The sequence below is a fragment of the Ilumatobacter sp. genome, assembly GCF_039969435.1.
Lineage (GTDB): Bacteria > Actinomycetota > Acidimicrobiia > Acidimicrobiales > Ilumatobacteraceae > Ilumatobacter_A.
Map to the genome: position 1 here is coordinate 1 of NZ_JBDVNU010000036.1, position 112,593 is coordinate 112,593.

At 67.6% G+C, this 112,593-nt stretch carries 111 protein-coding genes, 3 tRNA genes, 2 pseudogenes and 1 other annotated feature (1 of these 117 only partly in view); of the genes and pseudogenes, 77 read left to right on the plus strand and 39 right to left on the minus strand.

Annotated features, from left to right (window positions below):
- The 3 genes and pseudogenes from ABJK40_RS17225 to ABJK40_RS17235 form a co-directional block, all read left to right on the plus strand.
- A pseudogene (locus tag ABJK40_RS17225) lies at nt 1-711 on the plus strand (PE family protein); the annotation flags it as partial.
- A 115-nt stretch (nt 712-826) separates the two neighbouring features.
- A tRNA-Arg gene (locus ABJK40_RS17230) sits at nt 827-903 on the plus strand.
- 76 nt (nt 904-979) lie between these two features.
- Entirely contained in the window at nt 980-1,522 is a 543-nt protein-coding gene (locus tag ABJK40_RS17235) for a CarD family transcriptional regulator (RefSeq protein WP_348481518.1), read from the plus strand.
- A 22-nt stretch (nt 1,523-1,544) separates the two neighbouring features.
- Here ABJK40_RS17235 and ABJK40_RS17240 read toward each other — a convergent pair whose 3' ends face one another.
- A complete protein-coding gene (locus ABJK40_RS17240; protein ID WP_348481516.1) occupies nt 1,545-2,279 on the minus strand; it encodes an endonuclease/exonuclease/phosphatase family protein in 735 nt (244 codons plus the stop codon).
- Nucleotides 2,280-2,474: 195 nt separating this feature from the next.
- On the opposite strand from ABJK40_RS17240, the gene ABJK40_RS17245 reads away from it, so the two are divergent.
- Nucleotides 2,475-3,386 (plus strand): NAD(P)-dependent oxidoreductase, encoded by a 912-nt coding sequence (locus ABJK40_RS17245; RefSeq protein WP_348481522.1) that lies wholly within the window; start codon nt 2,475-2,477, stop codon nt 3,384-3,386.
- 105 nt (nt 3,387-3,491) lie between these two features.
- Nucleotides 3,492-3,860 (plus strand): FKBP-type peptidyl-prolyl cis-trans isomerase, encoded by a 369-nt coding sequence (locus ABJK40_RS17250; RefSeq protein WP_348481514.1) that lies wholly within the window; start codon nt 3,492-3,494, stop codon nt 3,858-3,860.
- 3 nt (nt 3,861-3,863) lie between these two features.
- Here ABJK40_RS17250 and ABJK40_RS17255 read toward each other — a convergent pair whose 3' ends face one another.
- Complete coding sequence (locus ABJK40_RS17255; protein ID WP_348481512.1) at nt 3,864-4,766, minus strand: hypothetical protein; 903 nt, start codon at nt 4,764-4,766, stop codon at nt 3,864-3,866.
- A gap of 122 nt (nt 4,767-4,888) precedes the next feature.
- On the minus strand, nt 4,889-5,707 hold the full coding sequence (locus tag ABJK40_RS17260; protein ID WP_348481510.1) for an SDR family oxidoreductase: 819 nt from the start codon (nt 5,705-5,707) through the stop codon (nt 4,889-4,891).
- A gap of 100 nt (nt 5,708-5,807) precedes the next feature.
- Here ABJK40_RS17260 and folK point away from each other — a divergent pair, with 100 nt between their 5' ends.
- The 3 genes from folK to ABJK40_RS17275 are packed head-to-tail and all read left to right on the plus strand — an operon-like array spanning nt 5,808 to nt 8,281.
- The gene (gene folK / locus ABJK40_RS17265) at nt 5,808-6,656 is read left to right on the plus strand and encodes a 2-amino-4-hydroxy-6-hydroxymethyldihydropteridine diphosphokinase (RefSeq protein ID WP_348481508.1); all 849 of its coding nucleotides are present in this window, start codon (nt 5,808-5,810) and stop codon (nt 6,654-6,656) included.
- Nucleotides 6,657-6,659: 3 nt separating this feature from the next.
- On the plus strand, nt 6,660-7,655 hold the full coding sequence (locus ABJK40_RS17270; RefSeq protein WP_348481506.1) for a glucosyl-3-phosphoglycerate synthase: 996 nt from the start codon (nt 6,660-6,662) through the stop codon (nt 7,653-7,655).
- Nucleotides 7,652-8,281, plus strand: coding sequence for a histidine phosphatase family protein (locus tag ABJK40_RS17275; RefSeq protein WP_348481505.1), 630 nt, complete (start codon nt 7,652-7,654; stop codon nt 8,279-8,281). The genes ABJK40_RS17270 and ABJK40_RS17275 overlap by 4 nt, the downstream gene beginning before the upstream one ends.
- 55 nt (nt 8,282-8,336) lie before the next feature.
- On the opposite strand, the gene ABJK40_RS17280 is transcribed toward ABJK40_RS17275, so the two are convergent.
- Both ABJK40_RS17280 and ABJK40_RS17285 read right to left on the minus strand, forming a co-directional pair.
- Entirely contained in the window at nt 8,337-9,083 is a 747-nt protein-coding gene (locus tag ABJK40_RS17280) for a dihydropteroate synthase (protein ID WP_348481503.1), read from the minus strand.
- A gap of 41 nt (nt 9,084-9,124) precedes the next feature.
- On the minus strand, nt 9,125-9,616 hold the full coding sequence (locus ABJK40_RS17285; RefSeq protein ID WP_348481501.1) for an SRPBCC family protein: 492 nt from the start codon (nt 9,614-9,616) through the stop codon (nt 9,125-9,127).
- 93 nt (nt 9,617-9,709) lie between these two features.
- On the opposite strand from ABJK40_RS17285, the gene ABJK40_RS17290 reads away from it, so the two are divergent.
- Both ABJK40_RS17290 and ABJK40_RS17295 read left to right on the plus strand, forming a co-directional pair.
- Nucleotides 9,710-10,492 carry an SDR family NAD(P)-dependent oxidoreductase gene (locus ABJK40_RS17290; RefSeq protein ID WP_348481499.1) on the plus strand — a complete coding sequence of 261 codons (783 nt, stop codon included), beginning with the start codon at nt 9,710-9,712 and terminating at the stop codon, nt 10,490-10,492.
- Nucleotides 10,493-10,569: 77 nt separating this feature from the next.
- On the plus strand, nt 10,570-10,992 hold the full coding sequence (locus ABJK40_RS17295) for a nuclear transport factor 2 family protein (protein ID WP_348481520.1): 423 nt from the start codon (nt 10,570-10,572) through the stop codon (nt 10,990-10,992).
- A gap of 265 nt (nt 10,993-11,257) precedes the next feature.
- Here the strand turns inward: ABJK40_RS17295 and ABJK40_RS17300 are convergent, their stop codons facing one another.
- Nucleotides 11,258-12,589, minus strand: a complete 1,332-nt coding sequence (locus ABJK40_RS17300; RefSeq protein ID WP_348481497.1) for a L,D-transpeptidase family protein — start codon at nt 12,587-12,589, stop codon at nt 11,258-11,260.
- Nucleotides 12,590-12,731: 142 nt separating this feature from the next.
- Between ABJK40_RS17300 and panB the strand changes: the two genes are divergently transcribed.
- Together panB and ABJK40_RS17310 are read left to right on the plus strand one after the other, a co-directional pair.
- A complete protein-coding gene (panB, locus tag ABJK40_RS17305) occupies nt 12,732-13,583 on the plus strand; it encodes a 3-methyl-2-oxobutanoate hydroxymethyltransferase (RefSeq protein WP_348481495.1) in 852 nt (283 codons plus the stop codon).
- 74 nt (nt 13,584-13,657) lie between these two features.
- Entirely contained in the window at nt 13,658-14,881 is a 1,224-nt protein-coding gene (locus ABJK40_RS17310; RefSeq protein ID WP_348510352.1) for a GAF domain-containing SpoIIE family protein phosphatase, read from the plus strand.
- 7 nt (nt 14,882-14,888) lie between these two features.
- Here ABJK40_RS17310 and ppa read toward each other — a convergent pair whose 3' ends face one another.
- Both ppa and yaaA read right to left on the minus strand, forming a co-directional pair.
- Nucleotides 14,889-15,425 carry an inorganic diphosphatase gene (ppa, locus tag ABJK40_RS17315; protein ID WP_348480311.1) on the minus strand — a complete coding sequence of 179 codons (537 nt, stop codon included), beginning with the start codon at nt 15,423-15,425 and terminating at the stop codon, nt 14,889-14,891.
- A gap of 101 nt (nt 15,426-15,526) precedes the next feature.
- Complete coding sequence (yaaA, locus tag ABJK40_RS17320) at nt 15,527-16,312, minus strand: peroxide stress protein YaaA (RefSeq protein ID WP_348480310.1); 786 nt, start codon at nt 16,310-16,312, stop codon at nt 15,527-15,529.
- 155 nt (nt 16,313-16,467) lie between these two features.
- Here yaaA and ABJK40_RS17325 point away from each other — a divergent pair, with 155 nt between their 5' ends.
- Nucleotides 16,468-17,754, plus strand: a complete 1,287-nt coding sequence (locus tag ABJK40_RS17325; protein ID WP_348480309.1) for a peptidoglycan DD-metalloendopeptidase family protein — start codon at nt 16,468-16,470, stop codon at nt 17,752-17,754.
- Nucleotides 17,755-17,758: 4 nt separating this feature from the next.
- Here ABJK40_RS17325 and ABJK40_RS17330 read toward each other — a convergent pair whose 3' ends face one another.
- From ABJK40_RS17330 to ABJK40_RS17340, 3 genes are read right to left on the minus strand one after another with little or no spacing between them, the layout of a single operon-like run.
- Entirely contained in the window at nt 17,759-18,553 is a 795-nt protein-coding gene (locus tag ABJK40_RS17330; protein ID WP_348480308.1) for a siderophore-interacting protein, read from the minus strand.
- A gap of 22 nt (nt 18,554-18,575) precedes the next feature.
- A complete protein-coding gene (locus ABJK40_RS17335) occupies nt 18,576-18,980 on the minus strand; it encodes a hypothetical protein (protein WP_348480307.1) in 405 nt (134 codons plus the stop codon).
- 4 nt (nt 18,981-18,984) lie between these two features.
- Complete coding sequence (locus ABJK40_RS17340; RefSeq protein WP_348480306.1) at nt 18,985-19,803, minus strand: transglutaminase family protein; 819 nt, start codon at nt 19,801-19,803, stop codon at nt 18,985-18,987.
- 199 nt (nt 19,804-20,002) lie between these two features.
- Between ABJK40_RS17340 and ABJK40_RS17345 the strand changes: the two genes are divergently transcribed.
- Nucleotides 20,003-20,200: a cold-shock protein gene (locus ABJK40_RS17345; protein WP_348480305.1), complete on the plus strand. Its 198-nt coding sequence runs from the start codon at nt 20,003-20,005 to the stop codon at nt 20,198-20,200.
- Between the two features lie 96 nt (nt 20,201-20,296).
- Here the strand turns inward: ABJK40_RS17345 and ABJK40_RS17350 are convergent, their stop codons facing one another.
- The 3 genes from ABJK40_RS17350 to ABJK40_RS17360 form a co-directional block, all read right to left on the minus strand.
- Nucleotides 20,297-21,196 (minus strand): hypothetical protein, encoded by a 900-nt coding sequence (locus tag ABJK40_RS17350; RefSeq protein ID WP_348510353.1) that lies wholly within the window; start codon nt 21,194-21,196, stop codon nt 20,297-20,299.
- Nucleotides 21,197-21,253: 57 nt separating this feature from the next.
- Nucleotides 21,254-22,195: an alpha/beta hydrolase gene (locus ABJK40_RS17355; protein WP_348480303.1), complete on the minus strand. Its 942-nt coding sequence runs from the start codon at nt 22,193-22,195 to the stop codon at nt 21,254-21,256.
- A 105-nt stretch (nt 22,196-22,300) separates the two neighbouring features.
- Entirely contained in the window at nt 22,301-23,677 is a 1,377-nt protein-coding gene (locus ABJK40_RS17360; RefSeq protein ID WP_348480302.1) for a diacylglycerol kinase family protein, read from the minus strand.
- 61 nt (nt 23,678-23,738) lie between these two features.
- Between ABJK40_RS17360 and ABJK40_RS17365 the strand changes: the two genes are divergently transcribed.
- Nucleotides 23,739-24,005, plus strand: coding sequence for a hypothetical protein (locus ABJK40_RS17365; protein WP_348480301.1), 267 nt, complete (start codon nt 23,739-23,741; stop codon nt 24,003-24,005).
- Nucleotides 24,006-24,108: 103 nt separating this feature from the next.
- Nucleotides 24,109-24,363 (plus strand): hypothetical protein, encoded by a 255-nt coding sequence (locus tag ABJK40_RS17370; RefSeq protein ID WP_348480300.1) that lies wholly within the window; start codon nt 24,109-24,111, stop codon nt 24,361-24,363.
- Nucleotides 24,364-24,441: 78 nt separating this feature from the next.
- On the opposite strand, the gene ABJK40_RS17375 is transcribed toward ABJK40_RS17370, so the two are convergent.
- Together ABJK40_RS17375 and ABJK40_RS17380 are read right to left on the minus strand one after the other, a co-directional pair.
- Nucleotides 24,442-24,512: transfer RNA gene (locus ABJK40_RS17375), tRNA-Gly, on the minus strand.
- A 65-nt stretch (nt 24,513-24,577) separates the two neighbouring features.
- Nucleotides 24,578-25,111: a hypothetical protein gene (locus ABJK40_RS17380; protein ID WP_348480299.1), complete on the minus strand. Its 534-nt coding sequence runs from the start codon at nt 25,109-25,111 to the stop codon at nt 24,578-24,580.
- Between the two features lie 168 nt (nt 25,112-25,279).
- On the opposite strand from ABJK40_RS17380, the gene ABJK40_RS17385 reads away from it, so the two are divergent.
- Nucleotides 25,280-26,029 carry a DUF2786 domain-containing protein gene (locus ABJK40_RS17385; protein WP_348480298.1) on the plus strand — a complete coding sequence of 250 codons (750 nt, stop codon included), beginning with the start codon at nt 25,280-25,282 and terminating at the stop codon, nt 26,027-26,029.
- Entirely contained in the window at nt 26,022-26,510 is a 489-nt protein-coding gene (locus tag ABJK40_RS17390; protein WP_348480297.1) for a hypothetical protein, read from the plus strand. Before ABJK40_RS17385 ends, ABJK40_RS17390 begins: the two co-directional genes overlap by 8 nt.
- Nucleotides 26,511-26,525: 15 nt before the next feature.
- Here the strand turns inward: ABJK40_RS17390 and ABJK40_RS17395 are convergent, their stop codons facing one another.
- Nucleotides 26,526-28,361, minus strand: coding sequence for a M3 family oligoendopeptidase (locus tag ABJK40_RS17395; protein WP_348480296.1), 1,836 nt, complete (start codon nt 28,359-28,361; stop codon nt 26,526-26,528).
- Nucleotides 28,362-28,612: 251 nt separating this feature from the next.
- Here ABJK40_RS17395 and ABJK40_RS17400 point away from each other — a divergent pair, with 251 nt between their 5' ends.
- Together ABJK40_RS17400 and ABJK40_RS17405 are read left to right on the plus strand one after the other, a co-directional pair.
- Nucleotides 28,613-28,789 (plus strand): hypothetical protein, encoded by a 177-nt coding sequence (locus ABJK40_RS17400; protein ID WP_348480294.1) that lies wholly within the window; start codon nt 28,613-28,615, stop codon nt 28,787-28,789.
- Between the two features lie 73 nt (nt 28,790-28,862).
- A tRNA-Pro gene (locus ABJK40_RS17405) sits at nt 28,863-28,939 on the plus strand.
- Nucleotides 28,940-29,102: 163 nt separating this feature from the next.
- Nucleotides 29,103-29,185 (minus strand) — a sequence feature (AL1L pseudoknot).
- Here ABJK40_RS17405 and ABJK40_RS17410 read toward each other — a convergent pair.
- Nucleotides 29,146-29,483: pseudogene (locus ABJK40_RS17410) on the minus strand (transposase); the annotation flags it as partial. Its footprint overlaps the feature before it by 40 nt.
- Between ABJK40_RS17410 and ABJK40_RS17415 the strand changes: the two are divergent.
- Both ABJK40_RS17415 and ABJK40_RS17420 read left to right on the plus strand, forming a co-directional pair.
- Nucleotides 29,482-29,811, plus strand: a complete 330-nt coding sequence (locus ABJK40_RS17415) for a helix-turn-helix domain-containing protein (protein ID WP_348480293.1) — start codon at nt 29,482-29,484, stop codon at nt 29,809-29,811. The pseudogene ABJK40_RS17410 and the gene ABJK40_RS17415 overlap by 2 nt on opposite strands.
- A 29-nt stretch (nt 29,812-29,840) precedes the next feature.
- Nucleotides 29,841-30,269: a VOC family protein gene (locus ABJK40_RS17420; RefSeq protein WP_348480292.1), complete on the plus strand. Its 429-nt coding sequence runs from the start codon at nt 29,841-29,843 to the stop codon at nt 30,267-30,269.
- A 162-nt stretch (nt 30,270-30,431) separates the two neighbouring features.
- On the opposite strand, the gene ABJK40_RS17425 is transcribed toward ABJK40_RS17420, so the two are convergent.
- Nucleotides 30,432-30,710: a hypothetical protein gene (locus ABJK40_RS17425; protein WP_348480291.1), complete on the minus strand. Its 279-nt coding sequence runs from the start codon at nt 30,708-30,710 to the stop codon at nt 30,432-30,434.
- Nucleotides 30,711-31,113: 403 nt separating this feature from the next.
- On the opposite strand from ABJK40_RS17425, the gene ABJK40_RS17430 reads away from it, so the two are divergent.
- From ABJK40_RS17430 to ABJK40_RS17475, 10 genes are all read left to right on the plus strand, one after another.
- A complete protein-coding gene (locus ABJK40_RS17430; RefSeq protein WP_348480290.1) occupies nt 31,114-33,750 on the plus strand; it encodes an EAL domain-containing protein in 2,637 nt (878 codons plus the stop codon).
- Between the two features lie 833 nt (nt 33,751-34,583).
- Nucleotides 34,584-35,717, plus strand: a complete 1,134-nt coding sequence (locus tag ABJK40_RS17435) for a siderophore-interacting protein (RefSeq protein WP_348480289.1) — start codon at nt 34,584-34,586, stop codon at nt 35,715-35,717.
- Nucleotides 35,714-35,842 carry a hypothetical protein gene (locus ABJK40_RS17440; RefSeq protein ID WP_348480288.1) on the plus strand — a complete coding sequence of 43 codons (129 nt, stop codon included), beginning with the start codon at nt 35,714-35,716 and terminating at the stop codon, nt 35,840-35,842. The genes ABJK40_RS17435 and ABJK40_RS17440 overlap by 4 nt, the downstream gene beginning before the upstream one ends.
- 55 nt (nt 35,843-35,897) lie before the next feature.
- Nucleotides 35,898-36,926, plus strand: a complete 1,029-nt coding sequence (locus ABJK40_RS17445; protein ID WP_348480287.1) for an ABC transporter substrate-binding protein — start codon at nt 35,898-35,900, stop codon at nt 36,924-36,926.
- Complete coding sequence (locus ABJK40_RS17450; RefSeq protein ID WP_348480286.1) at nt 36,927-37,754, plus strand: DUF2470 domain-containing protein; 828 nt, start codon at nt 36,927-36,929, stop codon at nt 37,752-37,754. It begins immediately after the preceding gene.
- 79 nt (nt 37,755-37,833) lie between these two features.
- The gene (locus ABJK40_RS17455; protein ID WP_348480285.1) at nt 37,834-38,385 is read left to right on the plus strand and encodes a hypothetical protein; all 552 of its coding nucleotides are present in this window, start codon (nt 37,834-37,836) and stop codon (nt 38,383-38,385) included.
- Between the two features lie 5 nt (nt 38,386-38,390).
- Complete coding sequence (locus ABJK40_RS17460) at nt 38,391-39,911, plus strand: iron-siderophore ABC transporter substrate-binding protein (protein ID WP_348480283.1); 1,521 nt, start codon at nt 38,391-38,393, stop codon at nt 39,909-39,911.
- 304 nt (nt 39,912-40,215) lie between these two features.
- Nucleotides 40,216-41,190 (plus strand): iron chelate uptake ABC transporter family permease subunit, encoded by a 975-nt coding sequence (locus ABJK40_RS17465; protein ID WP_348510354.1) that lies wholly within the window; start codon nt 40,216-40,218, stop codon nt 41,188-41,190.
- 32 nt (nt 41,191-41,222) lie between these two features.
- Complete coding sequence (locus ABJK40_RS17470; RefSeq protein ID WP_348480280.1) at nt 41,223-42,332, plus strand: iron chelate uptake ABC transporter family permease subunit; 1,110 nt, start codon at nt 41,223-41,225, stop codon at nt 42,330-42,332.
- The gene (locus tag ABJK40_RS17475) at nt 42,332-43,240 is read left to right on the plus strand and encodes an ABC transporter ATP-binding protein (protein ID WP_348480278.1); all 909 of its coding nucleotides are present in this window, start codon (nt 42,332-42,334) and stop codon (nt 43,238-43,240) included. The genes ABJK40_RS17470 and ABJK40_RS17475 overlap by 1 nt, the downstream gene beginning before the upstream one ends.
- Before the next feature lie 17 nt (nt 43,241-43,257).
- Here the strand turns inward: ABJK40_RS17475 and ABJK40_RS17480 are convergent, their stop codons facing one another.
- The 4 genes from ABJK40_RS17480 to ABJK40_RS17495 all read right to left on the minus strand — a co-directional run bounded on the left by ABJK40_RS17480 (nt 43,258) and on the right by ABJK40_RS17495 (nt 46,169).
- Complete coding sequence (locus tag ABJK40_RS17480) at nt 43,258-43,641, minus strand: hypothetical protein (protein WP_348480277.1); 384 nt, start codon at nt 43,639-43,641, stop codon at nt 43,258-43,260.
- A gap of 167 nt (nt 43,642-43,808) precedes the next feature.
- Complete coding sequence (locus tag ABJK40_RS17485) at nt 43,809-44,345, minus strand: hypothetical protein (protein ID WP_348480276.1); 537 nt, start codon at nt 44,343-44,345, stop codon at nt 43,809-43,811.
- A gap of 41 nt (nt 44,346-44,386) precedes the next feature.
- Nucleotides 44,387-45,718, minus strand: coding sequence for a hemolysin family protein (locus ABJK40_RS17490; protein WP_348480275.1), 1,332 nt, complete (start codon nt 45,716-45,718; stop codon nt 44,387-44,389).
- Between the two features lie 151 nt (nt 45,719-45,869).
- Nucleotides 45,870-46,169 (minus strand): hypothetical protein, encoded by a 300-nt coding sequence (locus ABJK40_RS17495; protein WP_348480274.1) that lies wholly within the window; start codon nt 46,167-46,169, stop codon nt 45,870-45,872.
- Nucleotides 46,170-46,390: 221 nt separating this feature from the next.
- Here ABJK40_RS17495 and ABJK40_RS17500 point away from each other — a divergent pair, with 221 nt between their 5' ends.
- The 4 genes from ABJK40_RS17500 (at nt 46,391) to ABJK40_RS17515 (ending at nt 50,563) form a co-directional block, all read left to right on the plus strand.
- A complete protein-coding gene (locus ABJK40_RS17500) occupies nt 46,391-47,194 on the plus strand; it encodes an enoyl-CoA hydratase/isomerase family protein (RefSeq protein WP_348480273.1) in 804 nt (267 codons plus the stop codon).
- 156 nt (nt 47,195-47,350) lie between these two features.
- Nucleotides 47,351-48,478 (plus strand): acyl-CoA dehydrogenase family protein, encoded by a 1,128-nt coding sequence (locus tag ABJK40_RS17505; RefSeq protein WP_348480272.1) that lies wholly within the window; start codon nt 47,351-47,353, stop codon nt 48,476-48,478.
- A 7-nt stretch (nt 48,479-48,485) separates the two neighbouring features.
- A complete protein-coding gene (locus ABJK40_RS17510) occupies nt 48,486-49,349 on the plus strand; it encodes a PhnD/SsuA/transferrin family substrate-binding protein (protein ID WP_348480271.1) in 864 nt (287 codons plus the stop codon).
- Nucleotides 49,346-50,563, plus strand: coding sequence for a ferritin-like domain-containing protein (locus tag ABJK40_RS17515; protein ID WP_348480269.1), 1,218 nt, complete (start codon nt 49,346-49,348; stop codon nt 50,561-50,563). The genes ABJK40_RS17510 and ABJK40_RS17515 overlap by 4 nt, the downstream gene beginning before the upstream one ends.
- A gap of 92 nt (nt 50,564-50,655) precedes the next feature.
- Here the strand turns inward: ABJK40_RS17515 and ABJK40_RS17520 are convergent, their stop codons facing one another.
- The 4 genes from ABJK40_RS17520 to ABJK40_RS17535 form a co-directional block, all read right to left on the minus strand.
- A complete protein-coding gene (locus ABJK40_RS17520) occupies nt 50,656-51,285 on the minus strand; it encodes a DUF4389 domain-containing protein (protein ID WP_348480268.1) in 630 nt (209 codons plus the stop codon).
- Nucleotides 51,286-51,425: 140 nt separating this feature from the next.
- Nucleotides 51,426-52,280, minus strand: coding sequence for a hypothetical protein (locus tag ABJK40_RS17525; RefSeq protein ID WP_348480266.1), 855 nt, complete (start codon nt 52,278-52,280; stop codon nt 51,426-51,428).
- An 86-nt stretch (nt 52,281-52,366) separates the two neighbouring features.
- The gene (locus ABJK40_RS17530; protein WP_348480264.1) at nt 52,367-54,754 is read right to left on the minus strand and encodes a DNA gyrase subunit A; all 2,388 of its coding nucleotides are present in this window, start codon (nt 54,752-54,754) and stop codon (nt 52,367-52,369) included.
- Nucleotides 54,754-56,736, minus strand: coding sequence for an ATP-binding protein (locus ABJK40_RS17535; protein ID WP_348480263.1), 1,983 nt, complete (start codon nt 56,734-56,736; stop codon nt 54,754-54,756). The genes ABJK40_RS17530 and ABJK40_RS17535 overlap by 1 nt, the downstream gene beginning before the upstream one ends.
- A gap of 211 nt (nt 56,737-56,947) precedes the next feature.
- On the opposite strand from ABJK40_RS17535, the gene ABJK40_RS17540 reads away from it, so the two are divergent.
- The gene (locus ABJK40_RS17540) at nt 56,948-58,144 is read left to right on the plus strand and encodes an alpha/beta hydrolase (protein ID WP_348480262.1); all 1,197 of its coding nucleotides are present in this window, start codon (nt 56,948-56,950) and stop codon (nt 58,142-58,144) included.
- Nucleotides 58,145-58,631: 487 nt separating this feature from the next.
- Here the strand turns inward: ABJK40_RS17540 and ABJK40_RS17545 are convergent, their stop codons facing one another.
- Nucleotides 58,632-59,309 carry an SDR family oxidoreductase gene (locus ABJK40_RS17545; RefSeq protein WP_348480261.1) on the minus strand — a complete coding sequence of 226 codons (678 nt, stop codon included), beginning with the start codon at nt 59,307-59,309 and terminating at the stop codon, nt 58,632-58,634.
- Nucleotides 59,310-59,464: 155 nt separating this feature from the next.
- Here ABJK40_RS17545 and wrbA point away from each other — a divergent pair, with 155 nt between their 5' ends.
- Nucleotides 59,465-60,067, plus strand: coding sequence for an NAD(P)H:quinone oxidoreductase (wrbA, locus tag ABJK40_RS17550; RefSeq protein ID WP_348480260.1), 603 nt, complete (start codon nt 59,465-59,467; stop codon nt 60,065-60,067).
- A gap of 98 nt (nt 60,068-60,165) precedes the next feature.
- Here the strand turns inward: wrbA and ABJK40_RS17555 are convergent, their stop codons facing one another.
- Nucleotides 60,166-61,662, minus strand: coding sequence for a carboxylesterase/lipase family protein (locus ABJK40_RS17555; protein ID WP_348480259.1), 1,497 nt, complete (start codon nt 61,660-61,662; stop codon nt 60,166-60,168).
- A 288-nt stretch (nt 61,663-61,950) separates the two neighbouring features.
- Between ABJK40_RS17555 and ABJK40_RS17560 the strand changes: the two genes are divergently transcribed.
- Nucleotides 61,951-63,711 (plus strand): ABC transporter substrate-binding protein, encoded by a 1,761-nt coding sequence (locus tag ABJK40_RS17560; protein WP_348480257.1) that lies wholly within the window; start codon nt 61,951-61,953, stop codon nt 63,709-63,711.
- Nucleotides 63,712-63,717: 6 nt separating this feature from the next.
- Here ABJK40_RS17560 and ABJK40_RS17565 read toward each other — a convergent pair whose 3' ends face one another.
- Together ABJK40_RS17565 and ABJK40_RS17570 are read right to left on the minus strand one after the other, a co-directional pair.
- Nucleotides 63,718-64,389, minus strand: a complete 672-nt coding sequence (locus tag ABJK40_RS17565) for a TetR/AcrR family transcriptional regulator (protein ID WP_348480256.1) — start codon at nt 64,387-64,389, stop codon at nt 63,718-63,720.
- Nucleotides 64,390-64,483: 94 nt separating this feature from the next.
- Complete coding sequence (locus ABJK40_RS17570; protein WP_348480254.1) at nt 64,484-64,891, minus strand: hypothetical protein; 408 nt, start codon at nt 64,889-64,891, stop codon at nt 64,484-64,486.
- 107 nt (nt 64,892-64,998) lie between these two features.
- On the opposite strand from ABJK40_RS17570, the gene ABJK40_RS17575 reads away from it, so the two are divergent.
- The 4 genes from ABJK40_RS17575 to ABJK40_RS17590 all read left to right on the plus strand — a co-directional run bounded on the left by ABJK40_RS17575 (nt 64,999) and on the right by ABJK40_RS17590 (nt 69,296).
- Nucleotides 64,999-65,928 (plus strand): sterol desaturase family protein, encoded by a 930-nt coding sequence (locus ABJK40_RS17575; RefSeq protein WP_348480253.1) that lies wholly within the window; start codon nt 64,999-65,001, stop codon nt 65,926-65,928.
- 105 nt (nt 65,929-66,033) lie between these two features.
- Nucleotides 66,034-66,606 (plus strand): UGSC family (seleno)protein, encoded by a 573-nt coding sequence (locus ABJK40_RS17580; protein WP_348480252.1) that lies wholly within the window; start codon nt 66,034-66,036, stop codon nt 66,604-66,606.
- The gene (locus tag ABJK40_RS17585; RefSeq protein ID WP_348480251.1) at nt 66,603-67,676 is read left to right on the plus strand and encodes a hypothetical protein; all 1,074 of its coding nucleotides are present in this window, start codon (nt 66,603-66,605) and stop codon (nt 67,674-67,676) included. The genes ABJK40_RS17580 and ABJK40_RS17585 overlap by 4 nt, the downstream gene beginning before the upstream one ends.
- 69 nt (nt 67,677-67,745) lie before the next feature.
- Entirely contained in the window at nt 67,746-69,296 is a 1,551-nt protein-coding gene (locus ABJK40_RS17590; RefSeq protein WP_348480250.1) for an AMP-binding protein, read from the plus strand.
- Nucleotides 69,297-69,553: 257 nt separating this feature from the next.
- On the opposite strand, the gene ABJK40_RS17595 is transcribed toward ABJK40_RS17590, so the two are convergent.
- On the minus strand, nt 69,554-69,826 hold the full coding sequence (locus ABJK40_RS17595) for a hypothetical protein (RefSeq protein WP_348480249.1): 273 nt from the start codon (nt 69,824-69,826) through the stop codon (nt 69,554-69,556).
- A 128-nt stretch (nt 69,827-69,954) separates the two neighbouring features.
- Here ABJK40_RS17595 and tig point away from each other — a divergent pair, with 128 nt between their 5' ends.
- From tig to ABJK40_RS17655, 12 genes are all read left to right on the plus strand, one after another.
- On the plus strand, nt 69,955-71,397 hold the full coding sequence (gene tig / locus ABJK40_RS17600; protein ID WP_348480247.1) for a trigger factor: 1,443 nt from the start codon (nt 69,955-69,957) through the stop codon (nt 71,395-71,397).
- Complete coding sequence (locus ABJK40_RS17605) at nt 71,397-72,029, plus strand: ATP-dependent Clp protease proteolytic subunit (RefSeq protein WP_348480246.1); 633 nt, start codon at nt 71,397-71,399, stop codon at nt 72,027-72,029. Before tig ends, ABJK40_RS17605 begins: the two co-directional genes overlap by 1 nt.
- Before the next feature lie 128 nt (nt 72,030-72,157).
- A complete protein-coding gene (gene clpX, locus ABJK40_RS17610) occupies nt 72,158-73,438 on the plus strand; it encodes an ATP-dependent Clp protease ATP-binding subunit ClpX (protein WP_348480245.1) in 1,281 nt (426 codons plus the stop codon).
- A gap of 56 nt (nt 73,439-73,494) precedes the next feature.
- Nucleotides 73,495-74,784: a folylpolyglutamate synthase/dihydrofolate synthase family protein gene (locus ABJK40_RS17615; protein WP_348480244.1), complete on the plus strand. Its 1,290-nt coding sequence runs from the start codon at nt 73,495-73,497 to the stop codon at nt 74,782-74,784.
- A gap of 266 nt (nt 74,785-75,050) precedes the next feature.
- Entirely contained in the window at nt 75,051-75,980 is a 930-nt protein-coding gene (locus ABJK40_RS17620) for a transposase (RefSeq protein ID WP_348480243.1), read from the plus strand.
- Between the two features lie 64 nt (nt 75,981-76,044).
- Nucleotides 76,045-76,455 carry a nucleoside-diphosphate kinase gene (ndk, locus tag ABJK40_RS17625; protein ID WP_348480242.1) on the plus strand — a complete coding sequence of 137 codons (411 nt, stop codon included), beginning with the start codon at nt 76,045-76,047 and terminating at the stop codon, nt 76,453-76,455.
- A 144-nt stretch (nt 76,456-76,599) separates the two neighbouring features.
- The gene (locus tag ABJK40_RS17630; RefSeq protein ID WP_348480241.1) at nt 76,600-77,634 is read left to right on the plus strand and encodes a rod shape-determining protein; all 1,035 of its coding nucleotides are present in this window, start codon (nt 76,600-76,602) and stop codon (nt 77,632-77,634) included.
- Nucleotides 77,635-77,665: 31 nt separating this feature from the next.
- Nucleotides 77,666-78,940 carry a rod shape-determining protein MreC gene (mreC, locus tag ABJK40_RS17635; RefSeq protein ID WP_348480240.1) on the plus strand — a complete coding sequence of 425 codons (1,275 nt, stop codon included), beginning with the start codon at nt 77,666-77,668 and terminating at the stop codon, nt 78,938-78,940.
- A gap of 10 nt (nt 78,941-78,950) precedes the next feature.
- Entirely contained in the window at nt 78,951-79,490 is a 540-nt protein-coding gene (locus ABJK40_RS17640; RefSeq protein ID WP_348480239.1) for a hypothetical protein, read from the plus strand.
- Nucleotides 79,491-79,626: 136 nt separating this feature from the next.
- On the plus strand, nt 79,627-81,879 hold the full coding sequence (locus ABJK40_RS17645) for a penicillin-binding transpeptidase domain-containing protein (RefSeq protein WP_348480237.1): 2,253 nt from the start codon (nt 79,627-79,629) through the stop codon (nt 81,877-81,879).
- Between the two features lie 73 nt (nt 81,880-81,952).
- On the plus strand, nt 81,953-83,110 hold the full coding sequence (locus tag ABJK40_RS17650) for an FtsW/RodA/SpoVE family cell cycle protein (protein WP_348480235.1): 1,158 nt from the start codon (nt 81,953-81,955) through the stop codon (nt 83,108-83,110).
- A gap of 280 nt (nt 83,111-83,390) precedes the next feature.
- Nucleotides 83,391-85,433 (plus strand): Rne/Rng family ribonuclease, encoded by a 2,043-nt coding sequence (locus ABJK40_RS17655; protein WP_348510355.1) that lies wholly within the window; start codon nt 83,391-83,393, stop codon nt 85,431-85,433.
- 37 nt (nt 85,434-85,470) lie between these two features.
- Here ABJK40_RS17655 and ABJK40_RS17660 read toward each other — a convergent pair whose 3' ends face one another.
- Nucleotides 85,471-85,875, minus strand: coding sequence for a VOC family protein (locus tag ABJK40_RS17660; RefSeq protein ID WP_348479546.1), 405 nt, complete (start codon nt 85,873-85,875; stop codon nt 85,471-85,473).
- A gap of 167 nt (nt 85,876-86,042) precedes the next feature.
- Here ABJK40_RS17660 and ABJK40_RS17665 point away from each other — a divergent pair, with 167 nt between their 5' ends.
- The 3 genes from ABJK40_RS17665 to rpmA all read left to right on the plus strand — a co-directional run bounded on the left by ABJK40_RS17665 (nt 86,043) and on the right by rpmA (nt 86,968).
- A complete protein-coding gene (locus ABJK40_RS17665) occupies nt 86,043-86,249 on the plus strand; it encodes a hypothetical protein (protein ID WP_348479547.1) in 207 nt (68 codons plus the stop codon).
- A gap of 131 nt (nt 86,250-86,380) precedes the next feature.
- A complete protein-coding gene (gene rplU / locus ABJK40_RS17670) occupies nt 86,381-86,692 on the plus strand; it encodes a 50S ribosomal protein L21 (protein WP_348479548.1) in 312 nt (103 codons plus the stop codon).
- Nucleotides 86,693-86,707: 15 nt separating this feature from the next.
- On the plus strand, nt 86,708-86,968 hold the full coding sequence (rpmA, locus tag ABJK40_RS17675; protein WP_348479549.1) for a 50S ribosomal protein L27: 261 nt from the start codon (nt 86,708-86,710) through the stop codon (nt 86,966-86,968).
- 302 nt (nt 86,969-87,270) lie between these two features.
- On the opposite strand, the gene ABJK40_RS17680 is transcribed toward rpmA, so the two are convergent.
- From ABJK40_RS17680 to rpmB, 3 genes are all read right to left on the minus strand, one after another.
- A complete protein-coding gene (locus ABJK40_RS17680; RefSeq protein ID WP_348478873.1) occupies nt 87,271-89,061 on the minus strand; it encodes a phosphoenolpyruvate carboxykinase (GTP) in 1,791 nt (596 codons plus the stop codon).
- A gap of 209 nt (nt 89,062-89,270) precedes the next feature.
- Nucleotides 89,271-89,492, minus strand: coding sequence for a hypothetical protein (locus ABJK40_RS17685; RefSeq protein ID WP_348478872.1), 222 nt, complete (start codon nt 89,490-89,492; stop codon nt 89,271-89,273).
- Nucleotides 89,493-89,527: 35 nt separating this feature from the next.
- Nucleotides 89,528-89,719, minus strand: a complete 192-nt coding sequence (rpmB, locus tag ABJK40_RS17690; protein WP_348478871.1) for a 50S ribosomal protein L28 — start codon at nt 89,717-89,719, stop codon at nt 89,528-89,530.
- Nucleotides 89,720-89,863: 144 nt separating this feature from the next.
- On the opposite strand from rpmB, the gene ABJK40_RS17695 reads away from it, so the two are divergent.
- Together ABJK40_RS17695 and recG are read left to right on the plus strand one after the other, a co-directional pair.
- A complete protein-coding gene (locus tag ABJK40_RS17695) occupies nt 89,864-91,576 on the plus strand; it encodes a DAK2 domain-containing protein (protein WP_348478870.1) in 1,713 nt (570 codons plus the stop codon).
- Nucleotides 91,577-91,595: 19 nt separating this feature from the next.
- Complete coding sequence (gene recG / locus ABJK40_RS17700) at nt 91,596-93,734, plus strand: ATP-dependent DNA helicase RecG (protein WP_348510356.1); 2,139 nt, start codon at nt 91,596-91,598, stop codon at nt 93,732-93,734.
- Nucleotides 93,735-93,815: 81 nt separating this feature from the next.
- Here recG and ABJK40_RS17705 read toward each other — a convergent pair whose 3' ends face one another.
- The gene (locus tag ABJK40_RS17705; RefSeq protein WP_348478867.1) at nt 93,816-94,589 is read right to left on the minus strand and encodes a hypothetical protein; all 774 of its coding nucleotides are present in this window, start codon (nt 94,587-94,589) and stop codon (nt 93,816-93,818) included.
- Between the two features lie 293 nt (nt 94,590-94,882).
- Here ABJK40_RS17705 and ABJK40_RS17710 point away from each other — a divergent pair, with 293 nt between their 5' ends.
- Nucleotides 94,883-96,937 carry a prolyl oligopeptidase family serine peptidase gene (locus ABJK40_RS17710; RefSeq protein WP_348478866.1) on the plus strand — a complete coding sequence of 685 codons (2,055 nt, stop codon included), beginning with the start codon at nt 94,883-94,885 and terminating at the stop codon, nt 96,935-96,937.
- 12 nt (nt 96,938-96,949) lie between these two features.
- Here the strand turns inward: ABJK40_RS17710 and ABJK40_RS17715 are convergent, their stop codons facing one another.
- Entirely contained in the window at nt 96,950-97,933 is a 984-nt protein-coding gene (locus ABJK40_RS17715; protein ID WP_348478865.1) for a hypothetical protein, read from the minus strand.
- 102 nt (nt 97,934-98,035) lie between these two features.
- Here ABJK40_RS17715 and nth point away from each other — a divergent pair, with 102 nt between their 5' ends.
- Nucleotides 98,036-98,683, plus strand: coding sequence for an endonuclease III (nth, locus tag ABJK40_RS17720; protein WP_348478864.1), 648 nt, complete (start codon nt 98,036-98,038; stop codon nt 98,681-98,683).
- 38 nt (nt 98,684-98,721) lie between these two features.
- Here the strand turns inward: nth and ABJK40_RS17725 are convergent, their stop codons facing one another.
- Entirely contained in the window at nt 98,722-98,913 is a 192-nt protein-coding gene (locus ABJK40_RS17725; protein ID WP_348478863.1) for a hypothetical protein, read from the minus strand.
- A gap of 49 nt (nt 98,914-98,962) precedes the next feature.
- On the opposite strand from ABJK40_RS17725, the gene rsmD reads away from it, so the two are divergent.
- The 15 genes from rsmD to smc all read left to right on the plus strand — a co-directional run.
- Nucleotides 98,963-99,481, plus strand: a complete 519-nt coding sequence (gene rsmD, locus ABJK40_RS17730) for a 16S rRNA (guanine(966)-N(2))-methyltransferase RsmD (protein ID WP_348478862.1) — start codon at nt 98,963-98,965, stop codon at nt 99,479-99,481.
- 11 nt (nt 99,482-99,492) lie between these two features.
- Nucleotides 99,493-100,002, plus strand: coding sequence for a pantetheine-phosphate adenylyltransferase (gene coaD, locus ABJK40_RS17735; protein ID WP_348478861.1), 510 nt, complete (start codon nt 99,493-99,495; stop codon nt 100,000-100,002).
- A 6-nt stretch (nt 100,003-100,008) separates the two neighbouring features.
- Nucleotides 100,009-100,626, plus strand: coding sequence for a hypothetical protein (locus ABJK40_RS17740; RefSeq protein WP_348478860.1), 618 nt, complete (start codon nt 100,009-100,011; stop codon nt 100,624-100,626).
- A gap of 176 nt (nt 100,627-100,802) precedes the next feature.
- Nucleotides 100,803-101,315: a YceD family protein gene (locus ABJK40_RS17745; RefSeq protein ID WP_348478859.1), complete on the plus strand. Its 513-nt coding sequence runs from the start codon at nt 100,803-100,805 to the stop codon at nt 101,313-101,315.
- 153 nt (nt 101,316-101,468) lie between these two features.
- Nucleotides 101,469-101,648, plus strand: a complete 180-nt coding sequence (gene rpmF, locus ABJK40_RS17750; RefSeq protein WP_348478858.1) for a 50S ribosomal protein L32 — start codon at nt 101,469-101,471, stop codon at nt 101,646-101,648.
- Nucleotides 101,649-101,676: 28 nt separating this feature from the next.
- The gene (gene plsX, locus ABJK40_RS17755) at nt 101,677-102,660 is read left to right on the plus strand and encodes a phosphate acyltransferase PlsX (RefSeq protein WP_348478857.1); all 984 of its coding nucleotides are present in this window, start codon (nt 101,677-101,679) and stop codon (nt 102,658-102,660) included.
- Nucleotides 102,661-102,707: 47 nt separating this feature from the next.
- Nucleotides 102,708-102,983 carry an acyl carrier protein gene (locus ABJK40_RS17760; RefSeq protein ID WP_348478856.1) on the plus strand — a complete coding sequence of 92 codons (276 nt, stop codon included), beginning with the start codon at nt 102,708-102,710 and terminating at the stop codon, nt 102,981-102,983.
- A gap of 16 nt (nt 102,984-102,999) precedes the next feature.
- Nucleotides 103,000-103,704 carry a ribonuclease III gene (gene rnc / locus ABJK40_RS17765; protein ID WP_348478855.1) on the plus strand — a complete coding sequence of 235 codons (705 nt, stop codon included), beginning with the start codon at nt 103,000-103,002 and terminating at the stop codon, nt 103,702-103,704.
- A 1-nt stretch (nt 103,705) separates the two neighbouring features.
- Nucleotides 103,706-104,542 carry a bifunctional DNA-formamidopyrimidine glycosylase/DNA-(apurinic or apyrimidinic site) lyase gene (mutM, locus tag ABJK40_RS17770; protein WP_348478854.1) on the plus strand — a complete coding sequence of 279 codons (837 nt, stop codon included), beginning with the start codon at nt 103,706-103,708 and terminating at the stop codon, nt 104,540-104,542.
- A gap of 185 nt (nt 104,543-104,727) precedes the next feature.
- A complete protein-coding gene (locus tag ABJK40_RS17775; RefSeq protein WP_348478874.1) occupies nt 104,728-105,501 on the plus strand; it encodes an ABC transporter ATP-binding protein in 774 nt (257 codons plus the stop codon).
- A 1-nt stretch (nt 105,502) separates the two neighbouring features.
- On the plus strand, nt 105,503-108,052 hold the full coding sequence (locus ABJK40_RS17780) for an FtsX-like permease family protein (protein ID WP_348478853.1): 2,550 nt from the start codon (nt 105,503-105,505) through the stop codon (nt 108,050-108,052).
- A 38-nt stretch (nt 108,053-108,090) separates the two neighbouring features.
- Nucleotides 108,091-109,350: a sensor histidine kinase gene (locus ABJK40_RS17785; RefSeq protein ID WP_348478852.1), complete on the plus strand. Its 1,260-nt coding sequence runs from the start codon at nt 108,091-108,093 to the stop codon at nt 109,348-109,350.
- On the plus strand, nt 109,338-109,991 hold the full coding sequence (locus tag ABJK40_RS17790; protein ID WP_348478851.1) for a response regulator transcription factor: 654 nt from the start codon (nt 109,338-109,340) through the stop codon (nt 109,989-109,991). The genes ABJK40_RS17785 and ABJK40_RS17790 overlap by 13 nt, the downstream gene beginning before the upstream one ends.
- On the plus strand, nt 109,988-110,833 hold the full coding sequence (locus ABJK40_RS17795; RefSeq protein ID WP_348478850.1) for a hypothetical protein: 846 nt from the start codon (nt 109,988-109,990) through the stop codon (nt 110,831-110,833). Before ABJK40_RS17790 ends, ABJK40_RS17795 begins: the two co-directional genes overlap by 4 nt.
- Before the next feature lie 122 nt (nt 110,834-110,955).
- Nucleotides 110,956-112,593: the 5' end (the start) of a chromosome segregation protein SMC gene (gene smc / locus ABJK40_RS17800; RefSeq protein WP_348478849.1), read on the plus strand. The gene runs 1,848 nt beyond the window's last position; the window shows 1,638 of its 3,486 coding nt (coding positions 1-1,638); it begins with the start codon at nt 110,956-110,958; the stop codon falls past the right edge of the window.

Below are 112,593 nucleotides of genomic sequence, written 5' to 3' on the forward strand. Positions count from 1 at the left end.
GGCGGCACCGCAAGCGCGGGTGGCGCCGGTGGTGGCGGTGGTGGCGGATCGATCGGGATCTGGGCGGTGGCGGTCGATCGTGTCACCGTGCTCGAGTCGCTCGTCGCTGCGGGTCGCGGCGGTGACGGCGCGGCCGGTGCCGCTGCAGGCGCACCGGGAGTCGGCGGCCCCGGGGGATCGGGAGCGCCGGGTGCTGCTGCGGGCACCACGAGTACCACGAGTACCACGAGTACCACGGGTCCCGGCACGGGCGGCGGGTCGGCGATCAGCGGCGGCGACGGCGGCGGTGGTGGCGGTGGTGGCGCAGGAGGAACCGGCGGCGTCGGTGGCGGCGGTGCGGGTGGTCCGGCGTACGGTCTTCTCACGACCGGGGTCGACGACGTCGAGATCAGGGCGTCGACGATCCGGGGCGGCGGTGGTGGCACCGGCGCGGACGGCGGTAACGGCGGCGCGACGGGCACTCCGGGCGGGGCCGGTCGCGGTCGGGACGGCGGCGCGGGCGGGACCGTCGGTGTGCTCGACGACGATGCCGCTGTGGGCGGGCGCGGCGCCTCCGGGGGTGCGTCGTTCGGTTGGTTCGACACCGGCCAGGCGACCCAGACGTTCGATTCCGCGGAGTTCATCGAGGGCGTCGCCGGAGCCGGTGGCCGTGGTTCGACCGAGGGCGAGACCGGCCTCGAGGCGAACTCCAACGTCGACGCCGAGGGTTGACCGACCTCGATCGACTTCGAGTCGACCCGGGCCCGACCCGACCGTGTCGGACACCGTTCGCTCGGCGAATCGTCGGGGGACAGGAACGGGCCGCCGCGTTGTATCGTGTCCGCTGGCCTCGGTAGCTCAGTGGATCAGAGCAGCGGGTTTCTACCCCGTCGGTCGCAGGTTCGAGTCCTGCCCGGGGCGCCACGGCGATCTTCCTGTGCTGCCGGTAGGTTGGGAGGCCGCCGCGACTGTGGCGTCACCCCCGACAGTGAGGTACTGCGTGAGTTTCAAGAAGGGCGAGACCGTCATCTACCCCCAGCACGGTGCATGCGTCGTGCAGGGAATCAAGAAGATGGAGTTCTTCGGCGAGAAGCAGGAGTACCTGATTCTCAAGACGGTCATCAACGAGATGACGCTGAAGGTGCCGATCGAGAAGACCGACGACGTGGGCGTTCGCCCGCCGGTGTCGGCTGACGAACTCGAGGACCTCGTGTCCGTGCTGGCCAAGCCCGACCCGCGCGTGCCGTCCAACTGGAGCCGACGTTTCAAGAACCACCAGGAGAAGCTCAAGTCGGGCGACGTGTACCAGGTGGCCGAAGTCGTGAGGAACCTCGCCGCTCGCAACCGCGACGCGTCGCTGTCCGCAGCCGAGCGCACCATGTACGAGCGTGCCCGCGTCAACCTGATCTCCGAGATCTCGCCGGCCCTGAAGGTGTCGGCCGAGGATGCCGAGATCTACCTCGACGAGGCTCTCGCCAAGGGCGTCCTGAAGGACGGCGACGACGACGGCGACGACAAGAAGAAGTCGAAGAAGAAGAAGTAGCGAGCCGGCGGCGGAAGCGCCGTCAGCCGGCGAACCCGCCGCCGACCCAGTCGAGCGTGAACCGCACGGTCACCGGCAGGTGGTCGGACAACTCTGCCCAGTCGCTTCCGCCCGACGGTGCGGAAGCCGACACCTCCGTCGCACCGGGCGGAACGAGTACGTGGTCGAGTGCCTGGGTCGGGGACCCTGCCGGGTTGGAGAGGGGGGCAGCGAGCGCCTCGATGCCCGGCAGCGCCGCGATCACCGCCGGTTCACCCCAGTCGTTCAGGTCACCCGCCACCACCGCCGGTGGCGACTCGCCGTGGAGCTCGACGATCCGGGCGATCCGATCCGCCTCGCGGACACGCTCGGCCGCGAGGTCGTGAGGGGAGAGGTGAGCGTTGTAGATCCGGTACCCGGATGCATCGTCGCGGGTGACGGTCGCCCATTGGAGGATCCGGCGCCGGTAGCTGCGTGGCGACGACTCGTCACTCACCACGGCGTGTCCGGCGGCCGACAGCGAGTGTGGCGTGAGGATGGCGGCACCTTCGGCCCGACCGGGCAGGAACGGTCGGAAGGGATGATGCTTCTCGTTCCAGCAGTGCGTCATGGCCAACCGAGCGCCCAGATGTTCGGCCTGCGGCCTGCGCACTTCCTGCAGCACCACCACGTCGGGGGCCTGCGGCGAGATGACCTCGACGAGTCGATCGAGGTCGGTTCGCTTGGTGCCCTGGATGTTCCAGGTCACGACCGTCCACTCCCGTGACACCGTCTCCACGGTCTGATTCTGGCATCGGATCGATCGCGTCCGGTGCCGGTTCGACGACATGTCGCCACACTCGATCGACGGCATGTCAGACTCGCCCCCGTGACGAACGACGACGACCTGAGCCCTTCGACCACGACGGACGCACGGGGCGCAACGGGCACCCCGGAAGTCTCCGGTGACGGCGAGCGAGACGAGATCGTCGTGCTGCTCGGCGACGACGTCGACGACGATGACGACGACGAGGTCGCACGGGTGGCGTTCCTCGGGATGGGGGTGATGGGCGCGCCGATGGCCCGCCACGTCGCCCGGGCCGGTCACCCGGTCACGGTCTACAACCGCACCGCAGCCAAGGCGCTGGCGTGGGTGGCACTCAACGGCCACGGTGCGTCACCCACCGCCGCCGAAGCCGCCGAGGATGCCGACGTGGTGATGATGTGCGTCGGCAACGACGACGACGTGCGCGAGGTGGTGCTCGGTGCGAACGGTGTGCTGACCACGATGCGCGAGGGATCGATCCTCGTCGACCACACCACGGCATCCGCAGAACTGGCCCGCGAACTCGCCACCGCGTGCGTCGACCGCGGAATCGGGTTCGTCGATGCACCGGTCTCCGGCGGTCAGGCAGGTGCGGAGAACGGTCAGCTGACGGTCATGTGCGGCTGCGACGACGAAGCGGTGTACGAGCGGGTCGTCCCGGTCATCGCCCACTTCGCCCAGTCGTGCGTTCGTCTCGGCGATGCGGGTGCGGGACAGCTGACGAAGATGGTCAACCAGATCTGCATCGGCGGGATGATCCAGGGCCTCGCCGAGGCCGTCAACTTCGCTCAGCGGGCCGGACTCGACGTCGAGCAGGTCGTGGAGGTGATCAGCAAGGGTGCGTCGCAGAGTTGGCAGATGGAGAACCGGGCGATCACGATGGCCGACGGGAAGTTCGACTTCGGGTTCGCCGTCGACTGGATGCGCAAGGACTTCGGCATCGTGTTCGACGAGGCAGCGCGCAACGGAGCCCGCCTGCCCGTCACCGTGCTCGTCGACCAGTTCTACGCGCAGATCCAACAGCGCGGCGGAGAACGATGGGACACGAGTTCGCTCATCGATCTGCTCACGAACCCCTGACGTCCGGTCGACGACGTCCTCACCACTCGCCGACGCGAACGCGAGGTGATCCGTCCGAGGCGCGTCCACGGTGACCCGCTGATCGGGCCGCTAGCGTCTGGCGCCATGCAGAAGCCCGACGTGACCATCCCCGACGAGCAGGCCCCGGCAGTCCTGGTGATCGACGACATCACCGTCGGAGACGGCGCCGAAGCGACTGCCGGCTCCCAGGTGAGCGTCCACTACGTCGGCGTGTCCTGGTCGACCGGCGAGCAGTTCGACGCGTCGTGGGACCGGATGGAACCGTTCGCGTTCGGGCTCGGCCAGGGTCAGGTCATCGCGGGTTGGGACCAGGGCGTCCAGGGAATGAAGATCGGCGGCCGTCGCCGTCTGACGATTCCGCCGTCCATGGGCTACGGAGCATCGGGCGCCGGCGGTGTCATCGCGCCGAACGAGACGCTGGTCTTCGTCGTCGACCTGCTCGGCGTCCGCTGACGATCAGTTCGCCGAGCGGCTCGCGCGCGTCGTCGTTCTGACCGCGGGCATCCACCGCGGTCCGGCCGTTGCGTCGATCCGAGCCACGAATGCGTCGTGGTGGGGCTCGATCGCGTCGCAGAAGCGCGTCGTGGCCTGCTCGCCGACCGCGCGCCACGCAGGTGCGGTGAGCACGTCGGTGCGGTCCTCGAGGTCGAGGCGGAACCGGCGGCCCTCATCGCTGATCGCTCGACCTGTCGCGAACCCCTTCGCCTCGAGGCGGTCCCATCCGCGCTCGATCGAGGCATCGTCGTTGCCTCGACTCCGGGCGATCCACTCCTCGCTGCCGTACTCCTCGATGTCGACCATCACGGAGTGCAGGAGGCCGACCTCGACGTCGTCGAGGTCGAGGCTCGCGCACAGGGCCCAGTGGTTGTCGCCACGGAGCTCGCGGAGGCAGTTCGCGGCGAGCCAGGCCGAGACGCCGGGGTGCGTGTCGTCGGAGGGGCGGCGCGACCGGTTTGCGGCGAACAGGGGTCGAGCTCCGAAGTGCACGGCATCCACGCCACGCCACAGCGGCTCGGCCAGGTCGGCCAGTTCGTCGAGCAGCCCGGGCGCGATGTCCGCGAGGCCGGGCTCGATCGCCGCATCGCGAACTGCCAGGATCGAGTCCGTGTCGGTTGCTGCGCCGTAGAGACCGATCACGGCGGCGATGACGTCGGGGTTGATCGAGTACGTGGTGGCCGCTGCGGCCTGGGGCTGGACGTCACCGAGCGAGGCGAGTCGCCAGGCGACCACCCAGCCGGTGCCGTTGGGGACGCCCAACGCTTCGTACGCGGCGATCGCCGGTGGGTCCCACATCATCCAACCGACGAGATCGTGGCCGGACGCCCCGGCACGGGCGGTCAGTGTCTTCCAGTCGTCCATCCGCTCGAACCGTAGGCGCTGGGTGGGATCTTCGGTGCACTGGGTGCGAGCGTCGAGGTCGCGTGTTCGGGTCGCGCGTGCCGGTGCTCGTCGGTCGTGGCCGCGGCGCGAGCCGTGTCGACTCAGAAGACGGTGTAGCCGCCGTCGACGCAGACCTCCTGGCCCGTGTGGTACGTCTGGCTCGGGTCTGCGAGAAACGCCCCGACGGCCCTGAACTCGCTCGGATCGGCCCATCGCCGTGCCGGCGTGCGCTTGGTCGTCGCCGTGCGGAACACGTCGCTCGCGTAGCCGCCCGATGCCAGATCGGTGATCGTCCAGCCGGGGAGCAGTGAGTTGACGCGGATCTTGTGGCGGGCGAGGCCGACGGCGAGAGCCCGGACCAGCCCGTTCAGGGCGGTCTTGGCCGTTCCGTAGGCCTCGTTGCCGGCTGCGCCGTGGACGGCCGACGTCGACGAGACCGCCACCAGGCTGCCGCCCGACCCCTGTGCGACCATCACCTTCGCCGCCTCACGGAGCGTGAGGAACACACCGTCGAGGTTGATCTCCATCACCGAGCGCCAGTCGTCGAGCGACAGCTCGAGGAACGGCGTGCCGGTCCCGCCACGTCCGGCGTTGGCGAACAGACCGTCGAGTCGGCCGTGGTCCGCCACGGTAGCAGCGGTCGCATCGACCACGGCGTCCTCGTCCCCGACGTCGCACTGACGGGCGGTGATCGTTGAATGCGCTCCCGCGTCGTGGGCGAGTCGTTGCAGGGTGTCGATCGCTGCGGCGTTCTTGTCCTCGTTGCGACCCCAGACCGACACCGATCCGCCCGCCTGCACGATTCCCTCCGCCATCCCGAGTCCGATGCCCCCGTTCCCGCCGGTCACGACGAACGTGCGACCGGTCAGGTCGATGCGTCCGCTGGTCGGGAAGGTCGGGGAGTCGGTCGGGGTGGCCATGTCGCCAGTCTCGCGAGTCGGGTTCGCCGAACCGGCATCGACACCGCAACTCGGGTCGCGACCGTGGCAAGGCCCCGGATGTCGGCCACACTGAGGGGCGATGAGTGATCGGATCGACATCAGTGGGTTGCGTGCGGTCACGATCGTCGGCGCTCTGCCACACGAACGTGAGATCCCCCAGCCGCTGAAGATCGACCTGTCGCTCGAAGTGGACCTGCGGGATGCAGGGAGCTCCGACGAACTGGACGACACCGTGCACTACGGACTCGTCGCCGATCGAGTCGTCGCGGTGGTCGAGGAGTCGAAGGACATCCTGCTGGAGCGGCTGGTCGCCCGCATCGCCGACGAAGTGTTGAGCTTCGACCGGGTCGAAGCGATCGAGGTGGAGTTGACCAAGCTCCGCCCGCCACTCGCCGTCGACGCCTCGACCACGTCGGTGAGGATCCGCAGGACCCGTGCCGACGCTGACGTGCCGGCCCGCACCGTCACCGCCGCCTACGTCGCACTCGGCTCGAATCTCGGTGATCGGGAGTCCTTCCTGCGTCTCGGTGTGCTCGGACTCGGCCACGTCACCGCGATGTCGAGCGTGTACGAAACCGACCCGGTCGGTGGCCCCGACGACCAGGGCCCGTACCTGAACATGGTGGTCGAGGTCGAGACGTCGCTGGACCCGTTCGCGCTCCTGCGGCGTTGTCGTCGCATCGAGTCCGAGGCCATGCGCCAACGAAGCGTTCGCTGGGGGCCGCGAACGCTCGACGTCGACATCATCCAGTTCGGCGACGTCCGGATCGACAGCGACGATCTCGTCGTGCCGCATCCCCGATTCGCCGAGCGACGCTTCGTGCTCGAGCCACTCGCCGAGATCGCGCCCGACCGCTGCCCCGACGGCTGGGACGCAGAACTGGAACCCGGCGGTGTCCATCGCCGTGGCCCGCTGGTTCTCGACTGACCGATGACACGCTCCCGACCCGCTGCAACGACAGCGACCCCACCGTCACCGTTGCGCGACGCCGTGCGCACGTTCGACGTGCGCGACCGATCCGGTCCTGACGATCTCGCCGAGTTGGTCGAGGCGAAGGCGGGGCGCACCGTGTCGGTGTGCATCCCATGTCGCGACGAAGCCGCCACGATCGGCCCACTCGTCAGCGTCATCCGCAGCGAACTGATCGACGCGCACGGTGTCGTCGACGAGTTGATCGTGCTCGACGACCGCAGCACCGACGACACGGCGATCGTCGCCGCTCATGCCGGGGCCCGGGTCGTCTCCATCGACGACCTGCATCGCGAGCACGGCGACGGTCACGGCAAGGGCAATGCGCTGTGGGCCACGCTCCTGGCGAGTCACGGCGACATCGTCGTGTGGTGTGACGGTGATGTCACCAGCTTCGAACCGGACTGGGTCGCCAAGCTCATCGCTCCCATGCTCGACGATCCGACCGTGGCGATGGTGAAGGCCCTGTACCACCGCCCGACCAGGTACGGCGGTGGCGGCCGCACGACCGAACTGGTCGCCCGACCGTTGATGTCACGATTCTTCCCGGCGCTCACCGGCCTCGCACAGCCGCTGTCGGGCGAGTACGCCGTTCGGCGCGACGTCGTCGAACAGTTGGAGTTCGTCCAGGGGTGGGGCGTCGAGATGGCACTGTTGATCGACATCGCCGCCGCTCACGGCGCGCACTCGATCGGCCAGGTCGATCTCGGCAGCCGGCTGCATCGTCACCGTTCGTTGCACTCGCTGTCGGTGCAGGCCGCAGAGGTGATGGCGACGATGCTCGACCGCGCCGGCGTGACCGCCTCGCCGAGTGTGACGACCCCGGACGGCGACGTGCCGCCGGTGCTCGCACGTGCCGACGGCTCTGCGGTCCCACTCAACCTCGCGACGCGTCCACCGGTCGCGTCGATGGGTGGCGTCCGTGTGCCGGGCGACGTGCGACGGGCCGTTTCGTGAGCGGGTCGACCCGGATCCTGCTCGTACGCCATGGCGAATCGACGTGGAACGCCGTCCGCCGGTGGCAGGGGCGGTCCGATCCACCGCTCACGCCGCGAGGCGAGGCACAGGCGGCCCGTGCCGCGCTCGCTGCGGTCGACCAGGGGCCGTTCGACGTGGTGGTCACCTCGACACTCCGGCGCGCGTCGCGGACGGGGGAGATCATCGCCTCGGCGCGTGAACTCCCGATCGCCGATGGGATCGATGCGATCTCGGAACGCTCGGCGGGCGAGTGGGAGGGGCTCACACGCACCGAGATCGAGGAGCGGTTCCCCGGTTTCCTGGCGGACCACCGCCGACCTCCCGGCTACGAGGCCGACGACTCGGTCGTGGCGCGTGCGGGACTCGCACTGAACGATCTCGCCGAACGATTTCCTGGCCAGACCGTGCTGGCCGTGTCGCACGGTGGCGTGATCCACGCTCTCGAGCGTGCTCACGAGGGTGAAGGCGGGTGGCAGCGCCTGGACAACCTCACCGGTCGATGGTTCGAGGTGGACGACAGCGGGTGGCGCCCGACGGGGAAGCGCGTGGCACTCGTCCCCGACGGCGGCCCGAACATCCCCCCGCCCGACAAGAACTACACCTGACGGTCGGCTGGGGTCAGACCCCGACCGACCCCGACCACGGCCGACCGGGTCGCCCTCAGATGCCGTGGGTCGCTTGGACGCGGCGGATCTTGGCGGGGTAGTGGGCCCGGCCGTACTCGGGGCGTTGTCGCACGACGATGTCGAGCAACTCGTCGTGCTGTGGAGTCTCCTTCCAGGGCAGGGCGATGTAGATCGGCAGGCCGAAGACACGCAGCCGGTCGAGACTCGAATACACGATCTTCTGGTACTCGAAGCGCTGCTCCCACACCCAGTTCGCCGGAGCGAACCCGGTTCCCGGATCGACGATGCATCGCGACCGCAGGCCGAACCGGTCGGCGTCGGCCAGGCGCGCCTCGAAGAAGTCGAGCATCGTCTGGACCGGATCGGCCGTGACCAGATCCATCTCGCGCGGGTTCGGCCCGGACAGGAACGGCACGACGATCGGTACGTCGTAGTCGCTCGCCACGTGCCACATCTCGTCGCTCTGCATTCCGTCGGCCGCGTTGATGACGGTGGCGCCGGCCTCGAGGGCACGTCGAACCACCTCGGGTCGCCACGAGTCGATCGAGACGTCGACGCCGAGTGCTGCGAGTGCCGGGACCAGGTGCTCGACCCGTGCCCACTCGTCGGTCCAGTCGACGACCTCGGCGAAATCGGTCGATCCCTGCCCGCCCAGGTCGACCGCATCGGCGCCGTCGGCGAGGAGTCGACGGGCACGCTCGACAGCCTCGTCCGGCGAGGTGGCGATCGAGTCGATCGCGAGCGAATCGGGGCTGGCGTTGACGACGCCGTAGATGATCACGTCGGGCAAGGTAGCGCCCGCTCGACCGAGCCCCTTCGAGGTCAGGTGCGCGTGGTGTCGGCCTCGACCCGTTGCTTCAAGGCTGCGAGGGCAGGGGGGAGACCCTTTCGGGCGGGGGTCCACGCCAACTTCATCAACCACCCGAGGCCACGTCGTCCCTCGACGCCCTGGCGGTACGTCACCCGGCACCGGCCGCCGTCGATCGACTCCAGGCGCACCGATTCGGCCGCCGCAGCGAGCATCGGCAACTTCGATCCGACGATCGCGAACGCGAAGTGCTCGCCTTCGTCCCATGCGGTGAACTGCTCGTCGATCGTGATCGGCTTGGCCACGACCTGTCGGGTCCCGCCGACACCGGTCGACGTCGCGCCCGGGCGGACCTCGTCGAGCGCCTCGAACCACTCGGGCCACGCGGTGTGGTCGGCGATGTGTGTCCAGACCCGATCGGGCGACGCATCGATCTCGATCGTCTCGGAGACGAGGATCGGCGCAGTGTCGATCCAGTCGGGTTGCTTGACCGGATGTGTCGCCATGGCGTGACCGTAGTCCCGTCGCAGGTCGGTCCGGAACGAATCGTGACCGGTCGGATGCGTCGCGTGCATCGCGCAGTCCCTACGGTCGGGCCCATGACCGACACCGCCTACCCGCTGCCGAACATCTCGACCGACCTCACGGGCCAGGTGGCCCTCGTCACCGGAGCCACCTCCGGGCTCGGACGCCGCTTCGCGCAGGTCCTGGCGGCTGCGGGCGCACAGGTCATCGGAACCGGTCGGCGTCAGGAACGTCTCGACGAACTCGTCGCCGAGATCGAGGCGGCCGGTGGATCGGCGACCGGCGTGACGATGGACATGACCGACACCCAGAGCATCCTGTCCGGTGTCGAGGCGGCGCAGGCCGCGTTCGGGACGATCACGATCCTGGTCAACAACGCAGGAGTCCCCGACGCCCAGCGGGCGCACAAGATGTCGATCGAACTGATCGACACCGTGTTCGACACCAACCTGCGGGGTCCGTACGTGTTGTCGTGTGAAGTCGCCCGCCGCCTGATCGAGGAGAGGTCGCCGGGTCGGATCGTCAACATCTCGAGCGTGTCGGCGACGAACTACGACGGTCACGGTGCCGCGCTCTATTCCATCACCAAGGCGGGCATCTCGCGGATGACCGAGGTGCTGGCCGTCGAATGGGCACGGAACCACATCAACGTCACCGGCATCGCCCCCGGTGCATTCCACTCCGAGATGATGGACGGGATGATGGAACGGATGGGCGACTTCAGTGGATCCATGCCGCGCAAGCGGCTCGGTGACCCGGCGCAACTCGACTCCACGCTGCTCTACCTCTGCTCGCCCGCATCCGACGCGGTGACCGGCACCGTCATCAAGGTCGACGACGGCCAGAGTTCTCGCTGACGCCCGCCGGTTGCGACCGGACCGAACGGTTTTGGCAGACTCGCCCGATGAGCGAGAACGGACCGATCCACGGCTGCATGGAACGTTGGCACGAGCACATGCGAGGGCGCCTCGACGGTGGGCTGGACGCGATCCTGCACCCCGACGTCGTGTTCCTGTCACCGATCGTGTTCACACCGCAGAAGGGGATCGACGTCACCAAGCTCTACCTCACGGCGGCGGGCGGAACGCTCGGCGGTGACGAGGATGGCTCCGACGGCGTCGAGTCGACCGGTGGCGGGGCGTTCCGCTACACGAAGGAGATCCTCGACGGACACCACGGTGTGCTCGAGTTCGAGACCTCGATCGACGGCAAGTACGTGAACGGCATCGACATGATCACGTGCGACGACGACGGGATGATCACCGAGTTCAAGGTGATGATCCGCCCGCTCCAGGCGATCAACCTGGTCCACGCGCAGATGAAGTCGATGCTGGAGAAGCTGTCCACGCCCGGCTGACCCGGTCCGAGTCGGTCCGATCCGTTCAGAATCAGAAGGACCGACGCGGGCGTCGGCCGGGCCGAGTTGGTCCGATTCGTTCAGAACCAGAAGGACGGACTCGGGTGTCGGGCGGGCCGAGTTGGTCCGATCCGTTCAGAATCAGAAGGACCGACTCAGGTGTCGGGCGGGCCGAGTTGGTCCGATTCGTTCAGAATCAGAAGGACGGACTCGGGTGTCGGGCGGGCCGAGTTGGTCCGATTCGTTCAGAATCAGAAGGACCGACTCAGGTGTCGACGGTGGCGTTGCCGGGCGTGACGGCATCGGGCGCCGGTTCGTGCGGGTAGGTGCCCTGCACGTTGACGGTCACCCCGATGCCACCGAGGGGACCGGGGGCGTCCTGCAGGCCGAGCCAGGTGACGAGAGTGTCCTGGTTGTCGGGGCTGAGGCGGGCGCAACCCTTCGACTGGGGCGTGGTCGGCACGTTGTTGGCGCCGTGGATCGCCTGGCCGCCATCGAAGTACAACGGCTTGTACATGTTGCCGCTGAGCGGGCTGTCGACCGGGACGGGGTAGTCGGTGGAGTTGTGCCAGCCGCCGTTGTCGAGTGCCGGGTCGTAGCGGAACACCGGCGACTGGTCCTGGTCACGAGTCTCGAAGCCGACGCTGCCGGTGGAGGTCGGGAAGACGAAGGTCAGGGTCGTGGCACCTTCGCCGGCGAACATCACCTGGCAGGTCCGGTCGATGAGGATCCAGCGCTCCTGGTTCAGAGCCGACGTGAAGGGTGCGACGAGGCCCGTCGCCGCCATCAGCGTGCGTTCCTCGTCGCTGCCCGGCTCCATGTCGGTCAGTGTGACGTCGAGGCCCAGGCCGAGGCGCGCTGCACACAGGTGACGACGCGTGACGGGGCCCGACACGCCATCGACCCCCAGTTCGCGCATGCCGTACGGGGTGAGCAGCTCGTTGAGCTTCTCCTGCTGCAAGCTCACCGCCTCGGCGTTCTCGTTGGCTTCGATCGCAGCATTGCGTTCCGTGCGTTCGGTTCCGGTGATGTCGTCCAAGCCGTTGTCCACGCAGATGTCGAGGAGTTGTGCCGGGTAGATGGTGTCGCCGTCGATCGAGTTCTCGGCGCGAACCGTGGCGATGTTGATCGTCTCGTCGTCGTAGCGCTCGACGATCAGGCCGAGAGAATCGCCCGACTGCACCTCGACGACGCACGCCGGATCGAACACGTCGAGCGCCGGAACGGTGGTGGTGGTCGTCGTGCTGGTCGTCGACGTGCTGCTGGTCGTCGTCGCGTCGGGGTCCGCGGTTTCGGGGGTGGAGGCGTCGGGTGCTGCATCCGGGCCGGTGCCGTCGGGGGTGGAGGCGTCGGGAGCGGACGAGTCGGGGTCTGCGGTCGGGGTGGGCGCTTCGGTTCCGTCGGGCGTCGTCGGATCGATCGTCTCGGTCGAGGTCGCGGAGTCGGCCGGTGTGTCGGTGTCGTTCGAACTTGTCGACGCCGAGGCGTCGCGACCGGGGATCGGAACCGACGCCGTGCGATCGCCGCCACCGCTGCTGCACGATGCGAAGACGAGCGCCGAGGCGGCGAGCGCGAGAGCGGTCCGTCGAGGAGTCACCGTATGAACGTATCCAAACGGACGGCGCCGGAGGCGTCGGCGCCGGGGTGTTTCGCTTTCCGTTCGCAGGTCGCGAGCACACCGTGACCTGGGCCGATGTCGGACCGGGAGTGGTGCGGGTCGGTGTGGGTACGGTGGGGGCATGACCGATGAGGCACGTCCCTACGGCGGTGGAACCAGCGATCCGGCGCTCAAGCGGGTCCGGACCCGGCACTTCCGCAGCGCCAAGGAGCAGGGCATCAAGATCACGGGGCTCACCAGCTACGACTACCTGTCGGCGTCGATCTTCGACGAGGCAGGAGTGGACTTCCTCCTGGTGGGAGACTCGGCCGGCAACACCGTCTTCGGCTACGACACGACGATTCCGGTCACGATCGACGAGTTGATCCCCCTCACGGCGGCGGTCGTGCGGGGCGCCAACCGTGCTCTGGTCGTGGCCGACATGCCCTTCGGGTCGTACGAGAACGGACCCGACGATGCGCTCCACACCGCGATCCGATTCATGAAGGAGACCGGCTGCCAGGCGGTCAAGTGCGAGGGAGGGGTGCGCAGCGCCAAGCAGATCAAGCGGATCGTGCGCGCCGGAATCCCGGTGATGGCCCACATCGGTTTCACCCCGCAGAGCGAGCACGGGTTGGGCGGCCACATCATCCAGGGTCGAGGCGACGACGGAGCAGATCAACTCCTCGCCGACGCGCACGCCGTCGAGGACGCCGGTGCGTTCGCCGTGGTGCTCGAGATGGTGCCGTCGGAGATCGCCGGCAAGGTCACCGAGGAACTGTCGATCCCGACCATCTCGGTCGGTGCGGGCCCGAAGTGCGACGGTCAACTCCTGGTGTGGTCGGACTGGGCCGGGATGACCAGAGGGAGGATCCCTCGATTCGTCAAGCAGTACGCCCAGATCGGCGACACGCTGCTGAACGCAGCCAAGGCCTTCTGCGAGGACGTCGAGAGCGGCGAGTACCCGGGGCCGGAGCACGAGTACGGCGAGTGACCACCGTTCGTCGTGACGCCGTGAAGTCGGTCACTCGTTCGGATGAGGATGACCCGCCGTCTACGCTCACGGATGTGAGCGTGGACCTGGAACAGTCGACGATCATGGGCCGTTTCGCCGAGTCGGTGTTGTCGCCGGAACGTCTGGCGGCGGTGCGCCGCAGCGGAATGCTCGGAGCGGAGGCGGGTCGCCGCTTCGCCCAGTTGACCAATCTTGCGTCGACGTTGACGGGCGCGCCGATCGCCCTGATCTCGATGGTCGAGTCCGACCGACAGTTCTTCACCTCCCAGGTGGGTCTGCCCGACGACCTGGCTGCGTCGATGCAGACTCCGATCTCGCAGTCGGTGTGCCGCACCGTGGTCGAGACCGGTGCGCCGCTCGAACTGAGGGATCTCGGCGACGACGAGCGATTCGTCGAGCATGGTGCTCGAACCGAACTCGGCATCGAGGCCTACTGCGGCGTGCCCATCCGCGACGGGGACGGTCACGTTCTCGGGAGCTTCTGCGTGCTCGACGTCGAGCAGCGGACCTGGGCGCCCGAGACCGTCGAACTCCTCGAACAGCTCGCCGGGGTCGTGGCCGATTCGATCTCGACGAGCATCGACTACCTCTCGCTCGTGACGGACCTGCAGACGCGCCTGATTCCGGCGGACCTCGAGCCGCCCGCCGTCGGCTCGCTGCGCGCCCGGTACCGCCCCGTCGCCGCGAGTGAGCGGATCGGAGGCGACTTCTACGATTCGTTCCGGAGGCGTGACGGTTCGGTGGACATCGTGCTCGGTGACGTGGTGGGTCACGGTGTCGAGAGCACGCAGGCGGCCGCCCAACTGCGCGCAGCAGCACGTGCCGTGTTCACCGGCCTCGAACGTTCACCGGCACAGATCATCAACCGCATCTCCGACGCGTGCGTCGACCTGCCCGGGTGCATGTATGCCGCGATCATCGTGGCGAGCATCTCCACCGACGGTCGTCAGGTGACCTGGGCCCGGGCCGGTGCGATGCCGCCGATCGTGACGGGTCCGAACGCACGCGTCCTGGACGGGTGTGGGTCGCCGCCGCTGGGCGTCGCTCGCTGCGCCGAGGACGAGACGTGTGAGGTCGACATCGACGGCGGCGAAGGCGTGCTGTTCTTCACCGACGGTCTGGTGGAGCGTCGTGGCGAGATCGTGGACGACGGGCTCGCACGCATCATCGACCAGGTGAGCGGGCGGGTCGACCTCGACACCCTGGTCGAGGTCGCGAACCCCGAAGGCATCCAGAACGACGACATCGCCGTCGTGTGGTGGCGTAGCGACGACTGAACCGATGTCAGTCGGTCGCGGTCGCATCGCGAGTGACCGCGACCTCGATCATGGCCTTCGCTTCGGTGCTGTCGCCCCAGTGATCGATCCGGGCCCACTTGTCGGGCTCCAGATCCTTGTAGTGCTCGAAGAAGTGCTCGATCTGGTCCCGGGTGATCTCGGGGAGTTGCTCGTACTCGTACACGCTGTCGTAGCGACGGCTCACGTGGGGGCTCGGGACGGCGATGATCTTCTCGTCGTTCCCGGCCTCGTCCTCCATCACGAGGACGCCGATCGGGCGACAGTTGATCACGGCTCCGGGGACGATCACCCGGGTGTTGCACACCAGGACGTCGATCGCGTCGCCGTCCTCGGACAGCGTGTGCGGGACGAACCCGTAGTTCCCCGGATACCGCATCGGCGTGTACAGGAATCGATCGACGAAGAGCGTGCCCGACTTCTTGTCGAGCTCGTACTTGATGGGTTCGCCGCCGACCGGGACCTCGATGACGACGTTGATGTCTTCTGGCGGGTTGGTGCCGATGGGGATGTGTTCGATTCGCACCCCGTCACCGTAGACGAGCCTCGGTCGCCGTTGCGATCATGAAGAGCCCGGTGAATCCGTCCCGGACGGATGTCACCGGGGATCGACCGGACGGCGGCGGTTCAGACGTTGTTGCGGCGCGTGAACGTCGGTGCGTCTCGCGTCGAACGGTCGGGGTCGTAGCGGTAGCCGTGTGCGTCGAACTCGGTGAGGGCCTTGATCGTGAGGATCCGCTTGCGCACCATCCACCCCGCCATGGCGCCTCGCGCCTGCTTGGCGAAGAAGCCGACGATCTTGAAGTCGTCGTCGCCGTTCGCATCGAGGAAACGCGGCGAGATGATCCGTCCCTCGAACCGCGTGGGCCGCACGACCGAGAAGTACTCCTTCGATGCAAGGTTGACCAGTGCATCGGCGCCGGGAGACGCAGCGAGCGCTTCGTTGAGTCGGTCGGTCACCTGGTCACCCCAGAACGAGTACAGGTCGCCGCCGCGGTCGTGCTCGACCTTGGACCCCATCTCCAGGCGGTACGGCTGGATCAGGTCGAGCGGTCGCAGCACACCGTGCAGGCCCGAGAGGATGCGCAGGACCTTCTGTGCGTGGGTGTAGTCACGCTCGCCGAATGACGCGGGCGCGTCGAGGCCGACGTAGGTGTCGCCCGCGAACGCGAGGACGGCGGGGCGGGCGTTGTCCTTGGTGAACGGGGTGGTCCAGTCCTGGAACCGCTCGTGGTTGAGTGCGGCGAGGTCGTCGGAGATCGACATCATCGCCGAGAGGTCCTCGGGCGACTTGCGAGCCATGATCGCGGCCAGTTCCTCCGATCGGTCGAGCATCTCGGGCATGCTGCGCTTCTTGGTGGGCAGCGGCGATTCGAAGTCCAGTGCTTTGGCGGGCGACACCACGATCAACATGGCCTCCGGTCTATCTGGCGGTCGACCGATCAGTCCAGGGGAGACGAGCTCGATCGACCGCGAAATCGCCGGAACCCGGCCAACTCTCGACGTTCGAGTGAGAGTCGAGAGATTCTCGTAACAAGAACGCAATGGCCAGCTAGTCTCTCGAGTTCATGTCGTGTCGGGAGACCTCAGCGTCCGGTTCGGGCCGCACCATTCGCCGTGCCGCCGCTCGGTGCGTCGGCGTCGCGGTCGTGGTGTGTTCGTCGGTGTTCACGCCGGCGTCGATCGCAGTGGCCTCGGCGCCGCTGACACCGGCCGAGAAGGCGGCCCAGGAGATCCAGGCGGCACGCGATCGGGCCGATGCGGCCGCGCAGGCCCTGTTCGACACCGAGGCCGAGATCGACCGACTCGATCTCGCGATCGCCGACACCGAGGACGAACTCGTCGAGATCGAAGCCGAGTTGGCCTCGGCGCGGTCCGGGCTCGAGCAGCAGGCCGTGCGCCAGTTCGTCGGTGCGGGTGGTCCGACGATGCCTCTCCTGATCGACATCGGCGACTCGAACGACGTGCTCGCCGCCGAGGTCTACAGCTCCGTCGCCACGCAGACCGTGTTCATCGATCTCGACGACTACGACGCGTTGATGACCGAGGTGGGCGAGAAGCGCGACGACCTCGAAGAGCAGCAGGCCGACGCCGACGCCGCGAGTCTCACCTTCGCAGCGCAGCAGGAACAGGCCGAGGCCGAGGTGATCCTGCTGGGCGAGATCGAGGAGCAGCGACTTGCCGACGAGGCGGTGCAGCGGGCCCTCGAAGCCGAACGACAGGCGCGTGCCGAGCAGGAACGACGGGCCCAGGAGGCCGCAGCCGAGCAAGCAGCAGCGGAGCAGGCAGCAGCCGATGCTCGAGCTGCGGCCGCCACGCCGGCCCAACCCCCGACGCCGTCCGGGCAGACGCCCGCCACTCCTGCGTCGGGAGCGTCGCAAGCGAGCGCCGATCCGGCGCCAGAGAACACCGCCGAGCCTGCTGCGCCGGCTCAGGTCACCCCGGAGGTGGCACCCCAGCCGTCCGGGTCGAACCTCGCCTGTCCTGTGGCGGGACCGCGAGCATTCGCCGACACGTGGGGAGCGGCGCGCTCGGGGGGCAGGTCGCACCAAGGCGTCGACGTGATCTCACCGAGTGGGACGCCGCTGGTGGCGATGGAGGCCGGCCGAGTGGAGTACCGGTCGAACGCTCTGGGCGGACAGACGTTGCGGCTGTACGGAGCGAGCGGGACGCGGTACTACTACGCGCACCTGAGTCGGTACGAGGGTGGCAACCGCACGGTGAACCAGGGTGACGTGGTCGGCTACGTCGGACGAACGGGCAACACCACGACGAACCACCTGCACCTGCAGATCCATCCGGGTGGCGGCCAGCCGATCAACCCGTACCCGATCACCCGCGCCGCGTGCGGCTGAGCGTTCAGCCCGCCGACCGACCGACCTTCCAGTAGCCGCGGGCGGTCACGTCGGAGCGATTGCGGCCGCGCTCGTCGAACAGGTGCGTACGGAGCCGTTGCACTGCGGCAGCCTCTCCGGCGATCCACACGGCGTCGGGCAGGTCGTCGAGGTTCGAGACGACGTCGAACAGAGCGTCGCCCGGAGCGGCACCCTCGTCGATCACGTACCAGGAGACGGTCGCTCGCCCGTGAGTCGGCAGTTCGATCCGGGCATCGGCGTGGCGGATCTCCACGTGGACGTCGACGACGTGATCGGCGGGGATCCATTCGAGGAGCTGGGCGATGGCGGGGAGGGCCGACTCGTCGCCGATCAACAGGTGCGACCGGGCATCCGCGTTCAGGTCCTCGCTGCGTCCGGGTCCGGACACCGCGACGTCGTCGCCCGGCCTCACCGAACGCGCCCAGTCCGTCGCCAGTCCGTCGTCGTGCAGGACGACGTCGATCGTGAGTTCGTTGCGATCGACGTCGAAGCGGCGCGGGGTGAAGGTGCGGATCGGCGGGCGTGTCCCGTCGGGGAGTTCGAACTGGTTCCCGGTCCAGGTGACCATCACCAGTTCGTCGGATCCGGGTGGCGGCAGGAGCAGTCTCACGCTCGATGCCGGGGCCGTGATCGCGAACCCGTCGAGTTCGTCGCCGCCCAGCACGACGCGCATCATGAACGGGCTCAACGGTTCGATCGAGCGAACGGCCACGCGGCGATACGGAGGCGGCTCCTTGCGGAGTCCGGCGAGCTTGGCGGACACGTCGGCGTTGCTCATGACGACAGCGTGCCAGCGGTCGCTACGGTTCGACGACGATCCAACCGCGACGCTGGAGTTCGGCGGCGAGTTCCTCTGACGTGAGCTCGCTCAGCCCGGGGCCTCGCGACCGAGGGAGCGCCCGCTGCGGCCGGGCTGGCGGTGGGATTCGGGCCGGGGTCGTCTCCGACGAGGGGTCGGGCTGCCGAGCGCGTGGAGGCGAATGAGATCCAGCGGGTGGACCGTCGCCGTGGATCTCCTTCTGCAGACGTTCGATGAACTCGTCGGCCTCGGAGCTGGTGAACTTGCCGCCCGCCTGGCGTTGGGTGAACCCCATCGGCCCGCGGGCGTCACGGTAGCCGGCGTGTCCCGCGGCCTCCAGCAGTTCGAGCAACTCGCGGAGTTGGCGGCCGGTTGCAGGCGGACCCGAATGATCACCGAACGCCATCTCGTCAGCCGTGGACGAGTTCTTCGGCGATCACGGTCATCGATGTGAGCGTGACCGCTCCGAAGGTGGTGACCATGGCCACGTCGGCGGCGTCGCGACCGCGACCGATGATCGTGCGCCCGATGCGATGCTCGTTGTTGCGCGGGTCGTACGTGTACCACCGGTCGCCGATGTACACCTCCATCCAGGCGCAGAAGTCCATCGGCGAGCCGGGATCGGGCACCCCGATGTCGGGCAGATATCCGAAGACGTACCGGGCCGGGATGTTCAGCGCACGACAGAGGGCGATCGCCAGGTGGGCGAAGTCACGACAGACGCCGTGACCGTCGCGCAGCACGTCGACGGCGGTGGTGGTCGGTGATGCGACGCCATAGTCGAAGCCGATGCGGTCGTGGACCCACTGCGTGATCGCCCGGACCCGGTGGACCCCGTTCATGTCCGGCATCACACCACCGAAGTGTTCGAGAGCGAACGACGCGAGTTGGTCGGACTGGCAGTACCGGCTGGGGAGGAGAAATGCCAGTGCTTCGTCGGGCAGATCGGCCGGATGGAGTTCACGGGCGTAGTCGTCACGATCGTCGGGCGTGCCGGTCGCGTCGACGGAGGCGTTGAACTCCAGGTCGACCGTGCCGACCGGGAGCGTGAGACGTCGGCAGCGGTTGGCGAAGAGGTCGCGATACGTGTTCGACGCAACCGAGGGCTGGGTCGAGAAGGACGCGTTGCTCACCCGCCACTCCTCCTCGACGTGCGGTTCGACGAGGACCACGGCGTGTGTCGGTTCGTCCACCTCGAATCGAAAGCGACAACCGATCGAGATCTCCACGGTCCCACCTTGCCACAGGTTCTTCCGTCCCAGGAGTCCGGCACGTGTCGTGCGTGTGAAGGTGCACCTCGTGGGGCGAGCGAGCGAACGAGATCACACCCCTGACCAACTCGCCCGATGCGCCCGACATCGCCGGATTGCGCGTTAGCGTGTCCGCAGAGCGCGTCACAGTGGTGCGCTCGAAGCGAAAGTGAAACAAATGCAAGGCACCGTAAAATTTTTCAACAACGAGAAGGGCTTCGGCTTCATCTCACGCGAGGGTGCGGATGACGTGTTCGTCCACCACACCAACATCGCGGGAGACGGCTACAAGTCGCTCGACGAAGGCCAGACCGTCGAATTCGACATCGGTCAGGGACGCAAGGGCGACGAAGCCCAGAACGTCCGGGCCATCTGATCAGCCAGACTCCGAACTCCGGAGTCTGAACGTCGCCGCCGACCTCCGGGCCGGCGGCGTCGTGCGTTTTCGGGCCGGACGGTAGGACGTGGCGCGTCAACCGGCGCGCGAGGCGAGGTCGTGCGGACCCGACGAGAGATAACCCTTGGCCGATCGGATCGCCACCCCCCACGGAGCGAGCAGTGAGACGAGTTCGTCGACGTCGTCACCGAGTGCATCGACGACGGGCCGCATCATCGAGTCCGTGTCCACCTCGACCTGCTCGCGGACGTCACGACCGGCGTCGGTGAACGCTCCAGCTGCGTCGATCAACCCACGGGAGCGGAGCCGTTCCTCTGCGAGGTCGAAGTAGTCGTCGCTCCACGCCCGGGTGCGTGTGTAGCTGCGCAACGGAAGCCCCCAGTACAGCTCGGTGAGCAGACCGATCTGCACGGCGTCGAACCCGGCGTGGATCCACGCCGCCGTGTGGGAGTCGCCGCGGAACTCGCGCAACAGATCCCCACGACGGAAGATCGTGCCGAGTGGGTGGTCGGGATCGGGAAGTGCGGTGATGCCCGAGGCCAGCGGACGCCCCTCGACGCGGAGACCGTCCGTCGCCTTCAGCAGGAGTTTCTCGACGCGGTCGCGCCCGTCGGGGTCTGCTCCGAGGATTCGCTCGAGTTGGCCGATCGCCCCGCGATCACGTGCGTCGCACACGGTCGGTGCGTCGGTGACGGACCAACCGAAGTCGACCGAGGGCACGACCGCCGCCGGGTTGAACACGGCGAACGCCGATGCCACCACCTCTCCGCGTACCTGGCCGAGCAGCGAGCCACGGCTGGTGAAGTAGGCGGGTCCGTCGGGTAGCGCGACGCCGTCGGCGTCGCGTGCGGAATCGGCGAATCCGAGCGCGGCGTAGGCGCTGTGCGCCTCGGGCGAGAAGAACACCTGGCCGATGACCGGCTCCAGTGCGCCGCCGAGTCGTCGTTCGATGGTGGGTGCGTCACGTCGATCCATGCGCTCCGGTGTATCGCACGGCACCCCGTCGACTCGTGTCGGGCGCCGCGACCGCCGTCACGTGGTCGAGATGCCCAACGCCGACCGCAGTGCCAGACCCGCCTCGTCGTGAGCGAGCTCGGCGCGTGCCATCTGGGTCCACCGGCTGACGAAACCGTGGACCACGCCGTCGTAGCGCGTCACCGTCACGTCGACGCCGGCGTCGCGGAGTCGTGCACCGAATGCCTCGCCTTCGTCGCGGAGCGGATCGAACTCGGCGGTCTGGATCAACGCCGGGGCGAGGTCGGAGAGGTCGTCGGCCATCATCGGCACCGCGTAGGGGTCGTTCCGCAGTGGCGCAGGCACGAACTGATCCCAGAACCACCGCATGTCGTCGGTGGTGAGGAAGTAGCCGGTCCCGTTGTCGATCATCGACGCACGGGTGAAGTCGACGTCGACGGCCGGGTAGATCAGCAACTGGAACGACAGGTCGAGGCCCTCGTCACGAGCGCGCAGGGCGACCCCCGCGGCGAGGTTCCCGCCGGCGCTGTCGCCGGCCACCGCGAGTCGCGATCCGTCGCCACCGAACTCGCCGGCGTGTTCCGCGAGCCACGACGTGACCGCCCAGCAGTCGTCGTGCGGCGCCGGAAAGGGATGTTCGGGTGCGAGTCGGTAGCCGACCGACACGACGATCGCGCCGCTGCGCACGGCGAGGCGACGGGCGAGGCTGTCGTGCCCATCGAGGTGTGACAGCACCCAGCCGCCACCGTGGAAGAACACGACGACAGGCGGCTCGGTGTCCCCCGGGGTCGCCACGGTGGGGGAGTACACCCGGACCGGGATGTCGCCGGCCGGCCCGGGAACCGTGGCGTCCACGACGAGGGCGACGGGGTCTCCGGGCGGTTTGGGCGCAGCGTCGTAGTCGGCGCGAGCGAGTTCGGGTGTGCCGGCGCTCAGCGGAGGAACGTCGAGTCGTCTCAGCGTGTCGAGCAGTTCGGCGGTGTCACGGTCGAGCCCCATCGCACCACTGTTGCATCCGGTCGTGTGTGCCCTCTGGTTCGAGACGACCGAGGCGACCCGACTCAGCGGACTCGAGGATCTTCGCCGATTCGGGACTCGAGGTGATCACTCGCTCTCGGCGGCGACGAAGAGGCGCAAGGGCTGCGGGTTCTTGGTGATCGCGAACGACCTCGCCCCGGCGGGGAAGACCTCCCCGTCGGCGGCGAGCAGAGGCGCCGCGTCGTCGACCTCGATGTCGATCCGATCGACCAGCACTCGCGAGTACACCGCCGACCGTGCGAGACGTCCGGTGAGCAGCGCCGCGATCAGACGGATCCGGGCGAACGGGTGGTCGGCGTCGACGATGCGGACGTCGAACAGCCCGTCGTCGAGGCGATGTCTCGCAGAGGGCGCGAACCCGGCGGGCTCGTAGGAGCAGTTCCCGATGAAGATCATCCAGATCCGTCGCCGCTCGCCGTTGATCGACAGCGTGAACGGGGTGCCGTCGATCAGGATCTGGAGCAGTGCGATCACGACGGCCGGCCATTTTCCGAGTGTCTTCTCGTACTGCTCCCGGAGTTCCACGAGTGTGGAGTAGCTCCCCAGGCTGGTGGTGTTGACGAAGGTGCGTCCGTCAGCGAGGCCTGTGTCCACGCTGACGAGTCGCCGGTTCTGCACGGCTCGGATCGCGTCGGCGACCGTGTCGACCCGGGCATCTCGCGCGAAGTGGTTCAGCGTGCCGCCCGGGAAGACGGCGAGTGGGATGTCGGCAGCCAGGGCCGCCGCGGCGGTGGCCCCGACCGTTCCGTCACCGCCGATGGCACCGATCGCCTCCGACGCGCGCGCAACACGTGTGAGTTCCTCCTCGAGAAGGGCGACGTCGTCGACCCGCACGACCGTCACGTCCGGGAGTTCGCTCTCGATCTTCGCGATGATCTCGTCGTGCGCCGGGTCGCCCGCCGACGAGTTGACGACGATCGACAGTCCACCGCCGGTGGTCGAGACCCGGTCGGTGGTGGTGGCCGGCGCCGACGCCGGGACGACGTCGGTGTGCTGCGTGCGCGGCCAGATTCGCAGCGTGGCGACCGATGCGACGACGCCGAGGACGGTCGCACCGATGATCTCGGCGCGTCCCGGGCGGGTGCTCCTCGCCGAGGACGCAGCGGTCACGACGGCCAGCACCCCGATGGGCGCGGTGAGCCGGGGCGCCTCGATCGCGGTCGCTGCGGTGAAGGCGGCTGCCGTGGCGATCGCAGGTCGAGACGGTGCCCCGGCGCCCAGGCCGAGCGAAGTCCACCCACGGGAGCCACGAGCGTCGATCGAGTTCGTAGCGCGTCCCAGCGTCGCAGCCGTGGCGATCGAGATCGCCGCCCGCAGAGTGGCGCGTCGGCCCGGGCGATGTCCGAACCGCGCGGTGGCGAGGCCGACGGGCACCCACAGGGCGACACGCCAGTCCATCCGGCGCAACGACGCGACTCGTGTGTTCGCCTGACGTCGGAGCATCGGCAAAGTATGACGGGTGGCAGCGGAATCAATCCCTCACGAACGGGGTACGGCTCCGGGCATGAGCGAAACGACGCAGTTCTCGACCACGGAGCCTCTCGTGCCGGATCCCGACCCGACGCACACGCCGGTGATCCCCGACCCCGATCCCACCCACACTCCCACGATCCCCGATCCCGACCCCACGCACACGCCGACGGTCCCCGATCCGATCGTGCCCGAGCCCGGTCCGACGGTGCCCGAACCCGATCCTGGTCCCGCTCCCACGACCCCGGAAACCGAACCGGCGCCTGCGATCGGGGCCGGCGCCGCCGTTCTCTCCGTCTGAGTCGGTGGCGGGTCCGGCGCGAGTGCACGGAGGCCGCCGCCACATCTTCGACACGTGTGATTTCGATGCATGGAGCGCAACGAGTCCGGGTACGGCCGACACCATGAAACTTCTCATTGGAATCGTGATCGGTGCCGCAGCAGGCGGCTACATCGTCAACAACATGAGCGCCGACCAGCGCCGCAAGCTCGAATCGCAGATCGATCGGATGGGCGACAAGGTGTCGAACGCCAAGGTCACCGAAGCGGTCAAGGACAACGTCCAGAAAGTAGCCTCCGATGTCGCCGATGTCGCTGCTTCCAAGATCGACGAGGTCGGCGACAAGGCGAGCGAAGCGGTCGGCACGACCACGGCCTGACCCCACGATGGGTCACCACACGCCGTTGCCCAACGACGAAGCCCCTGTTCGGAAGGTCCGAACAGGGGCTTCTCGTTGAGCGGGCGACGGGAATCGAACCCGCGTAGTCAGGTTGGAAACCTGAGGTTCTACCATTGAACTACACCCGCTTGCAGACCGGATCCTACCGGTCTCCGGGCCAACCACTCGGGTCCGATGTAGTGGGATCGGCGACTCAGACCAGCAGGCGGCGCATGAGCAGTCGCCAGGCATCGGCGATCTCCTCGTCGGTGCGTTGGAGCACCGAACTCTGGTGGTCGTATCCCTCGAATCCCATCTGGGAGGACAGCAGAGCAGTGACGTGAGCGCGGTCGCGTGGCTCCATCTCGGCGAGTTCGATCTCGAAGTGGCGCCGGAACTGGTCGCGGTTCATCGCGGCGACGTTGGCCACCATGCGATCCACCTCGGGGAGCGTGGCCGACTTGGCTTTGGCGACCCTCACCAGGAACTTCGTGTGCGTCAGGATCCGGAGGCGGGCGGCGATGACGCCTTCGATCCGGTCGTCGAGAGATCCCGTTCCGACCCCTGCGATCACTGCGAGCGGCAGTGCGTCGCGCAGGGCGGTCTCGAGAGCGGTCCGAGCCAGGTCGTCGAGGTCGTCGAAGTAGCGGAACACCGAACGGTGCGACACCTCGGCACGGTCCGCGATGTTCGCGACGGTCGGGTCGAGATCGCCTTCCTGGATGAGCGAGATCAATGAGGCGATCACGGCATCACGGTTTCGACGGCGGCGTAGTGTCCTCCCGTCGGTGTCGGTCTCGAGTGAGGTGATGTCGGTGGCGACAGTGAGTGCCGTGGGTGAGTTCGTCATGAGAATGGTGACCTCCGATGTTCAACCTAGTGATGATGCGACCGCAGACAGTGAACAACTCCAGCAATGACACTATCAGAGACACAACACGATCGGACCCTCGTCGAGCGGATCCGCAAGCTGCTCGACAAGGCGGAACGGACCGACAGCGTCCACGAAGCCGAGGCATTCGCGGCCAAGGCGGCGCACCTCGTGGCACGTCACCGGATCAGCCCGGAACAACTCGCGCAGCGAGGGGGTGCTGCCGACGACCTCGCAATTCGCGAGCTGGTCGTCGGGCGGGGTGCGTACGTTCGCGGCCGGATTGCGCTGCTCGGCAACATCGCCGAAGCGCACGATGTCCGGATGGTGTTCCAGGCCACCCCTGCGGGCAGCGTCGCCTTCCTCGCGGGACGGAGCGAGGACCTCGACGTCGTCGAGGTGATGTACGCATCGCTGCATACGCAGGTTGCCGGACAGATGGCCGGCCTGCGCCGATCGACCGGTGCAGCGACGCAGCGTGAACGACGTGCCTTCCTGTTCGGGTACGCGAACCGGATCGGTGACCTGTTGGCGGAGTCTGCCGTCGCAGCGAAGGTCGAGGCCGACCGTCGAGCCGGTGGTGGCGCCGCCACCGAACTCGCCATACGCGAGCGGCGGGAACGCGTCGACGAGTTCGCCGACGAGTCGTGGGGCAGGGTCCGATCGGCGACCAGACCGGCGAGGTTGTCGCCCGACGGGTACCTCCGGGGTGTCGAGGCGGCGGATCGTGCCGACGTGGGGCGCACCCGGTTGAGTGGTCGTGCGGCCCTGGGCCCGGGTCGGGGCCATGGTTGACCGCGAGCGTGCGCAGGTGTACGCCGCGGAGCTCGCTGCATTCGACGGCACGGATCTCGAGGAGGTGATCGGGGTCGATCGTGCGGTCGCCCTGATCCGGTCGGTGACCGTCCGAAGGTGGTGGCCCGTCGGCGCCGTGCAGGCACGCGCCGCTCGAGCCGACGCTCGATCGTCCGCGACCCGGTGTGGCCTCGAGGACGGCTCGGTGGCGTCGATCGCGATCGCAGCGCCGCAGGCGACGGTCGCCACCGCGGCGCACGAGTTGGCGCATGCGTTGGCCGGGGTGGCACACGGGCACGACGCGCGGTATCGACGGGCGCACCTCGACGTCGTCCAGGCGATCACGAACGTCGACCGGACCTCGGGCCGCGGGATGATCCACGTTGCCCAGCTCGCATCGGCCTATGCCGACGCCGGACTCGACGTCGGCGATCGGGTCTGGCCCGCTCCGCCCGATGTCGGCGGCGCCATCGCGCTCTGAGGGTCGTCCTGTCGATCAGTCGATGCGGCCTGCCGCTCGTGCGGCATCCTCCGCTGCGGTCAACTGGCCTTCGACGATCTTGAGACCGTTGGTCCAGAACGCCGGATCGGCGAGGTCGCATCCGACGATCTTGCCGAGTTCCTCCGGGGAGCGACTGCCGCCGGCGCGCAGCAGGTCGAGATAGGCGGGCACGAATGCATCGCCCTCCTCCACGTAGCGGGCGTAGACCGACAGGGCGAGGAGTTGGCCGTACGCGTAGGCGTACACGTAGCCGGGGGTGCCCATGAAGTGCGGCACGTAGCTCCACCAGTTGCGGTAGCCGTCCGTGATCTCGACCGAATCACCGAGCATGTCGGCCTGGCTCTCGGCCCACAGGTCGCCGAGGCGCTCGACGGACAGTTCGCCCTCACCTCGCCGTGCCGTGTGGCAGGCGTGCTCGAAGCGGTTCATCGCCACCTGGCGGAACACGGTGGCGATCGAGTCCTCGAGCGTCGCGGCGAGCAGTGAGAATCGCTCCTGAGGGTCGGTGATGGTCGACAGCAGTCGGCTGCTCGTCACCGTCTCGCCGAACACCGATGCGGTCTCGGCGACGGTGAGCGGAGTCGTCTGGTGGAACACGCCCTGATCACGGGCGAGCTGGAAGTGCAGGCCGTGTCCGAGTTCGTGCGCGAGGGTTGCCACATCGCGCGACGTGCCCGTCCAGTTGAGGAACACGTAGGGGTGGTGCTTCGGGCTGACCGGTGCGGCAAAGGCTCCACCGCGCTTGCCCGGGCGCACGGGTGCGTCGATCCAGTTCTCGTCGATGAACCGACCGGCATGGTCCGCCAGTTCAGGGGAGAAGGACGCGTACGCGTCGCGAACGATGCGGGTGCCCTCCTCCCAACCGAACTCGGCTTCGGTGGACGCGACCGACGCCATCCGGTCGTAGTCGGCGAGCTTGTCCACGCCGAGGATCTCGGCTTTCAGCGAGTACCAGCGCTGGGGGAGGGCGTAGTTCGAGGTGACCGCGTCGATCAGGGCCTGGACCGATTCGTCGGACGCCTCGTTGGCGAGGTTGCGTGACGAGACCCACGTGTCGTACCCGCGCATCCGATCGTTGATCGACTTGTCGAGCAGCAGCGTGTTGAACACGTAGGCACGAGTTCGCAGGCCAGGTTCCAGGCCTGCGGTGACGCCGTCGGCGACGGTGCGGCGCACGTCGCGGTCGGGGTGCGAGAGCATGGACAGGGCTTGCTGGAGTGACTGGCCGGAGCCGCCGTGTTCGTCGGGCAGGTCGACCTCGATCGCCGAGGTCAACTCGTCGAACAGCCGGACCCACGCCGCGGCGCCGACCTGTGACTTCTCGGCCAGGACGGTCTCCTCGGCCTCCGACAGCATGTGTGGACGTTCCAGGCGGACCTGCTCGAGGTGATGACGGCAGAAGTCGAGTTGCGGGTCGTCGATGATCGAGGCGACGTGCTCGTCGCTCGCCGCAGCCCACTCGAGGTCGAAGAAGATCAACATCGTCTGGATGGTCGTGGCCCGTTCCTGGGAATGGGCGACCGCCGCCCCGCGAGCCGGGTCGGTCGTGTCGGTGCTGAATGCGAGCATCGGGTGATACGCAGCGCGGTTGACGAGGTCGAGGACATCGGCCATCTGCGTCATCGCCGATGCGAGTTCGGAAGCGTCGAGATCGGCGACGCGACCACGTCGCTCGGCGAGTTGGCGTGCTCCCTGCTCGGCTTCGTCGAAGAGTTCGTCAGCGGAACGCTCGCCGAGGATCGTGTCGATGTCCCAGCTGACGCCGGCGGCGGCGAGGTCAGCCGCAACCGGGTCGAGGTCGGCGTGGTCGTTGATGTCGACGGTGGTCATGTTCCCAGTCTGGTGGCAGTCCGTGCGATCCCGCCGACTCGATCGCGCTCCACCCGGTCGGTTGGTCGGATCGGGTGCGAGATGCAAGGCTGGAGCGTGTTTGCCGCACGCATCCGAACGGGTACGACGTACGAACTCGTCGATGCGAGAGCATGCATTGCGAAGCGCACGACATCGAAAGGCTCGACCCCACTCACCATGACGTCTCTCTCGGCCGCTCTCCTCGCTTCGTTCCGAACGGATTCACGACCATGACATCGGGCGGTTCCAACGGAGCCGGATCCACGGTTCGCCAGCTTTCGGTCCTCTCCACGATCTGCGGTCTGGTCGGGGGTCTGCTCATGGACTTCGACGCCGCCCTGGCCCCACTGGACGACGATCCGAGCCTCGGTGCCGAGCACCCCGTCAACGCCTCGTCGTTCCTGTGAGCCGTTGGCGCGATCTCCTCGACGAGCCATCCACGACGCGGCCGAGCCCCCGCTAGGTTCTGTCCTTCACACACGGGGTGTGGCCCAGCTTGGTAGGGCGCCTGCTTTGGGAGCAGGAGATCGCAGGTTCAAATCCTGTCACCCCGACCACGCTGAGCTGGTGTTTTGCCATTCGGCGTTCTGCTTGACACGCCGTTGTATCCGATGAGGTCTTCGATGGTGCGGCGGAGGAGTCGGATGGAGTCGCCGACCTTGATGCAGGGGAGGCCGTCCTCGCCGTTGGTGTCGAGGTGCAGCCGGGCCTGCTCGTGGGCCTTGGAGATCGTCTCGGTGCTCGTCGACGAAACCGACGATCACTTCCATGGGCGGTCGAGTTCCGCCTGGGCGAAATACGCCGACGCCTTCCGCAAGATCTCGTTCGTGCGTTTCAGCTCACGGTTCTCCTGCTCGAGCCGCTTCATCTTCTCAGCGTCCTCGCTCGACAACCCCGGCTTCGAGCCGTCGATCTCAGCGCGCCGAACCCAGGCCGCAGCGACTCGGTTCCGATGCCGAGCTGCTCAGCAACCCGTTTCACCGTGCCGTGATCGGTCCCCAGCTCCTTTCGGAGCTGACGCACCGCACGCTCCGCACGGTCCTTCTCAGCTTCTGAATATCGACGCGTCGTTGGCTTCCCAGGCGACATCTCATGTGGCATGACTCCATCCTCGTTTCCAAGGTCAGGAGCCTCCAACCATCCCAGGGCGACTCACGACCGACGCCGGTTCGTGCCAGAGTTCCGCCGCATGGTGGGCGCCGCTCCCAAGCAGTACGAACGCATCTGCCGTTTCAACTCCGCCGTCGCAGCGATCCGACTTCCAAATGCTCGTCCGCTCGCAAGCGTCGCGGTCGACCACGGATTCGCCGACCAAGCGCACCTCTCTCGCGAGATCGGCCACTTCGCTCAGATCAGCCCCTCACGGCTCCACCGAGACGGAGCCACGATGGCCAACCACCTCGAGTACGACAAGATCTTCAAGACCTGACCCGCAACGAACTGCGAACGTCGAGCCTCATGACATCTCCAGCAATTCATCCCCGCCTCGTTGTCGACGACGCCGCCGCAGCGATCGACTTCTACGTCACAGCACTCGGCGCCACCGAACTGATGCGCTTCGCAGAGCCCTCCGGCAAAGTCGTCCAGGCCGAAATCCAGATCGGCAACGACGTCATCGCACTCACAGAACACGACGGCCACTGCAACCTGTCGCCCAACCACCTCGGCGGCTCACCCCTGCTTCTCACCGTCACCGTCGATGACGCCGATGCCACCGGACACGCGATGGTGAACGCCGGTGCCGACGTCATCATCCCCATCGATGACCGGTACTACGGACGGCGTGAAGGCCGACTCCGCGACACCGCCGGACACCTCTGGATTGTCAGCCAACACCTCGAAGACCTCACCGACGACGAGATCACCGAACGACTGAACGCCAACTGACGGCACCCCGCCACCACGACCTCGAAAACACGCATATCAACGCTCGACCCAAGAGTCGTGGACCGATCGAGAACGGCACAAGCCGTAGAGAATCGGATCCATCCGAGATCGGCACGTACGCGATCGGCAGACCGCACGGAAACGTGCGGTGTCGTTCGTTCTCTAGAAAACGGCGAAGGGGAGAACCGCCATCATGCAGAAGAACGAGCCGATGAGACTGGCGACGCCCAGCAGGGCGTAGCCGCCCGTATGAGGCTGCCGCCAGATGTAGACGGTGAGAGCGATCGTGGCCATCAGTGGAATGCCGGCCCAGGCCGCCGCCCACAGCCATATGCCCGCACTGGAAGACGACGCAGCCAGTCGGATGACCACGATGAGCATGAACCCGAAGAGCGTCACGCGTCCGGCCGTGATCGAATAGCCCACTGCACGTGCGCTCATCGAGCTGACGCCAGATCTCACCGTCCCTCCGCAAGCCTGAGCGAGGTCGCTGGGCCGACAGTTTGGCCTCAGCCGAGGACCTGAGGGTCAGCTCGTCCCATGACGTCTCCCTCGGGGTCGCTCAGAACAACGGCAGGCCCGTCGGCGCCAACGTGTCCTCTACCGGCACGGATGCGCTCGGCTAGTCATTCGATAACGCGCGTCGCCTGAAGCCCGCTTGGCGTGTACAGGTTCACGAGGACCAGCGCCGACGTCGCCATCGCTGTCGCAGTGATGATTTTTGTCTCCAGCGCGAGCGTGGAGGTGCCGATACGAAGTCATGCCCTCGCTCGTTTCGCGCCCGATCGGTGACGCCGCTGTCGCCGACGGGTCTTCGCGAAGTCGCGCTTCAGGGGTGATTGGCATGGCCAGCCTTCTCGTTGCGACCGCGCTCATCACAGTGCATGCTGCGTTCGCTGAGGACGCCATCGGAGACTGGACCTACCTCGCCGTTGTCGTCGGCTCGGGGGTAGCGGCCTGGGCCGGCGCACGTCGGAGCGGCTTCCAGATCCCGCTCACCCTGATCGCGCTCGGCGTGACGCTGTCGGCGGCGGGCGACGTCGGTTGGCAGTACTTCTTCTGGACGAACGACGAAGCACCGAATATTTCGGTGGCTGATGTCGGCTGGCTCGGCTCATACGCTGCGATCGGTCTTGGCTTGTTGGGAGCGACCCGTCGCCGGAGCGGATCGCGTGTCGACCGTGACGGGGTCCTCGACGTCGTTGTCGTCTTCCTGGCGGCGATGGTCGCCCAATGGGAGCTCTCGCTGCACGCGACCGTCACCGACACGTCGATGACGGTTCCCGTGCGTGTCGTGTGGGCGCTCTACCCCACGTTCGACGCCGTCCTGCTGGCGCTCGTCCTCCGAGCCGTGTTCTCGCACCGCCTGCAAGGCTTGGCCGCCTGGCTCGTCGCAGGCGGCGCAACATGTTGGTTGATGTCGGACTTCGCGTTCACGCTGTTCGCCGCCGATGGCAGCGCCGCAGTCGTGATGAACGTCGGCTGGATGCTCGGCGCCGTACTGCTCGCCACCGCAACGTTCCGCGGTCGCGACTCGATCGCTCAAGTCAGCGGCGCATCGACCGGTGCAACGTACAGCGGGATCATGGTGGCCCTCGTTCCATTGCTCCTGCCCGGTGGCATCGCGGTGATCCAGCACGCCAGAGGAGCCGAATCGGACCCCGTCGTGCTGTACATCGTGACGCTGATGCTCCTCGGGCTGGTGTTCACCCGCGCTGCACGTCTGTTGGCGGCCGAGACGGAACTCCGCGAGGCGATCCGGACGCAGGAACGTTACGCGCAGGCGCTCGCGGCCAACTCCTCTGACGCCTCGATGGTCGTCGGCGAGGACGGCTTGATCCTCAGCGATGCCCCAAGACTCGCCGAGCTGACAGGGTATGCCGGAGCTCCCACGCGCGGCCAGGACGCCTTTCTCCTCGTCGCACCCGAGGACCTCCGCGCCGCCCGCGCGATGTTCAACCGCTGCCTCACGCTCCAAGGCCAGACGTTCGACACAGATCTGCGCGTACGCAACGGTCTCAGCCGGAACCAGTGGCTCAGCGTCCGCATGGTCAACCTCATCAACGATCCCGACGTCGGCGGAGTGCTCGTCAACCTGCACGACATCACCGACCGCAAGACGGTCGAGGAGGCGCTCACCCACCAGGCGTTCCACGACGGCCTCACCGACCTGGCGAACAGGGCGCTGTTCATCGACCGGGTCGAGCACGCGCTTCGGCGCAACTTCCGCACGGATTTCGAGGCGGCTGTGCTGTTCATCGACGTCGACGGCTTCAAGACCGTCAACGACAGCCTCGGCCACGTCGCCGGCGACGTCCTGTTGAAAGAAGTCGCCCAAAGGCTCATCCATGCCGTGCGTCCTGGCGACACCGTCGCCCGGCTCGGAGGCGACGAGTTCGCGATCCTCATCGAGCAGAGCCCACACGTACGTGATGAGTCGGAAGCGGTCGCTGAGCGCGTGCTTCAAGCGCTCAAGACCCCGATCGTGCTCGAGTCGCAGACCGTGACGGTCTCTGCCAGCATCGGCATCGCTTCCAGTGGCGCTCGCACCACCGCCACATCGCTGTTGCGCGACGCCGACGTCGCGATGTACAGGGCCAAGTCGTCCGGTCGCGGGCAATGTTCGGTGTACGACCCGGACATGCGAACCGCCGCCGTCGAGCGCCTCCAGCTCGAAACAGGTCTCGTCGGAGCGCTCGATGCCGGCCAGTTCTCGTTGATGTACCAACCCGTCGTCGAGCTCACGACCGGCCGCATCGTGGGGTTCGAAGCACTCCTGCGCTGGAACCACCCAACATTGGGGGTCGTGCCGCCGGACCGGTTCATCCCGGTCGCCGAGAACAGTGGGATGATCGTGGACATCGGGGTCTGGGTGATCCAGGAGGCATGCGCCACCGCAGCTCGCTGGAACCGCGATTACCCGACGCTCGGCAACCTGTCGATGGCGGTGAACGTCTCGGCCCGCCAGATCGCCTCACCCGAACTTGTCACCCACGTCGCCAGAGCACTCGCAACTACCGGTCTCCAAGCGCGGTCACTGATCGTCGAGATGACCGAAACCGCATTGATCGATGACACCGCCGTTGCGACCGCACGGCTTCACCAGCTTCGCGGTCTCGGCGTCCGCCTGGCGATTGACGACTTCGGCACGGGCTACTCGTCGCTCAGCTACCTCCGGCAGTTCCCCGTCGACATCCTCAAGATCGATCGCTCGTTCATCGACACCATCGACGACCGGGGTCACACACCGGCAATCGTGCGGGCGATGATCGACCTCGGCCGCACCCTCGGCCTCGAAACGGTCGCAGAAGGGATCGAGCTGAGCGTGCAGCTTGATCAACTCCGAGAGCAGGACTGCGACCTCGGACAGGGCTACCTGTTCTCGCCACCCCTCGAACCGGTCGACGCCGAATTGCTCCTCGTCAAACTGGCGCCAGCGAGCGCACTCCGACGACAGGACCCGCCCCTCGCCAGTACATGATCACGCACGCTGAATCGGTCGGTGTTGCGCCACCGCCTTGGGACTCGGCACCAGCCGTCCGCGATCGGCACTTCTACTGCGCTGCACGTCAGACAACGGGACCCGCAACATGCCTCCCGCCTCCCGCCTCCCGCCTCCCGCCTCCCGCCTCCCGCCTCGGCACCGACGCGCTGACACGTTGATCTGCAACACCCGCTGCCGCAGTCGGCCTGACGTCGGAACTCGGCTGACGAAAGGGTTCGCCAACCGACCTCGGGAGCGCATATCAACACCGACCGGCGGCGTGCATGACTGCGAGAGGTCGGCACCTATCGATCGGTCGCTGCCCGGCTAGACCCGAGCGATATTCGCGGGCCGGAACGCTCCAATCCGCACATGAATCCGCCGGCGTGTCTGAGGTGCATCGTGGTCTGAGCCGACGCACTACTCCGTCCTCGAGGGAGCTCGCTATCGCGAATGTATCAATCCGGGTTGCACCGGCTGATGACGGCCCGTCCGGGTTGACGCGTGCCGTGCGGACATCACCCCAGCTGGATCGCAAGAACGCAGCGAAATCCGACACGAAGCGACATTCGCCGCTACACCCCAGATCCCGATTTGGGAGCAGGAGATCGCAGGTTCAAATCCTGTCACCCCGACCACGTGAGCTGATGTTTCCGGCTCGGTGATCGGGCGCACGTCGCGGATGCAGGTGCACGTTCGCTCGGCGGCGGGTCGCGGGAAGTTCGCTTCGACTTGCCGCGCCGGGCATGCGATCGCGTGTGTCAGGCCTTCATCTCGTCGTGCTTAGGCAACCCTAACAACTATTGATGGAAAGAGTTATGGTCTCCACCATGCTGGAACTGCTCGACGAGATGCGGATGCACCTCAACATCGACCATCACGACACTGTCAGCTTGATCGCGCAGTTCGTCGCAACGCAACAGACAGGCGAACGTGGCTCGGCGGCGCCCATCGAGGCTTCGGACATCGAGGGACTGCGGTCCGGCGACTCGCACGGGTCGATCGAGGCGGTCGACGCCGACGGCCTCGACGTCGCGATCGGGTCGCACGCTCGCGGTCATCGGCGGTGCATCCGGCACTCGTTCTCGGCACCCTGCTCGTCCGTCGACGACGTGAGCGCCGAGTTCCACTCGCTGCTTCAGGCGGCGCGTGCGTGGATCGGTGACGCCCTGCCGCTGACGAGCTTCGAACGCGAACTCGCCGTCGGCCATCTCCGGACCTTCGTCACCCGGGTCGGCGACGTGCGCGACATCACTCCGAACCTGCGCCAGATCACATTCGAGGGCGGTCTCGACGACTTCGTCTCGATCGGCGGCGATCAGTTTCTCTACGTCCTGCTCCCACCTCCGGGTCGGAGCGAGTTGACCGTCGACGCTGGATTCTCGTGGGCGTCGTACGAGGCGATGGACCCCGCCGATCGACCTGTCGGGGCGTACTACAGCGTGCGGGCCTGGAATCCGGCGACCCGTCGGCTGGACATGTGGTTCGTCCTCCACGGCGACGACGGCGCGGCCTCGTCGTGGGCGCAGCGCGTCGAGCCCGGCTCGCCCGTCGCACTCTGGGGTCCGCGCACTGCGTACGACCCGCCCGCCACCACGAGCTCCCACCTCATCGTCGTGGACGAGACCGGCTTCGGTGCCGCATGCGCGGTGCTCGACCAACTGCTCGCGGCCGATCCGCTCGCCACGGTGCACCTGCTGGCCGAAGTGGGTGACGCCTCGGGCCGGGTGGACGTCCCGGCGGGCCCGCGAGTGACCGTCTCCTGGCTGGACCGGGGCGGGGCGCCCCCGGGGTCGACGAGCGCACTGGTCGACGCCGTCCGCGACACCGCCGTCGCCGACGACGTGTACGCCTTCGGCGCCGGTGAGTCGCGCCGCATCACCGAGGTCCGCCGCCACCTGCGTGACGAACGCGGTCTCCCGGCCGAACGGGTGTCGATGACCGGCTACTGGCGGGCGTCGTGACCACCGGCTGGCCCCCCGAGTTCCTCGGCGCGGTCGACCGGGTCGTACGGCTGCGTCCGCCGATGGTCCGGATCGTGCTCGGGGGCTCCGATCTCGACGGCGTCGACCGGGCCGCCGACGCCTGACGATTTCCCTCGCATCGTCTTGCATCTGATGTAAGGCGCACCTAACATCAAACGGATGGCACCGCTACCACGAGGTCTCTCCCGAGTGGTCGTGTCCGTCGCCGTGTGCACGTCGGTCGCCACGGCAGGCTGTCGCAGCGCGTCGACGGATCCCCTGGGTCAGGAGGGGCCGACGGTCAGCGCACCACCGATCGTGTCCGACTCGACGCCGTCGACCGACCCGTCGCCGGTGGTCGCGACGACGGAGCCGGTCGGATCGGCGCTGACGGGCGAGTCGGTCCCCGCAGAGACGGCGCAGTCGGAGGTGCGGATCGTGCCCGTCGACGGCGACCTCGCCGAGATCGTGTTCGCGCTGGGCTTCGGTGAGCAGGTCGTCGCAACCGACATCTCGGCCACCTACCCGGCGTCCGCGGACGAACTCCCCGTGGTCGGCTACCAGCGTGCGCTGTCGCCCGAGCCGATCCTCGCATTCGAACCGACGATCGTGCTGGCCACCGACCTGGCCGGACCGGCAGAGACCCTCGACGACCTCGACCGGTTGGGTGTGGAGGTCGTCGTGATCGAACGTCAGAGCACGGCGCTCGGCCCCGGTGACAAGATCCGCGCCGTCGCCGATGCGCTCGGGGTGCCCGAGAAGGGCGACGAGCTCGCCGATCGCGTCGATGCCGAGATCGCGACGGAGACCGAGCGCGCGGCGAACGCCGTCGGATCGCCACGCGTGGGTGCGCTCTACGTCCGTGGCGAGAGCGTCCAACTGCTCCTCGGCGAGGGTGGGGGCGTCGACTGGCTGATCGAGGCCGCCGGTGGCATCGACATCGCCGACGAACTCGGCGTGGTCGACCACGCGCCCATCAACTCCGAGTCGCTGCTCGTCGCGGCCCCCGAGGTCCTGATCGTCCCCGAGCGCGGTCTCGAGTCGGTCGGCGGGTTGGACGGACTCCTCGAACTCCCCGGCATCGCCGAGACGCCGGCAGGGCGCAGTGGTCGGATCCTCGTCTACGACGACCAGTTCCTGCTCGGCAACGGACCGCGTACCGGCGCACTGCTGCACCAACTCATCACCGACCTGCACGGAGACATCTGAATGATCGCCACGTCAACCACCGAGCCCGATCGCGCCGTCGATGCGCACGAGACGTCGGGTCCGCCGACCCTCGGCGACGTCGACAGTTTCGCCTCCCACGCCGAATTGGCGCGGACGCTCGTCGAGCCCGGTGGAACGGCCACGCTGTCGACGCTCACGCGGTCCGGCCATCCGTACGCGTCGGTCGCGCCGTACTCGGCGTGCAACGCCGGCGCGCCGTTGATCTGCGTGTCGACGCTCGCGGAACACACGCAGAACCTCCTGGGCGATCCCCGCGCCAGCGTGCTGGTCGAAGCTCCGGTGGAGCCGGGCGTCGATCCCCTGTCGGCCGCCCGGGTGACCGTCGTCGGAACCTTCGTCCCCGTCGAGCCGACCGACTCCGAGATCGCCGCCCACCTCGAGATCCACCCGTTCGCGAAGAACTACGTCCACTTCGCGGACTTCACGTGGTGGCGCCTCGAGATCTCACAGCTCCGCTACGTCGGTGGGTTCGGCGTGATGGGCTGGACGACCGGTGCCGACTACGCAGCTGCGACGGCCGATCCGATCATCCCGCACGCCGCACCGATGATCGCGCATCTCGACGCGGATCACGCCGACGCGTGCCGTGCGATCGTCACGTACCTCGCGGGCGTCGCAGGGGCCTCGTTCGCGCCCGTGTCGTCGATCGACCGCTACGGGTTGACGTTGGACGCCCTCGACGACGACGGACGACACCTCGCGACCGCTCGTGTCGCGTTCGACGAGGCGCTCCACTCGCCCGACGACGTGCGCGCTGCCACCGTCCGACTCGTGCACCGCGCCCGTCAGGCGGCGACCGACGCCTGAGCGACGGACGCATCCACTCGACGACCGCCCTGTCACTGCCGGCTCATCCCCACCCGAACTTCCAACCCAGGAGACACCCATGACCCCCCTCGAACGCCTCCGGCTCGCCACCGCGCTGGTCCACACCATCCCCGACGCCGACCTCCGGCTTCGCACCGACGACGGTGAGCTGATCGTGGTCACGCACGAAGCCGGAGCCGACATCGATCCGTGCAAGATGCGACGCCTCGTCGCGGCCATGGCCTGTCCTGATCGTCCCGACCTCGCCAACCACATCACCGAGGTGTCGCTCGGAGGCGGCCTGACCGATCTCGGCGGCGGCGTGTTCGGCTCGAGTTCACCCGACGGTGTTCATCGCTGGTTGGCCAGCCTGCTCGGCTTCGCAACCCTGTCCGAGCTCCTCGACGGCGTCGACCTCGACGCCCTTCCCGATCACGCGATGCACGCCTGCCTCAAGCCCGATCCTGCGCTCGGCGTCACCGTCGTCGGGATCACCTCGAACGACGCCCGGTTCGACCACGCCCTCGACGAGACGGCCGCGCAGGTTGCCGCCGCATGTTTCGTCGCGGAACTGTGTGGGTCCGCCACGAGCGCCCGACATGCAGGCGATCGCATCGGAGGTGTGTCGTGAAGCGGATGGCCGCACTCGCGATCGTGGGCGCCGTCGTCGTGACGGCGTGCGGTTCCGAGGACGCCGCGCCCGTCGGCACCGACGCGCCGCGGGCGACCGAGGCGGCGTCGACGGACTCGACCGATGTGGACGGTGCGACCGTTGCGGACGGCTCGACGACCGGCGACGGGGCTGACGAAGACGCCGGCGACGAGGCGTTCCCGGTCACGATCGACCACAAGTTCGGCCAGACGACCATCGAGACCGAGCCGATGCGCGTCGTGTCGGTCGGCTTCAACGAGCACGACTTCCTCCTCGCCCTCGGCGTCACGCCCGTCGGTCTGCGCGACTGGTACGGCGACCAGCCGAACGGTGTGTGGCCGTGGGCGCAGGACGAACTCGGTGACGCGACCCCTGCGGTGATCGCACCCGACGCGATCAACTTCGAGCAGGTCGCGGCGTTGGAGCCCGACCTCATCGTGGGCGTGTGGTCGGGCATGACCGCAGAGGACTACGAGTTGCTCGCGGCGATCGCGCCCACCGTCGCGCAGCCCGACACCTACGACGACTTCGGAACGCCCTGGCAGGAGCAGACCGAGATCCTCGGTCGTGCGACCGGCCGAACGGAACAGGCGGAATCCGTCGTGGCGGAGATCGAGGCGGAGTTCGCTGCGGTCCGCGAGGCGCACCCCGAGTGGGCTGGGCAGGAGGCGTCGGTGGCGTTCGTGTTCGAAGGCAACCCGGGCACCTACGTCTCCCAGGACACGCGCAGTCGGATCCTGGTCGACCTGGGATTCTCGATCCCCGAGATCAACGACTCGGCTGGCGACGACTCGTTCTACCTCGAACTCACGCCGGAGGACATCGAACCCCTCGACGTCGACCTCCTGGTGTGGACCTCGAGCACGGACGAGGAGGTCGACCTGATCCTCGAAGGTCTTCCCACCCGATCGCAGCTCGACGTCGTGCAGCAGGGACGCGAGGTGTTCGCCGACGCAGCCCTGACCGGCGCGTTCTCCCACGGCAGCCCACTGAGCCTCGAGTTCGCCCTCGATGCGCTCGTACCCGAGATCGAGGCAGCGGTCGACGGCGACCCGGCGACCGTGGTGCCCTCGGCGGCCGAGGTCGGCGCGGCCGACGCCGACACACGGGCCACCACCCCGGAGGCCGCCGCGGAGGACACCGCAACCGAGGCTGTCGGCGAGGGTGGTGACGACGCAGCGACGGCGGCGGCCGGCGCATGGTCGACCGTGTTCGACTCGACGATTCCGTTCGAGGAGAAGTCGGCGTTCCTCGAGGACCCCGACGCGCTCGTCGACGCCGTCCAGGCGTACGCCGACGCCGGCGCCGGGTTCGGTGGCATCGGCCTCTCGCCGACCGCGGTCGCCGTGGACGGCGAGACCGCGACGGTGACGTACGACGTCCTGTTCGGCGAGAACCCCGCGTACTCGGACCAGAGCGGGACCATCCAACTGGTCGACGGAGTCTGGACGGTGTCGCGGGACGAGTTCTGTGCCTTCATGTCCTCGGCTCGGGTGAGTTGCTGATGGTGCCCGTCCCTGCGGAATCCGAGGTCAGCGGCGGTGTGCGCCGTCGCGGTGTCCGAGCCGGTCGGGTCTCGACATCGAGGCCGACACTGCGCGAGGTCGCAGGACTGGCGGCGACCTACGAATCGCACGATGGCGGCGCCACGTCCTGCGCATCCGTGACTCACGGCCGCCTCGTCGCGCCCCACCCGCTCGTCTCCGAGTGACCGTGGCGTCACCCACGTCCCTCGCCGCACCTGGCACGCCGCCGCGGATCGCCGCAGACCCTGCGACGCGACGGCCGATCTCGCGTCGCCTGACCGGGATGCTGCTGTTGTGCGGTGCCGTGGCCTTCGGCGTCCTCGTGTCGCTCGCGGTCGGGGCCAAGTCGATTCCGTGGGGCACGGTGATCGATGCCTTCGTGGCCACCGACCCGGCCGCAACCGACCACCTCATCGTCCGCGAGCTCCGGCTCCCGCGCACGGTGCTCGGTGTCCTCGTCGGAGTCTCGCTCGGGATGGCCGGCGCGCTCATGCAGGGCGTCACCCGCAACCCTCTCGCCGATCCCGGGCTGCTCGGGGTCAACGCGGGAGCGTCGTTCGCCGTGGTGCTGGCCATCTGGGCGTTCGGCATCGCCTCGGTGTCGGGGCTCGTCTGGTTCGCGTTCATCGGCGCTGCCGTCACGTCGGTGGTCGTGTACGCACTCGGGTCCGCCGGGCGGGGCGGGGCCACGCCGGTCCGTCTCGCACTCGCGGGCGCAGCCCTCGCCGCGCTGCTCTTCGCGCTGACGCGAGCAGTGACGCTGCTCGATCAGGCGACGCTCGACCAGTTTCGCTTCTGGGTGGTCGGGTCGCTCGCAGGACGGGGCCCGGAGGTCGCCGGTCAGGTCGCGCCGTTCATGGTGGTCGGCATCGCGCTCGCGCTCGGCGCCGCGCGCCAACTGAACGCACTCGCGCTCGGCGAGGAGGCTGCGACGGCACTCGGTACGCGGATCGCGGTGACGCGTGCCGTCAGTGTGCTGTCGGTCACCCTGCTGTGCGGCAGCGCAGTGGCTACGGCGGGACCGATCGGCTTCGTCGGCCTCGTCGTCCCCCACGCCGTGCGCGTGTGGTTCGGTCCCGACCAGCGGTGGCTGCTGCCGGCGTCGGGTCTCGCGGGCGCGGCGCTGCTCCTGTACTGCGACACCCTCGGCCGCATCGTCGCCCGCCCCGGCGAGATCCAGGTCGGGATCATGACCGCTGCCGTCGGTGGCCCCGCCTTCATCCCCCTCGTCCGCCGCACCCGGATGGCCCAACTCTGAGAGCTCCGCGGAGCAGGAACACAGGACACCACATGACCGACATACTCGACCCGCCGGTCACGCGACCGATGCAGTCGCCGTCATCCCACCTCGTCGCGCTACCCGTTCCGATCCGGGGTCGGGTGATCCGGTTCGCGTCGTGGTCCGTGCGCTTCGACCCCCGGGCGCTGGTCGTGTGTGCCGCGCTCGCCGGTGCCACCGTCGTCGTCGGGCTGTGGTCGATCAGCGTGGGGGACTTCCCGATCCCGATCTCGGACGTGGTGTCGACGATCTTCGGCCGCCCGACGGCGGACTCGGAGTTCATCGTCGGCACGCTGCGACTCCCGCGGGTGCTCGTCGGTGCGGGAGTCGGTGCGGCGTTCGGGATGTCGGGGGCGATCTTCCAGTCGCTCGTCCGCAACCCGTTGGGCTCACCCGACATTATCGGGTTCACCGGCGGGGCGTCACTCGGCGCCGTGACCACCATCGTGTACGTGGGCGGCAGCGCGACATCGGTGTCCGTCGGTGCCGTGGCCGGGGGGCTGCTGTCGGCCCTCGCCGTCTACCTCCTCGCGTGGAAGAGAGGAGTACACGCCTTCCGGCTGGTGCTCGTCGGCATCGGCGCCGGGTTCGCGATCAACGGGGTGATCGACTACATGATCACCCGTGCGGAGATCAACGACGTGCAGCGTGCGGCGGTGTGGCTGACCGGTTCGCTCAACGGGCGCGGATGGGACGAGGTGCGCATCGTCGGCCTCGCGCTGCTGATGCTCGGCCCCCTCGCGGTCCTGATGCAGCGTCAACTCGACCGCCTGGACCTCGGCGACGACACGGCAGCCGGGCTCGGCGTGCACGTCGGTCGCGCCAAGCTGTCTCTGGTTCTGGTCGGCGTCGGGCTGGCCGCTCTGGGCGTCGCCGCCGCAGGTCCGGTCGCCTTCGTCGCGTTCGTGTCGGCGCCGATCGCTCGTCGGCTGGTGAGCTCGCCGAGGGCCTGCATCGTCCCGGCGGCCTTCGTCGGAGCGCTGGTCACGGTGGCCGCCGACCTGGCGGCGCGCCGGGTCCTCGCTCCCATCGAACTGCCCGTCGGGGTCATGACCGCGATGATCGGTGCGCCGTACCTGATGTGGCTCCTCACCCGCCAGGCGCGGACGGGCGCACTGTGATGGCGCGACGCTCCGACGCCCACACGGTCGGCGGCCCGGCCAACGGGGGCCCGACCAATCGGCTGGCCGCACGCCGGGTGACGCTCGCCTATGACGGCCACGTCGTGGTGGACGGCCTCGACCTCGCGATCCCCGACGGTGAGGTCACCGCGATCATCGGACCGAACGCATGCGGCAAGTCGACGTTGCTGCGAGCGCTCGCACGACTGCTGCGACCCTCGGCGGGCGAGGTCGTGCTCGACGGCGAACAGATCCACGGGTTGGCGACCAAGGAGGTCGCACGTCGCCTCGGGTTGTTGCCCCAGACGCCGATCGCCCCGGAGGGGATCCTGGTGGTCGATCTGGTGGCCCGTGGGCGCACCCCGCATCAGAAGCTGTTCCAGCAGTGGTCCCACGCGGACGAGCGGGCGGTGCGCGCCGCGCTCGACGCCACGGGCACCGCCGAGCTCGCCGACCGGGCGGTCGACGAACTGTCCGGCGGGCAACGGCAGCGCGTGTGGATCGCGATGGCGCTGGCCCAGGAGACGGAACTGCTCCTGCTCGACGAGCCGACCACCTTCCTCGACATCGCTCACCAGATCGACGTCCTCGACCTCGTCGAACGTCTCAACCGGGAACGTGGCCGCACGGTCGTCGTGGTGCTCCACGATCTGAACCTCGCCTGCCGCTACGCCACCCACGTCGTCGCGATGCGCGACGGGTCGATCGTCGCGGCCGGCCGACCCGCCGACGTGATCACCGCCGACACCGTCCGAGACGTCTTCGGTCTCGACTCGATGATCATCGACGATCCCGTCAGTGGGACCCCGCTCGTGGTGCCGATCAGCTCGAACGCCCGCGCAACTGCGCCCGACAACCGCCCCGACGAAGGATCGACGCAACGACGCGGTTGCAGCGATCCAGGATGACGAGGTCGCCGACGGGCTCACGAGTCGACGTTCGGGCCGGCACAGGTGGCGGCCCGACCACCGAGGCGCTTTCGCAGCCGCCGGTGGCGATGAGCGAACAGTTGGCGGGCGATCGCGCCGACGATCCCTCTCATGATCGTCAGGCGGGGTTCGATCGCGAGGTGGTCGGTGACGACGCAGCGGCCCGCCTCGCCTCGAGTCAGGCGTCGCTCGTGTCGCCATCGGCGCTGCAGCCAGGAACTGGATTCTTCGACGAATCCTCGTCCGTCATCGACGTCGACGAGAGCCAGTGCGTGGCGATCGAACGGCACGACGCCGAACAACAGGAGCCCGCTCCGGAAGACCACCTCTCCGGGGACGACGACCGACGGCAGTGCGGTGAACTGCGGGTGGGTCGTCATGCGTGCGAATGGACGGAGTTCGGAGTTGACGCCCTCCATCGTCGAGACCGCTCGCCAGACCTCGTCGCAGTCGGCACCGAGCCCGGACGCGATCTCGAACTCGATCGGACGGCGCGTCGTTCGACAGTAGCGACGACCGCTCCGTCGCCTTCGTCATCGGACCGAGGTCAGCCCGTGCCGGGAGGCGTGCGTGACAGTTCGATCGTCGCAGACGGACCTGCGAGCGTCAGGAGAGTTCCGTCATCGCTCACGGTGACTTCTGCGCCGTCTCGAGGGGACGGCCCCGAGATGCCGTCCTCGCACCCTCTCTCGGTTCCGACCAGTTCCAGGTTCTCGAGGTGCCCATCGACGATCGACGCGTACGCAGCGCCCGGCTCGTCGATGGTGCTGATGTTGTTGCACCCGTCGAACCCACTGATCCCGAGTGCCGTGTCGGTTCCCCTGAACGACCAGAAGTCGCCGCGGGTGGGGTCGACAGCGACACCGTCGACAGCCACCACGTACCAGCGTCCCGCCATCTGCTCGGCCAACGTCTCGGCAGGGGGAGCGGTCGTCGACCCGTCGCTGCCGGCCGGCGGCGGTGACGTGCTGCCCGAGTCGCTCGGTTCCGACACTGGATCGCTCGAACCGCAGGCAACGAGGGCGAGAGAGAGCAGGCACACGGCGGTTCTCGACTGGACGTCCATTCCGGTTGGACGCTTCACGGCGTCGAACGGTTCCGTTCGTGACGAGTTCCTCGTCGCGATCATCCGGACTCGAGATCGCGGCCCGAAGGACCGACACCCTCGTCATCGGCGGAAGATGCTCGATCGTCGGACCGGTCGGCGGCAGGGCGGAGGGAGATCTCCGTGACGGCGCGTCCTCGCATCGCTCGCACTTCGAGGTGCCAGCCGGCGGTCGTGGCATGGTCACCGGCGACCGGGATCCGTCCGAGCAACTCGAGGAACAGCCCCGCCACGGTGGCGTAGTCGCCGTCCGGCAGATCCACGCCGATGTCGGGCAGGTCGTGGATCGGGAACCGTCCAGGCAGCACGATCGTGCCATCGTCCTCCCAGATCACCGAGGCCAGGTCGGGATCGGTCTCGTCGTAGATCTCGCCGACGAGTTCCTCGACGAGATCCTCGACGGTCACGATCCCGGCAGCACCGCCATGCTCGTCGACGACGAGCGCCAACTGCACCCGCAACGTCTGCATCTCCCGCAAGGTGGTGAGGGCTCGCGCCGATTCGGGGAACATCGGGATGTCCATGACGACGGTCGACACGGGTGCGTCCTCACGTCCGAGGAGCTGGCGCAGGTGCACCGCCCCGGAGACGTGGTCCAGGCTGCCGCCGTCGGCGACCGGGGCGCGGCTGTGCCCCGACTCTGCGAGCTGGACGAGTGCGTCGCGACACGACGTCGAGGCATCGATCACGAACACGTCGCGGCGCGGCACCAGGATCTCGTCGAGCGAGCGCTCGGCGATCTCGAACGCACCGTCGATGATCTGACGTTGCTCCGGGGTGAAGGTGGCCTGCAACGCGACCATGTCGCGGAGTTCCTCCTCGGTGACCTCCTCGCGCTGCACGTTCGGGTCGCCACCCATCACCCGAACCGCGAGGTCGGTGGAGTGCGAGAGCAACCACACGACCGGCCGGGTCAGCTTCGACAGGAAGGCCAGGGGCCGGGCCATCACCAGACCCCACCGCTCGGCCTTCTGCATCGCGACACGTTTCGGCGCGAGTTCGCCGAACACCAACGTCATGTACGACAACAACAAGGTGACGACGATGATCGACGCCGGACCTGCGAACCCGCCGAGGAAGCCCAGGGGTTCCTCCAAGGGTTCGGCGAGAGACACGGCCGCGGCCGCGGACGCGAGGAATCCGGCCAGCGTGATGCCGATCTGGATGGTGGCGAGGAACTGGTTCGGCTGGCGGGCCTGGCGTGCCAGCAGCGCACCGGTCGCGGAGTGCTTCTCCAAGCGCTGCAGCTGACCCTCGCGCAGCGACACCATCGCGAGCTCCGTTCCGGCGAATGCCGCGTTGATCACGACCAGCACCACCACCAACCCGAGCTGAATCCACAACTCAGACATGACGACCCCGCACTCGATCCGCTTCTCCGTACCACCAAGACACCATGAACCTCCACCATCGACCACGACATGAACAACCCGCCGACGCTCGGTGGCGTCGACATCACGAGAGAACGTTCCGACGACACCGTGCGCGTCGGAGACGTCGTACTCAGATCAACAGCACCGGCGGACCACGCCACGGCGGTGGCGCATGAAACAGCCAACGAGCAGGACCGCATCCGACCGCTCGGAGCAGGCGGGGCAGCGCCTCGACGTCACGGTCGATCGAGCGCACGGTCGGCCGACGGGAAACACGGGGGCACGTCGAGTCGTCGACCTCGTGCTCGACCTTGTGCTCGGACATGGCATCGAGCAACACCGGAGAACTCAGCGGGGGAGCGGACGAGCCGGCCGCCCCGGATTCGACGCCGACGAGCACTGCGGCGATCACGAGCAGGGAAGCGAGCACGCGCCGTGCTCGCTTCGTACTCGGAGGGTCCTGTGCAATGTCCACGACGATCGACTGCCGACGCTAGCGCCATGTGCGTGCCCGCACTCCTCGCCGGGGTGGCTGTCGACGGACACCGGTGCGACCACTCCGTCCACTCGGTTCGGCGCGCGCGAGCCGGTGGGAGGCGGGTGGCTCGTCGACATCGTCGGTCGTCCCGAGCGACGCATACGGTGCCACCCATGACCGAGCACGACCACCTCCACCTCGACGTCGACGATTCCATCGCGACCATCACGATCGATCGCGCCGAGAAGCGCAACGCCATGACGTTCGAGATGTTGAACGGCTTCATCTCCCTCGTGCGCGATGCGGGCCGACGCGACGACGTGCGGGTGGTGATCGTCACCGGTCGCCCGGGCGTGTTCTGTGCCGGGATCGACCTCGCGGCACTCGCCGGGGCGACCGGCAGCCTCACTCCTGACGACGACCCCCAGGTGCGCGGCGAGGCGGACGAGGCCGATGTGTGGTGGCCGCTCGTGTCGTGCCCGAAACCGGTCATCGGCGCGATCGACGGACCCGCCGTCGGGATGGGGGCCGAGTTCTCCAGCCAGTGCGACGTTCGCATCGGGACGCCCAACAGCCGCTTCGCCTGGAACTTCGCACATCGTGGTCTCGTCCCCGACACCGGCGCCGGCACCTGGTTGTTGCCGCGCCTCATCGGGCACCAGCGGGCGCTCCACCTGCTCTACTCGGGGGACTTCCTCGACGCCGACGATGCGTTGGCCATGGGGTACCTGTCCGAGGTCGTCCCCGCTGATCAGCTCCAACAGCGCGCCCGCGAACTCGCCGAGACGTTCCTGGTCGGATCGCCGTTCTCGCACCGGCGGATGAAGGAACTGGTCTACGAGGGGCTCGCCCGCGACGTCGGCGACCACATGCAGGCCCACGTCGAGGCACTCAAGGAATGCTTCTCGTCGAGCGACCACAAGGAAGGCGTCGCCTCGTTCCTGGAGCGACGGCCCGCCACGTTCACCGGCACCTGACCGCGACGGTTGACCGGCGTTCCTGTGGTGCCTGGTGGACGTTTCGTGAACTGAATCGGACGGGTGCTCGGTTCGGAGCGGTCGAGTGCGAGACTCGCCGCTTCCCAAGCCAACGAAAGGAGTCGCCATGCCGACACGATTCACAGGAGACCGAACATGACATCACCGTCCATCCTCGACGTGCTCGAGGAAATCATCACCACGGTCGTCGAGCCGGGCGCCACCGACGTCGACACCAACGGAGAGTTCCCCCGAGCAGCCCTCACGGCGCTCGGCGAGGCCGGGCTGCTGGGGCTGCTCAGCTCGACCGACGTCGGAGGACTCGGCGGCACCCTCGGCGAGGCGGCGCACGTCGTCCGCCGCCTCGCAACCACCTGCGGCAGCACCGCGATGGTGGTCTGCATGCACTACAGCGCTGTCGTCGTGATCGAGCAGCACGGCTCCGAGGAGACTCGTCGAGCCATCGCCTCCGGCAACCACCTGTCGACGCTGGCGTTCTCCGAGACCGGTTCACGGAGCCACTTCTGGGCCCCGATCGGCACGGCGACCGCTTCGGGCGACGAGGTCGTCCTCGACGCCAGCAAGAGCTGGATCACCTCGGCCGAGGAAGCTGACTCGTACGTCTGGACGAGCCGGCCGACGGCCGCAGACGGTGGGGCGTCGCTGTGGCTCGTGCCCGCTGACGCCTCCGGGTTGAAGGTCGCCGGACCGTTCGACGGACTGGGCCTCCGAGGCAACGGATCGAGCCCGGTGGTCGCCACGGACGTCCGCATCCCGCTCGCCAATGGTCTCGGCGACGATGGAGCGGGTCTCGACATCGCACTCGGGGTCGTCCTGCCCACCTTCCAGATCCTCAACGCGTCGTGCAGCCTGGGCGTGATGGACGCCGCGGTCGCCAAGACGATCCAGCACGTGACCACTGCCCGCTTCGCCCACCTGGATCAGAGCCTCGCCGATCAACCGGTCGTCCGTCAGCACCTGGCCCGGATGAAGAATCTCGCCGACGCTGCGAGTTGTCTGGTCGACGACGCCGTCGACGCACTCGCGACGGGACGTGACGATGCGCCGTTGCGGATGCTCCAGTCGAAGGGCGTGGCAGGCGCCACCGCCCTGGAGGTGGTCGATCTCGCGATGCGAGTCGGAGGCGGAGCCGCGTTCCGCAAGGACATCGGCATCGAACGTCACTTCCGCGACGCGCGTGCGTCGGCGGTCATGGCACCCACGGTCGACGCGTTGCAGGAATTCATCGGACGAGCACTCTGCGGCATGCCGCTGTTCGGCTGAGGCAACCATGACCGATTCACGACCGTTCACACTCGGCGCCGTCGCCTACGACCCCAAGGTGGTGACCATCTGGGAGGGCTTCAAGGACTGGTTCGCCACCCGCGACTTCGCGTTCGACTTCGTGCTCTACTCGAGTTACGAAGCCCAGGCCGAAGCTCATCTCGCCGGGCACGTCGACGCCACCTGGGACTCTCCGCTCGCATGGGTCAGGACCCGACGTCTCGCCGCCGCACGAGGCCGCGAGGCTCGGGCCGTGGCGATGCGCGACTCCGACCAGGACCTCACCTCGGTCGTGCTCTTGCGCGCCGACAGTGACATCACCGACGTGTCGCAGCTCGCGGGCCGCACGGTCGCTACCGGTGCGATCGACTCGCCGCAGGCGACGCTGTTGCCGCTCGCTCACCTCGCCGGGCTCGGGCTCGACCCTCACACGTCGTTCACGGTTCAGCGCTTCGACGTCATGGTCACCAAACACGGTGACCACGTGGGTGGCGAACGAGACGCCGTCCGCTCGCTCATCGACGGCACCGCGGACGCGGCCTGCGTGATCGACGGCAACCAACTGATGTTCGCGAAGGAGGGCACCATCGCACCCGACTCGGTGCGGATCCTGACCCGCACCGCTTCCTACGACCACTGCACCTTCACCGTGTTGGACGACGCCGACCGACCGACGGTCGACCGGTTCGTCGAACTGCTGCTGTCGATGTCGTTCGACGACCCGGAGGTGCGGCCGCTGCTGCAACTCGAAGGCCTCCGGGCGTGGCGTCCCGGCCGCGTCTCGGGGTACGAGCTGCTGGAAGCGGCCGTGGATCGTCTGGGCTTCTACGACGTCGACGGCACGATCCTGGTGGAGGGCTACCCGCGGTGAGTCGTTCGCTCGCCACCGTCGATCTCGGCTCGCTCGGGCTCGACGGTGGCGGTCACGTACTCGTCAAGTTGTCCCTCGCCGATCTCGAGAACGGGGGAGAAGTGGGCGTGAGCGGGAGCCACCCGGACCTCGCCGGGCATCTCGCGACGTGGTGTCGTCAGAACGGTCATCAGTGGCGGTCGACGGATTCGGCGGGGTTTCCAGGTGTGGTCGGCATCGTCCGTCGGGGGAGTGCGCCGAGTGCGCGCTGGGTGGGCGCCGAGCGGTCGGGTCGTTCGGATCCCTCCGACGGCGAGGCGATCGCCGCTGCCCCGCCTGCGGCGTGGGGGCTCGCCGCCCGCGGCGCCGCGATCGAGCCGGGTGGACCCGAACCGATGTTCCGGATCCACCTGCGCGACGAGATCTGGAGCGATCGGGCGACCGCGCTGTACGCCCAGGCCACAGCAGCGCAGTGGGACCCGGCGACGGCGATCGACTGGGCTGGATCCATCACCCACGACGGTGCCGTGGAAGCCGCCGTGGTCCAGGTGATGACGTTCCTCGTCGAGAACGAAGAAGCGGCACTCGTGGTGCCCGCCCGGTTCCTCGGCCAGATCCACCCGCACTTCCGCGAGATCCAGCAGTTCCTGGCCGTGACCCTCGCCGACGAGGCGCGACACGTCGAGGTGTTCACCCGTCGTGCCACGCTGTCCGGGCACGAGATGGCGCTCTCCACCGTCGGCGGCCGGGCCTCGCTCCAGACGCTGCTCGACGAGCCCGACTACGCGACCGCCAGCTTTCTGCTGTCGGTCATGGGCGAAGGCACGTTCGTGTCGCTGCTGAGCTTCCTCGAGCGCCACGCGCCGGACCCCGTCACGCGGCGCATCGCCCACCTCACCCGCAACGACGAGGCGCGCCACGTCGCATTCTCGCTCTCGCATCTCGAGCGACACGCACAACTCGATGCCGAGCTTCGCGGCCGCCTCGCCACCGCTGTCGAACGGCGGCACCGGTCTCTGCAGAACACGTCGGGCCTGAACGACGACGTGTTCGACTCCCTGGTGCTGCTCGCTGCCGGCGACACGAGTCCGGAACGCATTCGCGCCGGTTGGCTGCTCGTCCAAGCACTGCAAGCCGAGATGAACGACGCACGGGCGGCTCGGTTGGCCCGACTCGGGTTCACGACGGGGGAGGCCGACGCTCTCTCGTCGCTGCACACGCGCAACTTCATGTGAGCGCCACGTCCGACGGTGCACCGGGCGGTGAACCCCCCGACCCACGCGCCCGTTCGCGCGGGCGAGGTCGGCACGACGCCCCCACGGTCCCGTCAGCCGAGGCGGAAGGGCGGGTACCGATCGGTGACGAGGAGGAAGGCGTACGCCTGGACTCGGAGCACCCAACGGAAGACCCCCTCGACGAAGTCGAACAGCGGACGCGGGTACCTGCCGGTGAACAACACGGAGAACCAGGCGATGACCACGGCGCCGACCGCACCGACTCCGAGGAGGACCAACACGACGTAGTGCGGGATCGCCAGGAGCCACTTGACGAGTGGCAGCCACCTGTTGAGGTCCCGTTCGACGTCGGGGTAGTCGACGTCGAGGTGCACGTACTGCGGGTCGTCGGTGGACGGATACCGATCGCTCATCAGAGCGAGGTAGGAGAAGATCCGGGTCTCGAAGCGTGCGAGTTCGACACCGAAGTCGAACCACCACCGCGGGTACTTCCGGCGGAACACGATCATCAGGATGATCGGGACGGTGAGCAATGGGCTCCCCGCGACCTCCTGGCCGCCGATCGACGCGAGCACGACCCCGATCGGGATGATCCAGACGATCCGCAACAACGTCGACACACGGTCGAGGGGGCGGTCGGGGTAGTCGATCGTCAGCCGGAGCGGATCGTCGACCGTCCGGCGGTCGGGCGGGGGTGGATCGGACTTCGTCGCGTCGGGCACGGAACCAGCGTCCTCGCTCGACTCGGTGACGGCATCGGGAGTCCGGCCACTTCGAACCCGTCCGATCGGCCCGTGCCGACGTCGTCCTTCCGACCGAGACGCCTCACCTCACGACGGGGCGTCGCTGCGGGGTACCGCCTTCACGCCGCTGTGCGCAGCCAGTCGGCCGGGCCGATCGCGAAGTGTGGGTCCAGCGTGGGGTCGAGCAGCCTGACCGTCGACACGAGGTCCCCGTCGGACAGCGACACGCAACCACTGGTCGGGCGGGTCGCACCGTTGCGATAGCTGTGGCGGTGCAGGAAGATCGCAGCTGCGTACGCACGATCGGCCTCGGCGGGGGAGTCGCCGGAGATCGGGTCGAGGTTGGCGCCGATCACCACGGCGTGGGAGTACACATCGCCGAATCGCTGGAGCCATTCGTTGGACGGTCCAGGGCAACCGGGACGATCGACGAGCTTGTTGTAGGCGGCGTCGCCGGGCACCGCACCCCAGCAGTCCTGCGGTCGCACCGCCCGATATCCGATGCCGGCGCGTACCCCGGGGTCGGCACGATTGCCGAACACGTTCACCGACTGCCCGTCCCAGGCAGTCGTCTCACCCAGGGGGAAGACCCCCGCAGGCGTCGTTCCGTCACCGGATCGCCGTTCGAGAAGCGGGCGGGTGCCGTTTCGTCCGAAGCGGGCGTCGACGGCGTCCGTCTGGCAGTGCCACGCGCCGCCGACGTCGCGCACGGCGACGAAGGCCTGGCCCGCCGTGGCGGCGAAGGAATCGGTCGCCAGCACGACGAGCTGTCGGGAGTCGGGGTGGCGGGTCGACACGGCGCGGACGAGGTCCAGGTCGCACGTCGCGACCGAGGACCACTGCACGTCGCGCCGAGCGGTGTCGAACGCCTGGGCGGAGCGATCCACGGTGTCGGTCGTGCTCGTGACGGCGGCAACCGAGGACGGAAGCAGAGCCGTGACTCCGACGGCGAGAACGGCGAGCCTGCGGATCATGATCGCCAGTATCGCCGGACGCAGCGGAACGGGGGGTCCAGCACGCACGTCCCGCCGTTCCGCCGGGCCGCCGATGTCGACCCCGATCAGCCGATGATGCGATCGATCACGGCGCTGTGGCCGCGGACCTTGCCGGGTTTGGCGTCGCGAGCCGTCTGGGGGAACGCCAGCACCGACACCGACGTCGGCTCGGTGCCGTCACCGGTCTCGTACACGATCACCTCGCTCCGACTGGTGAGCGCTCCGACGTGCAGCGGTCCCCACTTTCCGGCGGGCATCACCCGCACGCCCTTGCCCCCGCGTCCCTGTTCGGGCAGTTCGCCCGGGTCGATGCGCTTCGCCATCCCCTTGGTCGTGGCGAGCAGGAGCCAGTCGTCGACGGTCGGGATGCCACCGAAGACGACGGACGCCTCGGTCCTGATCCCCCGCACGCCCGCGGCGGTGCGACCCATCGGGCGCAGCCCCTCGGGAGTGAAGCGGATGCCCTGACCGTCGGAGGTGGCCAGCACGATGTGCGCATCGTCGTCGAACGGCTCGACCGCCACCACTCGAGCCTCGGCGCCGAGCTTCACGATCGAGATCCCGCCCTTGCGGTCGCCGCCCTCGCAGTCGGCCGTGGCGATCCGCTTCACCTGGCCGTCGGACATGACGAGCAGCAGGTCACTCGGCAGGTCCGACTCGAGCCACCAGCGGATCGGTTCACCGGCGAGCCCCGGCAGAACACTGGCGGCCGCCGTCGGCTTCTCGCCGATGTTCGCCACCAGCGTCCGGAACAGGTGGCCGCTGTCGGTGATCGCCACGAGCGTGGTCGCGGTCGACGTGTCGAAGGTGTGCAGTGGAACGATCTTCGGCTTCGCCTTCGAGCCGTGCCCGATCGCCTGCATCCACCCGGCGGCATCGAGGTACAGGGTGGTGGGGACGTCGATCACCATCTGCGCCTTGGACACCTTCGGGGCGCTCTCCGTGGTGATCGTGGTGACGCGCGGCGGCAGATCCTCGAACGCCTCCATCGTCTCCTTCAATTCGCGTGCCACGAGTGAGCGCTGGCGCGTCTCGGACGACAGGAGCAGTTCGAGCTTCGCCTGCTCCTCCTCGAGCGCCGTCGCCTCGGTCCGGAACTCGATGACGGCGTCCTCGGTGAGTTGGCCGAGGTTCAGGTCGAGCACGGCGTTCGCCTGGGCCTCGTCGATCGAGAACCGTTCGATCAGACGCCCGCGGGCGACGCCACGGGTCTTCGACGTGCGCACGATCGCGATGGTCTCGTCGATGTCGACGAGCACGGCGAGGAACCCGCGGAGTCGGTGCAGGCGTTCGGCGATCCTGGTGAGTCGGTACTCGGCGCGCGACACGACCACGCGGATGCGGTGGGCCACCCATGCCTGCAGTGCGCTGCGCAGGTTGTAGAGCCGGACGGTGTCGTTCTCGTCGAGGAAGTGCATCTGCACCTTGTTGGTGACCTGCAGGTTCGTGAACCGCAGCAGGCCGGGCACGACCATGTCGGCGTCCACACCGGCCCCGAGTTCCACCGTGATGCGGGTCTGACCGTTCGACGACTCGTCGTTGAACGCGGTGATCCCGCCGAGATCGCCGTTGTCGAGTGCGTCGCCGACCTGGGCGATGAACTTCTCGACCGACCCGAGCGTCGTGTCGGCGTAGGGAAGCGAGGTGACGACGATCTGCTGGCGACCGCGACCGACCGGCTCGACGACCCACGCGCCCCGCACGACGACGCGGCCCTGGCCAGAACGGTAGATGTCGTTGAGTTCGTCGCCGTTGGTGACGGTGCACTCGGAGGGGAACGACGGCCCCGGCAGAGCGGCCATGAGTTCGTCGACGCTCGCCGACTTGCGCTCGAGCAGGATCAGCGCTGCTTCGCACACCTCGCGCGGATCGTGGGGTGGCAGGTAGGACGACAGGCCGACGGCGATGCCGTTCGCTCCGTTCACGAGCAGGTTGGGGTAGGCGGCGGGGAGGACCCGTGGTTCGACCGTGGAGCCCTCGTAGTTCTCGACCATCTCCACCACCCCCTGGTCGACCTCGTCGAGCAGCAGCATCCCGAACCGGCCGAGTCGTGTCTCGGTGTAGCGCGGCGCCGCGGGAGCGAAGTCGGGCGAACCGACGTTGCCGTGGAAGTCGAGCAACGGGACGAGGTTCGAGAACGGTTGAGCCAGGCGGGCGAGCGCATCGGCGATCGATGCGTCTCCGTGGGGATGGAACAACGCCATGGTGTCGCCGACGACACGGGCGGTCTTGACGAAGGGCCGATCGGGAAGGAGTCGCTGGGTCCACATGTCCCACAGGATCCGGCGGTGGACCGGCTTGAGGCCGTCGGCCGCGGCGGGGATCGCCCGGTCCTCCACGACCGCACGGGCGTAGGCGAAGTAGTCGCGGTCGAGTTGGTCGCCGGCGGACAGCGCCACGATCGTCTCGGTGAAGTCGAACAGCTCGGCGGCGGCCTTCTTCTTGCGGGCCATCAGCGATCACCTCCCACGGTGAGCGAACCGCCGGATCGTTCGAGGTACCACGTCTTGCGGAGCTCGGACTTCGAACCGAACAGGCGCTCGGCGAGGCGGGCGACGTTCGCGGGGTCGTCGATCTCGACGACGCCGATCTTGCGATCGGTGCCCATGACGGAACGGAGTTCGACGGCATCCATCTCGCCCAGGCCCTTCAGTCGACCCATGTGGGCCTTGTGGGTGGGATTGTCCGCTCGCCAGGCGCGCATCGCCGTGTCGTCCTCCAGATAGATCCGCTCGCCCTGGTGGACGGTCGTCCACAGCGGCGGGAGTGCGTAGTACAGCCGGCCGGACTCCACCATGCCCGGGCACCACGTGTAGAGGAACGCCAGGATCAGGGCGCGGATGTGGAGACCGTCGTCGTCGGCGTCGGCGAGCACGACGAGTCGGTCGTAGCGGAATTTGTCGAGGTCGAAGTCGTCGCCGATGCCGCACCCCATCGACAGGATCAGGTCGGCCATCGACTTGACCACGCGGCTGATCGACTCCCGATAGGAGTTCAGCGGCTTGCCACGCAGCGGCAGGATCGCCTGGAACGAGGGGTCCCGCGCATCGATCGCCGTGCCGCCTGCCGACTCGCCCTCGACGAGCAGCAACTCGGTCGGCCGGTCGGTCTTGAAGGTGCAGTCGCGGAGTTTGGCCGGCAGCCCGTTGCGCGACTTGTTCCCCTTGCCGAGCAACGCCCGGACGGCCGCCTGCTCGGCATTCGACCTGGTTCGCGATCGCATCGACGAGATCGCGAGTTCGGCGATCTTCCTGGCCGACTCGGGATTCTCCTCCAGCCAGCGGCTCATGGCCGGCATGACGATCGCCCGCGTCCGTGACGTGGCCTCGGGGTTCATCAACTTCGACTTCGAGTTCCCGGCGAACTGGGGACCGGGCAGCATGATCGAGGCGACCATCAGGCCCGCCGCGAAGATGTCACGCGTGTTCGGCTGGGCCTCCTTGTCCTTGAGCATGTCCCGTTCGCCGATGTACTTCTGCACCGACTCGGTGACCGCCGTGCGGAACCCGTTGATGTGCGTGCCGCCTTCGGGCGTTGCGACGCCGTTGGCGAAGCCGATGCTGGTGTCGCGCCCTTCGACCGTCCAGGCGATCGCGGCATCGACCGTGACGTCACCGTCTCGTCCCTGGAACGACACGACCGGCGCCACGAGACCGGTGTCGACGGTCATCTCGGTCACGAGGTCGGCCACCCCACCGTCCGAGCACCACTCGAACGTCTCCTTCGTGCCGGCACGGTCGTCGACGAGGACGAACGTCACCCCCGGGTGCACGAAGCTCTTGTGGCGGAAGCGGTCGGAGATGATCCGCGTCGACCACTGCGGCTCGTCGAAGGGGACGCCGTGATCGTCGTGGAACAGGGCGAGGTCGGGCCAGAAGCGGATCAGCGTGCCGGTGTCGCCCTTGGCGCACTTGCGCACCGTGTGGATCGGCTCGGTGACGATCCCCGGTTCGACGTTGCCCTTTCGGTCGCGGACGGCTTCGAGGACGAGTCGGTGGACCTCTCCGCCGCGACGGACCTCGGCGGCGATCTTGCTCGACATCCCGGTGACGACCGACGCGCCCACGCCGTGCAGGCCTCCCGACACCTTGTAGCTGTCCGAGTCGAACTTGCCACCGGCGTTGGTCTCGCAGAGCACCACCTCGAGTGCCGAGCGACCGGCGTGCGGCCCGTCCTTCATGGCGCCGACGGGCACACCGCGACCGTTGTCGTGGACGGAGACGGAACCGTCCCTGTGCAGTGTGGTTTCGATGCGGTCGCCGTGCCCGGCCATCGCCTCGTCGACGGAGTTGTCGACGATCTCCCAGATCAGGTGGTGCAGTCCGGCGATTCCGACGCCTGCCGACCCGAGGTACATGAGCGGCCTGGCGCGGACGTGGCTGAGGCCGCTGAGTGCCTGGATCTGGTCGGCTTCGTATCCGGTCGTGGTGCTCATTGCGTCACCCAGATTACGAGCCTGTAGTTCAAACGGCGCCGATGGTGGCCGACTGATTCCTCTGGACCCATGTGGCGAGACGGTCGCGATCGCTCGGTGCCGTCACGGTCGGGTCGCATCGGGCACCGCACTCGAGGTCACGGGAGACGGAACCACTCGTCCGGCCGACTCGACCCGGTCACGCCGGGGGAGCGGGCGTAGGTTCCGGAGCATGATCGACGACCCGATGCTCGGAGCCGCACGTCCCGTCGGACTCGGCTACTGGCCGTTGCCGCAGGACGATCCCGGTGTGGCGGTGCAACGCGAGGAGGTGCGACTCGTGTCGCCCGACGGCGCTCTCGTACGTGGCGTGCTGTGGACCCCGCCGGTGGGCACGCCGTGGAGGACGGCGGTGATCCTGTCACACCCACGAGGTGACTTCAGCGTCCACTACGCGTGCCCCTTGCTCGCCGCCGCGGGCTACGCCGTGCTCGGCTTCGGTACCCGGTACATGAACAACGACACGGACTGCCTGCACGAGAACTGCATCATCGACGTGAAGACCGCGCACGACGAGATGGTCCGGCGCGGCGCCGACGCCGTCGTGCTGCTCGGCAACTCGGGCGGCGGGTCGTTGATGGCGATGGCCAACGCCGAACTCGGCATCGGTGACGGATGGGTCGGCGTGGCTGCGCACCCTGGCGAAGGCGTCTTCATGCTCCAGGTGATCGATCCGTCGGTCGCCGACGAGACCGACCCGTTCTCCACCGTGCCCGAACTCGACATGTACCACCCGGACAACGGGTGGCGACCTTGGCCCGAACCGTGCTCGTACGACCCGGAGTGGCTGGCGACCTACCGCGCCGCGCAATGTGCGCGAGTGGAGCGGATCGACGCGATCGCGAAGGCGTCGATCGCCGACGCCGCGGACGTCCTCCCCGAACTGAAGCAGACCGACAAACGGGTCGACGCCGTCCGCTACAGGGAACTCCGGCGTCGGGCCGTGTTCACGAAGTACCTCACGGTCTACCGCACGCTCGCCGACCCTGCCTACCTCGATCTGTCGATCGACCCCGACGACCGGGCGATGGGCTCGCTGTTCGCGTTCCCCGACCCGTTCGACGCCAACTACGGGCGCGGTGGCCTGGCTCGCACCATGACGGCACGCGGGTGGCTGAGCACCTGGTCGGGGTTGTCGAGTGGAGCCAAGCTCGCCGACACGATGCCGAACGTGCTGGTGCCGACCCTGTTGATCCACCCGACCGCCGACACCGAGATCCGGGTGTGGCAGGCTCAGGAGATCGTCGACGCAGCCGGCGCCGACGACGTCACCTACGTCGCGATGAAGGGTGCACTCCACTACCTGGAGGGTGACCGCCCCGAAGCGATGCAGCACGTCGTCGACTGGCTCTCGAAGCGGTTCCCGTGATCAGCGACGGACAGGCCCGACCGCCATCCACCGTTCAGCGTTCGACGGGGTTCGTGACCCGGTGGCCGGGAATGATCGCAGCGCTGCAGGTGCCGCAGGACCACCACTCCTTCAGTTCCGCAGGGTGGAGATCGCCGGAGGTGGGAAAGAGTTGACGGCACCGTCCGCATCGACGCTGCGGTGCATCGGCAGGTTGCACGGACGATCCGGTTCCGGTCATCCCGTCAGCGCTCGATCAGCTTCTTGTCGTTCTGCTTCGTGCGTTTGGCTTCACGCTTCTCCTTGAGCGTCTTGCCTTCCTTCTTGCCGTCTCGACGTTGCGGTGACTTGGGCATGGCACTCCTGTGAGCAAGGGCTCAGAGGAGGCGACCGCATCGAGTCGACGAAGAGCGCCGAGCGTGAGAAGTGGTCCCCGGTGAGTCGGTGGACTCGCAACGTACCACGGCGTCGCAGACCAGCGAGGTCGGGGCATCCGCCGCGCGAGCGTTCAGTCCAGCGCCGACAGAGCGTCGACGATGGGAGTCGAGCCGGAGATGACTTCGAACGTGTGACCGTCGCCGAGACCCGAGTCGATGATCTCCGCGAGCACGTGGGCAACATCGGCTCGGGGGATCTTTCCGCTGCCTGTGTGTTCAGCAACCTGGACGGACCCGGTGGCGTCGTCGTCGGTCAACTGGCCCGGTCGCACGATCACGTGACCGATGTCGTTTCGCTCCGACGCGGCACGGACGCCTTCGTCGGCCTCGTGCTTCGCTCGGAGGTAGACGCTGAACGTCTCGTCGTCCTGAGGCGGGTCGTCGGCGCCCATCGAGCTGATGATGACGAAGCGGGACGCCGCCACTCGCACCGCAGCGTCCATCGACTTGAGTGCTCCGTCGCGATCCATCGACCACTTGCGGTCGGGTCCTGCGTCGGGTCCGGAGCCGGCTGCGAACACGACCACGTCGCTGGCACTGAACACGGTCTCGATCTCGGAGATGTCGGCGACCTCGACGTCGCAGACGACGGGGTCGCCGCCATCGGCACGGATGTCGTCGAACTGGTCCTCCGATCGCACCAGGCTGCGGACGCTGTGGCCGCGTCCGACGAGTGTCGTGGTCAGGAGTCGTGCGATCTGGCCGTGCCCTCCCACGATCGCGATCTGCAGTGGTGTCTCGGTGGTCATTCGTCCTCCCTACCCGATGTCCGCCCGGTGAAACGGATCCGGTTCGATCCGTGGGAAGTTGCGCGCGCAATGTTTGGGTTCGGCGAGGACGGGCACCACCACATCAGGAAGTTGCTCCCGCAACTGTTCCGTCCACTCTCTGAAGGAGACCATCGATGACCATCGGAATCGTCTACTACTCCACCTACGGAAGCACGTTCGCATTGGCGAAGGAGATCCAGCAGGGCGTCAGCGACGCCGGTCAGGATGCCGTGCTCCGCCGGGTCGAGGAACTGATGCCCGAGGACCGGATGGACGACAACGCCAAGTCCGCTGCTCGGTCGCAGCAGGACGTGCAACTCGCGTCGGTCGACGAACTGGCTGAGTTCGACGGGCTGATCATCGGCTCGCCGACACGGTTCGGCAACCGGGCATCGCAGATGTCGCAGTTCCTCGACCAGACCGGTCCGCTCTGGCAGGCAGGAACCCTCGCCGGCAAGCCTGCCGGGTTCTTCACCGGGACGTCGTCACTGCACGGCGGCCAGGAGACGACCATCCTCACGATGTCGACCTATGCGTTCCACCAGGGCATGGTCATCGTGCCGTTCGGCTACATCCACGAGAACATGCAGACCACCCGGACCGGCGGCACGCCCTACGGTCCGAGCCACTTCACGCCGATGGACGGATCGAAGACCTCACTCGACGACGAGGAGATCGCGATCGCCCGCGGCTACGGCAAGCACTTCGCCGAGATCGCCGCGAAGCTCAAGGCCTGACCCGCAGGGTCACGCCGGAGCAGTGTCCGACGGAACCCCGGTCGTTCGGCCGGGGTTCCGTCGCGCCGCACCACGGCGACGGGCGACTCGTCGTGTGGTCAGTGTCGACCGACCATCGATGCCCACACGGCACGCTCCTCCTCGAACGGCGTCTCCTCGACCCGGCACTCGCGATCGAAGATCATCGTCGCCCGTCGGTCCGTGTCGTACGCAGGCCAGGGTCCGATGCCCTCGTGCCCCGGAGAACCGGTCCGGGCGAACGCGATCCAGGCATCCATCATCTTCGGCATCAACGCGTCGACATCGGGTCCGCTGCCTGCCAGTCGGTCGTTCCCGTCGATCCCGACCGTGCCGAACACCAACGTGATCTCGACACCGTGGCAGGCTCCGAGGGTGCCGCCACGTGCGGGCGACTCCCAGTCGACCTGGTACAGGTAGATGTCGCCCTGGTGCTCGAGCTGGGCCTCGGCGAGCGTCACGGCAGGGAACCGGAACCGGGAGGCGGTCGCGACGGCGTCGACGATGTCATGGGCCGTCGCCGGCAGCCCACGTGATGTCCGGGACTCGCGGTACACCTCGGCGACCTCGACCGCCCGGTCGGCTGCTCGTCGGGGCAGGATCGCCGTGATCTGACGTGCCAGTTCGCCGTCGTCGATCGGGGAGCGGTCGGCGCGAACGTACAGCTTCTGTTCGTCGCGGGCCGTGCCCACCATCAGCGGGATGTCGCAGGCGTCACCACGACGCACGGTGGCGAGCGGGTTGTCGGGCAGGCTGTCGCCGTCGATCACCGGCGACAGCGGGCCGCGTGGACCCTGTGCCCGGAGCAGTTCGGGGACCGAGATCGAACGCAGCCGCTGCGGGTCGGCATCGACGACGCCGAGGCGCTCGAGGAACCGGCCCGTCATGGCGCCGGCGAATGTCGTGTCGCCGAGCCGGTTGGCGGTGCCGCTCTGGGCGATCGCCTTGTGGAAGAGCCCGCGGGCTGCCGGCATCGCCATCAGCGTGGCCACGGCTGCCGCGCCCGCGGACTGGCCGAAGATGGTGATGTTGCCCGGATCCCCTCCGAGGAACTCGATGTTGTCGCGTACCCATCGCAGCGCAGTGATCTGATCGAGTTGGCCGACGTTGGCCGCTGCACCCCATGTGTCGCCCGCGTGCCCGCCGAGGTAGAGGTAGCCGAGCGCGCCCAGGCGGTAGTTGACGTTGACGACGACGACGTCGCCGCGCTCCGCGAGGGGGCCACCGTGGTACGGCGGCTGCGACCCGGCGCCGTGGCTGAAGCCACCGCCGTGGATCCAGAACATCACGGGACGCCGTCGGTCGTCACACGCAGGAGTGCGCACGTCGAGTGTGAGACAGTCCTCGCTCTCCGTGCCCGATGCTCGGAAGGAGGACGGCACGAACGGATCCTGGGGGCAGACGTGGCCGTGGGTGGTGGCGTCCACGACGTCGACGGACGATGGACTCGGTTCCGGCGCTCGGAAGCGGCGATCACCGACCGGTGGGATCGCGTACGGCACGCCGAGGAAGGCCAGGTGGCCGCCTTCGTCGTTGCCCCGCAGCGTCGCGTTCGAGATCTTCACCCGTGGTTCCATGTGTGCTCCGTCGGTCGTGTACGTCGTGTGTCGCGTCGTGGGTCGTTGTCAGCGCTTCAGTCGCCGAGACCGTGACGGGAGTTTCCGCGAGGTGTGGAGTGGGTCAGACCCCTGCCACACCGCGAGGTGTGGAGTGGGTGGTGTGGAGTGGGTCTGACCCCTGCCACACCCCGGGGTCCCAACCGCTGGTGACAGACTGTAACCAGTTGAGTTACACTTTGTCACCACAGGGGGAGTGGAGCGTCCGATCGGACGGTTCCACTCGCGATCACACAAAGGGGAACATCGGTGGCCGCCAACAGGACTTCGAACTCGCGTCTCGGTCGACGGCTCTCGCCGTTGCTCGTCGCGGCACTGCTCTCGGCGTGCGGGGGTGGCGGGAGCGGCGACTCGTCGACCGCGCCGGCCGCTGACGGCTCCGAACCGATCGACGCCGGCACGTCCGAACCCCGCAACTCCGAACCCGACGACGGGGAGCCAGACTCGACGGAAAAAGGCGGCACCTCGGTCACCGCCGACACGTCGGCCCTCGCGGTGTCGGGTCAGGTCACCAGTGAAGGTGAAGGCAGTGGCTCGGACGACCTCGAGCCGCAGTCCGGTGGCGTGCTGCGAATCGGACTCTCGGCGGACGGGAGCGGGTTCGACACCAACCAGGCGATCTCGGCAGGTTCGAGTCGGATCGTCAGCGCGATGAACGACCCGCTCGTCGCCTTCGATGCCGAGGGTGAACCGGCGCCGTGGCTCGCCGCGGGCGTCGAACCCAGCGAGGACTTCCTGACCTGGACGATCACGCTGCGACCCGACGTCCGCTTCCACGACGGTGTCGCCGTCGACGCCGCAGCGGTCAAGGCCAACCTCGATTCCTTTCGTGGCTCGGCATCGGTCGGTTACGGAATGGCGCTCGTCACCGACATCGCCGTCGTCGACGACCTGACCCTGACGGTCGCGATGAGCAGCCCGTGGGTGGCCTTCGACAACTACCTCGCCGGCCAACCCGGCTTCATGGTGTCGCCCACCTCGATCGGGACGAACAACGACTTCGTCGGCACCGGACCGTTCGTGCTCGACTCCTGGTCGCCGGGCGACAGCGCACGGGTGGTTCGCAACGACGACTACTGGCGTGACGATCTCCCGTACCTCGATGCCGTCGACTTCAAGTTCATCTCGGATCCGACGGTCCGACGCCAGGCGCTCGAGGCCGGGGACATCGACGCGTACACAAATGCGAACGACTTCGACATCCTCGACTTCCTCGATGACCCCGACGTGGATGTCTGGATCGGTGAGGGCAACAGCAACGAATCGCTGTTCCTGCTGAACACCACCGCGGCTCCGTTCGACGACGTCCGGGTCCGCCGGGCGATGGCTGCGGCGATCGACCGGGATTTCGTGATCGACATCGTTCGCTCGGGATTGACGACGCCGGCCGACGGGCCGTTCGATCCGACCTCGAAGTGGTTCGCCGAGACCGACTACCCCGATCACGACGTCGACGAGGCGATCCGTCTCGTCGACGAGTACGAGGCCGAGAACGGCCCGATCTCCTTCGTGCTCAAGGGCGAACCCGGGCTCCAGTCCGAGGAGTTGCGCGACCTCGTCGTGAGCTTCTGGCAGGACGCCGGAATGGAGGTCACCCAGGAGGAGATCGGCCCGGGTACCTCGGTGTCGACCGCCATCAGTGACGAGTTCCAAGCGATCGTCTGGACTCAGTTCAACGCAGCGGATCCCGACGGTGACTATTCGTTCTTCCGGTCGGGTGGTCCGCTCAACTGGACCAACTTCGTCGACGAGCGCATCGACTCCGCCCTCGACCTGGGGCGTTCGACGGGTGATTTCGATGCCCGCTACGCCGCGTACGCCGAGTTCCAGCAGGTGCTCGCGAGCGAGGTCCCCATCGTGTGGATCGACCACCTCGGTGGTGTGGAGTCGGTCGTGAGCGTGCCGACCGTGCACAACATCGCGGAACGTACGCTTCCGGACGGGACGCCGGGTCAGGCGCTCCTGGCGGGAAGCTTCTTCAGCTACGAAGACGTCTGGATGGAACAGTGACTCGACCTACGACACCGCATCCGAGCGAGGTCGCTCGTCCAGAGCCGACAGTGCCGCGATCTGCATGTTGACGAACCGGTCCGTCAGACGCGCGCGCTCGGCGTGCGGTGTCGACGGTCGCACCATCCACATCAGCGGGTCGAGGCCACCGAGCAGGATCCTCAGCGCCTCGTGCGCGGTCTCCTCGTCGAGGCCGTAGTCGGCCACCGCCAGGTCGGCGAAGTAGTCGAGGGTTCGGCGGTGTCGTGACCGGCCCTCGCGGCGCCTGATCGGCCCCGCCGCGGTGTCCTGCAGCGGGACGAAGACGGTGCCCCATCGGTCGACCGAGTCGAGGAGCCCCCGCACCAGCGCGCGCATCTTGGGCTCGAAGCCCCCTTCGGTGTCCTGTACCAGTGCGATCAGTTCACGATCCACCCGCCTGGACTCACGTCGGTTCAACTCGATGAGGAGATCGTCGCGGTTGTCGAAGTGCTTGTACACCAGCGTCCGCGTGACCCCGGCGCGTTCGGCGACACTGCCGATCGTGACGGCGGGTTCTCCCTCCTCGGCGAGGACCCACAGTGCGGCGTCGAGCAGGGCGGTGCGACGATCAGCACCCGACAGCCGCTCGTTGGTCTGCTCGGCGGGTCGCGACGTCGTCGTCCTGGTGGTCGTCTTGGCGATGGGTCGACTGTACATCGAGTGGTCGCAGCGTCGGCCAGCCGACGACCTGACGGTCGACCCCGGGGACATGCGAGGTCCCGGGGAGAACGAGGGTTGGGGCCCGAGACCCTCAGCAGGACGACACCGCTGCGGGGCGTGCTGCGGGCACGTCGTAGCGGTCCAGCATCATCACCTTGTGCCAGGCGGCGACGAAGTCGCGGACCAGGTGTTCTCCGCCGTCGTCGGAGCCGTACACCTCGGCGACCTGTCGCAGCTCGGCGTTCGCACCGAACACGAGATCACAGCGTGTGGCGGTGTGCTTCGTCTCGCCCGTCGTGCGGTCGTTCAGGTCGAACAGCATCTCGGAGTCGTCGTGGGGTGACCACTCGACGTCCATCGACGTGTCGACCCTGAAGAAGTCGTTCGTCAGCACGCCGGGACGATCGGTGAACACACCGTGTTGCGATCCGTCGCTGTCGACGCCGAGCCCCTCGAGTCCGAAGGCGAGTGCGGTCCACTCGGGAGCGGTGAGGGTCAACAGCTGTGCCTGTCGGCCGAACCGCCATCGAGGTCGGTGCGTTCCTCCCCGACGGATGTACCGACTCGCGAACCGTCGTGCTCGTGACGAGGCAGACTTGGCACCGGATGAAACTCCTGAAGTCACGGCCCATCGATCTGGTCGACCTCCTGTCCCTCCCCGTCTTCGTCGGGACGATGATGTGGGAGTCCCGCGTGCTCGCACGGCGTGACCTGCGAACCGACGGCGACCTCGACGACGCCACGCGCGACGAACTGTCCGATCCGTCGCTGCCCGCCGACCCTCTGGTGCCGGTCGGCTACGAACCTCGGGACACGCGGGCGAGCCTGACGATGCTCGGCGGCAACATCGTCGTGAACCTGGCATTCGCCGGCGCCATCGGGGCGATGAACACGTACGTGTTCAAGCGAAGGCTGGCGAACATCGGTGCCACGAAGTGGTCGCTGCCCGTCGCGATGGTGGCGTGGGACTTCCTCTACTACTGGGACCACCGGTGGATGCACGAGGTGCGCCTGCTCTGGGCGAACCACGTCACACACCACTCGAGCGAGCGCTACAACCTGTCGACGGCTCTTCGGCAGCCATGGTCGAGCTATCTCACGGCGTGGGCCTTTCTGCCGATGCCGCTGCTGGGCATTCCCGCTCACCACGTCGTCAAGGCCGGCCAGCTCAACCTGCTCTACCAGTACTGGATCCACACCGAGGCGATCGACAAGCTGCCCCGACCGGTCGAAGCGGTCTTCAACACGCCATCGCACCACCGGGTCCACCACGGCGCCAACCCGCAGTACCTCGACAAGAACTACGGCGGCATCCTCATCGTGTGGGACCGGATCTTCGGAACGTTCGAACCCGAGGTGCGCAGGATCAAGTACGGGCTCACGAAGAACGTCGACTCCTTCAATCCGATCCGCATCGGCTACCACGAGTTCGTCGACATCGCCCGCGACGTACGCACCGCAACCGGTTGGAGGAACAAGCTGCGCCACGTGTTCGGTCGGCCCGGCTGGCGGGCCGACGTGGCGGCGGCTGCCTGACCGCCACGTCCTGAACCGCCACGTCGCCGTCTCACGCCGCAGCGCGACCGACACGGCATGCGCAGCGTCTCGCTCGTCGTCCACGGGGCGCGCGACACTCGGCGCATGGAGTTCCTGGATCCACGTGGCGTGCCGAGCCGGGCGATCGAGCCCTACGACCTGTCCGCCGAACTCGGCGACGGCGAGACGGTCGCCCTGTTCGCCAACGGATTTCCCGACTCGGTCGCATTCCTCGACCACGTCGAGGCGGCACTGTCGCACGAGCTCCCCGGCGTCTCGTTCATCCGACTCGACAAGGGGAACGCGAGCGCACTCGCGTCTCCCGAGCATCTCTCGACGATCGCCGACTCCTGCTCGGCGGTCGTCGCGGCCTACGGGCATTGAGGGAGTTGCACGTCCGGCACCGTGCGTGACGGAATCGAAGCAGCTCGCCGAGGTGTTCCCGCCGTGGCCCTCGTGACCGATCAGTTCTGGTTGCAGGGCGATTCCGTCGCTGCATCGGCGGGGATGCCCGACCTCCCTCGCCTGCGCCTGCCCCATCCGGTGGCGGGAACGGGGCACGACGCGATGGGCGCCGTCGCCGACTCGGTCGCGGTGCGCATCGTCGGGGTGCTGCGCGGCCTGGTCGCGGCGGACAACAGCCCGGTGGGCGACGCACCCGGGACGCCGGGCTCATGATGTTCGAAGCCGACGACGAGGCAGCAGCTCTCGAGCTGCTCCACGACTCGAGTTGCACCGACGGGCTTCCCGTCGTGATCCCGACTCCCGAGCGCGTCGCCCGCCTCGTGCTCTCGTCGGGTCTCGACGCCGACCTCGACCTCGGCTCCATGGGTCCCGGCGGGGGAGCGGCCACCGTCGAGAAGATCGCGACCAACGCTGTGATGGCCGGTTGCCTCGCCGATCACATGCCGGTGGTGGTGGCGGCGATCCGGGCGATCCTGCAACCGGAGTTCGACCTCGCCGAGATGCAGGCGACCACGCACTCGACCGCGCCGCTGACGATCGTCAACGGTCCGGTCGTCAGACACTGCGACATCGCCGCAGGATTCGGTGCCCTCGGGCCCGGACACCGTGCCAACGCCTCGATCGGGCGGGCCGTGCGGTTGTGCATGATGAACATCGGCGACGCCCGCCCTGGCGTGTCCGACATGGCGTTGCTCGGCCATCCCGGCAAGTTCGGCTTCTGCCTGGCCGAAGACGAGGCCGCGTCGCCCTGGGAATCTCTCGCCGCCTCGAGGGGTCACGCCGCCGACGAGTCGGTGGTGACGGTCCTCGGGGCCGAGGCGCCACATTCCGTCGTGTTCACGAACGACGCCGACGATCCGGATTCACCCGCCCGACTTCTCCGTGCGCTCGCCGCCGTCATCGCCAACACCGGCTCCAACAACGCCAACTTCGGCGGGGGAGCCGTGGCTGTTGCGCTGAACCCCGAGCACGCGCAGGTACTCGCCGACGCCGGGCTGACGCGAGCCGACGTCCAACGTGAGCTGCAGCGGACGGCTGTCAACACGCGAGGACACCTCCGGTCGATCAACACCGGCTTCATCCGCTCCGGTGACGATGCCGATGTCATCCATGCCGTGCGGCGACCCGATGACATCGTGCTGTTCGTCGCCGGCGGGAGCGGGCTCTACTCGGCGGTGTTCCCATCGTGGGCGGCAGGGGCCCACCGCAATGCGATCGTGAGCGAGACCGTGGTCACGGGCGAAGCCTGCGAACTGCCGTGGGCAGCGTCCGCCGGGTCCTGAGCAGAGTCCGCACGGCGTTCGGGGTGCACGGTTTCGGCGCCCTCGGCGTCTGATCTATTGTCGTGCTCCGTGACCATCATCCACGAGAGTCCGTTGCCCGATGTCGACATCCCCGACGTGGCGATCAGCGCTCACGTGCTGCGCAGGGCCGCCGAGATGCCCGACCGTGTCGCCATCCGCGACGCCGCCGGCACGAGTTCCTTCACCTTCGCCGAGCTGAGCGCCGCCATCCACTCACTCGCCGGCGGTCTCGCCGAGAAGGGTGTCGCGCCGGGCACGGTGGTCGGGTTGATGGCACCGAACGTGCCCGAGTACGCCGTCGTCTTCCACGGCGTCGCCGTCGCCGGGGGAGCGGTCACCACGATCAACCCGACCTACGGTGCCGAGGAGGTGCGACACCAACTTCAGGACGCCGGAGCCACGATGCTGTTCGTGGTCCCGATGTTCCTCGACGTCGCGCGACTCGCGATCGAGGGGACGAACGTGACCGAGATCGTCGTGATGGGTGACGCAGCCGACGGCACGACGGCGATGGCCGACGTCTTCGGCGACCCGATCGAGCAGGTCGCGGTCGACGCGTCCGAGCACACGGTGGTCCTGCCGTACTCGTCGGGAACGACCGGGCTCCCCAAAGGCGTGATGCTGACCCACCGCAACCTCGTGGCGAACATCGAGCAGGTGCAGCACGCGATCCTCTACACCGACGACGAGGTGGCCCTCGCCGCACTGCCGTTCTTCCACATCTACGGCATGCAGGTCCTGATGAACGGATTGATCGCCAACGGCGTGACCGTGATCTCGATGCCCCGGTTCGACATGGTCGAAGCGCTCCAGGCGGTGCAGGACCTGAAGATCACCCGCTTCTTCGCGGTGCCTCCGATCATCCTCGGCCTGGCCAAGCACCCGGTCGTCGACCAGTACGACATGTCGTCGGTCCGCCAGATCTTCTCCGGCGCAGCGCCACTCGGTGCCGAACTGGCCGTCGAGGCCGGCGCCCGACTCGGCTGCGAGGTCGTGCAGGGCTTCGGCATGACCGAGCTGTCGCCGGTCAGCCACTGCACGGTCGAAGGCCAGTTCCGCGCCGGAACCAGCGGTGTGACGGTGTCGAACACCGAGAGTCGCGTCGTCGACCCCGACACCGGCGAGGACCAGGGCGTCGGTGGGCGCGGTGAGCTCTGGGTGCGCGGCCCGCAGGTGATGAAGGGCTACCTCAACAACGACGAGGCAACGGCCGCGACGATCGACGCCGACGGGTGGTTGCACACGGGCGACGTCGCGATCATCGACGAGGCCGGCCACATGACGATCGTCGACCGGCTCAAGGAGTTGATCAAGTTCAAGGGGTTCCAGGTCGCGCCGGCGGAGCTGGAAGCACTGATCATCACGCACCCCAAGGTCGCCGACGTCGCCGTCATCGGCGTGCCCGACGACGAAGCGGGCGAGGTGCCCAAGGCGTTCGTCACCGCGGTCGACGGTGAGACGGTCACGCTGGCCGAGATCCAGGAACTGGTCGGGCGGCACCTCGTCAGCTACAAGCAGATCCAACTGCTCGAGGTCGTCGAAGCGATCCCGAAGAGTGCCGCGGGCAAGATCCTGCGCAAGGAACTGCGGGCGCGCTGATCCAGCGGCACGCGGCATCACACTTGATCGGATCTTGACGATCGCGTCCACTCGACACCGGTCGAGGATGCGTGAGGTTCAGCCACGACCGACCGTCCTTCTCGGCGTCGGGACACGGCGGCACTCGACGCCGCACTGCTCTTCGACATCATCTCCGGTTGACGGAGCACACGTCGCCCGACCCGTCGGCCCGACGGTCTGCTCCGCACATGATCGCCCGGACGACCCGGTCGCTGCGGCCCGTCGGCGGATGGTCGTCAGCGGTTGGCTTTGGCCTCGGCCTTGGCGATCCGCTTCGCCGTGCGACCGGTGGCCTCGATGTTGCGGTGATCGCAGTCGCCGACCTCGACGCCGTTCTCGAACAGCACCCGGTACCGCAGCCAGTTGAAGCCGTTCGCCAGGATGACCTTGCCCTCGGTTCCGATCGGCACGTCGCGGATCTCGGCCGTGCTCACGACCCTGTCGTTCATCTTCAACGAGATCTGGCCGTCGTGCGGCGACGCCAGCTTGTGCGGCTTCCAGTACTCCATCGAGACCATTCTGCCCGATGGGCACACCGAAACGCATCCTCCCGCCCGAAGTCCGAGTTCCGGCGGTTCCCGGCGGGCTTGTCGTGGTCCGGTCTGAGGTCGAACCAATCGGGATAGCCTCGGCCTCCGTGAAAAGTTCGGTTGAAGTGCTCGAGGACAACAAGGTCAAGGTCTACGTCGAGGTCGACGAGGCGGAATTCGACCGGGACATCGACAAGGCGTTCAAGTTGCTGGCCAAGGAGGTGAACCTGCCGGGCTTCCGTGCCGGCAAGGTGCCGCGCAAGGTGCTCGAGGCCCGTGTCGGAATGGGTCCGGCCCGGGAGCAGGCGATGCGCGACGGAGTCCCGGAGTACCTCTCCCGGGCCGTTCGCGAGAACGACGTCGACCTGATCGCCACCCCCGAGATCGAGATCACCGAAGGCGAGGAATCGGGTCCGGTCGAGTTCGAGGCGATCTGCGAGGTGCGTCCGATCATCACCGTGACCGGGTACGACACGCTGCGGGTCGAACTCCCCTCGGTCGAGGTCGAGGAGTCCGACATCCTCGCAGCGCAGGAGCAGGAACTGGCGCGTGATGCGTCGCTCGACACCGTCGAGCGGGCTGCGGTCGAGGGCGACTTCGTGGTGCTCGACATGCACGTCGTCCGCGACGGCGAGGAAGTCGCCGGGCTCAACACGTCGGACTGGTCCTACGAGATCGGCAAGGGCTGGGTCACCGACGACTTCGACTCCCATCTCGTCGGTGCGTCCGCCGGTGACGTGCTCGAGTTCTCCTCCACGCCCAAGGGCACCGAGGACGAAGCCGACTTCACGGTCACGGTGCAGTCCGTCCAGACCCGTGAGCTTCCCGAACTGACCGACGAGTGGGTCGACGAGAACGTCGGCGAGTTCGACACGGTCGAGGCGTGGACACAGAGCATCCGTGAGTCCCTCGCCGATCGCAAGCTCAGCGCAGCCCGTCAGCAGGCCGGCACGAAGTTGAACGACGCCCTCGCCGCCCTGGTCGAGATCGACGTCCCCGAGCCGATGGTCTCCTCCGACCTGAACCAGCGGGTGCAGGGCACGATCCAGCAGTTCCAGGCGCAGGGCATCGACTTCGAACAATGGATGCAGGCCACGGGTCAGGATCCCGCGAGCTTCGTCGAAGGGATGCGAGGGCAGTCGGAGATCGCCGTGAAGGTCGATCTCGCGCTGCGCGCCGTCGCGGTCGCGGAGAAGATCGAGGTCGGCGACGACGAACTCGAGCGTGAGTACGCACGCCTGGCGATGCAGTACCAGCAGAAGGCCAAGGACATCCGCAAGGCCTACGAGCAGAACGATGCCGTGAGTGAACTGGTCGCCCAGATCACCAAGGCCAAGGCCTTCGACGTGCTGGTGCACGGCGCCACGTACGTCGACGAGAACGGCACCGAGATCGATCGCGACCTCCTCATCGGCGATCACGATCACGATCACGATCATTCCGGTCAGGACGACGACGCAGCGACCGACGACGCGTCAACCGACGATGCGGCAAACGACGAAGCCGGAACCACCGAAGCCACCGACGAAACGAGTGAGGACGAAGCCTGATGGATCTCGAAGCAACCAACTACATGGTGCCCAACGTCGTCGAGCAGACCGCTCGCGGCGAGCGTGCGTACGACCTCTACAGTCGCCTGCTGAAGGAGAACATCATCTTCCTGCAGACGCCGGTCGACGACACCGTCGCCAGTCTCATCTCCGCTCAGTTGATCTTCCTCGAGTCGGAGAACCCCGACAAGGACATCAACATCTACATCAACAGCCCGGGCGGTGACATCACGGCGCTGTTCGCGATCTACGACACGATGCAGTTCATCAAGAACGACATCGCCACGATCTGTCTCGGCCAGGCCGCGTCCGCCGCAGCCGTACTGCTCGCCGCCGGCACGAAGGGCAAGCGTCTGGCGCTGCCGCACGCCCGGGTGCTGCTCCACCAGCCGTCGGGCCAGGTCGGCTACGGACAGGTGACCGACCTCGAACTGGCGGCCTCGGAGATCATGCGGATGCGCGAGATCCTCGACGGCATCCTGGCCGAGCACACGGGACAGTCCATCGAGAAGATCCACAAGGACACCGACCGCGACTTCGTGATGGAAGCGCACGAGGCGCTGGAATATGGCATCATCGACCAGGTGATCAACTCCCGCGAAGCGGTGGACCGCGCCGGTCCCATCCGCTGAGCGGGCTCGACACCCCGCACGGGGTGTGCACGCAATGGTCCCCACCCGGGCGACCGGGATGTTGCATGATGGACAGTCGTTCGTGTCGGGGCACGGAACGACGAAAGACGATGTGAGGAGAATCGACAGTGGCGAAATTCGGCGACACCGGGGAACTCCTCAAGTGCTCCTTCTGCGGCAAGTCCCAGAAGCAGGTCAAGAAGTTGATCGCCGGCCCGGGCGTGTACATCTGCGACGAGTGCATCGACCTCTGCAACGAGATCATCGAAGAGGAGTTGACCGAGACCGCCGACGTCAACTTCGAGTCGCTCCCGAACCCGCGTGAGGTCCGAGCGTTCCTCGACGACTACGTGGTGGGCCAGGACGACGCGAAGAAGATCCTCTCCGTGGCGGTGTACAACCACTACCGCCGCATCCAGCACCAGGCCGACAACGAGTCGACGGTCGGTCGGCGCGACGAGGTCGAACTGTCCAAGTCGAACATCCTCCTGCTCGGCCCCACCGGCTGCGGCAAGACCCATCTCGCACAGACACTGGCCCGCCAACTCAACGTGCCGTTCGCCGTTGCCGACGCCACGGCCCTCACCGAGGCCGGCTACGTCGGCGAGGACGTCGAGAACATCCTGCTCAAGCTCATCCAGGCTGCCGATTTCGACGTGAAGCGAGCCGAGACGGGCATCGTGTACATCGACGAGATCGACAAGGTCGCGCGCAAGAGCGAGAACCCCTCCATCACCCGCGACGTCTCGGGTGAGGGAGTGCAGCAGGCGCTGCTGAAGATCCTCGAGGGCACGCAGGCGTCGGTTCCACCGCAGGGCGGACGCAAGCACCCGCACCAGGAGTTCATCCAGATCGACACCACCAACGTGTTGTTCATCCTGGGCGGTGCGTTCGCCGGTCTCGACGACATCATCGAGAACCGGATCGGTCAGAAGGGTGTCGGCTTCAACCACACCGTGCGCAGCCACGTCGACCGCGACCCCGGCGCACTCTTCGCACAGGTGCTTCCGGAGGACCTCGTGAAGTTCGGGATGATTCCCGAGTTCATCGGCCGGCTTCCGATGGTGGGTGCCGTGCGCAGCCTGGACAAGGAAGCGCTGGTGTCGATCCTCACCGAGCCCAAGAACAGCCTGGTCAAGCAGTACGAGAAGATCTTCAGCTTCGAAGACGTCGAATTGGAGTTCACCGAGGACGGTCTGTCGGCCATCGCCGATCAGGCGCTGCTGCGGGCGACGGGAGCCCGCGGTTTGCGGGCGATCCTCGAAGAGGTCCTGCTCGAGACCATGTACGACCTCCCGGGCCGCAACGACATCGGCAAGGTCGTCATCGACGCCGAGTCGGTGACCGACAAGGTCATCCCGACGCTCGTCCCCCGCAAGGTGCCCCGCCAGCGCAAAGCCGCCTCCTGACCGTCCCTCGCGGTGCCGGACACCAGCACGGACACCCCCACCTCCGACAGGACATCATGGACTACCAGGCCGCGCTCGCGTATCTCGACGAGCACATGTCGTATCAGAAGACGGGCCGGATCGACTCGCCGTCGATCGAGCCGATCCTGGCCATCTGCGGGGCGCTCGGCGATCCGCACCTGAGCGCCCCGGTCATCCACGTCACCGGAACCAACGGCAAGGGTTCGACGGTCCAGATGATCTCGCGGCTGCTCGCTGCGCAGGGTCTGACGGTCGGGACCTACACGAGCCCGCATCTCGAGTCGGTGACCGAGCGATTCCGTCGCAACGGCGAGTCGATCACCGAGGAGGAACTCGCCGAGCAGATCCAGGCGGTCGCCGAGGTGGCGCCGCTCGTCGGTCAGGACCCGGGGTACTTCGAGATCCTCACGGCAGCCGCGTTCCGCTGGTTCGCCGACATCGCGGTCGACGTGATGGTGGTCGAGGTCGGATTGCTCGGTCGGTGGGATGCCACCAACATCGTGCAGTCGCAGGTCGCCGTGGTGACCAACATCGGAATGGACCACAACGAGTTCGCCGGACCGTCGCTCGAGGACGTCGCCCGGGAGAAGTCGGGCATCGTCAAGCCGGGAAGCGCGGTGATCATCGGTGAGACGAGGCCCGAACTGATCCAGATCTTCGAACAGGCCGGGGGAGCGGCATCGCTGGTGCGCGGTGACGACTTCGCCGTCACCAGCAACGCGCTGGCGGTCAACGGCCGACTGCTCGACCTGCGCACCCCGACCACGATCTACACCGACGTGTTCCTGCCTCTGAACGGCGCACACCAGGGCGATAACGCAGCGGTTGCGTTGGCGGCGGTCGAGACCTTCTTCGCGGCGCCGCTCCCCGAGGACGTCGTCCACGAAGGTTTCGGCGAGGTCGTGATGCCGGCGCGCTTCGAGATCCTCGGCCGTCAACCGTTGACGATCCTCGACGGTGCGCACAACCCGTTCGGCGCCGACGCGTGTGCCGAGGTGTTCTTCGGGGACTTCCATCCGGAGGGTCGCAGGATCCTCGTCGTGGGCACCCTCCGCGATCCCGCCGAGATGCTCGCGGCCCTGCGTGCCGACGAGTTCGATCTCGTGCTGGTGGCCACGGCACCGACCCCTCGGGCGGTCGCGGCGTCCGATATCGCCCGCGCCGCGGACGAGCTCGGTTGCGACAACGTCGTCGTGTTCGACACCGTGGAGTCCGCGTGCCTCCGCGCCTTGGAGTACGCCGATGGTGACGACGCCATCCTCGTGACCGGCAGCCTCTACACCGCCGGCGCCGCCCGCCCCACCCTGCTCCGCCGCGCCAACTGAACGCCTGAGTCCGGGAGCCGATGACGCCAGCGCGGTCTCGAGCTGCGTGGGAGCACCGGTGTCCGACACCGATCACCCGCACCCCGAAGGCACCACCCGTGCGGCAATCGGTGTCAGACGTCGATCACCCGCGGTCCACACCGACCTCGTCAACCGTGCGGCCATCGCGGCCATCGGTGTCAGACGTCGATCACCGAGACGTCGATCACCTGCGGTCCACACCGACCTCGTCAACCGTGGAGTACCCCCTCGTCATGATGTGGCGTATGGGCAGACCAGCGAGACGAGACGGACCCGGTGCCTGGCACCACGTGATGCATCGCGGAGCGGGACGTCGACTCGTGTTCCGCGACGACGAGGATCGGCTGCTGGCACTCGGATTGATCGGGGATCTCGACGCTCGATTCGGGATCGAGGTGCATGCGTTCTGCCTCATGGGGAATCACCTCCACCTCCTCGTTCGTTCACGTGACAGTGCCCTGTCGTCGGCGATGCAGTGGCTGATGTCGACGTTCACGAAGGCGGTGAATGTGAGGAGAGGCGTCGACGGGGCGATCTTCCGGGGTCGATTCCACTCGGTACTCGTCGTACGTGAGAGTCATCTGGACTGGCTCTTCCGATACATCAACGCCAACCCGCGCGATCTCGGTTGGAGTCGGCCGCTCATCGACTATCCATGGTCCGGTCTGTCAGGCGCCGTCGACAGGGCTCGGTTCCCATGGCTGTGCACCGACTACGTCCACGAGCGTTTCGGCCCGGACCCCTCGACGTTTCTCCGCTTCGTCGACCCTGCCGCCAAGGGTTCCGAGTCCGGAGTTGCCGATCTGACATGCGACATCGAGTCGATCGCTCTCGCGGCGCAACTCGCCTGTGCCCCAGGGCCCGACGTGCACTCGCGTGCAGACGTGAGGCGAATCGTCGAGATCGTCGGTCATGACATCGCTGGAACCGAGCTCAGCGACCTCTACCCGCACGACGCGAACGAACGCAGTCGGCGACGCCGGTTGGCCGCCGCCCGTGCGCTCGTCGAACAACGGCATGATCTCGCTGGCTTTCGTGACCGGGTCCTCGAAATCCTCCAGACGGATCGAGTCCGCGGCTCGGGACCGGGTGAACGACGTCTGACACCGATCGCGACACCGACACCGATCGCGACACCGATCACCCGGATCGGCCCGATGTCGACAGCCGGGTGAACGACGTCTGACACCGATTGCATCGGTGTCTGACGAACCGGATGCATCGGTAGCGTGCAGGGCCATGTCTGATCGCACACTCGTCCTGTTGAAGCCCGACACGGTGGAGCGCAAGCTCGCCGGCGAGGTGATCTCGCGTTTCGAGGCGAAGAACCTCGACATCGTCGCGATGGAACTGCGCCAGCTCGACGCCGACACCCTCGCGAAGCACTACGAGGAGCACGTCGGCAAGGGCTTCTACGGCGAACTCGTGGAGTTCATGAGCCGCGGACCGGTCGTGGCGATGGTCGTCGAGGGTCCGGAGGACACGTGGCAGGTGGTGCGCAACATGATGGGTGCGACCAACCCGCGCGACGCAGCACCCGGCACGATCCGCGGCGACCTGGGCATCCTCTTCACGGAGAACCTGGTCCACGGCAGCGACTCGCTCGACTCCGCCACACGCGAAATCGGGATCTTCTTCCCGAATCTGTAACATTCGGACCGGACGGGGCAACGCTTCCGTCGGGTCCCACTAGATTCGGACATCATCTGGATTTCGGCATTCAGGCAGGGCGCAGCATCGTTGGGATCGCCCGTCACGACCTGACCACACAGCTCGCGAAGGGACGGCCAGTACATGGCCCGCAACAACCCACTCAGTCTGGGGCGTGACCTCGCCATCGACCTCGGTACTGCCAACACCCTCATCTACGTGCGCGGTCAGGGCGTCGTGCTCGACGAACCGTCCGTCGTGGCGATCAACGTCAACGACGGCCGCCCCGTCGCCGTGGGCCTCGAAGCGAAGCGGATGATGGGTCGCACGCCGAACCACATCAAGGCGATCCGCCCGTTGAAGGACGGCGTCATCGCCGACTTCGAGGTGTGCGAGAAGATGTTGCGCTACTTCATCCAGAAGGTGCACGCCTCGAAGTGGTCCAAGCCCCGCATGGTCATCTGCGTCCCGTCGGGCATCACCGGCGTGGAGCAGCGAGCCGTGCAGGACGCCGCCGAGTACGCGGGCGCGCGCAAGCCGGTGCACATCATCGAAGAGCCGATGGCCGCTGCGATCGGCGCCGACCTCCCGGTCCACGAGCCGTCGGGAAACATGATCGTCGACATCGGTGGTGGCACGACCGAGGTCGCGGTCATCTCGCTCGGAGGCATCGTCACGGCCCAGTCCGTGCGCGTCGCGGGCGACGAACTCGACGAAGCGGTGTTGCAGTACGTGAAGAAGGAGTTCTCGCTCGCGATCGGTGAACGCACCGCCGAGGAGATCAAGATCCAGATGGGCTCGGCCTGGCCGCTGGAGGAGGAACTCACCGCCGACATCCGCGGACGCGACCTGATCTCGGGTCTGCCTCGCACGATCCAACTGACCACCGAACACGTCCGTGAATCCCTGGCCGAGCCGATCTCTGCCATCGTGGACGCCGTGAAGACCACACTCGACAAGACCCCTCCGGAACTCGCAGCCGACATCATGGAGGACGGCATCACCATCACCGGTGGCGGCGCACTCATCGGCGGCCTCGACGAACGACTCACCCACGAGACCGGCATGCCGATCAAGATCGCCCACGAACCGCTGTACAGCGTCGTGATCGGCTCCGGTCGCGCCCTCGAGAACATCGACGCGATGCGCGGCCTCATGTCGATGGGCGGCGAAGACTGACCCGACCCCGTCACGGGGTCCCTCTCACATCATGGCCATCTACACCGTCGGTCGCCGCCGCGTCATCATCTCGCTGCTCCTCACCGCAGTGCTCCTGCTCACCCTCGATCTGCGTGGCAACCCGGTCCTCGACACGGTGCGTGACGGGTTCTCGCAGGCGATGTCACCGGTCGAACGGGCTGCCGACGTCGTGACCAACCCGGTCCAACGCGGCTGGAACGCCTACAACAACTACGACGATCTGGTCACCGAGAACCAGGTGTTGCTCGATCAGATCGACCGTCAGCGCGGTACACAGGCGGCCGCCGAGGCGAGCATCATCGACTACAACCTCCTGCTCGCGTTCGAGAACCTGCCGTCCCTCGCTGGATTCCCAACCGCCACGGCACAGGTCGTCGGCGGGGCGACGAACAACATCGACCAGACCGTCGAGATCAACAAGGGGAGCAACGACGGGATCGCCGTGGGCATGCCGGTCGTCAACCAGGCCGGACTGATCGGCAAGATCACCCGGGTCAGCACGACCACGTCGATCGTGATGCTCGTGACCGACCCGCGTTACTCGATCGCCGTCGAGATCCTCGGCGGCACGGGCGAGACGAGTTCGCTCGACGACGGATCGCTCGACGACGCGGCGACCTCCGGCACGACCCCGTCCGGGAATACGCCCGAGGAGAACGAGCAGTTGGCGCAGGACGAGGTCGACGCCGCGAACGCGCCGGACTCCGTTCCGTCCGACACGTCGGTCGAGGTCGATCCCACCGACACGGTCGCCGACGAGTCCGACGCCCCCGGCGGGACGACGCCGGCCGACGTCTTCGAGCAAACCGATCCCGACCTTCCCCAGGCCGGTGACCTGCCCGAGCCGGGTGTCGTGTCGCCCGACGTCGTGGATCTTCCGCCCGCGGTGATCCCCGACGAGGACGAACCGCCGACCACCGATGCCGAGGGCAACCCGGTCGAACCCACCGAGACCACGACGACCACGATCGTCGAGCTGATTCCCGAACAACTCGAGAAGGAGTTCGGCGTCCTCGAAGGTCGTGGCGCAGGCAAGCTGACCCAGATCCGCTTCCTCCAGGACATCCCGTCGCTTGCCGTGCTCGAGGAGGGTGACCTCGTCGAGACGGCCGGTCCGTCCGACAGCCCGGCACCGCCGAACATCCCCGTCGGTCGCGTGATCAACCGTGCCGACCGTCCCGGCGTGGCGGGTCCGCTCCTGGAGATCGAACTGAACGCCGACCTGGACAAGTTGAACTTCGTCCGCGTCGTGCTCTTCCGGCCGCTGTCGGAAGCAGGGGAGTGACCGGTCGCCGATGCTCGCGGCGATCGTTCGCAGCTCGCTGATCCGACTGATCCCCGTCGGCATGGTGATGCTGGCTCTGCAGCGAACCGTGTTCATCGAGATCCAGGTGTCGGGCGTCGTCGTCCAGGTCGTGCTGGCGCTCGTCGCCGCCGCCGGTGCGGCCGGAGGGTCGGAGCGAGGAGCGGTCGCAGGATTCACGCTGGGCATCATGTACGACCTGGCAGAGGGCACTCCGGTGGGGTCGACGGCGATCGCGTTCACGCTCGCCGGGGTCGTCGCCGGACTTCTCGCGTTGATCGCAGCCGACCCTCAGTGGTGGCTCCACGCGATCTTCGTCGCCATCGGCTCGGCGGTCGGCGAGGCGATGCTTCCGGTGGTGCGGATCTTCATCGGGGAGGAGAATCCGTGGCCGTCGGAGATGCCCAAGATCGTGGCGATCGTCGCGATCGCGGCCATGTTGATGAGCCCGGTGCTCGTGCCTCTCGGACGCTGGTGTCTGCGGATCCGCGGACCCGAATGGACTGCTCCCACCGATCTCCCGCCCGTCTGAGACCGTTCACCGGCGTGGGCCGTTCGAGACACCCCAGGCGATCCCCGAGCGGACCGTTCGGTTCCCGTGATCAGTGCCACGACGAAGTTTCCGCCCATGCCCCACATTGCGGTTGTGTGACAGGCAGACTGTCCGGATGGCCCTGGACAAACGCTCGACGCGCCTCGGCGTGCTCGCACTCGTGGGCACGATGTTGTTCGGTCTGGTCGGGGCACGGCTGTGGTTCCTCCAGACCGTCGAGCAGTCGACACTCCAGGAACAGGTCGACACCACGAAGCGTCAGACCCGTCCGCTGCTCCCCGAGCGTGGACGGATCTTCGACGCCGAGGGCCGCATCCTCGCCGACAACGAACGGGTCCTCACCGTGGGCGTCGACTGGGACTACGTCCGACGCTCGGACGATCGCGCCGAGATCTTCCGCCGGCTGTCGGGCTGGGTCGACGTCCCCGTGGAGGAGATGGAAGCGCGGTTCGACAGTGGGATCTACAGCACGCTGATGCCGCTCCCGGTCGCCGACGACGTCGACGAACCCACGGCGATTGCCCTGCGCGAGCGCGTCGAGGACTTCCCGGGGGTGCAGATCCTCGAGCTCTCACGGCGCGTCTACCCGTACGCGCCACTCGCCAGCCACGTCGTGGGATACATGGGCCGGATCACGGCCGAGACCAAGGACCAGTACCTCGATCGTGGATACGAGCTGATCGAACGCGTGGGGAAGTTCGGGATCGAACTCTCCATGGAGGAGGAGTTGCACGGCACACCCGGGTACGTCGTCTACGAAGTCGACAAATCGAGTCGCATCGTGCGGGTGATCGAGGAGGTGCCGGCGGTCAACGGCAAGGACATCCAGCTCACGATCGACCTCGACCAGCAGCAGTACGCGGAACAGGCCCTCGAATCACAGCTCAGGTTGCGCCAGGCCGAGGTGGCCACGAACGGGCTCGACCCCGAGACGAACTTCGAGGAGCGCTACTTCACCGACTTCCCCGAAGAGGTGCCGTACAAGGCGCCGGCCGGAGCCGTCGTGGTCCAGAACCACGACAACGGCCACATCGTCGCCCTGGCGAGCTACCCGACCTTCGACAATCGCTGGTTCGAGTCCGACCTCGGAGGCGGAGTCTTCGAGGAGGTGTTCGACGCCACCGACGTCAGTGCTCTCGAGTTCGACGAGAACGGTGAGGTCATCCCCGAGAGCGTGAAGACCGACCCCGATCGGTCCACGCTGGTCAACCGAGCCATCCAGGGTCGGTACAACCTCGGATCGACCTTCAAACCGTTCGTCGCATACGCCGCACTGCACACGGGCCTGCTCGACGTGAACGAGTACTACGTCGACGAGGGCACGTACCGAATGGTCGACACGATCGATCAGAACAGGTGCGACTCGGGTCTCGTGCGTTGCGTGTTCAAGAACGCCACGTGCTCGGGAACGGGCCGTCCGTGCGTCTACGGGCCCGTCGACGTGGAGACGGCTCTGGCGGTGTCGAGCGACGCGTTCTTCTACCGCATCGGCGAACAGATGATGTTCCAGAACGACAACAAGCCGGTGCTCCAGGAGGAGTTGCGGTTGTTCGGGTTCGGTGCCGACACGGGCATCGATCTGCCGTTCGAGTTCGACGGAACCGTGCCCGACAAGGAACTCAAGGCGCGCTACGCCGAACTCGGTGTGATCTCCGAGGACGAGGGCCGGGACTACTACTCGGGAGACAACGTCCAGTTGGCGATCGGGCAGGGTCTGCTGTCGGCGTCGCCACTGCAGTTGGCAACCGGGTACTCGACGCTCGCCAACGGCGGATTCGTGCTGCGGCCCGAGATCATCAAGGCCATCTACCAACCCGGCGTTCCCGACGCCGCCGAGCCCGGATTCGCCGACATCTCTCAGGGCGTGTTCGCAGAGGACCCGAACCTGCGTGGCGACCTCGTGCGCCAGGTCCCGATGTCGGAGGAGATCGGTGGCGAGATCGTCCGCGGCCTGCGCCGGGTGATCACCGGCCCCGGCACGACCAGCGACTACTACCACTCCACCACGGGCGAGAACCTCTTCTTCGGGTACCCGGACGCCGCCATTCCCGTCGCCGGCAAGACCGGTACGGCGCAGGGCGCCGAGAACTATCCGTGGAACGACTCCTCGGCGTTCGGTGCGTTCTCCGTCGACCCCGAGCGCCCGTTCACGGTGAGTGCCTACCTCGAGAAGGCCGGATACGGATCACAGGCTGCCGGGCCGGTCGTGAAGTGCATCTTCCTGCAGCTGTCGGGGATCGCCCCCGCCGACGAGGTGGTGCTGTCCGATCCGCTCGACACCGACGTCCTCGTCGCAGCACCGCCGAAGAACCTCACCGACCAGGCGTGCTTCGCCGGCCGCTTCTCGCAGCAGCGTTCGACCGAGTGATGATCGGGAGCAATCCGACCCGCTCCGTCCCGGCCGTGGCGCCGACCCCCACCGTCTACGGTGGTGGTCGGCCATGACCGCATCGTTCCTCACGCGCAAGCCCGACTCCGGGCTCGGCAACATCAAGGCGAGCCCCGCCGACCCCAGGCGCAACATCGACTGGGTCCTGATGGGAGCACAGATCCTGCTCACGGTCATCGGTTGCTTCGTCGTCTTCTCGACAACGTGGGCGCGGCCCGGATTCGACGACGAGTTCCAGTACGCCACCCGCCAGGTCGTGTTCGCGATCATCGGCTTCGTGGTGATGGTCGTGGTGATGAGCGCCGACTACGAGTTCTGGAAGGAGCGGTCGCGCTCGTTGTACATCCTCACCATCGTGAGCCTCGTGTTCCTGTTCGGACTCGCCATCGCGAGCGGCGAGGACCTGCTGTACTTCGACGTCGGCCCGATCAACGTCCAACCTGCCGAACTCGCCAAGTTCACCACTCTTCTGATGCTCGCTGCGTTCCTCGCCGAGGAGCGCAGCGACGAGGTGTCCTACGCCCGTTTCCTGGGAGGCCTGCTCATCGTCGGACTTCCGGCGGTCATCGTGATCCTCCAGCCGGATCTCGGCTCGGGATCCGTCATCGTGTCGATCGCGATGGGCGTTCTTCTGGTGGCGGGCGCGAAGCTGCGCTACATCTTCCTGATCTCGCTGCTCTCGATCGCCACCGTCGCTGCGGCCTTCGTCGGTCGCATCGTGAACACCTACCAGATCGCACGGATCCGAGCGTTGGTGAGTCCCGAAGCGGTCGACGCGAGCGACACCTATCAGGCCGACAACGCCATGCGAGCGCTCGGGACCGGCGGTCTCTGGGGCAAGGGGTGGTTGAAGGGACCGTTGACCAACGAGGGCGACATTCCGGTGATGTGGGCCGACTTCCCGTTCGCCGCCATCGGCGAGCAGTTCGGGCTCGTGGGGTGCGCTGCCGTGCTCGCCCTCTTCGGCGTCTGCCTCGTGCGCATCTGGCGCATCGCACACCTGTCCCGCGACCTGCTGGGCACCTACGTGTGCGCCGGCGTGTTCGTGATGTTGCTGTGGCAGACCTTCCAGAACGTCGGGATGACCCTCAAGATCATGCCCGTCACGGGTCTGCCGCTGCCGTTCATCAGTTACGGCGGCTCGGGCCTCATCGTCTACTTCGCGATGTTCGGTCTGGTGCAGAGCGTGCACATGCGACGGATGCGCTGACCCGTTGCGGCTGATGTCTGCACTGCCCCCACGTCGGGCGTCATCCAACGGCCGAGATGTCGGCGCAAGTAGGCTGCGGCGCCAGTGATCGACACCGACGAATCAACCCCCTGGTCGGCCGACGCCGGCGTCCAGGTGCTGGTGGTGTCTGCACCGACCACCCGCCTCATCAGCCGATGCAGCGGTACCAACACGAATGCCGGGGTCCGCCCGCAGTGCGGCCCGACCCGGGCAACGGAGCGGCGCCGACGCGCCCTGCTCCTGAGAAGGGACACCACCCATGGACAACGACCAGAGCACCGGCTCCGCCACCGAAGCGGCGGCCGAGCACACGTCCGACGCCACCCCACCGTCCGGGCGCACGACCAGGAAGACCGCTGCGAGCAGGTCCGCCGCTCCCGATGACGCCACGACGGACGACGCGCCGGTCGCGAAGGTCCCGGCCAAGAAGGCGGCGACCCGCAAGTCGGCGGTGAAGAAGGCTGCATCGAAGACGGCGCCGGCCGAACCCGCCGCAGCGAAGAAGGCGGTCGCCAAACGGGCAGCGACCCCGAAGAGTACGAGCGCGCATTCGTCCTCCGAATCGTCCGACGCAGTCCCCGCCGACCGCGTCGTCGACCCCGATCGGGTGCGCGGTGCGGAGGCCGCGGGTCCCGTGGGCGGCGACAGCCGCAACGACGTGGAACTCCCCGACAAGATGTCCGAAGGACGGCCGTCGGCCGAAGCGTCCGAACGGGCGCTGGTGCGCAAGCCGAGGATCGGCGACACCATGCCGGTCCCGTCGGCCCCGCCCCCGGGACCCGCCCGCGACCGCCCGGCCGACGCGGACGACGGTGACGGGCCGAAGCGTCGACGTCGAGGTGGCAAGGGCCGTTCGGGAGGCGGATCGGGCGCGGAAGGGAAGCAGTCGACGCCGAAGAAGGGTGCTCGAGAGGGCCAGACGGATGGGCCCGCCAAGAAGCGTGGTCGGAGCCGTGGCAAGGGACGCGACAGCGGTCTCGACGACCAGGCCCTGATCGAGCAGCGGAAGGGCCGCGAGCGAAACGGCAAGCCGATCGGCCGCTACTTCATGTGTGTCCAGGTGCGCCCGGGAATGGCCCAGGTGGCGGTCATGGAGGGTCGGAACCTGATCGAGCACTACGTGAGTCGGCCCGCCGATGACGTGGCTCAGATCCACGGCAACATCTATGTCGGCAAGGTCCAGAACGTGCTGCCGGGAATGGAGGCGGCGTTCGTCGACATCACCACTCCCAAGAATGCCGTGCTCTACCGGGGCGACGTGCAGTACGACCCGGCCGACATCGAGGTCAAGGGCAAGAACCCGCGCATCGAGGACATCCTCAAGAACCGGCAGTTGATCCTGTGCCAGGTCACGAAGAACCCGATCGCGCACAAGGGTGCCCGGCTCACCCAGGAGGTGTCGCTTCCCGGTCGGTTCGTCGTCCTGATCCCGAACTCGAAGACCTACGGGATCTCCAAGCGCCTGCCCGACGACGTCCGCAAGCGTCTGCGCAACATCCTCGACCGTGTCAAGCCCGACGAGCACGGCTTGATCGTCCGCACCGCCGCCGAGAACGCCACCGAGGCCGAGTTGGTGGCCGACATGACGATCCTGCTCAAGCAGTGGGATCAGATCGAGCAGAAGGCAGCAAAAGCACAGCGCCCTGCACTGCTGTCACGCGAACCCGAACTGGCCGTGAGGGTCATCCGCGAGGAGTTCAGCACCGACTATCGCGGGGTCCTGATCGACGACTTCGCACTCTTCGAGGAGGTTCGCGACTACGTCCAGGCGTTCAATCCCGAGTTGGCCGACCGCATCGAGTTCTACGACGCCGACAAGGAGGGCCTGTCGCTCTTCGAACGTCACCACGTCCACGAGCAGGTCCACAAGGCCCTCGACCGCAAGGTCTGGCTGCCCTCGGGCGGGTCGCTGATCATCGAGCACACCGAAGCCCTCACGGTCATCGACGTCAACACCGGCAAGAACGTCGGGAAGTCGAACCTCGAGGAGACGGTCTTCCACAACAACATGGAAGCAGCCGTCGAAGTCGCCAAGCAGCTGCGGTTGCGAGACATCGGTGGAATCATCGTCATCGACTTCATCGACATGGAGATCCGTGAGAATCGTGCCAAGGTCGTCGGCGCCCTCCGCGACGGTCTCGCGCGCGACAAGACCCGCTCGCAGGTGTTCGACATCGGTGAACTGGGCCTCGTCGAGATGACCCGCAAGCGGATCGGGGAGGGTCTGTTGACCGAGTTCAGCGAGATCTGCCCGGACTGCGATGGACGCGGTGTGAAGGTGGACCACTCACTCCTCGAGTGACCCGCGGCATCGGATCGCTGTCGGCAAGAGTCGGCGATCATTGCAGGCAGAACTCGTTGCCCTCCGGGTCGAGCAGGGTGATCCAGTGGCCCTCGGGCTCGTCGAACTCCTCGACGACGACCGCACCGAGATCGACCAGTTCATCGCGGCGCAGGTGCAGTCGAGCGGGATCGGTGTGGACGTCGAGGTGCATCCGGTTCTTCGCGGTCTTGGCCTCGGGAACCTTGAGGAAGAACACGCGTGGCCCGACACCGTCGGGGTCGACGATCGCACAGGCTCGATTCGGGTCGGACCGGTCGATCCCCATCGCATCGAGGGCCTGATCCCAATCGTCGAAGCCGTCGGGAGGGGGTTGCTCCTGGTATCCGAGCACCTCGCACCAGAAGGCGCCGAGCCCTCGTGGGTCGGCCGCGTCGACGGTGATCTGGATCGTATGCGCCATGTTCCCCAGTCTTTCACCATGTGTCGCGACGTGTCGATGGCCCTCAGATCTACGCTGCGGCCATGGAGATCGAGATCACCGACGAGGCGCAGAAGCTCTTGGAGAAGAAGGGCGGCACGATGTCGATCGACTTCATCCGCCCGACCGGTTGAGGCAAGGTCGCAGAGGTGTCGGTCGACACCAACGTCAAGAACAAGAACCTCGCGCCGTACCGCCGGCTGCGCCACGAACAGTTCCGGATCCTGATCACGCCGCAGTTGATCGGCATGGCCGAGTCGCTGCGGATCGTCACCACGGGATCGATCTCGAAGAAGCTGAAGGTCGAGTTCCGTGCCGCTCCCGCCGCCGACACCGGTTCGTGCGAGGTCTGCTGATCGCCAGTACACGCCAGCGGTGAGTCTGCCTCGGCCTGCGGCCGGTGGAGACTCACCGGCTGGCGTGGTCCGTGTGACCCCGGGCGACCCGGTGGGAGTGGGGAAGTTGGGCGATACGATCGCTTGTCGCTATGTACGCAGTCATCGCTTCAGGCGGCAAGCAAGAAAAAGTCGCCCAAGGTGAGCAGGTCCGAGTCGAGTTGCTCGATGGTGACGAGGGAAGTGTTGTTGCACTGACCCCCGTCATGATCGTCGACGGCGACACCGTGCTCTCCACCCCCGACGAACTCAAGGGCGCCAAGGTCGCCGGCAAGATCGTCGCTACGACCAAGGGTCCCAAGATCAACGGGTTCACCTACAAGAACTCCACGACGTACCGCCGTCGCTACGGCCATCGTCAGAAGTACCACATGGTCGAGATCACCTCGATCACGGCGAGCTGAGACCAGGAGACACTCATGTCCAAGACAAAAGGTGGCGGGTCAACCCGTAACGGCCGCGACTCGAACGCACAGCGCCTCGGCGTGAAGGCGTTCGACGGTGAGAAGATCACCGCGGGCTCGATCATCATCCGTCAGCGCGGCACCCGGTTCCACCCGGGCCACAACGTCAAGATCGGCAAGGACGACACGCTGTTCTCGACGATCGACGGCAGCGTCAAGTTCGGCGCTCGCAAGGGCCGCAAGGTCGTCGACGTCCTCGAACTCGACAACGCCTGACACGCCGGCGCCTTCGCGGTGCCACCAGAACTGACCGAAGCCCTGGCCGTGAGGCCGGGGCTTCGTCCGTTCCAGGGCCGGTGCACCGCGCCCCCTCCGACGTGAGGTTCGCCCCGCTCTGGGGCGGGGTCTGGCTCACGTCGGGGGTGGGTGTGTGGTGGCGTGAGGATCGCCCCGTTCTGGGGCGGGGTCTGGCTCACGTCGGGGGTGGGATGTGTGGTGGCGTGAGGATCGCCCCGCTCTGGGGCGGGGTGTCGCTCACGTCGACCGTGGGGCCGGTGCGAAGTCGTGGGGCAACGGGGTCAGGCGAGGGCGGACTCGAGCTCGTCGACGGCGTCGTTCAACTCGTGGGGGAGCTTGTCGCCGAACTGGGCGAAGTGGTCGCGGATCTGGGGGATCGCGTTCTTCCAACCCTGCGTGTCGACCGACAGGATGGCGTCGAGGTCGGCGTCGTCGATCTCGAGACCGGTGAGGTCGAGCGAGTCCCTGGTGGGGAGCTTGCCGATCGCCGTGTCGACGACCTCGCCTTCACCATTGCAGCGATCGAACACGAACTTCAGGACACGGCTGTTCTCGCCGAAACCCGGCCACAGGAAGCGGCCGTCCTCGTCACGCCGGAACCAGTTGACGAAGAAGATCTTCGGCAACTTGGACGCATCGGTGCGGTCCTTCATCGACAGCCAGTGGGCGAAGTAGTCGCCGTAGTTGTAGCCGCAGAACGGCAGCATCGCCATCGGGTCGAACCGCAGCTCGCCCTGGACACCCTCGGCCGCCGCAGTCTTCTCCGAGGCCATCATCGAACCCAGGAACACACCGTGATCCCAGTCGTTCGCCTCGGTCACCAAGGGGACGGTCGTGCGACGACGGCCGCCGAACAGGATCGCGGAGATCGGCACGCCGGCCGGGTCCTCCCATTCGGGTGCTGCGCACGGGCACTGCGACGCGGGAGCCGTGAAGCGGGCGTTGGGGTGGGCCGCAGGCGTCTCCATCTCCGGGTTCCAGGGGTTCCCCTTCCAATCCGTGGCGCATGCCGGGGGCTCCTCGGTCATCTCCTCCCACCACACGTCGCCTTGGTCGGTGAGAGCGGTGTTGGTGAAGATGGAGTTGCCCCACAGGGTCTCCATCGCGTTGTGGTTGGTTTCGTGACTGGTGCCGGGCGCCACGCCGAAGAACCCGGCTTCGGGGTTGATGGCGTAGAGCTGGCCGTCGTCGCCGAACTTCATCCAGCAGATGTCGTCGCCGATCGTCTCGGCCTTCCAGCCCGGAAGCGTGGGCACGAGCATCGCCAGGTTGGTCTTGCCGCACGCGGACGGGAACGCACCGGCGATGAACTTGGACTCGCCCTGCGGGTTCGTGAGCTTGAGGATCAGCATGTGCTCGGCGAGCCAGCCGTCGTCACGGGCCATCACCGAGGCGATGCGCAGAGCGAAGCACTTCTTGCCGAGCAGGGCGTTGCCGCCGTACCCCGATCCGTACGACATGATCTCGCGGGTCTCGGGGAAGTGGACGATGTACTTGTTCTCAGCGTCGCAGGGCCACGGCACGTCGGCCTCGCCCTCGGCGAGCGGGGCGCCCACGGAGTGCAGGCACGGAACCCACTGGTCGTTGCCGAGGGCGTCGAGTGCGCCCTGACCCATGCGGGTCATGATCCGCATGTTGGTGGCGACGTACGCCGAGTCGGTGAGTTGCACGCCGATGTGCGCGATCTTCGAGCCGAGCGGACCCATCGAGAAGGGGACGACGTACATCGTGCGACCCTTCATGGATCCGGTGTACAGGCTCGTCATCTCGGCGCGCATCTCGTCGGGGTCGCGCCAGTTGTTGTTCGGCCCGGCCTCTTCCTCGGTCGCGGCACAGATGAACGTGCGATCCTCGACGCGTGCGACGTCGGCGGGATCGGAGTGGGCCCAGTAGCTGTTGGGCCGCTTCGCCTCGTCGAGCTTGGTGAAGGTGCCGGCGTCGACGAGCGTCTGCGCGAGCCGGTCGTACTCGTCGGCCGTGCCGTCACACCAGTAGACGTCGTCGGGCTGCATGATCTGCGCCCATTCGTCCACCCACTGCTGCAGGCGTTGATTGGTGGTGGTTGCGGCCATGGCGATGACTCCCCGTTGAGATGGTCCGAATACCCGGAGGGTGCACGGATGTCAACAGCGTAAACACCGAATGGCCTCGGCATGAAAAGCGGAACGTGATGTAAACGCTTTCATCGCAGAGACCCATGAAGCCATCACGAAAACCGATCGATCGTACGTCTCGATCGCAAACAGTGATACAGCCCCGTGTGGACCGATCGGGGTCGAACTCAGTGGCCGGGGGTGCCCATGTCGACCTCGGATCCGAGGTGCAGGCCTGTCGCCCGACCGGCCTCGTCGAGGTCGAACACGACGCGTTGGCCTTGGCGCAGCATCCGGAAGATCGAACCGTCGAGCGCGTTGGCCGCCAACTCGTAGTCGGCGAAGTCGGTGTCGCACATGATCAGACCGTCGCCGGTGGCGGGGTCGTATGCCTTGATGACGCCTTGCATGGAATGCAGCGTTGCAGCAATCGTCGTCGGCGGCCTCAGCCGGCCTTGACGACCTTGCCGGACTTGATGCATCCGGTGCAGACGTTGACGCGCTTGGTGCCGCCGTTGATCGACGCCCGGATGCGCTGGATGTTCGGGTTCCAACGACGCTTCGTGCGACGGTGCGAGTGGGAGACGGACATGCCCCACGACGGGCCCTTGCCACACATTTCACACTTCGATGCCATGATCTTCTCCTGCAGGTGTTGCGATGGTCGGTTCATTGCCCCCTGTGGGCAGAACTGAACGGCCACCAGATGCTAGCGGCGGGATCGGTGCCTCCAACCGTGCGGCGGGGCCGCTCGACACCGCACGCCCTACACTCCGGTCCCGTGCCCACACTCGAACGGATCAACACCGAAGCGTTGCGCAACGTGGTGTCGACGTTCCGTGACGCCGTCAAGGCGCATGCCGGTGCGCTGAATCGGCTCAACGTGTACCCGGTCCCCGACGGCGACACCGGCACCAACATGGCGCGCACGCTCGAGGCGGTCGTGGCCGAGATGGAATCAGCGGAGCGAGACGACCTCGAGGCGACGTGTGATGCGATCAGTCACGGGTCGCTGATGGGGGCGCGGGGGAACAGTGGCGTGATCCTCAGCCAGGTCCTGCGCGGTATCGCATCGACGCTGAAGTCCGAGACGCAGGGCGCCGACGGACACGGGCTCGCAGCGGCGCTGCAGGCGGCGTCGGCGGGTGCGTACCAGGCCGTTCTGACACCGATCGAGGGAACGATCCTCACCGTCGTCCGCGACAGCGCCGATGCAGCGACGGCGTCGGCGACGGCGGGAGCCACGCTCCTCGAGGTCGCCCGGGCGACACGGGCTGCGGGGCAGGTGTCGCTCGACCACACGCCCGAACTGTTGCCGGTGCTCGAGGAGGCAGGCGTCGTCGATGCGGGCGGCGCGGGGTACCTGCTCCTGCTCGACGCCCTGCTCCACGTGATCGACGGTGTTCCGCTTCCCGAACCCGAGGAGGACGACGGGTCCGGCGGTGCTGTCGCGGCTGCATTCGACTCGCCCTCCGCAGCGAACCGTTCGGGGAGTCGCAAGGTCGGTGGCGCAGGCGTCGTCGACGTTGCAGATCAACGCTACGAGGTCATGTACTTCATGGACCTCGACGATCCGCTGATCGACGCTTTCAAGACCGGGTGGGGCGAGATCGGCGATTCGATCGTCGTGGTGGGCGGTGACGGCATCTGGAACTGTCACGTCCACACCAACGACATCGGCGCGGCCGTCGAAGTGGCGTTGGACGTGGGGGGACGACCCAAGCAGATCAGGGTGAGCGACCTGTTCGAGGAGGTCGACGACGAGCACGCGATGCGTGAGGCCGCGATGACCGGTGGTCGTGCGCCGGCGGGTGGAATGGCGGGGCTCCCCCCGGTCACCACGGCCGTGGTCGGGGTGTGCGTCGGTGACGGAATGGTCGAGTTGTTCGCCCAACTCGGCGTGCAGGGCGTGGTGTCCGGCGGCCAGACGATGAACCCGTCGACGGCCGAGCTGCTCGACACCGTCGAGCACGTCAACGCCGACCAGGTGATCATCCTCCCGAACAACAAGAACATCGTCCCGGTCGCGGAGCAGGTGGATGCCCTGACCTCGAAGTCGGTCGTGGTCGTCCCGACCGTGTCGATGGCCGAGGGCATCGCCGCCCTCATCGTCTACGACCCCGAGGCATCGAACGAGGACAACCGTGCCCGCATGGTCGAGGCGGCCGATTCGGTCACCACCGGCGAGGTCACCCAGGCCGTGCGCGACACGAAGGCCGACGTGGGCGAGATCCACGAGGGCGACTGGATCGGGATCGTGAAGGGCGGAGGCATCGTCTCGTGCGCGCCGGCCCTGCTCGACGCGATCTTCGCGTTGCTCGATTCGATCGTCGGCGACGAGGCCGAACTGATCACCGTGATCACCGGGGACGGCGCCACGGCGGCGGTGACCGATTCGATCACCGGCTGGCTGGGCGATCACCACGCCGCAGTCGGCGTCGAGGTCCACGCCGGCGGTCAGCCCCTCTATCCGTATCTCTTCGGCGTCGAGTAGCTCGTGTGGCGAGGTGTTCGTGGCTGATCCGATCACGTTGCGAGGGCTGGCGGAGATCCCCGTCGCCCGGCTGAAGGGTGTGGGCCCGAAGAAGGAGGCCTCGCTCGCCGGGATCGGCATCACCAACCTGTTCGACCTCGTCACCACCTACCCGCGCCGGTGGGTCGACCGCAGCAACGAGGCGCGTATCGCCGACCTCGTGCCCGGCGAGGAGGCACTCGTGCTCGTCACCGTGCGCTCCGTCACCAAACGCGTCACCCGCAACCGTCGCACGATGGTCAACGTGAACGTCGGCGACGGGTCGGGTCGGATGGACGTGGTGTTCTTCAACCAGCCGTGGCGGGAGCGACAACTGCAGGACGGACTCCAGATCGCGCTGTTCGGCAAGGCCGACACCTATCGGGGCGGGCTGCAGATGTCGAACCCGGTGGTCGATCTGATCGGTGACCGCACCGGACGCATCGTGCCGATCTACCCGCAGAGCGAGAAGGCACAGATCAACACGTGGGAGATGGCGGGGTGGATCGAGGAGACGCTCCGGCGCTGCGCCGAGCGCGGGATCGCCGACCCGGTTCCGGCCGACGTGCTCCGCTCGAACAAGATGATCGACCGGCCCGCCGCGTTGGCCGGCATCCACCTCCCCGAGGACATGCAGCAGAAGGAATCGGCCCGCCGGCGACTGGCCTTCGACGAACTGCTGCGTGTCCAGTTGCTGCTGGTGCTGCGCAAGCGGGCGATGGAACGCGACCAGCGAGGCATCGCTCACGTCATGACCGGCACGCTCGTCGACCGCTTCTACGAGGCGCTGCCGTACGACCTGACCGGCGCACAGGCGCGGGCGATCGCCGAGATCGAGGCGGACCTCGCCGCACCGCACCCGATGCACCGGTTGTTGCAGGGCGACGTGGGCGCCGGCAAGACCGTCGTGGCGATCGCCGCGATGCTCGCGGCGGTCGAAGGACGTCACCAGGGTGCGATGATGGCGCCGACCGAGGTGCTCGCCGAACAACACGCGATGAGTGTGCGCTCGATGCTCGACGGGGTGACCGTCCCCGACCCCGACAACCTGTTCGGCGACCGGCCGCTCAGGATCGAACTGCTCACGAACAAGGTCACGGGCGGGCGGCGCAAGGAGGTGCTCGCCGGCATCGCCGACGGTTCGGTCGACATCGCGATCGGCACCCATGCGCTGATCCAGGACAAGGTCGACTTCGCCTCCCTCGGAGTGGTGGTCGTCGACGAGCAGCATCGCTTCGGCGTGGAGCAGCGCTCGGCACTGCGAGACAAGACGGCCGGCGGTCGGATGCCCGACACGCTGGTGATGACCGCCACCCCGATCCCGCGTACCGCGGCCATGACCGTGTACGGCGACCTCGACGTGAGCGTGCTCGACGAACTGCCGCCGGGACGCACGCCGATCGTCACGATGTGGGCGAACGGCCCGCTGATGGAGTCCGGCGTGTGGAACGACATCAGGTCCGAGGTCGCGGCCGGACGCCAGGCGTACGTGGTGTGTCCGCTGGTGGGGGAGAGCGAGAAGCTCGAGGTGGCGTCGGCCGAGGAGACGATCCAGCGTCTGGCGTTCGACGAGTTGAAGGGGTTGCGCCTCGAATTGCTGCACGGTCAACTCCCGCCCGACGAGAAGCACGCGGCGATGGAGCGTTTCCGGTCGGGTCGGGCCGACGTGCTCGTCGCGACCACGGTGATCGAGGTCGGCGTCGACGTGCCGAACGCGACGGTGATGGCCATCCTCGACGCCGATCGTTTCGGAATCGCGCAGCTGCATCAACTGCGTGGTCGCGTCGGGCGCGGTGAGCACGCGTCGACCTGCTGGCTCGTCACCCAGCCGAACGAGGAGGACCCTGAAGCGGGCAACCCGCGCATCGAGGCACTGGTCGCCACGACGGACGGCTTCGAACTCGCCGAGGTCGACCTCGACCTGCGCGGTGAGGGCACGCTGATGTCGACGAGTCAGAAGGGGCGCAGCGACCTCAAGCTGGCGTCGTTGCGACGCGACCGCAAGCTGGTCGAGCAGGCCCGGGCATCGGCGTTCGCGATCGTCGACGGTGACCCCGACCTGGCGACACACCCGCTGCTCGCCGACGAACTCGACCTCATCTTCAGCGACCGCGACGAGGCGTTCCTCAGCAGGGGCTGAGCCACCGAGCAAGGGCGAATCCGGTGGCGGCGACGCTCGAGGGTCGGCGCAGCAACCGGTCGGCCAGAGATGCCTGCGAGGTCACGTGGTCGTCAGTTGCACTGCGTGCACGGCGACCCGGTCGTTCGTCGTGCACATCTCGACGTGGTGGACGACCGCATCGCCCGCTCCGGTCGGGTCGGTGGCTGCGGCCGTGGCGAGCCCGACCGTCAGGTCGGAGGCGAAGCTCGGCAGCACGACGGTCGCGTCGGAGATGATCCGGCCGCCGATCGGTCGGTCGTCGAGCAGTTCGGCTTCGAGGACCCGCACCTGAAGCGTGGTCGACGCTGCGAAGTTCTGGTAGTTCACAGCGACCGCGGTGACGATCGTTCCCGCGGAGACGTCGATCGGCGCCACGGCGCACCGGCGTCCAGCGATCGTGAAGACCCGTGCGATGTCGAACGCGCCGAGGTCCCACCCGTTGTCGACAGGGTGGAACGACGAAGGTGCGAGATCGATCGTCGAGGCCTGCCGGACGAAGCGGTGATCGGATTCGCCCTCGGTGTAGTAGCGGTCGTCGTGGGCGTGGTTCTCGTAGTAGCCGTTGATGTCGACGACGACATTGACGTTGCCGAGATCGTTGTAGATGTCGAACGTCTGGTCGACGGAGAGGTCGACGGTGACGGCGTTGGGGGTGGGCGGTGCGCCCGGGCTGGGGTTCAGGCTGGACGCGTCGGGTCGCGTACCACCGGCCCAGATGGTGAGGAAGCTCTGCGAGGTGGCGCCGACGGTCGTGACGTTGAGTGAGAGCGAAATGGCACCGACGGGGACCTTGCCGGTACATCTGGTACCGGGCTCCTGGGCCCGCACCGTCATGGTGTCAGCAGTTCCGAGAGGCGACGACCTCGGCCCCACGGTGCTCGATCCGGGTCGGGTGTCGACGAGTCGGCACGGTTCGATCGGCACCAGGACCGGTCTGTCTCCGGTGGAGATGTCCGCAGAAGCTTACTGTTGGGTCGAGACGCCGACGACGGTGCCGGCCGTGAGTAGTGAGAGGCCGATGGCCAGTGAGCGGAGTTTCATGCGTTCACGATTGCACATTGGCTCGATGCGTCGCTCCGCATTCGGCGACGGGGCAATGGCTCGCCGGCATCGGTACCGTCGGCGAGGTGACCGACACCGATGACTTCCTGTGGCTCGAAGACGTCCTCGGCGACGAGGCACTGGCCTGGGTGCGAGCGCGCAACGAACGAGCGGAGTCGACGCTGTTCCTCGACCCCGTGTTCGAACGCGTCCGGGTGTCCACGCTCGACGTGCTCGAGGCCGACGATCGCATCGCCTACCCCTCTCGACACGGCGACATGGTCCACAACTTCTGGACCGACGCCGCACATCGACGCGGCCTGCTGCGGCGCACGACGTGGGCGGACTACCGGGCAGGAAATCCGGTGTGGGAGACGATCCTCGACGTCGATGCGCTGTGCGAAGAGGAGAGGGAGTCGTGGGTGTTCCACGGGTCGTCCACCCGCCGCCCGGACCGGCGTCGGGCGCTGATCGAGTTGTCCCCCGGCGGCTCCGACTCGTCGGTCACACGCGAGTTCGATCTGGTCGACAAGCGGTTCGTTCCGGAGTCCGAGGGCGGGTTCGTTCGGCCCGTTGCCAAGGGGTCGTTGACCTGGATCGACGACGACACGGTGTACGTGACCAGCGACTTCGGCGCCGGCAGCCTCACCCGCTCCGGGTACCCACGCACCGTGCGGCGATGGACGCGTGGGACGCCGATCGCGGAATCAGAGATCGTGTTCGAAGGCGACGAGTCGGACGTGGCCGTGGGCGTGTCGGTGTCGAAGGTCGCCGGATTCGAGCACCACGTGTTCGAACGGGCGCCCGACTTCTTCACCACGCGGACGTCGATCACGCGCGACGGCCGCCCGGTCGAGGTCGACGTCCCCGACGACGCCGAGGTCGGGTTCCACGAACGTTGGATCTTCGTGTCGCCTCGGTCGGAGTTCACTCACGGCGAGGACACCCTCCCGTCCGGGTCGTTGCTCGTGGCCGACATCGACGGCTTCCTGGCCGGAACGTCGCCGCTGACGACGCTGTTCACACCGACGGACACCTCGGCCCTCGCGGGGTACTCCTGCACGCGCCACTTCGTCGTGCTCAACGTGATGGACGACGTCCGCAACTCGATCCACGTCGCGACACCGCCGGTCGAGGTCGACGGCGAGTGGACGGTGGCGCCGCTGGAGGGGGCGCCGGACGTGTGGACCGTGTCGGTCAGTGCCGTCGACTCCGTGGAGTCGAACGACGTGTGGATCAGCGGCAGCGACTTCCTCACACCGGACACACTCTTCGTGATGTCGGTCGGCGACGCCGATGCGCCCGAACTGCTGCGCCAGGCACCGATCCGCTTCGATGCCGACGCGATGGCGATCGAGCAGCACTTCGCCACGAGCGCTGACGGCACCCGCGTCCCGTACTTCGTCGTGGGGACGCACCAGGCACTCGCAGCCACCGACGGGTCACGCCCGACACTGCTCACCGGCTACGGAGGCTTCGAGGTGCCGCGACTCGCGGCATACTCCGCCGTCATCGGCCGCTCCTGGATGGGCGACGGTGGCGTCTACGCCTTGGCCAACATCCGAGGCGGCGGTGAGTTCGGCCCCGCCTGGCACCGTGCGGGTCTGCGTGAGAACCGCCCTCGTGTGTACGAGGACTTCGAAGCGGTCGCCCGGGCTCTGATCGCCCGGGGCATCACGTCGCCGGATCACCTGGGCATCTCCGGGGGAAGCAACGGAGGCCTCCTCGTGGGGAACATGTACGTGCGGACGCCCGAGCTGTTCGGCGCCGTGGTGTGCCAGGTGCCGCTGCTCGACATGGAGCGCTACCACCTGCTGCTGGCCGGTGCATCGTGGATGGCCGAGTACGGCGACCCCGACGAACCCGCCGACTGGGAGTACCTCCGGGGCTACTCGCCGTACCACCTGGTCGATCCCGAGGCCGAGTACCCGCCGATCCTGCTCACGACCTCCACCCGTGACGACCGAGTGCACCCCGGTCACGCCCGCAAGATGGCGGCACGCCTCGAAGCGGCCGGGAAGGACGTCACCTACTGGGAGAACGTCGAGGGCGGCCACGGTGGCGCCGCCGACGCTGCCCAACAGGCGACGATGCAGGCACTGATCTTCACGTTCCTGCGGGAACGGCTCGGGCTGGACTGACCGAGCTGTCGCTCAGATCGTGGTGATCGACACGCCTCGGATCTTCAGGTCGTCGGTGACGCTAGCCCACGATCCCGACTCGGCCATGAAGAAGTAACTGCACACCGAGTTGTCCACGGTTGCGTTCGCCGTGGTGATGGCGAGTTGGTCCTGTCCGCTCGACGGTGCTGCGGTCGAGTTCCCGTTCGCCACGATCTTCACGTCACCGTCGAGCTCCTCGCATCGCAGCTGCATCGTCAGCGAAGTGGCCGGGGCGTCGTCGGTGAAATAGCCGGTCACCGCGGTGATCGTCGCTCCGTCCGGCAACTGGACCGGCGCCGCGAGACCGGGGATCACGCCGCCCCCGTGGACGTTGGAGGTGATCCAGGCACCCCCGTTGCCGTTCCCGTTGTCGAGGCTCTTGTTCCAACCGAAGGCGGACTCCCAGGCGTCGAAGGCGGCGGCACCGACGCTGAACGTCCCGGCGGTCGAAGGACCGCTGGCGTAGCGGTCGTCGTGGTCGTGGTTCACGTAGTAGCCGTTGATGTCGATCACGACGTGGGTCTCGCCGAGGTTGTTGTAGACGTTGAACTCTCCACCGTCCACGCCCGTGGCGACACCGTTGGGTGTCGGTGGCTCTCCGGGTGCCGGGTTCAACGACGAGGAGTCCGGTCGGGCGCCGCTCGGCCAGAACGTCAGGAACGACAACTCCGTTGCTCCGAGCGCCGTGACGTTGGTCGAGAGGCCGACGGCGTCGCTCGGGATGAGGCCCGCACAATCGGTCGTGGCCTCGGCGGTGTCGTAGGTGACGGTCTGGCCGGCGCCGATCTTCCCCACCTGGGGTCCCACGGCGGTCGCAGGACGCGAGTCCGCGAGGCGGCACGGCGTGATCTGGATCAGGACCGGTCGATCACCGGAGGACACGTCGGCGGACACCGACTGTTGGATCGCCACTGCGGACACGGTGGCCGTGGCGGCGACTGCGAGACTGACGATGAGGGCACGTGACGGGATCATGCTGCCATCATCGAGGCCGAGCGTGAACCGGCCGTGAACCGATGGGCGCCGACCGCCGAGCGACCGCCTGGCGACCCGGCTCGCGGCAGGTAGGTTCGCCGGATGCGTCGACAGGACAAGGCAGACCGGATCGGTCGGATCCTCGACGAGTTGTACCCGGACCCACCCGTGCCACTCGACCACGCCAGCCCGTATCAGTTGCTGGTGGCCGTCGCGCTCTCCGCCCAGACGACGGACAAGAAGGTCAACGAGGTCACGCCCGCTCTGTTCGCGGTGGCCCCGACTCCCGAGAAGATGGCGGAGCTCGACCCGGACGAGATCCTCGGACACATCCGCACCGTCGGGCTCGCACCGACCAAGGCGAAGAACCTGTGGACCATGGCGAATCAGATCGTCGACGCCGGGGGAGAGGTGATCGGCGACTGGGACTTCCTCGAGTCGCTCGCCGGCGTCGGTCACAAGACGGCGTCGGTGGTGATGGGTGGAGTGTTCGGCGTGCCGGCATTCGCCGTCGACACCCACATCCACCGTCTCGCTGCCCGTTGGGGGCTGTCCGACGGCTCGAACGTGGAGCGCACCGAGCGCGATCTGAAGGCCGTGTTCCCGAGGTCGACGTGGAGCGACCGACACCTCCAGATCATCTACTTCGGTCGTGAGCACTGCCCGGCGAAGCGTCACGATCTGAGCACCTGCCCGATCTGCGGCTGGGCGGCGACGAAGAAGCGCATCGCGCTCGAATCCGGACGCTGACGATCAGCGGCCGTGTCGTCACCGCATCGTCGGTCGCGTCACCAGTCGGGGCGGCCGTCGTTGTCGATGTCGTCGTCCTCGAGCACGAGATCCCACCGGTCCAGACAGTCCTCGCAGCGATAGGCGACTGCGTCACCGGCCTCCCACGAGCCGTCCTCGCGGGCGTGCGTGAGCAGGAAGCAACGACCTCCGCAGTCGATGCACGTGATCTGCGGCGGGGGAGCGAACATCGGCCCAGTGTGGCCCGAATGTGTCGAAGCCGGCCGTACAGTGCGCCCGATGCGCGTGGTGGCAGGAGAACTCGGCGGTCGCAAGCTGGTGTCGCCCGACGGCACGTCGACCAGGCCCACGACCGACCGCGTGCGCGAGGCGGTGTTCAACGCGCTCGGCTCGGCCGGAGTCCTCGAGGGTGCGCTGGTGGCCGACCTCTACGCCGGAACCGGTGCGGTGGGCATCGAGGCGATCTCCCGTGGGGCGGCGCACTGCACGTTCGTCGAACGCGACCGGCAGGCGCTGCAAGCGCTGGAGGAGAACGTGGACACCCTCGACCTGGGCGACCGGAGCCGGGTCATGCGATCCGATGCGATGCAGGCAGCGGTGACGCTCGACGTCGACATCGTGTTCGCCGATCCGCCCTACGACTTCGACGGATGGGACCAGTTGCTCGCCAACATCCGCGCCGACTTCGTGGTGGCCGAGTCGGGCCGGTCGCTCGGTGAGCGTGACGGATGGACGGTGACCCGGTCGAAACGATACGGACGTGCGTGGGTGAGCTTCCTCGTGCGCAGCGCCAACTAACGTCATCACCGATGTCCGGTCCCTCCGCACGCGCACGGGTGATGTACCCCGGCAGCTTCGACCCGCTCCATCTCGGCCACCTCGACGTGATCGAGCAGGCGAGCGAACTGTTCGGAGACGTCGTGGTCGCCGTGATGTACAACTTCGCCAAGCCCTCGGGAATGTTCGACGTCGACGCACGCGTCGACATGGCGACGGCCGCCACGGCGCATCTGGACGGCGTGTCGATCGAGAAGCACACGGGCCTCGCGATCCAGGCTGCGGCTGCGGTCGGCGCAGACTTCATCGTGAAGGGGCTGCGCACGCCCGGCGACTTCGAGATCGAGCAGCAGATGGCGCAGATGAACCGATCGGTGGCCGACGTCCGCACCGTGTATCTTCCGTGCCGTCCTGAGCTCGGATTCGTGAGTAGCCGTTTCGTGCGCGAGATCGCTGACTACGGTGGCGAGGTCGGCCACCTCGTCCCTGCCGCGGTGGGCGAGGCACTGAGCCGCAGGGCGGCGAGCCGTGAGCAGAACTGAGCATCGATGACCTACGAACCACACGATCACCGCCACGACGACCGGGGCCACGACTACGACGACGTGGTCGACGACGACGACTACTCCCAGATGGGGGCCGGCAGCAATTACGTCGGCGACGCCGAGACGCTGTTGCGCCGTGCGATCGACATCGTCGCCACGGCACCCACCATGCCGCTGTCGTCGTCGCCGCGCATCGACCGTGACGAGATCATCGAGTTGTTGGAGGAGTCGCTGAACCGACTGCCCGACGAACTTCGTCAGGCGCGGTGGATGCTCAAGGAGCGTCAGGAATTCGTCGCGAAGACCCGCCGCGAGGCCGACGAACTCCTCGAAGCCGCACGGGTCCGCGCCGAACGGATGGTGCAGCGCACCGAGGTGGTGCGTGCCGCGGAGCAGCGTGCCCGACAGGTCATGGAGACCGCCGAGGCCGATTCGCGTCGACTCAAGCACGAGACCGAGGACTTCCTCGACCAGCGGTTGGGGTCGTTCGAGATCCTCCTGGACAAGCTCGGCAAGACCGTCCACGCCGGTCGTCAGCGCCTGTCGATCGGCGGCGGGGAGGTCGCTGCGTCGATCCCCGAGGACGACGATCACCACGGCTTCTTCGACCAGGAAGCCTGACCGGTACCGGGTCGGCATCGTCGTCCCGCTGCGTTCCGATATGACGTGAGGATGACCCCGTCCTGGAACCGGGCCTCGCTCACGTCGACGCCTCCGCGTCCGCCGAACCTCTGTTGTTCGCTCCCGGACGAAACAACAGAGGTTGGCGCGTTCGGGTGTGGTCGTAGCTTGGAGTGATGGAGACGAAGGGCATTCGGGACCTGCGGGTCAACGCCGTCGAACTGCTGCGCCAGCCCGGAGTGACCAGACCGGTCGACGCGACGGTGAGCGGTGCGGACCTCGACGTGGTGCACGAAGCGCTCGCGGGCGACATCGACGTCGACGTGGTGTTGACCGTGATGAACGACGGGATCGTCGTGCGCGGTGAAGTTCGTGCGCCGTGGGCGTCCCCGTGTCGCCGTTGCCTGCGCGACCTGTCCGGCGTGGCCGTCGCCGACGTCGACGAGCTGTACCAGGTCGAGGTCATCGACGAGGACGCGTACCCGATCCTCGACCACCAACTGGACCTCGCCGCGTCCGCCCGCCAGGCCGCCCTCCTCGAACTCGACGACGAACGGCTGTGTCGTGCCGACTGTGCCGGCCTGTGTCCTCAGTGCGGAATCGACCGGAACTCGGCGACGTGCGAGTGCGACAACGAGGTGAAGGACCACCGGTGGGCCGCTCTCGACGGGCTCGTCCTCGACGACTGACGAGGTCGGATGGGGCCAGACCCCAGCCGACCCGGGTTGGAGCGACACGACGGCCCGATATCGTGATGCGGCCCTGACGACCGACCAATGACCTGAGCCGACACGCCCACTGCGTGACGCCGGCGGTCGATACAGAGAGAACGAGAGCGAACGATGGCTGTCCCGAAGAAGAAGACCTCCAAGATGAAGACCCGCAGCCGCCGTGCCAGCGCGTGGCAGCTGAAGGCTCCGGCCCGCAGTGTGTGCCCGAAGTGCAGCGCCGCCAAGACCCCGCACGCTGTCTGCGGCGCCTGTGGCTGGTACCGCGACCGGTACGCCATCGACGTCAGCTGACCTGCGTCCTCCGACGCGTCTGTCACACATGTTGCCCGTCGCCATCGACGCCATGGGTGGCGATCATGCGCCATCCCCCAACCTTGCCGGCGCGCACGCTGCCGTCGCCGACGGCATTCCCGTCGTCCTCGTCGGCCCCGCCGACCTGGCCGGCCGTGACGGCCCAGGCGGCACGCTCGACTTGATCGAGGCGAGCGAAGTCATCGGGATGCACGACGACCCCGCCGCCGGCGTGCGCAAGAAGAAGGACTCCACGCTCGTGCGCGCCGCCGAAGCCGTTCGTGACGGCAAGGCCAGCGCGATGATCTCCGCCGGCAACACCGGAGCGACCATGGCCGCCGCTCTGCTGCGGATGGGGAGGATCAAGGGTGTGAAGCGTCCGGCGATCGCGACGCCGATCCCGGTTCCGGGCTCGACACCGACGGTGTTGCTCGATGCCGGAGCGAACGCCGAGGTGCAGGCCGACTGGCTGGTCCAGTTCGCTCAGATGGGTTCGATCTTCGCCCGCCACCGGTTCGACATCGCCAACCCCCGGGTCGGTCTGCTGTCGATCGGTGAGGAGTCGACGAAGGGCGACTCGCTGCGCAAGGAGACGAACGAACTGCTCGCTGCCACGCCGGGAATCGACTTCGTCGGCAACGTCGAGGGGCGCGACATCATGACCGACGAGATCGACGTGTGCGTCACCGACGGGTTCACCGGCAACGTGGTGCTCAAGACCCTCGAAGGCGGGATGAAGACCGTCATCTCGGCGCTGCTCGAAGCGTTCGACGCTCCCGAGTACAAGGAACACGCCGACGCACTCATGCCGGCGCTGCTGCCGCTCTACACGTCGCTCAGCCCCGACACCTACGGCGGGGCGATCCTGCTGGGAGTCGACGGTGTGTGCATCATCAGCCACGGCTCGTCGAGCGCCGACGCGATGCGCAACGGCATCGGAGTCGCACGCGACATGGTCGAGCACCGGATCACGGACGAGATCACCACTGCGATCGCTGCCACCCGCGACTGAGCTCCGATCACCGGTGGCCGTCGTCGGCCAAGCGGTAGTCTCGCCGGATGTCAGCGAACAAGATCGAACGTGACGAGATCCTGCGGATCGTGCGCGACAGCCTCTCGGACATCCTCGAGATCGAGCCCGACACCATCTCCGAAGGCCAGTCGTTCGTCGACGACCTCGACGCCGACTCGCTCGCACTGATCGAACTCGTCGAAGCGCTCGAGGAGCAGGTGGGGGAGAAGGCCGGCGACTTCCGCATCGAGGACGAGGACCTCGAAGACCTCAAGACCGTGCGCGACGCCGTCGACTACGTCTTCGAGAACGCGAACAACTGATCCCACCGGCCGTCTCGTGGCACCACCCGATCCCATCGATCAGGTCGCGGACCTGGACGAACTCGAACGCCGCCTCGGATACCGGTTCGCCGACATCGAACTCCTGGATCGAGCGTTGCGGCACCGGTCGTGGTGCGGCGAGCACGGGGGCGTGGCGAGCAACGAACGCCTGGAGTTCCTGGGCGATGCCGTGCTCGGCTGGGCGGTCGCCGACATCTCGTTCCGGCGCTTCGCCGACGTTCCCGAAGGCAAGCTGACCGATCTGCGCAAGAGCGTGGTGAGCGAACCGGCACTCGCGCAGATCGCGGGCGGCATCGGCCTCGGCGAGTTCCTCCGCCTGGGACGCAGCGAGGCGATGTCGGGTGGGGACCGCAAGCCGTCACTGCTGTCCGACGCCTTCGAAGCGGTCCTCGCCGCGGTCTACCTCGACGGCGGCGCAGATGCGGCGTTCGAGGTCGTGGAACGATTCGTCGCACCGCACCTCGATGCGACCGCCGGCGACGTCGTCCAACTCGATCACAAGTCGACACTGCAGTACCTCTGCGACCGGCTGGGGCTCGAGTGGCCGACGTACACCGTCACGTCGTCGGGGCCGCCCCACGCGCAGGTGTTCACCGCCGACGTGGCGGTCGGCGGGCGTTCGGTCGGTGTCGGAACCGGCGGAACGAAGAAGGCCGCCGAACAGGCGGCGGCAGCCACCGCGTGCGACGCGTTGGGCTGACGTGCCCGAACTCCCCGAGGTCGAGACCGTCCGTCGAGGACTCGAGCGCCACCTGGTCGGGCGTCGCATCACCCGTGTGGAGGTCGGCCGTGAGCGGGTGGTCCGTCGCACGTCGCGTGAGGCGTTGATCGACGGTCTGACGAACACGACCGTCGTCGCCGCGGACCGCCGCGGCAAGTACCTGCTGCTCCCTCTGGACAGCGGGGACGCGATGATGATCCACCTCCGGATGAGTGGCCAGGTGTTGCTCGCCGACGGCGGTGCCGCGCGTCCGCCGCACACCCATGTCGTGATGCATCTCGACGACGGTCGCGAGGCCTGGTTCGTCGACCCGCGCACGTTCGGCGAGGTGGTGGTGTACACACCGGACCGCATCGAGGTGGAACTGCCGAGCGTGGCCGCACTCGGGGTCGACCCGATCGCGGACGAGTTCCCACGCCAGCAGCTGCGTCGCATCGTGCGATCCACGGGACGGGCGTTGAAGCCGCTGCTGCTCGACCAGACCGTGATCGCCGGGATCGGGAACATCTACGCCGACGAGACACTGCACCGCGCCCGCCTCCGCCCCGATCGGCCTGCCAACACGATCGACGCAGCAGCCACCTGGCGACTCCACGCGGCGATCGTCGACATCCTCACGGCATCGATCGACGCGGGCGGGTCCACCCTCGGCGACGCGCAGTACGTCGACCTGATGGGCGAGGGCGGCTCCTACCAGGACGACCACCGCGTGTATGCCCGAACAGGGGAGCGGTGCACCACGTGCGGTCGGGGTTGGATCCGGCGCATCGTGAGCGGTGGGCGCAGCACGCACTACTGCCCGTTCTGCCAACGCTGAGGACCCACGCACCCGGCGAGGCCTCCGCTCCCTCGTGAGCGCTCCACGTCTCGCTTCGCTCGGTGGCGCGTCCGGAACGCCCACGCTCGCTGGTGGGGGACACCCCACCACTCGGACACGTGCGGACTCGGTTCCGTGCTGCGCCGCCGATCGTCAACGTGGAGCACATGCAGATCACCGAATCCATGCCCCTCCTGCCGCCGGAGTCTCCGCCGACACCGGTGTCGACGCCGGTCCACTTCGCGGCTCGCACGCAGAGCGCGACGAAGCGGTACGGACGCGGCGACACGCAGGTGCTCGCGCTCGACGCCGTCGACGTGGGCCTGGTGGCCGGCCGGTTCACGGCGATCATGGGACCGTCGGGATCGGGCAAGAGCACGCTGATGCACTGCCTCGCCGGGCTGGACACCCTGACCGAAGGGACGGTGTTCGTCGGCGACGTCGAACTCGGCGCGCTCTCCGACGCAGAGCTCACGCGCTTGCGTCGAGAGCGGATCGGCTTCGTGTTCCAGTCGTTCAACCTGCTCCCGGCCCTGAACACGCTGGAGAACATCACGCTGCCGATGGACCTGGCGGGTGTCCGACCCGACCGAGAGTGGCTGGACACCGTGATCGCGACCGTCGGTCTGTCCCAGCGACTGAAACATCGTCCGAGTGAACTGTCGGGCGGCCAGCAGCAGCGTGTCGCCGTCGCCCGCGCACTCGCCAACCATCCGGAGATGGTGTTCGCCGACGAACCCACGGGCAACCTCGACAGCAACACCGGAGCCGAGATCCTCGGCTTCATGCGCTATGCGGTCGACCGCTTCGCGCAGACGATCGCGATGGTCACCCACGATCCGGTGTCGGCGGCCTACGCCGACACGGTGCTCTTCCTCGCCGACGGCAGGATCGTCGACTCGATGGACGCCCCGACCCCCGAGCGCGTCCTCGACCGCATCAAGGCGCTCGGAGCCTGACATGTGGAACACGATCCTCAAGGGCCTGTGGAGCCACAAGCGTCGGCTCCTCGCCACGTCCAGCGCCGTCGTCATCGGCGTTGCGTTCCTCGCCGCCGCACTGTCGGTCGGCGACACCTTGACCCGGGGCTTCGACGGTCTGTTCGGTGAAGCCAATGCCGGGACCGACGTGATCGTGCGCAACGACACCGAGATCGGCTTCGACGACGCAGCGCAACGAGGGCGTCTTCCCGCTCGGCTCGCCACCGATCTCGCAACGCTCGAAGGGGTCGCCACGGTGGTACCGGTGATCGAGGGGTCCGGTCAGATCACCGGGTCCGACGGCGAAGGAATCGGTGGTGGCGGCCCACCGACGACGGCCACGAACTGGATCGGGGATTCACCGGTGAACCCGTGGTCATTGGCCGAAGGTCGCGCGCCACGCGATGTCGCGGCGGACGAACCGTACGAAGTGGTCATCGACCGTGCGTCGGCCGAGACGGGCGATCTGGGTATCGGTGATCGCAGCGTCGTCGAAATCCCGGGACCCGTTCCGGTGACCGTCGTCGGCGTCGCAACGTTCGGAGGTGCCGACAGCCTCGGACCGACGACGTATGCGGCGTTCACCACGGCGTCGATCGAGACGTTGCTCGACACGTCCGAAGAGGTGTCGTCGTTCCGGCTCGCAGCGGAGGAAGGGGTGAGCCAGGACGAACTCCGAGCGACGGTGGCGAGAGCGCTTCCTCCGGGCGCGGAAGCGCTGACGGGTGCGGAACTGACCGACGACATGGTCGCCGGGATCGAGAGCGACTTCCTCGGCCTGTTCCGCACGATCATGGTCGTCTTCGCCGCGATCGCGCTGATCGTCGCCGCCTTCAGCATCCACAACACCTTCTCGATCCTCATCGCCCAGCGCACCCGTGAATCGGCGTTGCTCCGAGCGATCGGCGCATCGCGTCGCCAGGTGCTCGCGTCGGTGGTCGCCGAGGCGATGGTCATCGGTGCGGTCGCCTCCGGGATCGGTCTGCTCGCCGGGTTCGGTCTCGCCCGGGGGTTCGTCGCCCTGCTTGCGAGCGCCGGCCTCGACCTGAACGTGCAGGGAGTCGTCGTGGCCCCGTCGACCGTGATGTCCGCAGCGGCGGTGGGGATCGTCGCCACGCTGGTGGCGAGCATCCTCCCGGCGGTCCGGGCATCACGGGTTGCGCCGCTCGCTGCCCTTCGTGAGTCGGCCACGGGTTCGGCGAGGGTGTCGCTGGTACGAGCCGGGTTCGCCGTCGTTTCGATCGTTGCGGGCAGCGCCGTGGTCGCGCTCGCGACGTCGACCGACTCCGCACTGGTGACGGCCGGGGTGGGAGCGTTCCTCGTGCTCGTCGGAGCGGTGGCGATCGGCCCTGCGGTGTCGAGTCCGGCGGCGTGGACGATCGGTTCGGTTCCCGCACTGCTCCGCGGCCAGACCGGGCACCTCGCTCGCCGCAACGCGATGCGCGACCCGCGCCGGACGTCGGGGAGCGCATCGGCGCTGATGGTCGGCACCGCGATCGTGGTGCTCTTCACCACTTTCGGAGCGTCGATCAAGGCGACGATCGAGCAGACGGTGAACCAGGATTTCGGTGGTGACCTCGTGGTCGTCACCGACAACTTCGGCGGGCCGGGCATCAGTGCGGACCTCGCAGGCCGTCTCGACGACCTGCCCGAGATCACGACGGCCGTCGGTTTCGGTGAGGCCCTGGTCGTGGCCGACGGTGTGGACCTCGATCCGACGGTCGCGGATCCGGCACGCCTCGGACGCGTGCTCGACCTCGGCGTCGTCGACGGATCGCTCGCCGACGTGACGCCCGGTCGGATCGCCGTGAGCGAATCCTGGGCCGACGACCGTGCGTTGGCGACGGGAGAGGCGATCGACGTGTCGTTCGCCGACGGAGAGACCGAATCGCTCACGATCGGCGCGACCTATGCGACGACGACGAACGTCGGCGACATGCTGTTGACGCCCGAGGACTGGGCCGATCACGCCGCCCAGGTCGGCGACGTCGTCGTCCTGGTCGACCTCGCCGACGGGATCTCGGAAGAGGACGGACGGGCGCTGGTCGAGCAGGTCGGAGCCGACTACGGCGCACCCGAGGTGCAGACCAGGTCGGAGTACATCGACACGGTCGGCTCCGAGGTCGACCAGATGTTGTTCTTCGTGTACGGCATGCTCGCTCTCGCGATCCTGATCGCTCTCATGGGCATCGCGAACACGCTGTCGCTGTCGATCCACGAGCGCACCCGGGAACTCGGCCTGCTCAGAGCGGTCGGTCAGACACGTGCCCAGGTCCGTTCCACCGTGCGATGGGAATCGGTCATCGTCGCGGTGTTCGGCACGCTCGGCGGTGTCGGCGTGGGCACCTTCCTCGGTTGGGGTCTGATGCGGGCACTCGCGGAGGACGAGGGGTTCGGCGTGTTCGCCCTTCCCGTGACGTCACTCGCGATCGTCGTCGTGCTCGCAGCACTCGCCGGCGTCATTGCGGCGTGGCGACCAGCTCGCCGGGCCGCCCGCCTGGACATCCTCGACGCGATCGCGACGGATTGATCCGTGACGGATGCTCGGGAACGTAGGTTGGAGAGACCATGGTGAACCTGCTCGAACCGTGGAGACGTCCCGGACAACTGGCCCGTTCGGCGGCGTTCGTCGCGACGGGTCTGCCCGCCGGCATCGTCGCCTTCGTCACGGCGGTGACGATGTCCGCCGTCTCGGTCAGCCTCTTCCCGGTCTTCCCGCTGGCGATCCCGGTCGTCTGGGTGACGGCGATGGTGGTGAGGGGAATGGCTCGGATCGAACGCCAGCGGGTCGGGTCGTTCCTCGATCCGATCCCGGATGCCGTGCCGGCCTTGACCGCCGGCGCGTGGTGGAGGCGACTGATGGAGCGACTGCGCAACGGTGCTCGGTGGCGCGAGTTCGGGTACTGCCTCGCATCGCTCCCGCTCGGCACGGTCGGCTACGTCGTCGTGTTCGCGATCTGGAGCGGATCGATCGCCTTGGTGCTGCTGCCCGCGGTCGCCGGGTCCCTGCCCGGTGACAGTGCGAAGTTCTTCTTCTTCGAGGCGACCGCCGGGGGCGCCGAGACGTGGGCGCTCGCCGCGCTCGGCCTGTTCGGTTCGGTGATCGTCGCTCCATGGGTGACGATCGCGGTGTCGAGACTCGAGTGGATCGTGGCGACCGCACTGCTCGGGCCGACGGCGAAGGAGCGCACCTCCCTCCAGGTGAGCAAGCTCGAGACCAGTCGTGCGGCGGCGGTCGACTCCGCCGAGTCGGAACGGCGTCGCATCGAACGCGATCTCCACGACGGCGCGCAGCAACGCCTGGTCGCGCTCGCCGCCAACCTCGGTGCGGCACGCGAGAAGCTCGACGACGACCCCGAGGTCGGTCGACGCATGGTCGACGCCGCACACACGGAGGCCAAGGCGGCCCTCGCGGAGATCCGAGACCTCGTCCGCGGCATCCACCCGGTGATCCTCGCCGATCGCGGCATCGATGCGGCTCTCTCCGCTGTCGTCGCCCGCTCACCCGTCCCCGTCGAACTCGACGTGCAGATCGTCTGGCGTCCCCCGCCTGCAGTGGAGAGTGCCGCGTACTTCGTGGTGAGCGAGGCGCTGACCAACGTCGCCCGTCACAGTGGCGCCACCCGGGCGACCGTGTCGATCGCACAGACCAGCGATCGACTGGTCGTCGAGATCCGCGACGACGGGCACGGAGGAGCCGACACGTCGCTCGGCACCGGACTGCAGGGACTCCGGGACCGGGTGGCCGGACTCGACGGGACGATGCACGTCATCAGCCCCCGGGGTGGTCCGACCACGATCTCCGTGGAGTTGCCGTGCGGATCGTGATCGCCGAGGACTCCGTGCTGCTGCGCGCCGGCCTGACACGCATCCTGGCCGATGCGGGTGAGGACGTGGTCGCCACGGTCGGTGACGCCGACGAACTGATCCGTGTGGTCTCGATGCACCGACCGGACCTCGCGATCGTCGACGTCCGGATGCCTCCCACCCACACCGACGACGGTCTGCGCGCCGCACTGCGCATCCGCTCCGAATGGCCGGTCACCGGCATCCTGGTCCTCTCCCAGTACGTGGAGGAGCGGTACGCGACCGAGTTGCTCGGTGACGACATCGCAGGCGTCGGCTACCTGCTGAAGGATCGCATCGCCGACATCTCGGAGTTCCTCGGCGCAGTTCGCCAGGTCGGCGGCGGCGGAACGGTCCTCGACCCCGAGGTCGTCGCCCAGTTGCTGGGACGAGCGCGTCGGTCCGATCCGCTCGAACGACTCACCCCACGCGAGCGTGAGGTGCTCGGCCTGATGGCCGAGGGACGCACCAATCCGTCGATCGCACGCACCCTCGTGGTCAGCGACAAGGCCGTCGAGAAGCACGTCGGCAACATCTTCTCCAAGCTCGATCTACCGCCCGCCGCCGACGATCACCGCCGTGTGCTCGCCGTGCTGCGATGGATGAAAGGACGGACGCAATGAGCATCACGACCGACGAACGGGTGGCGCGACCCGACACGGCGGGCGTCGATCCCGTGCTAGCCACGACGGTCTCGCCGCGAGCGCGACGGTGGTGGCGCGCGACCGGTGTCCTGCTGGCTCTCGCATCGCTGCTGTGGGGCGCGTTCAGCGTGATCAACCTGTTGGCCCACGAGGAGTCGTCGGAGACGTCGACCTATGCGGCCTCGGACGTGATGCGGCTCGACATCGCCAGCGACACCGGATCGGTGACCGTGCAGGCCGGAACAGGTGACTCGGTCCTGATCCGTACCGACATCAGCCGTGGCCTCGGCACGACCGAGACGACCGAGCGGCTCACGTCCGGCGTGCTCGAGCTGCGGGGGAGGTGTCGGGGTCCCAACGCCGTGTGGTGTTCCGTCGACTACGTGGTGGAGATCCCCGCCGACCGCTTCGTCACGATCGACGCGAGCAACGGCACGGTCGTGGTGCGTGGGTTGACGGGGAACGTGGAGATCGACAACGACAACGGTCGGATCGAGGTCGACGACGTGGGCGGTGACCTGAGCGTCTCCAACGACAACGGTTCGATCGTCGCGAGGGGACTCTCGTCGTCCGTTGTTCGTGCCGACAACGACAACGGTCGGATCGACCTGAGTTTCGACGAGGCGCCCGACTCGGTCACGGCATCGACCAGCAACGGAGGCATCGCCGTGGAGGTCCCCGACACCGACGTCGCGTTCGACGTCGACATCCGGGCCTCCAACGGCTCCACGGAGAGCGGTGTGCGCACCGATCCCGCCAGCAGCAACAGGATCGAACTGTCGACGGACAACGGGTCGATCGTCGTGCGGCCCGCACTCTGAACGTCGGCGCGAGGCCGATCCGGCGCACGATCGCCACGACCGGCACCCCGTGCCCTGCGACCGTGCACTGTCGACGTGGCGGCCACGGTCGACGTGCTCGTCGACAGTAGGCTCGGCCCGCTGTGTATCTGAAGAGTCTCGCCCTGAAGGGCTTCAAGTCGTTCGCCGATTCGACGACCATGGTCCTGGAGCCCGGCGTCACCGTCGTGGTCGGGCCGAACGGTTCGGGCAAGTCGAACGTCGTCGATGCCATGGCGTGGGTGCTCGGCGCGCAGTCGCCCAAGGCCGTGCGTTCGCAGAAGATGGACGACGTCATCTTCGCCGGCACGGCGTCGCGCCCGGCACTCGGTCGTGCCGAGGTGAGCATCACCATCGACAACTCCGACGGCACGCTCGGCGTGGAGTTCAGCGAGGTCACGATCACACGGGTGCTGTTCCGCACGGGGGAGTCCGAGTACCTGATCAACGGGGTCGGCTGCCGCCTGCTCGACGTGCAGGAGATGCTGTCCGACGCCGGAGTGGGTCGCCAGCAGCACGTGATCGTCAGCCAGGGCCAGATCGACGCCGTGCTCAACGCCCGACCCGAGGAACGTCGTGCGATCATCGAAGAAGCTGCAGGCGTCCTGAAGTTCCGCAAGCGCAAGGAGAAGGCCGAACGGCGCCTCGACGCCACCGAAGCGAACCTGCTGCGCGTCCAGGACCTCCTCCGCGAGGTGCGGCGCCAACTCCGCCCGCTCGAACGTCAGGCCAAGGCCGCCGAACGTCACGGATCGCTGATCGTCGAACTGACCGAACTGAAGACCTACGTGGCCGGACGCGAGATCGCCGGACTCCGCACGAAGCTCGAATCGTTGGCGGCGGTGATGCTCGACAGCTCCGGTGCCGAGCGCGAACTCAAGACGGCGCTGGCTGCGCTCGACACCTCGATCATGGCGATCGAGGCGCAACTGAGCGCACGTGGAGCCAGTGACGTCAGCGACCGACTCGTGAAGGTCGAGCAACTGCGCGAGCGTGCCCGGGGCCTGGCCGCCGTGCTGGTCGAACGCCGCCGTTCGCTCGAACGTGACCGGGGTCAGTTGATCGATGCCGGCGTGGTCGCCAACCTCGAGGCCGACGGTGCCCGATTCGCCGCCGAACTCGTGGCCGTGATCGCCGAGTTGGAGACCTTCGAACCGGCCGCAGCCGAACTCCGCGCCGAGGAGGAGGCGTTCAAGGCGCAGCGGGCACAGATGCTCGACGCCGTCGGCAGCGACCAGACGGGAACGAAGGCCGCGAGCGCCGCTGCCGAGGTACGTGGCGAAGCGCGCTCGATCAAGGCCGCTCTCGAACGGACACTCGGCGATCTGCGCCGCGCGACCAGCCGGCGGGATTCACTCCTGGAACGGATCCAACTCGTCGACGAGGAGACGACCCGCTATCGCACCCAGTGCGAGGAGGCCGGTGAGGTCGAGGGTCCGCTGTTCGACGAGATGGCGGCGGCCGAGGATGCACTCGCCGCGGCCGAGACCGCCGTGGAAGCGGCGCGTGCGGAGCGAGCGGACGCCTCGGACGCAGCATCGACGGCCACCGCTCGTGCCGAGGCCCTGGAGATGGCGCTCGACGCGGCGCGCGCCCGGGCCGGCGCCGAACGACTGCAGGGCGTCGACGGTGTGCTGGGCACGCTGCTCGACCTGATCGAGATCGACACCGGGTGGGAGCCCGCCGTCGAGGCGGCGCTGGGCGAATCGCTCACGGCCGTCGTCGTGTCCGACCCGTCGGCG

Excerpts from the sequence above, each read along its gene's own strand:
- ABJK40_RS17250 (WP_348481514.1), top strand. The coding sequence starts at position 3,492 with ATGCAGAAGCCCGACGTGACCATCCCCGACGAGCAGGCCCCGGCAGTC.
- ABJK40_RS17255 (WP_348481512.1), bottom strand. The coding sequence starts at position 4,766 with ATGGACGACTGGAAGACACTGACCGCCCGTGCCGGGGCGTCCGGCCAC.
- ABJK40_RS17260 (WP_348481510.1), bottom strand. The coding sequence starts at position 5,707 with ATGGCCACCCCGACCGACTCCCCGACCTTCCCGACCAGCGGACGCATC.
- folK (WP_348481508.1), top strand. The coding sequence starts at position 5,808 with ATGAGTGATCGGATCGACATCAGTGGGTTGCGTGCGGTCACGATCGTC.
- ABJK40_RS17270 (WP_348481506.1), top strand. The coding sequence starts at position 6,660 with ATGACACGCTCCCGACCCGCTGCAACGACAGCGACCCCACCGTCACCG.
- ABJK40_RS17285 (WP_348481501.1), bottom strand. The coding sequence starts at position 9,616 with ATGGCGACACATCCGGTCAAGCAACCCGACTGGATCGACACTGCGCCG.
- ABJK40_RS17290 (WP_348481499.1), top strand. The coding sequence starts at position 9,710 with ATGACCGACACCGCCTACCCGCTGCCGAACATCTCGACCGACCTCACG.
- ABJK40_RS17295 (WP_348481520.1), top strand. The coding sequence starts at position 10,570 with ATGGAACGTTGGCACGAGCACATGCGAGGGCGCCTCGACGGTGGGCTG.
- panB (WP_348481495.1), top strand. The coding sequence starts at position 12,732 with ATGACCGATGAGGCACGTCCCTACGGCGGTGGAACCAGCGATCCGGCG.
- yaaA (WP_348480310.1), bottom strand. The coding sequence starts at position 16,312 with ATGTTGATCGTGGTGTCGCCCGCCAAAGCACTGGACTTCGAATCGCCG.
- ABJK40_RS17325 (WP_348480309.1), top strand. The coding sequence starts at position 16,468 with ATGTCGTGTCGGGAGACCTCAGCGTCCGGTTCGGGCCGCACCATTCGC.
- ABJK40_RS17330 (WP_348480308.1), bottom strand. The coding sequence starts at position 18,553 with ATGAGCAACGCCGACGTGTCCGCCAAGCTCGCCGGACTCCGCAAGGAG.
- ABJK40_RS17335 (WP_348480307.1), bottom strand. The coding sequence starts at position 18,980 with ATGGCGTTCGGTGATCATTCGGGTCCGCCTGCAACCGGCCGCCAACTC.
- ABJK40_RS17345 (WP_348480305.1), top strand. The coding sequence starts at position 20,003 with ATGCAAGGCACCGTAAAATTTTTCAACAACGAGAAGGGCTTCGGCTTC.
- ABJK40_RS17350 (WP_348510353.1), bottom strand. The coding sequence starts at position 21,196 with ATGGATCGACGTGACGCACCCACCATCGAACGACGACTCGGCGGCGCA.
- ABJK40_RS17355 (WP_348480303.1), bottom strand. The coding sequence starts at position 22,195 with ATGGGGCTCGACCGTGACACCGCCGAACTGCTCGACACGCTGAGACGA.
- ABJK40_RS17360 (WP_348480302.1), bottom strand. The coding sequence starts at position 23,677 with ATGCTCCGACGTCAGGCGAACACACGAGTCGCGTCGTTGCGCCGGATG.
- ABJK40_RS17365 (WP_348480301.1), top strand. The coding sequence starts at position 23,739 with ATGAGCGAAACGACGCAGTTCTCGACCACGGAGCCTCTCGTGCCGGAT.
- ABJK40_RS17370 (WP_348480300.1), top strand. The coding sequence starts at position 24,109 with ATGAAACTTCTCATTGGAATCGTGATCGGTGCCGCAGCAGGCGGCTAC.
- ABJK40_RS17385 (WP_348480298.1), top strand. The coding sequence starts at position 25,280 with ATGACACTATCAGAGACACAACACGATCGGACCCTCGTCGAGCGGATC.
- ABJK40_RS17390 (WP_348480297.1), top strand. The coding sequence starts at position 26,022 with ATGGTTGACCGCGAGCGTGCGCAGGTGTACGCCGCGGAGCTCGCTGCA.
- ABJK40_RS17395 (WP_348480296.1), bottom strand. The coding sequence starts at position 28,361 with ATGACCACCGTCGACATCAACGACCACGCCGACCTCGACCCGGTTGCG.
- ABJK40_RS17400 (WP_348480294.1), top strand. The coding sequence starts at position 28,613 with ATGACATCGGGCGGTTCCAACGGAGCCGGATCCACGGTTCGCCAGCTT.
- ABJK40_RS17415 (WP_348480293.1), top strand. The coding sequence starts at position 29,482 with ATGACTCCATCCTCGTTTCCAAGGTCAGGAGCCTCCAACCATCCCAGG.
- ABJK40_RS17420 (WP_348480292.1), top strand. The coding sequence starts at position 29,841 with ATGACATCTCCAGCAATTCATCCCCGCCTCGTTGTCGACGACGCCGCC.
- ABJK40_RS17425 (WP_348480291.1), bottom strand. The coding sequence starts at position 30,710 with ATGAGCGCACGTGCAGTGGGCTATTCGATCACGGCCGGACGCGTGACG.
- ABJK40_RS17430 (WP_348480290.1), top strand. The coding sequence starts at position 31,114 with ATGGCCAGCCTTCTCGTTGCGACCGCGCTCATCACAGTGCATGCTGCG.
- ABJK40_RS17435 (WP_348480289.1), top strand. The coding sequence starts at position 34,584 with ATGCTGGAACTGCTCGACGAGATGCGGATGCACCTCAACATCGACCAT.
- ABJK40_RS17445 (WP_348480287.1), top strand. The coding sequence starts at position 35,898 with ATGGCACCGCTACCACGAGGTCTCTCCCGAGTGGTCGTGTCCGTCGCC.
- ABJK40_RS17450 (WP_348480286.1), top strand. The coding sequence starts at position 36,927 with ATGATCGCCACGTCAACCACCGAGCCCGATCGCGCCGTCGATGCGCAC.
- ABJK40_RS17455 (WP_348480285.1), top strand. The coding sequence starts at position 37,834 with ATGACCCCCCTCGAACGCCTCCGGCTCGCCACCGCGCTGGTCCACACC.
- ABJK40_RS17460 (WP_348480283.1), top strand. The coding sequence starts at position 38,391 with ATGGCCGCACTCGCGATCGTGGGCGCCGTCGTCGTGACGGCGTGCGGT.
- ABJK40_RS17465 (WP_348510354.1), top strand. The coding sequence starts at position 40,216 with ATGCTGCTGTTGTGCGGTGCCGTGGCCTTCGGCGTCCTCGTGTCGCTC.
- ABJK40_RS17470 (WP_348480280.1), top strand. The coding sequence starts at position 41,223 with ATGACCGACATACTCGACCCGCCGGTCACGCGACCGATGCAGTCGCCG.
- ABJK40_RS17475 (WP_348480278.1), top strand. The coding sequence starts at position 42,332 with ATGGCGCGACGCTCCGACGCCCACACGGTCGGCGGCCCGGCCAACGGG.
- ABJK40_RS17480 (WP_348480277.1), bottom strand. The coding sequence starts at position 43,641 with ATGACGACCCACCCGCAGTTCACCGCACTGCCGTCGGTCGTCGTCCCC.
- ABJK40_RS17490 (WP_348480275.1), bottom strand. The coding sequence starts at position 45,718 with ATGTCTGAGTTGTGGATTCAGCTCGGGTTGGTGGTGGTGCTGGTCGTG.
- ABJK40_RS17500 (WP_348480273.1), top strand. The coding sequence starts at position 46,391 with ATGACCGAGCACGACCACCTCCACCTCGACGTCGACGATTCCATCGCG.
- ABJK40_RS17505 (WP_348480272.1), top strand. The coding sequence starts at position 47,351 with ATGACATCACCGTCCATCCTCGACGTGCTCGAGGAAATCATCACCACG.
- ABJK40_RS17510 (WP_348480271.1), top strand. The coding sequence starts at position 48,486 with ATGACCGATTCACGACCGTTCACACTCGGCGCCGTCGCCTACGACCCC.
- ABJK40_RS17525 (WP_348480266.1), bottom strand. The coding sequence starts at position 52,280 with ATGATCCGCAGGCTCGCCGTTCTCGCCGTCGGAGTCACGGCTCTGCTT.
- ABJK40_RS17530 (WP_348480264.1), bottom strand. The coding sequence starts at position 54,754 with ATGGCCCGCAAGAAGAAGGCCGCCGCCGAGCTGTTCGACTTCACCGAG.
- ABJK40_RS17535 (WP_348480263.1), bottom strand. The coding sequence starts at position 56,736 with ATGAGCACCACGACCGGATACGAAGCCGACCAGATCCAGGCACTCAGC.
- ABJK40_RS17540 (WP_348480262.1), top strand. The coding sequence starts at position 56,948 with ATGATCGACGACCCGATGCTCGGAGCCGCACGTCCCGTCGGACTCGGC.
- ABJK40_RS17545 (WP_348480261.1), bottom strand. The coding sequence starts at position 59,309 with ATGACCACCGAGACACCACTGCAGATCGCGATCGTGGGAGGGCACGGC.
- wrbA (WP_348480260.1), top strand. The coding sequence starts at position 59,465 with ATGACCATCGGAATCGTCTACTACTCCACCTACGGAAGCACGTTCGCA.
- ABJK40_RS17555 (WP_348480259.1), bottom strand. The coding sequence starts at position 61,662 with ATGGAACCACGGGTGAAGATCTCGAACGCGACGCTGCGGGGCAACGAC.
- ABJK40_RS17565 (WP_348480256.1), bottom strand. The coding sequence starts at position 64,389 with ATGTACAGTCGACCCATCGCCAAGACGACCACCAGGACGACGACGTCG.
- ABJK40_RS17575 (WP_348480253.1), top strand. The coding sequence starts at position 64,999 with ATGAAACTCCTGAAGTCACGGCCCATCGATCTGGTCGACCTCCTGTCC.
- ABJK40_RS17585 (WP_348480251.1), top strand. The coding sequence starts at position 66,603 with ATGATGTTCGAAGCCGACGACGAGGCAGCAGCTCTCGAGCTGCTCCAC.
- ABJK40_RS17595 (WP_348480249.1), bottom strand. The coding sequence starts at position 69,826 with ATGGAGTACTGGAAGCCGCACAAGCTGGCGTCGCCGCACGACGGCCAG.
- ABJK40_RS17605 (WP_348480246.1), top strand. The coding sequence starts at position 71,397 with ATGGATCTCGAAGCAACCAACTACATGGTGCCCAACGTCGTCGAGCAG.
- ABJK40_RS17615 (WP_348480244.1), top strand. The coding sequence starts at position 73,495 with ATGGACTACCAGGCCGCGCTCGCGTATCTCGACGAGCACATGTCGTAT.
- ABJK40_RS17620 (WP_348480243.1), top strand. The coding sequence starts at position 75,051 with ATGGGCAGACCAGCGAGACGAGACGGACCCGGTGCCTGGCACCACGTG.
- ndk (WP_348480242.1), top strand. The coding sequence starts at position 76,045 with ATGTCTGATCGCACACTCGTCCTGTTGAAGCCCGACACGGTGGAGCGC.
- ABJK40_RS17630 (WP_348480241.1), top strand. The coding sequence starts at position 76,600 with ATGGCCCGCAACAACCCACTCAGTCTGGGGCGTGACCTCGCCATCGAC.
- mreC (WP_348480240.1), top strand. The coding sequence starts at position 77,666 with ATGGCCATCTACACCGTCGGTCGCCGCCGCGTCATCATCTCGCTGCTC.
- ABJK40_RS17640 (WP_348480239.1), top strand. The coding sequence starts at position 78,951 with ATGCTCGCGGCGATCGTTCGCAGCTCGCTGATCCGACTGATCCCCGTC.
- ABJK40_RS17645 (WP_348480237.1), top strand. The coding sequence starts at position 79,627 with ATGGCCCTGGACAAACGCTCGACGCGCCTCGGCGTGCTCGCACTCGTG.
- ABJK40_RS17650 (WP_348480235.1), top strand. The coding sequence starts at position 81,953 with ATGACCGCATCGTTCCTCACGCGCAAGCCCGACTCCGGGCTCGGCAAC.
- ABJK40_RS17655 (WP_348510355.1), top strand. The coding sequence starts at position 83,391 with ATGGACAACGACCAGAGCACCGGCTCCGCCACCGAAGCGGCGGCCGAG.
- ABJK40_RS17660 (WP_348479546.1), bottom strand. The coding sequence starts at position 85,875 with ATGGCGCATACGATCCAGATCACCGTCGACGCGGCCGACCCACGAGGG.
- rplU (WP_348479548.1), top strand. The coding sequence starts at position 86,381 with ATGTACGCAGTCATCGCTTCAGGCGGCAAGCAAGAAAAAGTCGCCCAA.
- rpmA (WP_348479549.1), top strand. The coding sequence starts at position 86,708 with ATGTCCAAGACAAAAGGTGGCGGGTCAACCCGTAACGGCCGCGACTCG.
- ABJK40_RS17680 (WP_348478873.1), bottom strand. The coding sequence starts at position 89,061 with ATGGCCGCAACCACCACCAATCAACGCCTGCAGCAGTGGGTGGACGAA.
- ABJK40_RS17685 (WP_348478872.1), bottom strand. The coding sequence starts at position 89,492 with ATGCAAGGCGTCATCAAGGCATACGACCCCGCCACCGGCGACGGTCTG.
- rpmB (WP_348478871.1), bottom strand. The coding sequence starts at position 89,719 with ATGGCATCGAAGTGTGAAATGTGTGGCAAGGGCCCGTCGTGGGGCATG.
- ABJK40_RS17705 (WP_348478867.1), bottom strand. The coding sequence starts at position 94,589 with ATGACGGTGCGGGCCCAGGAGCCCGGTACCAGATGTACCGGCAAGGTC.
- ABJK40_RS17715 (WP_348478865.1), bottom strand. The coding sequence starts at position 97,933 with ATGATCCCGTCACGTGCCCTCATCGTCAGTCTCGCAGTCGCCGCCACG.
- nth (WP_348478864.1), top strand. The coding sequence starts at position 98,036 with ATGCGTCGACAGGACAAGGCAGACCGGATCGGTCGGATCCTCGACGAG.
- ABJK40_RS17725 (WP_348478863.1), bottom strand. The coding sequence starts at position 98,913 with ATGTTCGCTCCCCCGCCGCAGATCACGTGCATCGACTGCGGAGGTCGT.
- rsmD (WP_348478862.1), top strand. The coding sequence starts at position 98,963 with ATGCGCGTGGTGGCAGGAGAACTCGGCGGTCGCAAGCTGGTGTCGCCC.
- coaD (WP_348478861.1), top strand. The coding sequence starts at position 99,493 with ATGTCCGGTCCCTCCGCACGCGCACGGGTGATGTACCCCGGCAGCTTC.
- ABJK40_RS17740 (WP_348478860.1), top strand. The coding sequence starts at position 100,009 with ATGACCTACGAACCACACGATCACCGCCACGACGACCGGGGCCACGAC.
- ABJK40_RS17745 (WP_348478859.1), top strand. The coding sequence starts at position 100,803 with ATGGAGACGAAGGGCATTCGGGACCTGCGGGTCAACGCCGTCGAACTG.
- rpmF (WP_348478858.1), top strand. The coding sequence starts at position 101,469 with ATGGCTGTCCCGAAGAAGAAGACCTCCAAGATGAAGACCCGCAGCCGC.
- plsX (WP_348478857.1), top strand. The coding sequence starts at position 101,677 with ATGTTGCCCGTCGCCATCGACGCCATGGGTGGCGATCATGCGCCATCC.
- ABJK40_RS17760 (WP_348478856.1), top strand. The coding sequence starts at position 102,708 with ATGTCAGCGAACAAGATCGAACGTGACGAGATCCTGCGGATCGTGCGC.
- ABJK40_RS17775 (WP_348478874.1), top strand. The coding sequence starts at position 104,728 with ATGCCCCTCCTGCCGCCGGAGTCTCCGCCGACACCGGTGTCGACGCCG.
- ABJK40_RS17780 (WP_348478853.1), top strand. The coding sequence starts at position 105,503 with ATGTGGAACACGATCCTCAAGGGCCTGTGGAGCCACAAGCGTCGGCTC.
- ABJK40_RS17785 (WP_348478852.1), top strand. The coding sequence starts at position 108,091 with ATGGTGAACCTGCTCGAACCGTGGAGACGTCCCGGACAACTGGCCCGT.
- ABJK40_RS17795 (WP_348478850.1), top strand. The coding sequence starts at position 109,988 with ATGAGCATCACGACCGACGAACGGGTGGCGCGACCCGACACGGCGGGC.